Genomic DNA, 115,343 nt, shown 5'->3' on the forward strand with positions numbered 1-115,343 from the left:
GCTTCTTACCCTTTAACAGATCCAGCAGCAATACCTTCAACAATACGATTACTCAAGATTAAGAAAGCAATCAATATTGGGATGATACTAATCATTAACGTTGCACCAATCGCACCCCAGTCTGTCAAGTATTGACCGATGAAGTTTTGGATACCAACTGTCAATGTTTTAAACTTATCAGAACTAATGAACGTGTTAACAAAAATAAATTCGTTCCAGTTGTAAATCATATTAATAATAGCGGTGGTTGCTAGAACTGGTGTTGTCATCGGTAACGTAATCTGGAAAAAGATACGGTGAATCGAACAACCGTCCACTACCGCTGCTTCTTCAATTTCACGTGGTAATGTGTAATAGAAGCCTAGTAAAATCATAATTGTTAACGGTAAGTTAAATGCCGTATAAGATAAAATAATCGATAACGGGTGATCAATTAAGTTCAAATCTAAGAAAAAGGCGAACAACGGTATAATCGCTGAATGGATCGGAACCATTAACCCTACCATAAAGAGACCTAGTACCAGCTTGTTCAATTTCCAATTCATTCTTGTGATCGCAAAGGTTACAAAGCTTGCTAATAAAATAGTTAGTAGGACTGATACAACTGTAATCCATACACTGTTAAAGAAGTATAAATTGATATTACCGTCTGTCCACACTCTGACATAGTTTTCCCACTTAGGCTCCTGTGGTAAGGCGAACGGTGACATGCCAAATACTTCTGCATTACTTTTCAATGAAAACTGAAATAACCAAACGAGTGGATATATTTGAAAAACAGCGACAATAGCTAAACCGACATAAAGTACGGCCATACCAACTTTGGTTAGTATATTAGTTTTGCCTGCTGTGTTTTGAGTCTGAGCCATCTCTGTTCCTTCCCTCCGTTAATATTGAATTTCATCTTCAGATGCTGTTAATTTACGTGTTATCCATGTAACTATAAGCGTGATTAATAGTAGGAAAAAGGCAATAGCACTACCATAACCAAAATCGAAAGTATCAAACGCTTTTTTGTACATATAAGATGCGATAACTTCACTGGCACCGTTTGGACCTCCGCCAGTCATTACATAAATAAGGTCAAAGTATTTCAATGAGCCAACAATTGCTAGTACAACCGTAACTTTAATGACACCTGAAATAAGTGGCACCTTAATTTTATAAGCAATTTGGATAGGATTAGCCCCATCAATTTTAGCTGCCTCCACTAAGGATTCCGGGATTCCTTTCAAAGCAGCATAGTAAATAATGATATAAAAACCTGCATACTGCCAAAGTATCGCTACAAAAATTGCATACAAAACTAAATTGGTGTCTGCTAGCCATGCAGGTGGATTTTCAACCCCCACCAACGTTAAAAAGCTGTTTAGCATCCCATTATTCGGGTCATAAATCTTCACCCATAGTTGCGCAATCGCAACGGAAGATAAAAGCATGGGAATTAAATAAATTTTTCTTAACAAATCAGACCCTTTAATTTTCCCTGCTAATATTAATGAAATAGCTAAATATGGCACTAAACTTAATGTTGAGAAAAAAGCTAATAAAAATGAGTGTTTAGCACTTTGCCAAAATTGTCCATCTTGAATTAATTGCGTGTAATTCTCCAAACCGACAAATGTCATTGCACCGATACCATCCCAGTCCATCAATCCATAATAACCGGTTATCAGAATCGGACCATAAATTAATGCAACGATCAATATGAACGCTGGCAATACATATAAAGCAATGACTGCTTTGTTGGACATCACTTTGTTCATGGTTATTGCTCCTTTATGTCTAAGATAAAAACATGAAATCAATCCATGTATTCTTCTCGCTATTAGTTCGTATTTTTGAAAGTTAGAAAAAGGACATATTTCAACTTTAAATATGCCCTTTTTTCGTTTTGTTGTTTATTCTTCAGCGGCTAACGCGTCTTCTTGCTGTTTTGCAAATTCTTCTGGTGTGATTGCTTTACCGAATAGCGCCTGAATACTGTCTAAGTGTACATCAGCTACACCAGCACTCATTTGAACATCTGCATATAATGTTAAGTTTGACGCTTCATTTAAGTCATTTAGGATATCAATATACATTTGTGGTAAATCTAAACCTTCTGTATCTACTACTGTTGCCGGAATAACACCAGCGTCAGTAACTGAGCGTTCTCCCCATTTCTCTACAAAGAACGTCACAAATTCTTTTGCTTCTTCTTTAACATCTGAGTTCTCTGCTACAAATAAACCAACACCAGGACCACCTACATAGCTGTTAATATCTCCTTCTCCACCTTCAACAGTAGGGAATTTTGTATATTCAACAGAATCTCTAAATTCTTGTGGGTTGTCTTCGTTAGTTGTCCATTCTGGCAGATCCCATGTAGCCATTAAATACATTGCTGCTTGTTCGTTAATGAAGTAACCTTTCGCTTCATCATTACCTAAGCCATTAAAGCCATTGATAAATGCTCCCATATCAACAAGCTCTTGAATTTCCTCCGCAGCTTTAATTAGAGCCGGATCTTCAAAACTTCCTGTTCTGTTAATGGCATTGTTTAATACTTCTGGCCCACCAATACGGTCTGCTAAATACATGTACCACATAGAACCTGTCCAGCGGTCTTTGTTACCTAATGCAACTGGTGTTACACCATTATCAGCTAATGTTTGGATCACTTCTTTTAATTCTTCAAATGTTTCCGGTACTTCTACACCGTTTTCATCAAAGATTCTTTTGTTATAGTAGAGTGGTGTAATGTTTAACTCTAAAGGTAAACCATATGTTACATCGTCAATTGCATACGCTTCTGCTGTACCAGCAACAAATTTATCTTTAAGTGGTCCTTCTAAAATATCGTCAAGCGGCGCAAACATATTACCGCTTACATATGGATCCAAGAACCCTGCTGCCCATGTCATACCTACGTCAGGTAACTCATTAGAAGTAGATAATACTTTTAATTTTTCCTTATATTGTTCGTTACCTAGAATCTCAACATCTACTGTAACGTCTGGATGATCTGATTCGAATTCGTCGATAATACTATTAACAATTTCATGGTGTTGTTTTGAACTTCCTTCAGGCCATAAGTGCATAAACTCAATCGTCTTAGCTGAATCGCTTTCATTTTCACCCGAAGATGCATTCTCTTCAGATTCTTCTTCATTTCCACCGCATGCTGCAAGCGCAAACATTAAAACTAAAGCAAAAGAAAATAATACTTTATGCCACGCATTTTTCATTTGTGAAACCCCCTATATATAATTTTTAGTACAGTTATAGTGTAGCACCGTAGGGCTTCGTCCGTAAGGTAACAGTGATTAGGTAAAATACCACTTATTTTAGGAATCGTTTTCATTTTGCTTTCTGAATGTATTCGGCGTCATGTTCTCAAATTGCTTAAATAACTTGATAAAATACTTTGATGTTTGGTAACCACTCTTCTCAGCTATTTCTGTTATCGTCAAATCTGTCGAGAGTAGCAGTTTTTTAGCCTCCTGCATTCGTTTCCTCGTAACATATTCACTAAATGTCACCTGCAATTCTTCCTTGAATAAAGCACTCAGATAGCTTGCATTTAAATGGACTTGTTTTGCTACTTCTTTCAGTGTCAATTCCTCGTCATAATGCTGATCAATGTAATCCATTGCTTCTTTCACGGCCCGATTATACTTACTTAACTGTTGCATCTCTAATAATTTATCATCGACTATTTTGTTGAACATACCTGTTTTTTCTCTTTGTTTTTCGATTTCAATTGCTTTTTCGATTGCTTCCATTAGTTTTTCTTTAGCAATTGGCTTAAGCAAATAATTCACAACACCTAACTCCAGTGCTTCATGTGCATATTCAAATTCCGAATAAGCAGAAATAACAATGACGACAGGATCTTTTGCTTTTTCCTTCAGCTTTTTTAATAATTCTAATCCCGAAACTTCAGGCATCCTAATATCAGTAATGAGAACGTGAACCTTTTCATGATCAATCCGTTCTATCGCTTCTTCTGCATTTGCCGCCGTGATCACTTCATATTGTTGAGACCCTCTTTCAATTGTTTTTTTGATCCCTTGGCGACTCCTCGGTTCGTCATCAACAACAAGAATCACCTTGTTTTCCATATTAATAACCTCCCTATACTGGAATTTCAAAGCTTACCATCGTTCCTTTACCTTCTTCACTTAGAATGATAATATCCCGACTCTCACCGGCTTCATAAAACATACGCAAGCGCTGCTGTACATTTTGCAGTGCCATACTTTGTTGTTTTTGTTGTCTAATGCCGCCATCCATTTGTTTCTTTACTTGCGCTATTTTTTCTTTACTCATACCTGGTCCATTATCACTTACGGCAATTCGGATTCGTTGTTTATCTGGTACTTTTTCTATACGGACAGTAATTTGACTTTTCCCCACTACGTTTCCAGCACCATGTAATATTGCATTTTCAACTAATGGCTGTATCATTAACTTCGGAATTTTGACATCTAACCAATTAAAATCTACATCTTTTCCCCAGTTCAATCGTTCGCCAAATCGCATACGCATAATCTTCATATAACGTTCAATATGATCCAATTCTTCTTTAACCGTTACCCATTCATCCTCGTTTTCCTTCGTAATCGTATAGCGGAATAACTCTGACATCGCGAGTACAACATTCGCCAGCTCCTCTTCTTCCTTTTCATCCAACGACCAATACAATGCATCCAATGTATTAAACAGAAAGTGTGGATGAATTTGGGCTTGTAATGCTTTTAATTCGGTTCTGTTTTTAATGATTTCCTTTTCATACACCATTTGAACTAAATAGTTAGTTTCCTCTGCCAGCTGGTTATATGTTTGATTTAACTCATTAATTTCATTGGTAGAGTTTATCACAGGGTTTTGAGCTAATACTCCCTCACCTGCTTGTCTCATTGTCTTTGTCAGCCTTGTAATCGGTCGGGTAATAAAAGTTGATAAAAAGAATGAGAAAATGAAGAAAATTAATAACCCAATGAATCCAGCTATCAGAATTCCTGCTTGTACCGTGGAAATCCCTGCCGTCAATTGATTAACAGGTGTCAATATATGCATCGTCCATCCTGTTACATCTGATGTATCCTTCACTAACATATATTCTTGATCATCAATTATGATCGTTTCGTCTTCTGTCTCCATAATTTCATCTAAAGCGGTTCCATCATAATTCGTCACAATAGGACTATTTTGGTTATCAACTAAAATCGAATAGTCATTTGATCCACCTTCTTGCTGATTAGCATTTAGTTGAAAATAATTTCGGTTCACTCTTGCTATGATATAGCCACCATTGTCAAAATCGTCATCCATTAAATTAATTTTTCTACCTACTAAGAAATAATTATAATCTAATGGATCTTCCCCCATCCATATTAATTTGCCACCCGCTTCATTGGCCCGAATAATCCCTTGAGGATCAATACGGTCTAGTAATAAAGTTGAATCAATCGGGATAATACGTTGAAAATCGTTATTATATATTTCAATCGAGTAAATACCATCTGCGTTTGCTTGAATTAAATTGATTGTACTCATTAAAGATTGCCTGTCATTAAAAGAAGTGATATCGCCTTCAGACTCCTGTAATAAAATTCCCTGCAGCTCTTCATTGGTTAACACCTGTTTGGTTACCATATTTAATTGTTCAAACAATGAGTCATATCTACCAGATGATTCCATGGCTGTTTGTCTTATTTGCTCTTCTGCATTACTTTGCAATAAACCTTCCACTAATACATACGTAATCGTACTTACGATAAATAGCACAATAAACATCACAACCAAATAAACTACCAATAACTGATTGCGCAGCGTATTCCACTTCTTCAAATAACTCCACATACTACCCACTCCATCAAAAAATCACTAGGCTTTGTTTAATCATTATACTATGAAACGGTACTCAGGGACAGGATAAATGTCCTATTTTCTATAATATTTATGTTGTATATATTTGTCATTCTGCAAATATAAAAGCACTTCGTTAATCATACCATTAACGAAGTGCTTTTATAACTTCTAAGCCAATTTCTTGTAGACTATCTATATTCTGATCTGATGAGTTACTATCGGTAATTATCCGCTCTACCTTTGTTAAAGGAGAAACGTGTGCAAACGCCTGAAAATGAAATTTATGATGATCAGCCAAAATATATGTAGTGTCTGCTATTTCAATCATCTTTTGCTTGACTCGCGCTTGTTGTTCATTTGATTCGCTAATTCCTCTTTCGAAGTGAATTCCTTTACAGGATAAAAATGCTTTATTAACATGATATAAATCAAGTGAACGTTCTGCTAAAGGGCCAACATACGAAAGGGACCTGGCAAGCAACGTGCCTCCAGTTGAAATTACCGTAACCTTACTTTTTTTACTTAATTCCAACACAACATTAACAGAATTAGTTAGAACAGTAACCGGTATATTTGGTAAGTTTTTCGCAACATACCAAGCTGTCGTACTTGCATCAAGTAGGATTTTATCGGTTTCAACAATATGTTTTACCGCTTCCTGAGCAATTTCTTTTTTCTCTTCTACGTACATTACTTCTCGTTCTTGAAAAGGTATTTCCGGTCCATCCTGAGAAGCTGCTATGCTGACTGCTCCTCCGTGACTCCGGGCTAATTTCTTTTCTTTTTCTAATTTTTCTAAGTCTCGACGAATCGTTTCATCTGTCACGGAAAAAAGATTGGCGAGTTCAGAAACTCTAATACTTTTCTTCTGATTGACGACTTCTACGATTCGCTGATGTCTTTCTGCAACTAACATCTAATTCTCCTACCTTCTCGTTCTTCAAACATGTCTATTATTGACTATAGGGAAATTTTGCTTGAAATTCAACTGATTAGTCAAGGTGGAAGACTTCTTGATCAATTAAATACATTTTGGGATCCCCTTTTTCATCCATTGCCAATATATCACTCATAAATGCTTGCCATTTCCGATTGGCTGGGTTGGTTTCCAACTCTTTCATTGCACGGTGGTAATCATCCACTTCCATGTAAGCATACAGCTTCGTACCGTCCATAAATATACTATAATTGCTAATGCCTACTTCTTTCAATGCTTCCAATAATTCTGGGTGTACAGCTTGATGTCTTTTCTTATATTCCTCTTGTGAACCTTCCTTACACTCCATTATAAACATATAACGTGCCATTCATATCCTCCTTTTTGTAACCGTATTCAATTATTGTTTTCTTTTACTTGTGTTTGTTTACCATTCTATCACAGAACAAAACAAATACAAACAAAAAATAAGGAATATCTAGTCTTATGCAGCATTTATTGAGCGGACATTTAGTGCGCTATTTGAATGAAAATCATCTGTTTTTCTATGTTAGCGGACATTGAATCCCTTATTTGGTTCATTTCGACCCCCATTAGCACTATTTTCGATGGATAGCGGAATGGATGTCCGCGACCACCCTAAAAATGGCATTTTTGTCCCAAATAGCGGAACAAATGTCCGCACTCAGCCAGATTTACTCGGAAGCAGACATTTTTGCGATGAAAAACACAAGCTGACTATAGCTTGTGTTGGAAGTAGTCTTTTAAAAAGTGATAGACACCTTCTTTATCGTTTGTAAACTCTGTGGTTTCCTTTACTAACGATTTAATTTGATCAGTCGCATTGAACATGGCCACCGGATAACCTACATATTTCATCATTGGGATATCGTTATTACTATCTCCGATAGCCATGGCATCTCCTGGACTGAGTTGGTAATGTTTCAACAACGCTTCAATTCCGGTTGCTTTGTTTACCCCTTCTACCATCACTTCTACGTTATGCCGGGAAGAGGATGAAGTGGTAAAATTCGTTTCACTTTTCATCTTCTTCAGCTCTTTAATCCATGCTTTCATTTTTTCATGGTCTTTCGTAAAGCAGTACATCTTTGCATACTTCTGTTCTGGTAAATGGTCATGCCAACGAATATCCTGCTCGATTGCGGCTTCTCTTTCCAGCCATTCATTGATTCCTACTTCATCAGGCTTGTCTCCGCTGATCATGAACTCCATATATCCTTGATCCGCTTTTAAGGAAAGCCGCTCCCCGTCATTGGGATGTACCTCATAATAAATACGGTTAGTTCTTGCAGATTCTATAACTTTATCCACAAGTTCTATGGATAAGCTATGTTCTAACAGTTTTTCTCCATCAACATATGTAATCATACCATTTGCTGTAACAAAGCCGTCCAATTCTAAGTCAGATGGTGCAGAGTCAAACACTTCATTATAAGAACGACCTGTCACGATAAACACTCGTATTCCTGTTTTTCTTATCTTTTGAATAATGTCGAGTGTGTTTTCCGTTAATTGATTGTAGTTATTCAGCAATGTGCCATCCATATCTAAACAAATTGCTTTTGGTGAAAATGTCATGTTACGTCCCCCTTTAAACTAGCCGATAACTAGTATAGCACATGAGAAATAAGCTCACCATCGACTAATACTGATGAATGAGCTTAGAGTCACTAATCTATTTTTGTTTCTAAAGGAAGAAGATTGGCCTCGATTTCGTTTCGCTTATCTTCCAGAAATAGTGGCAAGGCAATGCTTTCCCCTAGGTGTTCAACTTTTTCATCTGTATCAAATCCTGGCCCATCTGTTGCCAATTCAATCAGTATACCATTAGGTTCACGAAAATATAACGATTGAAAATAATAGCGATCGACAAGCCCTGAGTTGGGCAATCGTTCCTTAGTAATTCTGTTATGCCATTTTTCAAGTTCTTGATAATCGGCTACACGAAATGCGACATGATGTACACTGCCCCTTCCAGGACGCTCCTTTTGTAATTCCGGACGAACTTCGATATGCACTTCTGCACCTGTACCACCTTCGCCTGTTTCAAATACTTGGATTTCTGCCTGTCCTTCAGGGTTAGGGTAAGCTCCAGTATGACGAAATCCGAGCACCTCTGTTAAAATTCTTTTCGTTGGTGCTAAATCTGGGACAGTAAATCGAACAGGTCCCAATCCCGTAATACCATACTCCTTTGGTACTGAACTTTTATCCCATACCTTACCTGCTGCTACCCCTTTGTTATTTTCGTCAGATACGAGAACTAGACGCTGTCCTTCATGGTCTTGAAAAGGTAATATTTTACGCCCGAATTTTTCTCCTATTCCGTCGTGGACAATATCATATTCGTCCAAGCGCTCTTCCCAATAATGTAACGCCTTATCACTAGCAACCCGTAATGAAGTATAAGATATACTATTATTACCTGGATACGTATGACCCGCATTCGTTATTTCAAAAAAGGTTAAATCTGTTCCAGGTCGTCCGATTTCATCTGCGTAAAATAAATGATACATACTTGGATCATCCTGATTTACTGTTTTTTTAACTAAGCGCATTCCTAAAATATTTGTATAAAAATGATAATTGTTTTTAGCACTAGCTGTAATAGCTGACACATGGTGGATTCCTTTGAGTTCCATAAGATGCCTCCTTCATTATTGTTAGAATCATTATAAACCTTTTACTATCTCGATTTCAAAGTAATGACATCTTGACAATTAGCCTTTTTTTGCTACAATCTTGGTAATTACATAAGTGTTATCACTACTAGGGGTGCTTGTTTTGTACAAGCTGAGAAAAAAGCATTTACAGCTTTTTAACTCTAAGAACCTGATCTGGTTTATACCAGCGTAGGGAAGTAGCTAAACTATTTGCATGGTATAGCCAGGTTCTGATTAGGAATCTGGTTTTTTTACTTAGTGATGCACTTTCTATTTTTATAGGAGGGTTTGCATGAATCGTACGTTATTATTAACCACTATGGCTGTTTTTATTGCGATCGGTACATTAGGTTCCCAATTTTTATGGTTCCCAACCGGAATTGCCAAAGCATATCCTGTGCAACATGCCGTTAATGTGATGGCAGCTGTAACTCTTGGTCCTGTTCCAGCTGTTATCATAGCTTTTACTATCGGACTTTTGCGAAATTTATTAGGAATAGGAACATTGCTTGCATTTCCAGGTGGTATGATTGGAGCATTATTTGCTGGTTATTTATTTCGATGGACGAGAAAAAAAGTCATGGCAGGATTAGGAGAAATAATCGGCACTGGTGTGATAGGTGCTTTATTATCTGTTCCATTTGCCAAAATATTGATGGGAAGTTCAGTTGGCGCTCTAGCATTTTTACCAGGATTCCTTGTTAGTAGCGTAACAGGAGCTATTATCGGCCTCTTGATTTTATCCAAAGTAAAACATACTACTTTGATGCACCAACCTGCTTCGAGTAAGTAAAAGTGAAAATGTTTAACTGGACTTTTTTAAGATCTGTTGCTTATCCGTTAAAAAAAGACAGCGACCACTTCCAAAATGGTCGCTGTCTTTAATCATTTGCAAAAAAGGCTTCTGCTTTTTCTAAATATAATTCTTGATCTGGAGTAAGATCATACTCCTCTTCAATTGCATCTACTGGGCATACTGCTTTACACGCTCCACAATCGATACAAATATCTGGATCTATATAAAATTGATCTGGTCCTTCAACAATACAGTCTACCGGACACACTGTTGTACATTCGCCAGATTTTTCTGTTTCACATGGTTCTGTTATTACAAATGCCATCTTGCATCCTCCTAGATGTTTATCAATCTGTTATTTACGATACATCATGTCCGACTAAAATTGCAAGTGTCCGATAAGAAAAAGCGCAAAGCGTCCGCTTAAAGCAAGAGCAAATCTAACAATTAGAATAAGAGTTTTTTGCGTAAGAAGTTAGCATGTGATAGTCCTCTACCTCTTATAAAGAGATAGTTCTTTTTATTATGCAGCTGTTTATTGCGAAATGGGACTTGTTTATTGCGAAACGCTGCTTCTTTATAATCAAAAAACGTTGATCAACCATTGCATTAAAAAAAATAGAAGAGCAATTTTTCTCGTCCCCATTAAACAAGAACCCGCTTCACTTAGAAACGGGTTCTCATTTTAAAAATTATCGTTTATTAAATTCGTCTGGATCTGGACCGACACGCTCATCTTTATTCATATCTTGAATTAATTTCATTTCCTCTTCTGTTAATTCAAAATCAAATACATCTGCATTATCTTGAATACGATGTTGTTTTACTGATTTTGGAATAGTCACAACATCTTGTTGTAGATCCCAACGCAAAATAACTTGAGCTGTTGATTTACCATGACGTTTTGCAATATCTGTTAATGTTGGATCATCTAATATTTTCCCTTGTTTCAGTGGAGACCACGCTTCAAGCTGAATATTATGTTGTTTACAGAATTCATGTAAACTACGTTGTTGTAAATGTGGATGATATTCAACTTGGTTTACCATTGGTGCTACTTGTGCTTCACTCATCAAATCTTCTAAATGGTGCTCCTTAAAGTTACTTACACCGATCGCTCGGATTTTTCCATCATTATATAATTTCTCCATCGCCTTCCAGGACTCTTTATATTTATTTAATTCTGGAACTGGCCAATGAATTAAATATAAATCTAAATATTCAAGACCCAGTTTATTTAAGCTTGTTTCGAAAGCTTGAAGAGTTTCTTCGTAGCCTTGATCTCCATTCCAAAGCTTAGAAGTAATAAATAATTCTTCACGAGGAATACCAGAATCTTTGATTGCTTTTCCTACACCTTCTTCATTACCATAAACGGCTGCTGTATCAATACTTTTATAGCCGTGTTCAAGTGCCCACTTAACAGAATTATAAACTTCTTCTCCTTCTTCCACTAAGAAAACACCTAGACCAAACCATGGCATCTTTACACCATTATGTAGTGTAGTAGTTGCTTGCAAACTATTTACCATCTCAAATTCCTCCTTTGTTCATTGTCTATACTATCTTGCCACAATCTACAAAAAATGAAAAATATTGTGCTCATAAGAAGAACAGGGTGAATTTCTCTCGTTCACCCTGTCCCTTTGTCCCAAATTTGATGGACTTTATAATGGCGATATTTCTGTTTAGGGATATTTTCGATAAAATGAGTGGGCTTGCCGATTGTAAATAAAGCTAGTTGGTGCATCGCTCGCGTACATGCTGTATAAAATAAGTTTCGTTCTAATTCATCATTAAAATTGTTATTAGATGCATCGGCAATGATAACCGCATCGAATTCAATTCCTTTAGCCAAGTAGGCAGGAATGACGACAATACCTTTTTCAAAAATATGTGCTTCCTGTGTCATTAAATGAATGTCGATACGATTTTTTAATCGCTCATATATGTCCACACATTCTTGCATCGTTTTTCCGATTAATGCAATGGTTTCATGGCCTTCTTGTTCATATTCATTTATTTGATCGAGCACTTTTTCAATTAAAACATCACGTTGCTCCAATTCCATCACAACCGGAGTCTCTCCATCACGTTCAAACGGTTCAATTAGATCACCATTTGGCATAAATGATTTAGTGAATTCAACAATCGGTGCTGTCGAACGATAGCTTCTCGTCAATACGATTCTTTCATGTTTTTCCTGCCATTTCTCGGATAATAAAGTCTCTTCTCTTAATGCATGTGCATAAATCGCTTGATTTATATCACCTAACAAAGTCATGCGACTAACCGGGAACATCTTCTTCATCAATGCAAACTGAAACGGTGTATAGTCCTGAGCTTCATCGATAAACAAGTGTTGAATCGCACGCTGTGCATCAAACCCTAACAAGCTTTTTTCAAAATAAATATAAGCAGGTGCATCTTCCCATGTTAAATATCTGTGCTTTAAATAGTCTTCCGTAATTCTACATATTTCCTGCCATTGATTTGGCAGTGTAACTTCTGTATCTGCAATTCGCCCTTTGCTCGTAAACAATTGACGAAACGATTTAAGCGGATCAACAAATGCAAGTTGCTTTACTTTTTTTCGTAGTGGACGTAATCGCCAAGCAACTACTCGTTTGCGTAACATTTCCTCTTCACGGTCATAATCATCAAATGTATCTTCTGAAAATCGATTTTCTTCTTGTAATGTTTGATGAACATCGACATAATCAGCCTTTTCCAATAGTTCACTTTCCTCTAATACCCAATCTTTCTCTCGTTCAATCTTCTCCAGTTTTTTTAATTGGTACAAAATCCAATTGGCTACTTTTTCTAAACGGTCTGGTATTGCTAAAGAACTTTCTGTTTGATAAAAGTATTTTTCAACCATTTGTTTTGGAATAACGATTTGCCCTCTAAATGTAATATTGCGAAAAACAAGTCCTTGATTAGACAATCGGTCTAAAAAGCGATCAATTAACTCTTTATAATCTAGGCTTGCTTTGTAATGCATAGCTTCAACTCTTGCCTCGTAATTTTCTGCTCTTTTTTGTAGATAATACTCCATTTGTTCGAAGGGCGTTTCCAATTGAAAGCTATCATCTAATTGACGGTGTAAATATTGATAGAAAGTCATCTGTTGCATATTATCTTCACCAAGCTCCGGCAGAACGGTTGCTACATAACTGTTGAATAATGGATTTGGTGAAAATAGCACAATTTGTTCCGACGTTAATGTTTCGCGATAACGATATAATAAATAGGCTACACGCTGTAATGCTGCTGACGTTTTACCACTACCCGCAACACCTTGCACAATTAGCACTCTTGCTTTTTCATTCCGGATAATTTGGTTCTGTTCTTTTTGAATGGTTGAGACAATACTTTTCATTTTCGTGCTTGCCTGATTTCCTAGTACAGATTGCAATAAATGATCACCTATTGTCAGCCCCGTGTCGAACATTCCCTGTAGTTCGCCATTACGAATCATATATTGTCGTTTTAACGTTATTTCCCCGGAAATATTTCCTTGAACGGTGTCATAACTTGCCGGACCTGGTGGATAATCATAGTACATGCTCGAAATAGGTGCTCTCCAGTCATATACTAGAAAATTCTCTTCCGCTTCATCCATCACTGAAGCCAAACCTATATAAATGGACTGTTCGTCGGTTTGCCCATCTTCTTGAAAATCAATCCGTCCAAAATAAGGTTTATCCTTTAATCGGTGCAGGATATCTAAACGTTCACTTACCTGTCCATGGCTTCTTTCACGTTCCGACAGAAATTCAGCTTGCTGCTTAATACTCGCTTCTGTTTCAATTTTATCGTCCATTTCTTCTATATTAACTGTTACGTCTTCCCAAAAATCACGTCTGATATCAATGACATCTTCTTTTAAACCTTTCACTCTCGATTGTAAGGTTGTGATTTTCTTATCAATTTCTTCCACTACATCTGTTACTCTTTGCTTTTCCTGTTGCCATTCTTGACCTTCTCGCTCGTCTGCTGCCACTGATTCCACCTCCGTGACGTTGATTTTGTCATCTTTTTTATCGCGTCCCGTAAGACACCTTACTTCATCCTTTAATGGACACTAACACCCTAAGAAGTTTCGCTGTCCATCAGTGGATAAAAAAGTCTCACTATATTATATTCCAACTAAACTTGTATCAATCATAAACAGTTTGTGTTGTGACTAGATTAGCATAAAAACCTTTTTCTTTCATTAATGTTGAATGGGTACCTTTTTCAATTATTTTTCCTTCCTTTAGAACAAGTATCATATCAGCCTTCTCGATTGTATTCAAGCGATGTGCAATCACAAAACTAGTTTTCCCTTCCATTAAGGTTTCTAATGCATCTGTTATTTTTAATTCGGTTATCGTATCAATACTACTTGTCGCCTCATCTAATATTAAAATCGACGGGTTAGCCAATATTGCTCTTGCTATTACAATTAGTTGCCGTTGACCCTGGCTTATTCCTTGTCCATTGCCTTCAAGCACCGTATCATATTGGTTTGGCAGTTGTTCAATAAAAGTATGAGCATTTGCCATTTTTGCAGCGTCTACCACTTCCTGATCCGTAGCATTTAACTTTCCGTACCTAATATTTTCTCTAACCGTCGTATCAAATAAATAAGAATCCTGTAATACCATACCTAATTGACTTCGAATACTTTTATTGGTTAGATTTTTCATTGAATAGCCATCTAATAAAATATCTCCCGCTTGTTCTTCAAAAAATCTGGCCAACAAGGAAATGATCGTTGTTTTTCCCGCTCCTGTGGGGCCAACTAATGCTACCGTTTGACCTGGCTGTACATGAAAGGAAATATTGTGCAGGACATGTTCGTCTGTATGATAAGAAAATGAAACATTCCGAAAGACCACATCTCCTTTTACCTTGTCAATATCTTGCTTTTGTTGGTTTGTTTCTTCCTGCTTCTGATCCATTACTTCAAATGCTCGCTCGGCACCTGCAACAGCAGACAGAATCGTATTAAATTGATTGGCTAAATCATTCAATGGACGAGTAAATTGGCGTGCATATGTCGTAAATGTTACGATAACCCCAATTGTAATAGCAGTTGCATTGGTAGCAAGAACTATCCACCCACCAACACCGACGATAATGGCAAAACCAAAGTTATTTAAGCCATTCATTAACTTCGGAATGAAACCAGAATAGACTTGCGCCCAATACCCTACTTTTCTTAATTGTTCATTATGTTTTCGATACTGCTCAATTACACGGTGCTCTTGGTGAAATAGTTTTACCATCGAATGACCTGAAAAGGTTTCTTCTAAAAAACCAGTCATTTCACCAAGTTCGCGCTGTTGTTCCTTAAAATAATAACCCGTTCTATTCGTAATCCATTTCATCCCAAGATACATCAATGGAACGATCGTTACGGTCATCAATGTCAGTAAGGGACTAAGTAAAAGCATTACAATTAATGTACCAACAAGTGTTAATAGGCTTGTTGTCACTTGGATAACAGCTGTATTTAGTGTTCTACTAACATTTTCAATATCATTTGTCAGCCGACTCATCAAATCCCCACTTTGGGACTCTTGAAATTGCATGATTGGCAAACGTAGTACATGCTCAAAAAGATCTTTGCGCATTGCAAAAACGGTATTTTGTGAAATATCAATCATCCAATAATTTTGTAATGCCAACGCTACAGATTGCAAAACAAATATTAGTGCTAGCAGAATAAGTAGCATTTCAAATGACAGAACGAATGCTGCACCTGTCATTACATCTACTGCCACTCCAATCAAATATGGACCGAGCAAGGACAATACAGCGCCTAAAAACACCATAACCAAAACAAGCCAGAACAGCAGCTTATCCACTTTCATATAGTTCCAAATTCTTGACAAAGTAGCACGAAAGTTTTTTACTTTTGTTTTTTTTCCTACCATTGGGTGATGCCTTGAGGAAGGCTGAACTTCTATCTTTTTGTTAGCCATCCAATGTCACCCCTTCCCTTCGCTGCGTATGCCACATAGTTTGATACAAAGTATTCGTTTGTAGTAATTGCTGATGTGTATCTAGTCCGGCAATACTACCTTTTTCTAACAAAATAATCTGATCAGCATCTTTGACAGAGCTGATTTTTTGCGAAACAATAAACGTAGTACATCGTCTCTTTCTAATCGCCTCTAAAACACGTGATTCTGTTGTGGCATCTAGTGCACTTGTACTATCATCAAGCAACAATACACGTGGGGTATCTGCTAGTGCCCTGGCAATCGATAACCGTTGTTTTTGACCTCCTGACAGATTTACACCTCGTTGGCCAATCAGTGTCTGATAAGTATCTGGCAAAGTCATAATAAAGTCATGAAGTTGGGCTTCTTTCGCTACTTTTTCCGCTTGTTCTTGCGTGAGGTGTTCATTTCCCCATGTGATATTATCGAGAATCGTCCCTGAAAATAGAAACCCTTCCTGAGGGACCAATGTTATATCGTATCTTACTTGATTTCCCAATTGTTCGATCGGTTGACCATCCAGATAAATGGTCCCTGCTGAAGGGTGATAAAGATATGGAATCAGATGTAATAATGTTGTCTTTCCTGATCCAGTTTCACCTAAAACACCTATCTTCTCTCCTTGCTTAACATGAAAATGAAGATTCCGTAGTATTTCCTGACTTGTATTGGGATAGGTAAAGGAAACATGATCAAAGCTAATTTCCCCTTTAATCCGAGCTCTTTCTCGTTGTTCGATAACCTCATCATCTGCAGACTGTTCAAGAATATCATCAATGCGCTTTGCAGAAGCTCGTCCTCTTGACAGGTTCATAAGTAAAAAAGAGAACACACCAAAGGAAGCCAGCATTCTTGTTGCATAGTTAATTACCCCTACTACTTCACCAGCTCTAGCAGACCCGGTTTCAAGTTGTATGAAACCAAACCATAACAAGCCGATCATTGCGATATTCATAATGAGCATGACAATCGGCATGACAACTTCCATTACCCATAATGCTTGTCTATTTTTATCCTTCAGACTTTTATTCACTTTTGAGAATCGATTATTTTCAAAAGTCAAACGGTGAAAAGCTTTCACTAGTTTGATTGCCAACAAGTTTTCGCGGATTACATTATTAATTTGATCAATTCGTTCCTGAACATGTCGAAACAACCGCATTCCTTTTATCATCAACCAAAACATAACTACAAATAAGACCGGAATTGTAGCTAGTAAAATCAAAGCTAAAGGGATGTTTAGTGTAAAGGACATCACAATTCCAAAGATGATAAACAAAGGCGCACGCAACATAATCCGCATAAAGGCGAATAATAAATTTTGGACTTGTATCACGTCATTCGTCATTCTTGTCAATAAAGTTGATGTGGCGAATTGCTGTATCTTCATTGCAGAAAACATTTGGATCCTACGAAACATATCATTCCGCATATCATGTCCTACACCTTGACTCACTTCTGCCGCAAAGAAAGAGCTTGTAATACCGGCTACAAATGCTAATAAGGTCATTGCCAATAGAATAGCTCCATAAAAATAGATAATCGACATATCTTCAGCGACAATGCCTTCGTCAATTATTTTTGCCATAATGATCGGCTGCACAAGTTCTACGATTAACTCTACTACCATCAGCAAAAGTGCTAGAATCATTGCTTTTCTATATGTATCTGCATATTTGAAAATAATTTTCATCGTTTTCCTCCATTATCTCTCTATTTTTATATTATAACGGAGATAAAGCGCTTCCTCCATTGATTCTAATAAAGAAAGTGTAAATTTTGTAAATCTATCGATAAAATTGTTATATTTCGGTAAATCATATAGATTTTTAACAGCTTTCGATAGATAATGACATTGCAAGAAGTACTATGGAATACAAAGATACTGTCAGTTTTTTTACCACTATAATAGATTTTATTGGTTAATCCATAGACAATATTCTTGTAAAACTAAAATTTCTAAGGGGGAATTAGAGATGAAAAAATGGCTTTTATTGTTAATTGCATTGTTAACAATGTTTGTCATCTCTGCTTGTGGGTCTAGTGATGATACAAATGGAAGCAGCGATGAAGACAGCGAGAACACAGAAGTGAATTCAAACGAGGATACAGAAGAAACGGAAGGAAATGAAGCAGAAGCTAGTGAAGAAGGAGACACTCCAGATCAACTTGTTATGGGGTTTGTTCCATCACAAGATTCTGACACTATTGCAGATACCGTTGCACCTTTAGCGGACAGGCTGTCTGAAGAATTAGGCATTCCTGTAGAAGGAAAAGTTATGACAAACTACACAGCATTAGTAGAAGCAATGGGGACAAATGAAGTTCAAATCGGATTCATTCCTGCTTTTGCATATGTATTAGCGAATGAAAAACATGGTGTGGAAGTCCTCTTAAAATCTGAACGTTATGGTAGCGGAACATATGTAGCACAATATCTTGTCAGCGCTGACTCTGATTATGAAGAATTAGCTGATTTAGAAGGTGCCGTTTGGGCTTATGGTGACCCAACATCTACGAGTGGATACTTATTCCCAGCAGCACAAATTATGGATGAGTTTGGTGTAGATGATCCACAAACAGAATTTTTCTCTGAAGCATATCAAACTGGTGGACACGACAACTCAGCGATTGAAGTTTACCAAGGAAATGCAGATGTAGCAACAACATTCGATGATGTTCGTACCAATTTAGAAGAAGAATATCCGGATATCATGGAAAAAACAAGAGTACTTGGATACACAGACGAAATTCCTAACGATACTATTTCTGTAACGAAAGAATTAAGTGATGAGCTTGTACAAACGATTAAAGATTCTTTTCTTTCATTTAACGAAGATGAGGATATGATTCAAATTATGAATGAAGTGTACAGCTGGGATGCAATCATTGAAGCTGAAGACAGCGAATATGACGTTGTCCGCAGTACTTACGAGAAATTCGGTGACGATATTAGCTTAGATGAATAAGACAAGTTGAACAGGAGAGAGCTTGCTCTCTCCTGTTTCGATATGAAGGAAAGGGGCTAGACCATGATTGAGTTTAATGATGTCTCACTTGTCTATCCAAATGGGACAGAAGGATTAAAAAATATAAATGTAAAAATCAATGAAGGAGAATTTGTTGTTATTGTCGGTCTTTCCGGTGCAGGTAAATCTACTTTTATCCGTAGTATTAACCGACTTGTAACACCTACTAGTGGTTCTTTAATAGTAGATGATGAGGATATATTAAAAGCAAAAGGCAAAGGTTTACGAAAACTCCGTACTAAAATCGGGATGATTTTCCAAAGCTATAACCTTGTTAAGCGGTCGACCGTGATCAAAAATGTTATTTCAGGTCGCTTAGGTTATACAGGTACTTTTAAAAGTATCATGAATCTTTTTTCTAAAGAAGATAAATTATTAGCTTATGAAAATTTGAAACGTGTCAATATAGAAGAAAAATTATATAACCGTGCTGATGAATTAAGTGGCGGGCAGCAACAACGTGTTAGTATCGCTCGTGTACTGACACAACAACCGAAGTTAATTTTAGCAGATGAACCGGTAGCAAGCCTTGATCCACCTACTTCTCATCAGGTCATGAAATATTTAAAACAGATTAATCGTGAAGATAAAATCACTACGATTGTAAATCTTCACTTTATTGATATGGCAATGGAATATGCCGACCGAATTATTGGTATGCGCGCTGGTGAGGTGGTTTTTGATGGACCGGCAAGTGAAGTAACGGAACAAACATTTGAAGAAATCTATGGTCGTTCGATTCGAGATGAAGACCGTCGAGGAGGGGTGGAGGATGAGTAAAGAATCTTCCTTCGTTCCAAAAGGATTATATCCTTTTAAAACCAAGTTGATCATCACGATCTCTTTAATTGTAGTCCTCGGCTTTTACTTACTCAGCTCGATCAAAACGGAATCATTTATTGTCCACTTTTTTGTAAAGATACCGAATGTTTTCGGATTAATTGGGGATTTCTTTCCTCCTGATTGGGGTTATGTCAATCAAGTTTGGCCGAAACTGTTTGAAACGATACATATCGCTATTATTGCAACTACTGTTGCAGTGATTATCAGTATACCTTTCTCATTATTAACTGCTAATAATGTGACAACCAATTCCTGGATCTATCAAGGGATGCGCATGATCTTAAATATCATCCGTACTATTCCAGATATTATTTTAGCAGTTGTGTTTGTCGGATTGTTTGGTATCGGTGCTTTTTCTGGGATTATTGCCTTAATTATTTTCGCTGTCGGGATTCTAGTAAAACTGATGAGTGAAGTCATTGAAACAATTGATATGAACCCAACTGAGGCAATTCGGGCATCGGGTGGGAATGGGTTACAGACGATTAGTTTTGCGATTGTGCCACAAGTACTGCCGCAATTTATTTCATTCAGTCTATATGTTTTTGAAATTAACATCCGTGCCTCACTCGTATTAGGATTGGTTGGTGCCGGTGGTATCGGGCAATTGTTAAACACACAGATCAACTTCATGAACTACCCGGCTGTTAGCACCATTATTATTATTGTATTTGCCGTTGTAGTTGTGATTGATATTATTAGTGGTAAGTTAAGGGAGGGACTCGTATAATGGCAGAACAATTGACCCTTCCAGAAAAACCAAAAAGTAAGCTTACATTAGTTAAACGAATTTTCATTTTTATCATCATTGCTCTGATTTATATTTGGACATTTACAAGTATTGAAATACGGTGGGATAATATATTCAGTGAACGAACATTGGCTAATTTCGATCGGATTATACCGAAATTCTTCCAGCCAGCAGTTGAAGAAACTGGAAGTATAATGGAGAAGATGTTCGAGACACTGTTTATCGCCTATACCGGGTCTTTAGCAGCAGCCATCATTGCCATACCACTTGCGTTTTTATGTGCGTCGAATATGGTGCGCAACAAATTTCTGAATAATATCGGCATGTGGATTTTAGGTGGTGTTCGTGCCTTTCCTGAAATTGTGCTTGCGATTATTTTTGTGGCAGCTGTTGGACCGAATCCTTTTGCAGGCGTATTGGCGATTGCGATTGGCTCAACCGGTATGCTAGGAAAGTTATATTCCGAAGTTATTGAATCGATTGATATGCATGTTATTGAAGCTTTGGAAGCCAGTGGTGCAAATAAATTTCAAATTTTATTTTACGGGATCTTCCCACAAGTATTACCTGAATTTATGTCTTACGCGATCTATCGATTCGAAATCGACGTTCGTGCTTCATCCGTCTTAGGGATTGTAGGCGCGGGTGGTATTGGTACATTGATTACCTTTGCCTATATGAATCGAAATTGGGAAGAAGTAGGGATGATTCTGTTAGTAATTATTATTACGGTTACCATTATTGATCAAATATCAGGATTTATTCGTAAGCGATTGGTTTAGAGTTTATAACTTTGGTTTTATTAGAGTGAGCTCAGTGGGCTCACTCTTTTTGAATTTATCAGCCAATCCAACTGCCTACTTTTTCTTTCCATACGAACGAAACCGCCATCGTAAAAAACAATGACGGTTTCGTTTTATTGATCTTCACTAATTTTAATTGAATAAGCCTCTGATCGAGTCGAGAAGGTTTTGGAAGAAGTCCTTGACTGATTGCCAAAATCCTTCCGTGTCGCCTCCAGTAACTTCATCTAATTTACCTTTCAAATCACCAACAATTGATTCCAGTTGGTCGGTAACTTTTCCAAAATCGATATTCAAGTCACGCATTCTCTCAAAAAGATTGGTTAACATCTCTCTGTCTTCAGGACTCAATTCAATGTTTAATTGATCCAGTTGCTCACTGACAATACGTTCGACATCTTCTTTTGTTGCTGGGTTTTTTTCCGAGATTTCTCGTTTTATTTCACTTAAAAGCTCACTTACTTTTTCTTTATCAATGCCTGCATCTTCTGCTAAATCTGTCGCAACATCTAATTCTTCATTTGCTACTTCCATTCGGTCTTGGTCTAGTGATTCACCATCGACATTAAAAGCCTTATAGATACCAGTTAAAGCTGAATGTCCTGATACCTTCAGTGGTGACGCTACTTCAATCACTGCATTTTCCACGCCCGCTGTTAATAAGGCGTTAGCGTACATTTCATTCGTTACTTCTGTAATGTTTTCCGGATTGACAACATTAACAACTACTCCACCATCATCTTTTCGAGTAATTTTGGCAGAGGAGTACATATTAGAGCCTGGATCTCCTCCGATATAGTTGACAAGATCCTCAGCCGTAACAGTATATTCATCTACTTGATCAGGATTAGTTGCATTCAATAAATTTCTTACTGTATCTTTCTGTGAGTCTGAGAGAGCTTCACCAAGCACTAATTTTGGTTTACCATATTTTTCATCAATAACATTATCATCGCCATCACTTGCTAAAGCAAAAGGCGCGATAGCTAGTCCAATGAAGGTCACTACAATAAGCATCCATGTTATTCTTTTCATAGATTAACTCCTTTTCGCCAAAGTACTTACTCTTATATTATGATAGATTTTTATAATTATGGGAAGAAATTTATATCTTTTTCTATACTTTTTCCTAAAACGAAAGCGATTAAACCTATAAAGTGTGTTTTCCCTCTGTAGGGGTTAGCTAAACAATTTCTTTGATAGTGGGGATTACAAAAGATTTAGCAACGTGTAAAAGAATAACTGAGCAAAAACCACTCGGAAAAGTGAATCTTTAGGTCAAACAATTTCCATAGGAGTTGAAGTGGTGGCCTACTCGACAACATATGTGAGACCTAGTAGCTTGGGTTATTATTCAGTGTCGCTTATCACCAATTCACAATACTTTGGTATCAAGGTTTCTTCCATGAAAATTAAAAACTCCCAGCCTAATAGGAGGACTGGAAGTTTCTTTTACTTATTTTTTTGCAATAACATCCATTTCGACGCCCACACCTTTAGGTAACTTACTAACCTCTACAGTAGCTCTTGCGGGATATGGTTCCTCTAAAAATTTCGCATACGCTTCATTTATAGTAGCGAAATCATCCATGTTCGTAATATAAATCGTAAACTTTACAACATTGGCAAACGTTAAACCTGCTTCTGTTAAAATTGCTGCTAAATTTTTCATTACTTGATTGGTCTGAGCGGCAATATCCCCCTCTACTACTTCCATTGTTTCCGGATTAAGCGGGATTTGTCCTGAAACGAAGACTAAGTCTCCCGCATCAATCGCTTGTGAATAAGGACCAATTGCTTGTGGTGCTTTATTTGTATGTACTGCTTTAACCATTTTTACTACTTCCTTTCCATACTTGTATTTACAGAAAATTTTAACATATAATTAATTTTTAGTAGAATATTTATAACACAATATTTTTAGGAAGGATGATGATAATGGAAAAGACGTTTTCTTTAAAAACGAGTCACCATGATCAAGTGATTGATATTACATCAGAGGTTGCCCAATACCTTCATGAGCAAAATGTTTCAGATGGTATTGTAATTGTTTCATCATTGCACACAACAGCAGGAATTACCGTAAATGAAAATGCTGATCCAGACGTAAAAACGGACTTTTTGCGTAGGTTACGTGAAGTTTATCCATGGGAGCACCCGGAGGATTTACATATGGAGGGAAATACCGCTGCACATTTAAAGGTGAGCACTGTTGGTCATAATCAAACAATGGTTGTTTCCAATGGACGGCTTGTCTTAGGAACATGGCAAGGAATTTATTTCTGTGAATTCGATGGACCGCGTCATCGGAAATTCCACGTCAAAGTGATGGAAGGATAAAGGGAAACTCCCTTAGGTTTGTTACCCCGCTACGTTGTTCGAAAAATGAGAATTTGCAAGCAACAAATTGTTTACATAACCTGCTATTCTCGGTGGAATCCTAAGGGAAAGGGAGGGTTTTAAAATGTCGTTAAACATGACTGAAAATGAGATCTCATTGGCAATTATTCAAGCAGTAAAAGATGGAAAGAAAGCAGTATTCCAAGAATTGATCGATGAACTACAGCCATACGATATGGCACGACAATATCACAACCTTCCGGTAAAACATCGAAATAAGTTTCTTCTCTATTTGTCGATAGAACAATTAACAGATCTTTTACAGGAGCTGGATAAAGAAGAGCAGTTAGAAGTTATTTATAAATTAGGGATCGAAAAATCCTCCAAAGTATTAGACCTGATGCAAAATGATGACTTAGCCTCTCTTCTTACCGATTTAGAACCGGAAAAAATTGAAGAATTGTTATCGGAAATGCAAGAGGAAGAATCAAAAATAGTCCAAGGTCTGATGAATTATCCGCTTGAAACAGCTGGTAGACTCATGAACAACCGCTATGTGTGGATTCCGCAGCATTACACCATTCGTGAGGCTGTTGATAAATTAAAACACTTTGCAGAGTTAGCTGAATATTTGAACTATCTCTACGTCATTGATGAAGATAAAAAGCTAGTCGGTGTCGTATCGTATAAAGACCTACTTTTAGCTGATTTACAAGATAAAATAAAAGAAGTCATGTATCGCAGAGTGGTAAAGGCGGATGTACATACAGATCAGGAAGAGGTTGCCAAACTGATTAGCCGTTATGATTTCGTATCCTTGCCTATTGTTGAACGTGATAATACTTTAGTTGGTGTGGTTACTGTTGATGACGTCATCGATGTTGTTATGCAGGAAGCGAATGAAGATATTGAAAAATTATCAGCTTCCGGTAAAGCGATCAGTTTCAACACAAAACCTTTTGTTGCAGCTTATAAAAGGCTTCCTTGGTTAATCTTATTACTATTTATTGGACTTATATCAGGCAGTATTATTAGTAGTTTTGAAGAAACATTAGAGTCAGTTGTCGCCTTAGCATTTTTTATGCCGCTCATTGCCGGCATGACGGGAAATACCGGGACACAATCATTAGCAGTGGTTGTTCGTGGATTAGTATCGGAAGACTTGACTTTCAAACAAGTACTGAAGTTGATTCTCCGTGAATTATGGGTTGGCATTATTATCGGCGTGACATGTGGTCTTATGATTGCGGTGATTGCTTATTTATGGAGAGGGAATATGACGCTAGGATTAGTCGTAGGCAGCTCCTTATTGATTACCTTAATTATTGGGACGTTGGCTGGTACGATCATTCCATTAATTTTATATAAATTGAAGGTAGACCCTGCAGTCGCCTCTGGTCCGCTCATTACAACCATTAACGATATTTTTTCCTTATTGATTTACTTCGGCATTGCCACGGCATTTATTACAAGACTAATGTGATGTGCAGAGCTGTGATGGGATGCTCGTTGATCCTGCTGTCTAATAAGACATATTTAATCATAAGAAAAACTTAGTGCGCCCGAATAGAAATGTAGCGAGCTGAATTTTACGGGAAAAACTGCAAAATAAAATTGTAAGGTTTCCTTGTAAAGTTAGATTAACAAGGAAACCTTACAATGAAAATGAACAGTTTTCCCCGTAAACATATAATTACCGGGAAATCCATCGAATAGAATGAGCGGTTTTCCACGTAAGATGTTAGTCTATGATAGCCCCGCTAGTTAACGCTCCATTTTAAAAGTCAAAGTATTCTTTTGCGTTGTAATAGGAAATGTTTTGTACAATCTCCGCTAGTGTTTCTTCATCATTTGGATATTCACCATTTTCTACCCACTCGCCGACCAGGTTACACATAATACGGCGGAAGTATTCATGACGTGTGTAGGATAAAAAGCTACGTGAATCCGTAAGCATACCAATAAAGCGACTAAACACACCAATATCAGCGAGTGTCTCCATTTGATTGATCATGCCTAGCTTCGTATCATTAAACCACCAAGCTGTACCGAATTGCATTTTTCCTGGTATGCCTCCACCTTGGAAGCTACCAATAATCGTGGCAATCGTTACATTGTCTCTTGGATTTAATGAATACAAAATCGTTTTCGGTAAAGCATCTGCTTTATCTAATGAATCCAGTAATTTTACCAATGGTTGTGCTACTAAACTATCATTCATCGAGTCAAATCCAGTATCTGGACCAAGCTCATTAAACATGCGAGCGTTATTGTTGCGGTGAGCGTTAATATGATATTGCATTGCCCAGCCTTTTCCATGATATGCTTTCCCTAAAAAGGTAAGTGTAAATGACTTATATTTTTTCTCTTCTTCTAAAGATACTTTCTCTCCTTTTAATGCTTTAGCAAAAATAGCACTAACTTCCTCTTCTGATGCTTCCTCGTACATCATTTCGTCTAATGCATGATCAGAAACTCTACCACCGATTTCATGGAAGAAGTCAACCCGTTTTTGTAGCGCTTGCAAGAAAGCATCATAAGATTCAATTGCAACACCTGAAACATCCGCTAGTTTTTCTACCCAGCTTGTAAAACCGTCGCGGTTAATCTCCAACCCTTTATCTGGACGGTAGCTTGGCAATACTTTTACATTAAAATCAGAATCCGCTTTGATTTTTTCATGATATTCTAAAGTGTCTGTTGGATCATCTGTTGTGCAAATAACTTCTACTCCAGATTTCACGATGAAGTCTCGAACATTCCATTCTCCGCTGTTTAAAAGCTTATTAACCTTTTCCCAAATAGCAGGTGCTGTATTTTCATTGAGTGTTTCTTCAACTCCGAAATAGCGTTTTAATTCTAAATGTGTCCAATGATAAAGTGGATTTCCGATCAGCTGAGGTACTGTTTTTGCCCATGCTAAGAACTTATCGTAATCACTTGCATCGCCTGTCACATATTTTTCTTCTATACCGTTTGCTCTCATTGCCCGCCATTTATAATGATCTCCGTATAACCATACTTTAGTAATGTTTTCAAATTGCGTATTCTCATAAATTTCTTGTGGGCTTAAATGACAGTGGTAATCGATAATAGGTAAATCTTTCGCATACTTGTGATACAATGTTTCAGCAGTCTTATTCGTCAATACAAAATTATCATCCATAAAGGACTTCATTATATCCCCACTTTCCTAAAATTTTCAGTTGCTATTATCATATTATCATAGCTTCAGAGTTTTCAGATATTATAAACCTAGTAAATCCAAGTGTCGTCCGATATGTTTTACTAATGCTTGTCGATACGCGTCTTCATTCTTCATTAGTGTTTCGAAGAATTCTGCTCTAAACAAATCATCACCAGCGTCATCTTTAGCAGTCAAAAGAATTCCATATGTAACATGGAATAATTGACGGGACGCATCATGATCCATATATGTTGGTAGATTCGCATCTTCTGTTTCATTTAATGGTGCTACACTTTCTAAGTCTGGTGTAACGTGATAATACTTCAATGTCTCTTCAAAATGCTCTTCCGCATAGACATGCATTCGACGATAAAGGTCTGGGTTTACCTGTGCAATGACGCGGACTGCTTCTAGCCAGTTCGTACCTGCTGTTTTAATATGCAGTAATCCTTCGGTATACTTTCCGATAATCGGAAATACACTGAATTTATCACTACCAGAGTGGATACTTAGCTTGTAACCAAAGTGCTTAGCGATTTCCGCATGTTCCTGCAATTCTTTCTCAAATTGAGTAAGGTCACCAATGTAATCAATTCCTTTTTGGAACTCACCACAGAATCTTGGAGCTAAACTTTGAACTGTAACACCTCTTCTGCGGAGTTCTTCTGCTACGAAAAAGTGAGCTTCCGGAGCCGTAACGGTTTCTGTTTCATCAATGGAGATTTCAAAATCGATCGCTTTCTTAGCTTTGGAAATATACTCGTTATACACATGCTCCATAAAATCAATCGCTTCACCATAAACAAGTACATTCTTATGAAGACTTGCTTCATCAAATGATATATCCAACCCTTGTACGGTAAATGTTTTGTTTAGATAATGGCTGTTAAAGTATTCTTTACGATCTACAGGTAAATCAGCATATTCTTTATTAATATCACCTTCTACCATACCTTCGACATCATTGCGAATCTGTTCGGAACAGTCCAATGTAATAAAAGAGAAACCTAAATCTAACGCATACTCAATATCCTTTTCTAATTTAATATGATCGGCATCCGCACCATACCCATCTTTATAGCCTTCTTGGAAAACAGCAAAAGTTGCCGCATCTAAAATATCTGTCATGGTTCGGTTTAGTAGGGTTAATTCACGAACACTTTGCTGCGCGAGAATTGGCTTTACTTTTCTCCCTTTGACTGTTTCAATATGTCCAGGTGAAGCTATACCTAAACGATCACCAAGTCCCATTGTCGCAATTTCTGTACCAAAAGCTTGTGGTTTCGTATAGTCGAAGAATTGATTCAATACTTTACTGTTGGCGTGTGTTAAGGAACACACTTTTCCGTTCGCTACTACGTCCCCTTGTAAAGCATCATATAAAGGACCTTCCCCTGCTGCTACCAAGTATTTCGTTGTATCCGACTTTACCATTACAACAGAAGTATTTTCTTTCTTTTCAAGTGACTGGTCATAAACTTGTATTGCTTCCGATGACTTCGGTAATTCCCCCGCCTGCAATGCTTCCACTACTGATTGAAATTGTTCCATTATCTCCACTCCTTTTTTGTTAACGGTTCCATTGTTTTAATAAAAATTAATAACAACGTTGTTATTTTTATGATATACTATTTAAAAATAGAACACAACTATAATTAATAAATTTTTCAGAAAGTTAAAGGTGATTATGATGAATGTGACCATTAAAGATATTGCAAAAGAAGCGAATGTTAGCTATTCCACAGTATCCAAAGCATTAAATAACAGCCCGCTTGTGAAAGAAGTGACGAAACAAAAAATACTGCGTGTCGCAAAAGAAATGGGCTATGAACCAAATTTAGCCGCCAAACAATTAGTCCGAAAAAAGACCGAAGTGGTCGGTTTAATTTGGCCTACCATTGAAAGAATTGTACTCGCAACATTAGTAACCAATATTAGTAAAGCATTTGAATCCACCCGCTATTCGATGATTTTATCTGTCGACTCCACGGATACAGCGATGGAAACCTTTAAAAAATTCCAAGTGGATGGCATGATTGTTTTCGCCGAATCAGAGCAGATGATTCCTGAGGAAAATATTCCGCTTGTTGCCTATGGTGTATCAGGAAAACGTGAGGTAACGTATCCAATCATTGATGCCAATCATGAACAGGCGATGGAAAAAGCAGTACAATATTTATATGATTTAGGACACCGAAATATAGCTTATGTCGGGTTAATGAATACAGATGATGCCTTACAAAATGAGAAAGTGGATGGATATCAAAAAGCCATGAAAAAAATAGGGCTTACGGAGCAAAGTATTGCAACAAATGGATTAGATTGGTTTGACGGTTACCTAGCAGTAGATGATGTATTACAATTAGAAAAGCGACCAACAGCTATCATCGGTAGCAGCTATGATATTAGTGGTGGTATATTACGGTCCTTACAAGAAAAAGGGGTAGGTGTACCAGAGGACATCTCTTTAATCAGCTATGATAATATTCCGCAAATGGAAACAACAGAAATTCCGATGACATGTATCGGGGTACCAGTTGATGAGCTTGCCGAGGAAATTGTCCAGGCAGTTATTCAACGGATTGAGTCAGAAGAACAACCTGTTGTAAGGAAGTTAAATCCATCCCTAACAGAACGGCAAAGTACTGGACCAGTACTGGAAGGTTGACTTCTAGTTTTTTAAAAAAGGGCTAGGACAAAACTAAATAGAATAAAGGAGAATCCGAACAATTTAAAATAACGGAGGTTAAATACGCAGACTCCTGCAGGAAAAGCACAAGCTGAAGATCCACTGTGTGAAGTGGTTTTCTTCACACAGTTAGCTGAAGCGCCCGCGAAAGCGAAGTATTTTGACGGAGCGTTAAGTCAGCTCATGTTTAAATGTTCAGCTTTTTCCTATCTCATTACTCTTTTGTCCCGGGCCTCAATGGCTTGGATAATCACTTATTCCAAATCAAATGCACCTGAACAAATAAAATGCATTCGTTTCTCAAGATGGTGTTTCAGCGGGATTAGGGCTTCGTTATTGATTAATTCTACTTCATCTTGATAATATACAAACGTCTTACCAATCAATCTATCCAACACTCGAATGGAACGTTGCTGCATACCTTCCTCGAAAAAAGTTTCAATTTTATATCGTTCTTTCTTTTTTGTCATTATCATTATTGCCTCTCCTTACACCTATAATAAAAGAATCATTCACTTATAATCTTTGATTTTTCCATACACTAAGTGGGGGTCTTATGGAAATTGATTACCATGTTGACCAAACAGAAAAACTTATTTTGATAATAATGCTGGCACTGTCAAAAACTCATAGTGGTCGATTTGCATCGATTCTTGTGGAAACTGTTTTACCAGAAGATCCACTCTTTCAAGCGGTTTTTGCTTGGAAAAGTTAGCTGAAAAACCCCACGGAAAGGGAAGCGGGCAGCCGGAGCGATGCTTTCCGTCTACATATCATTTCAAAATGACCACCTATGATACAAAAACACTATTATGCCGCGTATTATATGCTTTCCTATATAAATTACAAAAAACCAGTGGAATTCATCCCCACTGGTTCTGCAAGATTAATCGTCATATTCTACTTTCATGATCTCTCCATTACTTGCATCTATCTCTAATTCTAATTCGCCTTTATCTGTTCTCATTTCAAGTTCATACATATATCGGCCATCATCTTCATCTAATTCAAACTCTTGAATGGTTCCTTCGTATTTTTCTTTTGCAATCGAGCGCGCTTCATCTGCTGAAATCGTAACTTCTGATGAGAGTTTGTCGTCTTCATCGACTGAAATATATACTATTTCTCCTGACCGTGCATTAATTTTTAAGTCCACTTCCCCTTTATCAGTCCATATTTCCATTTCATAATAATAACTTCCATCGTCTTCATCAAGCTCCGCTTCTACAACTGTGCCAGAGTATTTTTCCGTAGCGATTGTTTTTGCTTCTTCCATTGAAATGAAAGAATTTTCTTGTTTTTCGGCATCATGTTTACTATCTGTCCGGTTATCAGAAAGTGATACCGTTGTAACTTCTTGATCCTTATCATTTTTTCGTTCTGACTCTTCCAAACTAATGATATCACCAGTTTCAGCATCTATTTTCAATTCATATTCACGATCTGTTTCCTCTAATTCCACTTCGTAAATCTTCTCATTATCATCCAATTCAAACTCTACAATTTCTCCTGAGAACTTAGCAGCGACTTTTTCCTTTGCCTCTTCTTTTGAAAGTTCAGCACTAGCTGAAGTTGGTGAGAACTGTAACGCTGCTAGCACCACTCCAGTTGTAATCAATCCAGATACAATAATAAAAAAAGTTTTGTTTTTCATTTTTTATTCCTCCTTGTTGTTGTTACTTCTATCATAGCCAAGGAAGATGAGGATACCCTGAGAGAAAAATGAGAAAACAGTGAGAAAAAGTTAGCTGCATTTTCACAATACTAAAAACCCGCTTCGAACCTTTCCGAAGCGGGCTGATTTATATAATATCGTTACACTTTTATAGTAAGATCTGCTAAACGGTGTGCAGATGCTTTTACTTCTTCTATTCCTTTAGCAATGATTTCGTCTCTTTTATCTGGCATCGCGTTATGTCCTTCGATAATTACTTCATCGATTATTTCCATACCGAATATTCCTCCGAATACATTGCGCATATAGTTCACAGCCATTTCCATAGGAGCCGCCTCAGGTGTGGAGTAAACTCCTCCACGAGCGTTTAGGAAAATAGCCTTTTTGTCTGTCATTAAGGGAATTAAGTTACCTTCAGCACCATATTTAAATGAGAACCCTGCAGCATATACATAATCAATAAATGTTTGTAATTTTGCTGGAATAGTCAAATTCCATAGTGGAAAAGTGAATACTACTACATCTGCAGCAGAAAAAGCATCCATTGCTTTTTGCTTTGCAGCTAACAGTCGTGATTCCACATCTGTTAATTCCTCATCATTTTCTACTTTACCGAATGCATTGAACAGGTCCTGTCCAAAGAACGGTGTATCTTCTTCGTACACATCATAGGTAGTTATATTTAATTCTTTACCTTCCAATTCAGCCATAAAAGCTTCATACATTTTACTGGAAATTGCTTCTGTTGAAGGACGATTATTTGCTTTTACTACTAATACATTCATGTTATAACGCTCCTTTGTTGCTATTTTCATAGGTTGATATGCTCATTTGTGAGCATATTAATGTTGTCCTCACACTTACGCTAATTATACTCGATAATAGGTATAATCGATAGTACGCACTTTAAAGTGCCATAGTATCAAAAAGGATACTATGGCAACTTGCATTTAGTTTAATAGTTTCCAAACCGATTGATATACATTTTTAAGTGGTATGTTATGCAGCTCCGCGATCTTTTTACAATCCTCATATTCAGGAGAAGCTTTGACAACTTTACCTTCCTGTAATCCTTCTTTTATCGTTACAGGTCCCCACTCTGTTTCGATTGTCCTTATGCTCCGTTCCATCCGATAAACGGTCAACGGATAATAGCGAAATCCTAAGGTGGTCGTTTCAGACAAAAGGATATCCTTCATAGCTGATAGCAAAGCTTCACTGCATAAAAGTTGTAATTGAACGGCTGGACGATTCTTTTTCATATAAATCGGTGTGTAATACACATCGTTTGCCCCTGCATCGAACAACTTGTCCATCACATAGCCAAGCCATTCACCCGGCGTATCATCCAAATTCACTTCTATCTTCATCATATTTTGATCCGTATGTTCGTAATCTGGCGGGTGTTTGCTCATTACCTTCACCTCAGAATTTTTCTTTTACAGGAACCACTACAATAAAAAAGGTTATTGTAGTTTACTGTTTTTAGCTGAAGCCTAGATATCCCTTTGAGACCGGACATTTGTTCCGCTAATGATGACCAAAAGCGGCAAATTTAGGTCACTTAGGACATCTATTCCGTTATTCATCACAAAAAGTACTATTTTTTACCGAAAGTAAGCGAATAAAGGATTCAATGTCCGCTATCTGCGAAAAATCGGTATATTTCCTTTAAATAGCGCACTAGATGTCCACTAAGAAAATGTAATCGCCATATCCTAACCATCTATGTTGAAGAACGTCATTTAAAAAATGAGACTGATCATCGTCTCGCTTTATACTTCTGGTAAAATTCGTTTTAAGAATTGCTTTGTTCTTGGTTCTTGCGGTTGCTCCAGTATGTCTTTAGGATTACCTTGTTCCACAATATAGCCACCGTCCATAAAAATGACATGGTCGGACACATGCTTAGCGAATGAGACCTCATGGGTTACGACGACCATTGTCCAGCCTTCATTTGCTAAATCTTTAATAACCCCCAGCACTTCGCCAATCAACTCCGGATCTAGGGCAGATGTTGGTTCATCAAACAACATTAATTCCGGCTCGATCGCAAGGGCACGTGCAATACCAACACGCTGTTGTTGACCACCTGATAGCTGATGTGGATATAAATCTATCTTATCTTCTAATCCTACTTTTGATAGTAATTGTTTTGCATGGCTAATTGCCGATTGCTTATCTTTTTTCTGTACAATAACTGGACCTTCAATTACATTTTCCAATGCAGTTTTATGTGGGAATAGATTATAGGATTGAAATACCATTCCTGATTTCCTTCTTAATTGAAGCATCTCTTTCTTGCTTAGCTTCTGGTTAAAATCTAATGTAAAGCCGTCGTGAAATTGATAGTAGCCTTGATTAGGGATTTCCAGTCCATTTAAGCACCGCAATAATGTCGTCTTACCGGAACCTGATGGCCCCATAATCGTCACGACTTTACCTTTTCCTACATCTAAGTCAATATCTTTTAGAACGGCTAATTCACCAAAGCTTTTTTGAAGTCCTTGAATTGATAAAAGCATGTTATCCCCCCTCTACTTCGCTATATAACGTTCCAGCCTACGCTCAATGATTTCTTGAACAATCGATAATAAAAAGCAAATAATCCAATATAAGACCGCAGCTTCTGTATATAAAAGCAGAAAATCAAACGTATTTGCTGCAATTTCTTGTGCTTTTCGAAATAATTCCGTTACTAAAATCAATGAGGCTAGTGATGTATCCTTGACTAAACTAATAAACGTGTTTGATAGAGGTGGAATGGAAACCCTTGTTGCTTGCGGCAAGATAATTCGACGCAAAGTGGTCCCATATGTCATACCAACTGTATAGCCAGCTTCCCATTGTCCTTTTGGAATCGAAGAAATCGACGCACGAATCACTTCTGATGCATATGCCCCGACGTTTAATGAGAAAGCTATGACTGCACTTGGTAATGGGTCAATTGTTAATCCAATCGATGGTAACCCGTAAAACACGATAAATAATTGTACTAATAATGGTGTACCTCTAATGGCTGATACATAAAATACAGCAGGTGCTCGTACAATGGCAACTGAAGACAAGCGCATAACGGCTGTAAGTAGAGCAATCATGATACCAATCAAAAAAGAAACAAGTGCAAGGGGAATCGTATATTTGATTGCCCCTTCCACCATTGGCCAAAGTGCTCGCACAATTAAATCCCAATTACCTGAACCATTTGTAATAGTAAACAGCAGGTTACTGACTAGAAACATCTTCACCAAACCATTCTTCGGAAATTTCCGCTAATGTACCGTCTTCTTTCATTTCTGCTAAAGCTTCGTTAAATGCTTCTACTAGCTCTTCATTTCCTTTGCGGAATGCAAATGCAGTCTTGGAAACATTATCTTCTTCTGCTGCAATTTTGACTGATTCGTCTCCCGTTTGATTGATATATTCCAATACTGCTAGCCTGTCATTCACTGTTAAGTCGACACGTCCCAATTTAATATTTTCAATCGCTTGAGCCAGTCCTTCAACCCCAATAACTTCTGCTCCATTTTCTTCGGCAATATCATTAAAGTTACTTGTTAAAGATTGTGCAGATTGTTTACCTTCAATATCTTCAAATGAGGTAACTTCTTCATTATCTGCAGGGACTACTACTACTGCACCTGTATAAGTATATGGTTCTGAGAAGTCATATTTCTCTAAACGCTCTTCATTAATCCCCACCTGATTAGCAATCACGTCGAATCGTCCTGCATTTAAACCAGCAAACATGGAATCCCATTGTGTTTCATTAAATTCTACTTCTAAATCTAAACGAGAAGCCACTTCACGCATTACTTCCACATCGTAACCTGTTAAATTATCTTCTTCATCATGGAAAGTAAATGGTGCATATGTTCCTTCCGTACCAACTGTAATCACACCATCTTCTTGAATTTGTTCATATAAATTCGTGTCTGTATCTTCCTGAGTCTCTTCATTCGTCGTTTCTTGCTCATCGCCTGTATTTGATTCTTCTTGATCAGCAGTTCCACATGCTGCTAGAACAGCAAGCAAGCCAATGATCAGAGTAAAAAGTTGTATTTTTTTCATGTTGATAACCCCCAGTAATGTTGTCGGTTTTAAACTTTCTTTGCTGATTATACATGACGCCTTATTTAAAGTAAAACAAAAGAGAAGAGACGAATCAATATATTAGTCTCTTCTCTTTCCTATTAAATATGCTTAGACTTGCTGATATTTTGGCTGTAGATACTGAGTTATCATCCAACACTAGAACTAGCGAGAATTTCTTAAACACCGTTTTTACATTATAATACTTATTCCAATCAACACTGTCACTGTTGTTGGCTTATCTTGCTAACCAGCCGCCGTCTACTGCTAAGATGTGACCGTTCATGTAGTCTGATGCTTTGCTTGCTAGATATACTATTGTTCCCATCAAATCACTCGGATCTGCCCAATAACCAGACGGAATTCTCGATAAGATTTCTGCGTTACGCTTTTCATCGGAACGGATTGGCGCAGTATTCTTCGTTGCAAAATACCCTGGTGCTATGGCATTTACTTGTACCCCATGTTCTGCTAACTCATTCGCAAAAGATTTGGTTAACCCAGCCACAGCATGCTTACTAGCGGTATATGGCGGAATATATTTACCACCTTGGAAGGAAAGCATGGATGCAATATTAATAATCTTTCCAGATCCTTTGTCGACCATCACTTTTGCTGCGGCCTGACTTAAGAAGTAAACAGCATCAAGATTTAATGCGATAACGTCATCCCAATCCTGATCTTTAAATTCAAGAAGTGGATTCCGACGAATGGTACCAGCATTATTGACGAGTATATCCACTGTACCGAAAACATCAACACAAGCTGGAACAACCTTTTGTAATTGTCCACGGTCCGAAAGATCAGCTTGGAAGAATTCAGCATTTCCTTCCATATTATTCAGAAATCCTTTTGTTTCATCCCAATTGGTACCATGTGTTACGACAAATACATCGGCACCAGCCTTAGCCAACGCAACGGTATATGCCTGGCCAAGACCAGTGTTTCCTCCGGTAATAAGCGCCGTTTTTCCTTTCAATGAAAAATAATCTAGTGAAAAATCTTGTAAACCTTCACCCATGACGCTTCCTCCTAGCGTAATTGATCCATGCTGATATGATCCATATCACTATACGTAATGTTCTCGCCGCACATCCCCCAAATAAAAGTATAGTTACTTGTAGCCGTTCCAGAGTGAATCGACCAACTTGGAGAAATCACAGCTTGTTCATTCTTCAATACTAAATGTCTTGTTTCACTTGGCTCACCCATAAAATGAAAGACACGAGTATCTTCTTCCATATCAAAATACAGATACACTTCACTACGGCGGTCATGAGTATGTGCTGGCATTGTATTCCATACGCTACCAGGTTGCAACATGGTTAATCCCATTTGTAGCTGGCAGCTTTCACATACATTAGGATGAATATATTGATGGATTTTTCTTTCATTTAAAGTCTCTAATTGGCCAAGTTCCAATGGATTAATGTCTTTCATATCAATTTTTACTGTTGGATAAGTATTGTGAGCAGGTGATGATAACGTATAAAATTTAGCTGGGTTGGCTGGATCATTGGAACCGAACGATACTTCCTTCGTACCCCGGCTTACATACAATCCATCATGGCGCTTCATGTCATAACGTTCACCGTCTAATACGACATAGCCGTCATTACCGATATTGATTATGCCTAGTTCACGACGTTCTAGGAAAAAGCTAACACCTAATTGCTTATCAAGTTTAATCATTAACTCCTCAGATGCAGGTGTTACACCACCAAAGATCATTCGCTCCACATGTGTATAGGTTAAGTGAACTTTTCCTGGTTCGAATAATTTCTCTACTAGAAACCTTTCACGTAACTCGTCGGTATTGTATCTTCTAATTTCATCCGGGTGATTGGCATAACGTACTTCCATTTGGATTCCCCCTCATAATGTTATCAGCTGATTTCTTTATTCACACATTTACTAAGTAAGTTCCAATTACTCAGCAGATAGACTAAAATCTGATTTCACATAGGAAGCTAAAGGATGATTCAAAGTGATTAATGCTTTCACAAATAAAAGGCAATGCTGATGGGCACCTCTTTCATGCAAATGAGTATCATCTTTAAGACCATCAGGATAAGTCGAATATTCTCCAGGTTCTAGTCTCATAAACCATTTTTTTGTTTGTTCTTTTCCCAGTTCTTGCAACGCTTCTCTAGTCAGAGAGAGCATATCGACACAGACAACAGCTTCTTTTTCTGCCAGTTCTCTTACAGCTTGCGGATAATCACCATGCGTTTCTTTCAATCCACCATAATCATCAAAATGCCTACGAGCTATCGATGTTAAAAGAATTGGGGTAACACCGAAAGCTTGTGAACGCTGAATAAAAAATCGCAAATTATCCTGATAACTTGTAAAAGGTTTCGTTGCCCGTTCTTCATCAGGTTTTTGATCATTATGACCGAACTGAATAAGAACATAATCTCCCGCTTGAAATTCCTTTTCGATCGTATCCCATCGCCCCTCTGATATAAATGATTTGGTGCTACGACCCGATGCCGCATGATTACGAACAACGAGGTCTTTAGAGAAATATTGATCGAGAATTTGTCCCCAACCCATTTGTGGATATCTAGACTCATCAAAAGTAGCCATTGTAGAGTCTCCCGCTAAAAATAAATGTGTTGGCATTAACTTTCCTCTTCTCCTATTTTAAGTTGCATATTACTCACTCCTCTAACCCATGATATTCAAACCAATCAAAATCTACATAATTATCGGTTCGCTTTCCATTTCCGGAGCAATACATACCAATATAGGCACCGACAAACCCATCAGCAACGTCCGTACTTAAAATTCTGCCATCCACATTTTTAGCTAAAATTCGCCAATCAAACGGCTTGGTTGTATAGAAGAATGAATAGTCTTGACCATATGCTTCTACTTTTAAATACATCGTATGCTTATCAACCTGTTCCTTTGCAATGACTTTATCTTGACCAGCTTCTCTTCTTACTAAGCGTACAAAGGTTTGACTTCCTTCTAACAATACTTCTACACGGAATTGATAATTATGATTTTGTAACAGAACTATCCCTGCCGTTTCATGTTCCGTTTTCGCTTCAAACTCCATAACTGTCTGAGCGAAGAAGTTAATGTGCTGCTGTCTTCTACCGACAAATGCAGGGTTTTCTTCTTCCATGATTGTTTCCGGTTTTGCCTTGATCCGTAAGTAGCCAGGACGTTCGCTTAAAGACCAGAAATCCCCCCGTGGTGTCCGGATAAAATTCCATCTATCATCTAATTGCTCAGATTCAAACGAATCGGCATGTGGCAGTGCAGGCCATTTATGCTCTGGCAAATTTGGAAATTCCATTTCTGGTTCGATGATGCCTTTTCCAGGATTAACAATCGGCCAGCCATCTTCCCATATAAATGGCACAAGGAATGTTTCACGACCAAGGTTACGGTAATAGCCGCCATATGGACGTGAAGCCAGTGCAACCATCCACCATTCACCATTTTGTGTTTCTACGATATCAGCATGGCCAACGTTTACGATCGGGTGGTCGTTACCTAAATGGCGATGGGTTAGGATCGGATTAGTTTCCGTCATTTCGTATGGACCTGTTACTTCTTTACTTCTAGCAATCGTAACGGCATGAGTATGGCCTGTTCCACCTTCTGCTATGATTAAGTAATACCAGCCATCGATTTTATACAAATGTGGAGCTTCTTGTGCATGGGCATTCTTTAACGCACCATCCCATAAGCTGTACTTCGGACCAACTAATTGTTTCTTCTCTAAATCTAATTCTTGTAGCCAAATTTCATTATGCTTTTTATACTGTTGACCTGACGGCGGCTTCCGATTTCCTGTGTAATAGACTTTGCCATCATCATCAAATAATAAGGATGGATCAATTCCTGGTGCATCTTCTAACCAATTGGGATCAGACCATGGTCCTCTTGGATCTGTAGCGGTTACATAAAAATTACGCCTTGCCCCAGTCTTACTTACCACAAAGGTTGTAATCATATAAAAGACTCCATCATGATAACGAATGGTTGGTGCATAAATACCTCTTGAATTGGGTGTTTGATCTAGGTTAAGTTGTTCCGGTCGATCGAGTACATGACCGATTTGCTTCCAATTGACAAGGTCTTTACTATGAAAAATCGGAACACCGGGAAAATATTCAAAACTTGAAGTGACAAGGTAATAATCGTCCCCTACCCGACAGACAGAAGGGTCCGGATAAAACCCTGGAATAATTGGATTTTTAAATGTTTTCACTATTTTTCACCTGCTTTTTGTAGATTACTTTCATTTCCAACAATGTGCAGTTCTTCTGTATCTTTATATACAAGAACCGCTTCATGGTCACTTTGGTTTGTGGAGGTTAATTCCTCAATCTTAATCCGCTTCGCATTATATAATTGAAGTGCTGGTCCTTTTCGCGCCTTCACTTCTACATGGTGGAAACGCAGATCCTCGACATACTTTGTATAAATACCTTCACCAGCCATTTCAATCACCTCACGGACCATATCAGGCTCACCACCTGGAACAGCTTCGTCCTGAGTCATCTCTAATGTGACATGTTCTAAGCTTACTTTTCTAACAGGCATTTCTGGTAATCCGTAGATAAATCCTGCTGCGGCACGACAGTTTTTTGCTGTAATATGACTGATGTTAATCTGTTCTACTATAGGTGTTTTTTCTGTCACAGCTACCGGTGCAGCATCAAGTAACTCTGGGTTGCTTTTACTTACACCATGACGATAAAACGAATTGATTGCTACTGGGCAAAGGACGTTATCCATCATAATGTTTTGCACCAAAATATTGCGGATATAACTTCCTCGCTCGCGGTTCGTTTTAATCCTGATCCCACGATCGGTACCATCAAATATACAATTAGAAACAGTAATATTTTCAATTCCACCAGAATTTTCACTACCAAATACAACACCACCGTGTCCATGATGCATCGTACAGTTAGCTACTGTCACATTTTTAGTAGGCACACCATAATTTCGACCATCTTGATTAATCCCTGACTTTAAAACGACACAGTCATCGCCGACATCAAAATGACAATCTGTTATTCTGACGTTCTGACAGGAGTCAATATCCAAACCATCACCATTCGGTGTATCAGACGGATTGTGGAATGTCACATTTTGAATCGAAACATTATGACAAAATACCAAGTGTGTATTCCAGAATGGCGAGTTCTTCACAGTAACTCCCGAAATGGTGATATGCTCCGCTTCAAAAAATTGAATAAGTGGTGGTCGTAAAAATTGAGAGGACCACTCTACTAAATTAGTATCAGCTGGTTCAGTAAACTCTTTATTTGCTTCGGCAATTTCTGCTGTTCGAGGAGATTGATATGGTTCTCCGTTTCTCAGTTGCTTATTTACCTGCCACCATGCACTACCATTTCCATCGATTATTCCGTCACCTTTAATGGCTACATTTGTTACATTGGAAGCAAAAATTAGTGGCATAAAGCCCTGACATACATAGCCGGACCAACGGGTTTTCACGACTGGATAACGTTCAAAATCATCGGTGAAACTTAGAACTGTACCAGCATCAAGGTACAATGTCATGTTACTTTTTAATGCAATTGGACCTGTATGATATGTTCCTGATGGAAGATATACAGTACCACCACCAGCGTTTTCACAATCATCAATGGCTTGTTGAATTGCTCTCGAACTATCGGTATCTTCTTGTACTTGATAATCTTTGACATTGAATAAACTCATTGTCTCACACCTCTAATCTAGTAAATCTTCTCTTAACGGAGTAAATACATCTAATAGTTTACTTTTCGTTAATGCTTTAACCCCATGTACTGCATCGGAAGGTATTCTTAACGACTCCCCTTGTTCCACGATGACTTCTTTTCCATCGACATGAAAAGCTAGTTTACCTGCTAAACAATACGTTAATTGTTCATGTGGATGACTATGTGCTGAACCTTCTGCTCCCTCCTCAAATGACACTTCCATCATCATTAACTGATCACCTGGTTCATGTATTTTTCTTGTTACTCCTGGCTCTGCTTGCTCCCACTTGTTAACAGCCATCATGACTCCTCCTTTAATTTGGTTATGATTGGTAAAATAAACTGAATTGCCATTGCTAACATAATGACATAGGCGACCGTGTTCGTATCAATTTCATTAGAAAATAGCATAAACACCACAATTCCCAGTCCTCTACCAATATTAATAATGGTTTCTCTCAAAACTACTGATTCTACACGGAACTCTGATCCTAATGGAATCCTATCAATCCATTGAAAATAATAGGCGGCATAAGCATTCGCTTGTAGCGGTTTAAACATATTTTGCGTTACCATAAACAAGATGACACTCCACATCGCAATTTCCCATGTTAAAAAGGAGCCAGATACAAAGAAGCCAATAGCAGCTACCCATAGGTATTTTTTCGTTTGTTCAATATTGGCGAATCGGGAAATGACATAACTTGCTAGTATCGATACAGCGAGAAAACCTGCATTTAAATATCCGACAACACTTTCATCTTCAAAAATGCTATAGATTAAAATCGGCGGGATATACATCAAAATCCCCTGTGGAAAACCAATAATAAACCATCCTGCTAAGGCATTTCGGAATGCTTTTCTCCGCTCCATAATCTGACCTAAATATTTCATATAATAATTGCGATGACGAATGGATTCTTTCTTGATTCGAAAACTACCAACTGTCGCAGCTAAAAACATTAAGAAAGCGATCGAAAATACAATTAGATATCCCGACAACCCTGTAAATGAGCCAATGATAAAACCTGCTAAAGCTGGTGCTATAAGGTTAGCAGACCCCATCACGATCTGATTCCAACCTAAATAGCGATGTCGGTTTTGATCTGATGATACTTCATGGACTATGGTAAAATAAGCTACCCAATAAAGTCCCTGTGCTATTCCACGCAAAAGCGCAAATAAATAAAAGTAATGAACAATCTCTTCTTGCACGATAACAATGAGTAAATAAAAAATAGCAGTCATCAATATCCCGTAACGATATATTGTTGTTCTGCCTTTTTTCTTTGATATTTTTCCAATAAAGAAGGTTGTTGCCGCTTGTGATAGAATAGCAACTAAATTATACAGACCATTTACCCACAGACTGTTGGTCAGCCTCCATAAATATAAGTTCACAAAGATAATCGATAGTGATCCACCAAATTGAAAGATCGCATGATTAATTAAAATATTGATAGCATGTGATGATAAACGCTTTTCTTTGTTAAGTTTCATCGATCGAATCAAGCTTTACACTTCTTTCTGTTTGCATATTTTGCCTTCTGCCTCACCTTCCCAGAAATTAGTTGGAATAGGTTTCGGTTTTATTTGCCAAAGATGGTGTAGCTGTTTTCGAATAAGTGTTGCTTGTGTCGTTGCATTCATATCGCCTTCTTTTAATCCAAGTCCTAGTTCCACTGCAGCAGGCATATTCGGATAATATTCTCCTTGCTTAACCTGAGCAACATTTGGTGCCTTCGGTGAAGTAGTTAATTCTCGTGAAAAGGCACCGTCTTCTTGTTTTAATCTCTTCATATTGTTAATGGTTATTTCTGATATTTCTCTCAGTTCTGTCTCCAAAAAATTCGGCTCGATATAACTTAACAGGTCAATCGGGTTGCGGATATAGCACATATCTACCGCTTCTTCTGTTCTTAAGCATTTTAAGATAGTCTGGTAAATACGGTCTTGATTCGGCATCGATATTTGATATCTCCGGTAAAAGGTATGTAATTTAAACGTACCTGATATTTGAACATATAAAGATCCCTCGCCCCATAAACCTGTGTTCGGATCTTGTTTTTCTGCTAGATACTTAGTGAAAGCATCAACATATTTCCGTTGTGTTACTTCATCCATTTGTGCAAAATATACAGTCGAAGAAACAAGCAAGTCACAGCCCCTCCAGCTATTACGTAAGTCAATGCTGTCCCATTTTTCCCGGTAGGAAGATAGGGATTTGGTGTAATCAGGAGCCACCTGATTTTCTACAGGCAACGGATATAACGGTGATGCTCCCAATCGCTTAAGACTATTCCATGAATAATAGAGAGCTCTGTGCACCATCACTTCATCTTTTTTCATATTGCGATCATGATCATAAAAATATCCTGAGGCAGGATCCTGCCTCATTTGAAAAAAAGCAATCATTTTTTCTTTCATCGTTTGCGGCATATCGTCTAAGAGCTGATGTCTGCGTAAAATATTGATTGCTTGGGAAGTAGACTCGATGTCCGGTGTAAACCGATCATCGAGTACAGAGCTTCTTGCATAATAAAATCCGCCTGTAAGTGGATCAAATTGTTCTAGTAACCAGGAGAATACGCCATCAAATAAATCATCCAGCCTATTGCTTTCTGTCTCACGCCAATTCTTCATGAAAACTACTCCTCTTAAATAGAATTACCCCTTTACAGAACCTAACAGCGCACCCTTAGCAAAATACTTCTGTAAGAATGGGTATACTAATAGAACTGGTACCGTTGCAACGACGATCGTTGCCATTTTCACCGTTACTTCTGGCGGTGGGACATCTGTGTATGCTTCGGCATCATAGTTCATACCACTAGCTAATACTACAATTTGTCTTAGTAGTACTTGTACCGGCCATTTATCTGCATCTGCTAGATATAGAATTGCATGCATATAAGTATTCCAGTATGTTACCGCATAGAATAGGGAAATTGTCGCAATTGCTGGTAATGAAATCGGGATGACGATACGAAACAGAATACTAAAATCATTGGCGCCGTCAATTTTGGCCGATTCTTCTAGACCTTGCGGTAAGTTTAGGAAGAAGCTACGTAAAATGATCATGTTAAAAGCATTAATCGTTACCGGAACAATAAGTGCCCATAAAGAATCTAATAAACCAGTTTGTTGAACAACTAAGAATGTCGGGATCATCCCACCATTGAACAAAAGGGTAAATACGATTAAGAAGTTAATTACCCGACGTCCAACAAGATCTCTCCGTGACAGACCGTATGCTGTTAAAGTGGAGAAGAACATACTCCACAAAGTTCCTCCTACCGTTACAATGACAGATACTCCTAAAGCTCTGAAAATGGTATCGGTGGAGAAAATATATTTATACGCTTGCAATGAAAACTCAGTTGGAAAAAGTAAAAATTTCGTTCTTGCAACTTCCGCACTTGTGGCAAAGGAACTACCGACCACGTGAATAAATGGAAGTACGGTAATTATTGCCAAAAGTGCTAATAAGAAATAATTAAAGAAATCAAAGACCCTGCTGCCTGCAGAAATTCGTTGCTGTGCCATTTTTTTCACCTCACCTATTGTTGTCTGTCTTAATAAATACCTTCTTCATTGAATCTTTTCGCTAACCAGTTAGCAAAGACAACCATCACAAGCCCGACCGCCCCTTTAAAGAAACCGACTGCGGTACTGTAACTAAATTGTCCTTGTTGCAGACCGGCAACATATACATACGTATCGAAAATTTCAGCTACATTACGGTTTGATGAGTTCAGTAATAGATAAACATGTTCAAAACCTAACTCTAAAACATCCCCGATTTTCAAAATTAACAGGACAATAATTACATTACGGATAGCCGGCAACGTGATATGCCACATTTGACGGAAACGGTTGGCACCATCCATTCTGGCAGCCTCATATAATTGCGGATCTACTGCTGTGATCGCTGCTAGGAAAATAATTGTTCCCCAGCCAGCTTCCCTCCAGATTACTTGTAAAATATACATCGGACGGAACCAGTCCTCATTTAGAAGAAAATTAACCTTTTGAAAACCTAACGTTTCTAAGATAGCGTTTACAATACCACCATCTAAAGTTAACATTACATAACTAATCGATACGATAACTACCCATGACATAAAGTGTGGGATATAGATGAGCGTTTGAACGCCTCGTTTAAAGAAGCTGTGTCTTACTTCATTCAGCATAAGCGAAATAATAATCGGAATCGGAAAATAAATAAATATTTGTAATCCAAATAAAACAAGCGTATTCTTAAAAATCATCCAGAACTCAGAACTCGCAAATAATCGATTGAAGTGTTCGAGTCCAACCCATTCACTGCCAAAAATACCCAGATATGGTTTGTACTCTTGGAAGGAAATAATTAATCCATACATCGGTAAATATTTATAAATAAGGAAGTAAATTAAACCTGGCAGAATCATCAAATAGATCATCTTATTCCGTTTGACTCTTCGCCATGTTTCGGAACGTTTCATTTTTTTAACTTGTTTCGCTTCTTCTTTTGCAGTTAGTGTCGTCGTTTCCATAAGCAGAATCCTTTCTTTTAAAATTCGATTATGAATAATTGTCTTTAACAAAAGACTACGTTATTGGTTATATAACGTAAATAATCATTATCTTACGAGTTACTATCTATCATGGTGAACAGATCTTTTCCCATATATATGTTTCACATAAGCAACTAACATAACATAATGATCATCTCCTATTCCTATAACCTGATAGATATAGTTAGGCTCTTAAAAGCTTCACTTTAAGAGCCCCTAAACTCGCGATTACTCAGATGCGTTAAATTCTTCGATAATCGCCTCTCCACCTTGTGATTTCCAATCTTCTATTGCAGCAGCAAATCCTCCTTCATCAATTTGGCCAATAATATAATTATAGGTTGCGTCAGTAATAATTTCTTGAAGTCTAGCACCATCATCAACAAATGTCTCTGAATATAGTGGCACCGTAGGGTCTTCAATTAAATATTCCTCATTCTCTTTTGTTAATTCTTCTGCCTTTTCTTTGGCGTCATAGTCAAATTTAGATTCAAAACGACCATTTGTTTCTGGCTCGCCTATCCCGATAGACATATATGGTTTCACTTCTCGATCTGTTAATGCTTTGTCATCAGACGGTAATGCCCGACCATCTTCTACTTCATAATGTTCTCCTTCAATACCCCAATACGATAGATTTGCTATTTCAGGTGTCATCATTTGATCAAAGAAGTCTAAAATATTCAATAAATCTTCTTCTGTCTCAACAGCGCTTTTCGGGAACATTACTAAACTTCCATAACCAGGAATCGACCAAACTCCAAATTCCCCATCAGGTCCTTCGATTTTGTTTCGTACATCAAACTCCACATCTGGATTAATTGCTACTGCATCATTGTTAATACTAACTACATCGCCCATGGAGCCGACATACATACCAGCTGTACCATTTTTAAAGAACTCTTGCTGGTCTGTTTTACTTGTTACCGGAAAATCCTGATTAATATAACCGTTGTCATACATTTCCTTAAAGAAGTCCATGGTTTGTTTATATTGATCAAACATAAACTCTGGCTGCAGTTGGCCATTTTTTTCTCCCCAGTTATTTGGCGTACCAAACCAGGAAGAAACTGTTTTAAAGGCACCATAAATCAAATCACTACGGTCTGTTAAACCAAAAGTATCGTCTTCTCCATTTCCATCTGGATCATCTTCTGTAAACGCTCTTGCCATCTCCATAAATTCATCCGTTGTAGTAGGTGCTTCTAACCCGAGCTTATCTGCCCAATCCTTGCGATAAATCAAACCTTGACTTGATAAAGGGCGACCTTGGTATAACGTATACAGTTTTCCATTTATCCGCGTATTATCTAAGACAGTGTCCTTTAATTTCGACAAGTTCTCAAATTCATCTAAATACTGTCCAACTTCCCAGAACTGTTCATCTTCAATTGCATCACGAAATTGAATAAATGATGATTGATTTTTTAAGAAAACTGCTTCTGGTAATGAGTTGGTAGCAAATGCAGTATTTAACCGATCTTCATAGTTACTATCTGGTACCCATTGGATCTCAAAATCTTTACCTGTTTCTTCTTTTAACTTTTCTAATATTTTGTCATTAGGTACTTCCGGTGTATGCAAATTAGCCATAATGGTAAATGAATCATCATCCCCTGAGCCACCAGTCCCTTCACTCGATTCACTATTACTGCTACAACCAACAAAAATTAACAGTGATAAAAGTAAGATTGTAATTAGCTTCCTTTTTTTCCAATTAAGCAAGTAAACCACCCTTTACTATTGTTATACAACAATACCTCGATAAGTAACCTAGTACTTATCTTTCTCTATCTGGTCAAGCACTGTTGCCTAAAAAAATCTTACTGCAATGATTCTATAACGTAAATAATCATTATCTTACGAGTTACTTTTTTACATTGATAGAAAGGGTTTCTTATTATACTTGCTTAGTGGAAGCAACTAACATAACATAATGATCATCTCTGGTTTTATAACCTTCAAATACAGGTTAGGCACTTAAAATATCAATTTTAAGTGCCCATTTATTATGATCATTCAGATGCGTTAAATTCTTCGATAATCTTTTCTCCACCTTCTGATTTCCATCTTTCTACCGCATCATCAAATCCTGCCTCATCAATTTGACCAATAATATAGTTATATGTTGCATCTGTGATAATTTCTTGAAGTCTTGCACCATCATTTACATATGTTTCTGAATAAAGTGGTACAGTAGGATTTTCAATTAAATAGTTCTCATTGTCTTTAAATAATTCTTCTGACTTAGCTTTTACTTCATAATCAAAGTAACCTTCATAACGACCGTTTGTTTCAGGTTCACCAATTTCTATAGCTTGATATGGTTTTACTTCTCGATCAAATAATGCTTGATCATCAGTTGGCAATGCTTTATCTTCCATTACCTCATAATGCTCTCCTTCAATTCCCCAGTATGCATAGTTTATTACTTCCGGTGTCATCATTTGGTCAAAGAATCCTAAAATTTTTAGTAGATCTTCTTCTGTTTCTACAGAACTTTTCGGGAACATCACTAAACTACCATAACCAGGGATTGCCCATACACCAAATTCGCCATCTGGACCTGCAATATGATTGTGCACATCAAATTCAACATCTGGATTAATTGCTACTGCATCATTATGAAGACTACCAACATCTCCCATAGAACCTACATACATACCTGCAGTACCATTCTTAAAGAATTCTTGTTGATCTGGTTTACTAGTTACAGGAAAGTCTTGATTAATGTATCCGTTTTCATGCATTTCCTTAAAAAAATCCATCGTTTGTTTATATTCATCAAACATAAACTCAGGTAATAGCTGACCATCTTGTTCACCCCATTCATTCGGAGTTCCGAACCAGGAAGATACTGTTTTGAATGCGCCATAAACTAAGTCACTACGGTCTGTAACACCAAATGTATCATCTTCACCATTGCCATCTGGATCATCTTCAGTAAAGGCTCTAGCCATTTCCATAAATTCATCTGTTGTAGTCGGCGCTTCTAACCCAAGATTATCTGCCCAATCTTTACGATATATCAAACCTTGCCTTGAAAGTGGACGACCTTGATACAATGTGTATAAATTCCCATTAACTCTCGTATTATCAAGAACATTATCCTTTAACTTAGATAAATTCTCAAATTGATCTAAATATTGCCCTAATTCCCAAAACTGTTCATCTTCCATCGCATCACGGAATTGGATAAATGTTGTTTGATTTTTAAGGAATACTGCCTCTGGTAAAGAATTAGTTGCAAATGCTGTGTTCAAGCGATCTTCATAGTTATTGTCAGGTACCCATTGAATTTCAATGTCTGTATTGGTCGCTTCTTCAATTTTTTCTAATACTTTTTCATTAGGTACTTCTGGTGTGTGTAAGTTTGCCATCATCGTGAAGGCATACGGTTCATCTGAATCTGACCCTTCTTCTTCATTTGTTTCTTCAGAAGAGTCATCATCGCCACCGCTATTGTCCCCATCTTCTGTTGTGCTATCACTACTACATGCTGCTAACATAACAAATAATAGTAATAACATGATGCCCATAAGTTTTTTCCAATTACTCAAATTAACCACCCTCCAAAATCTAATTTTTGTACAGCAATGTTTGCCGTGTACAATCTAATAGTAAGAAACAAATAAGCATTTGTATATAATCACTTCTTCACAGCTATTGAAAACGCTTACTACAAAAAGAAAAATATAGCGCCTTTCTTTTGAAAATGATCATTTTTTCGTGCTTGGAAAAATAATATTAAAAAATGATTATTTTACTCATTGTATCTCATTAAAGTCCTTTATGGACGTGGGTTTATGCCTCCTTACAAGATGATTATAAGTTGAAAGCGCTTCACGATACCTATTTACGGCACATCAATTACAAGGTATTCTATATATAGTACTATTTAATTTACAGATTAGGTGGGTTTTTATGATGGAACTTTCAGGAATATGGGCTGGATTTTACCGGATAAGTGTATGGGTTACCCGATTTGCATGGTTGAATATGCTATGGATTGCCTTTACTTTATTAGGTTTAATTTTCTTCGGGATCATGCCAGCAACAATCGCGATGTTTGCCGTCGTTCGAAAATGGGTTTTAAAAGAATATGATGTCCCTGTTTTTGAAACCTTCTTCAAACAATATAAATCTAATTTCCTTCGTGCTAACCTATTCGGCTTAGTCATTTACATTATCGGTTATTTTTTATCTGTCTTTTTAAAGTACACAGGACTAATGAATCATTCGAGTTTATACCCAGTATTGCTCGGAATTTTTGTTATAGCAGCGTTCCTTTACGTGATGCTAGTATTGTATATTGCACCAGTTTATGTTCACTATCAGCTTCGTTTTTGGCAATATATTCGTTACGCAGTATCGATTGGTGCTGTGAACTTGCACTACTCTATATGTGCTTTAACAGTATTAGCCGGGATATATTTTGCATCTTTGAAATTGCCTGGTATTACACTTTTTTTTAGTTTTAGTGTTAGCGCTTACGTAGCGATGTTTATTATTCACATCGGTTTTAGTCAATTGCTAAAAAAACAACAAGAACAACTGGAACAAACACCTATATCCACTTCCTAGCGCTATACATTTGTTTAAAATATATCGATTAAGGAAGTATGTCTATGAAAAAATTATCTACTCAACACTATTTTAAACTAATCGCATTTTTAGTTATTTTAAGCACCGTACCTGTTATTATTACTGGTGGATTATCTTATTGGCAATCGTCTAATGCTATTGTGGATTATTCTAATGATGAAAAAAAGCAAAACATTTATCAGATACAAACAAACGTAGAACAAGTATTAAGGTACATTGATCTATCTACAACTTATTTTGTACGCTCAGCACAAACGCAGGAATTTTTAAAAGAAGATATGAATGGGAGATCCTTTAACGATTTTCATAAATTAAGAAAAGATTTAAACCATTTACAAACCATTGAGACTGGTATTGAAGATGTGATATTAGTAAGTTTAGATAAAAGATGGCTAATTAATAACGATGGTTTAGTACACCTTGATAATCATGCTTATGAACAAATAAACACTAATTATTTAAGGATACCTGAGAAATCTGTTTGGCTGATGGAAGAAGCAAGCCAGATAAATTTACCGAATGCGACGAAAAAGAGCTGTTCTCATTATATTAATTTAGTGAAGAAATTGCCGCTCTTATCGTCTCAACCGGACGGTCTTATATCTGTTATCGTTCCTACTTGTGAATTAACTGAAATCATGGCACAAAGTAATGATAGTGAGTCATTTATTATTTTAGATGAGAATAATCAAACAATTGCCCACAGTAATACGGAATACACAGGTGAAGATGGGTATATTCCCAATAATTTATTTGAGAGGATTGACCGGAATGAATTAGAGGGTCAATTCGAGTATCAAATTAATAATACGGATTTCAAAGTCTCCTATCAAACTTCAGAATATAATGACTGGACTTATCTTTCATTAGTAAAATTAAGTGACTTGCATATGAAATCAAGCTCTATCGGTTGGTTAACCGTCTTAATTGTTTCGATATTATTAATTCTTTCATTATGTATTGCTTTTATTGGTAGCAAGATTTTATATAAACCTGTCAAAAAGTTAAAAAGTGTGATAGCTTCTTCGGATGACGGTAAGTCCGTAGCGGAAAAAGCAACAAATGAATTCGATTTAATCGAGACACATATCGAAAAATTATTAAATCAAAATCATCTGTTGGAAAAACGGGTTCAAAGCCAAGTTACACAGTTAAAACAGCTTTTCATGATTCGATTATTACAGGGGAAAGTTACAACTAGCGAACTACCACTAAAAGTGAAGTCGTTCAATTATAATCAGGATTGGACCGGATTAACGGTTTTTTCATTAAAATTAGATGAAATAGACCAAGAGAAATTTAATAAAAATGATCAAGACCTGATTCTTTTTGCAATCAACAATTTAATTGAGGATCTTATTCCAAGCGAAGAGCGATTTACTCCGGTGGTGATTAATGATGCCCAATCCACTTTAGTTATTACGAAGTGCAATAATCAATCAGATTATACACATATCATAAACCAGAAGGTAAAACTAATTCAAACCAAAGTGATGGAGTTATTTCACTTATCAGTCAGTATCGGTATCAGTAACCGTTACTACGAATTAGAAGATTCTAATATAGCTTTTAAAGAAAGTAAGGAAGCACTAAAATATCGTCTAAAAATGGGTGAGTCTTCGATCATTTTTTACGAAAACTTGAATAGACGCTACTCTAGTGTTGCTCCTTACCCGACAGCAATTAAAAATAAAATTTTTGATGCGATTAAATTAAGTGATAAAGAACAAGCGTTATCTGAGCTCTCAAAGTTTTTTGATTATTTGGATAGAAACGATATTCATCATCAACAGCTAGAAATTATCTTATCTAGGTTCTTATATGAATTATATGAATTAAAAGAATTACTGGGGGCAAATGTAGAAGATTTTCAATCAACGGATATGATTACCTATTATCAATACTTGAACTCGATTGAAGCGATCCATGATTGGCTTAGCCAGCAAATTATCATTCCATTAATCGATAGTATCGATGCCAAAGACGATTCAAAGAATAAGAAAATCTCTGATAAAATGATTCGGATTATTCATGAGGATTATGATAAAGACATTTCACTCGATGTGATCGCTGCCGAGTTACACTATAACCCGAATTATTTAAGCAGTATTTTTCAAAAGGAAACGGGATACTCTTTTAGTGAATATTTACTTCGTTACCGTCTCAACAAAGCAAAAGAATGGCTCACGACAACTAATATGTCTGTAAAGGAGATTGCTGAAAAGCTGCAATATAACAATTCTCAAAACTTTATTCGGTCATTTAGAAAAATGGAAGAAATCACCCCAGGTAAATACCGGGCACAATATAAAAGTAAAGAAGCATGAGAGACTGTCCTATAAGTTATAACAAAGAACTTATGGGACAGTCTTTTTTCTATAACATTATTCACAGAGGCTACCACTCTCTACAGTTTTGCAGGAATTAGACGACTGAGTCACTGTTCACTTTCACCGATGATTACTCTTAACACATTTGGATGATTTTCAAATGTTTTCGTACCAGCACCATAGCCAATTGTATCTACTGTGATGTTTGGCATCACCGAGAACTCCGTAGCTAATGTCTTGATGATGGCTGCACCTGTAGGGGTTGTTAATTCTCCCTTTACAGCGCTTTCTTTTAGTGGAACACCCTTTAATACTTCCAACGTCGCTGGGGCAGGTACCGGATAAACTCCATGATCAATATGGATGTGACCAGATCCAACCGGAACTGGAGAAGATATAATTTGATCAACCTCTAATTTGTCTATTAATATGGCAGTACCAACAATATCAATAATTGAATCTATTGCACCAACTTCATGAAAATGGACATCCTCCAGATTCAATCCATGTATTTTTGCTTCCGCTTCACCTATTACACGGAACATTTCTAAAGACATTTTTTTGATTGATGCGTTTAGTTCACTATTCCCAATAAGATCAACGATATCTTTATAGTCTCGATGATGATGAGAATGACCGTGATGATGACTATGTTCATGATGATAGTGGTGATGATGCTCCTCTTGATAAATTACATCAAACTTATTACTATGTATTCCGTTCTTCACGGTTTTACTAAGCTGTAATTGATACTCTCTTTCTAAATGTAAAGCTTTAAGCTGTTTCTCCAACCACTCTAAAGATATACCTGTATCCAATAATGAGGCGATGGTCATATCCCCACTTATCCCGGAAAAACAATCAAAATACAATGTCTTTGTCATTCTTTTTCTCCTCCATTTTTTGTCTTCTTATTTGCATTTTATCCTACGTATATTAATTAACACAACACATAATCATTTATTATGAAAAACTGAGCAAAACTCGCTCAGTCCTTATGACTAAAATGCTAAAGTTTTACCATTTCTCTAGCATCCATTTTGAAATATTTGAACAGCCTTACCACCACTTCGGCTGTCCACTTCCACTCCTACGGGATGATTTTCGACTAAAATCCACTTTGGTAAGTGCTCTTTGCTTACCAAAGTTAGCTTAGGCGAAAATCCCGTGGAAAGGGAAGTGGACAGCCGCAGCGATGGTTTCCTGTACAAGCTATTTCAAAATGGCTACTCTGCTTACAAATGCGTCGATACCGCGGATTATATACTTTCTTTACTTACAAGAAAAAAGCCGATAAGGTTAACCTTACCGACTTTAATAGTTCTATTATTTAATTGTAATACTTAAAACTGATTTCGATGGTAATGTTAGTGTTAATTCACTGCCACTTGTCTGAAAGCCATCAAACGCGACTGGTTTTACATTGTCTGGATTCTCAAACGTATTATGAGCATCCATTTCATTCGCAGTAATGATACGACCTGACACATTGGCAAGATCTTTACCACGTAAATCTACTGCTAAATCTGCAGTTTTCGCTTTATCTAAGTTACATAAAGTAATGGTAACAGAGCCATCTGCCGCTTTAGAAGCAGAAGCAGAAACCTGTGGAATTTCTTTATCCCCGACTTTAATAGAATCACTTTCGATGTTAAGATCTAAACGCTCTGCATCTTGATGTGCTTTATACATTTCAAACACATGATAGGTTGGAGTTAAAATCATTTTTTCCTTATCTGTTAAGATCATTGATTGAATTACGTTGATCGTTTGCGCAATATTTGCCATTTGAACACGATCATTATGTTCATTAAAGATATTAAGTGAAACACCTGCAACTAATGCATCACGGATCGTGTTTTGCTGATATAAGAAACCTGGATTTGTGCCTGGTTCAACATCATACCAAGCACCCCACTCATCAAAAATGATCGCAATACGTTTTTCAGGATCGTATTTATCCATAATGGTACTATGCTTTTCTATAAGCTCTTCCGTATATACTGTTTTTTGCATCGTAATATCCCAGACATCCTCGGAAAATCCAGTTGCTGGTCCTTTGTTCCAGAAACCACCTGGGTGTACGTAATAGTGAAGACTTAAGCCGTCCATAAATGGAGCAGCTTCACGCATCAACACTTCTGTCCAATTATAATCATCTACATTGGCACCACCAGCGATACGGAAGATTTTATTATCTCCGTAATCCCTTACATATGTCTGGAACCGTCGGTATAAATCAGCATAATATTGTGGACGCATGTTACCGCCACAACCCCAGTTTTCATTACCTACCCCAAAGTATTTTAACTTCCAGGGCTCTTCTTTGCCATTTTCTTTACGCCAGTTAGCCATTGGGGACTCACCGTTGAATGTCATATATTCTACCCATTCTGACATCTCTTGAACAGTACCACTTCCGACATTTCCATTAATATATGGTTCTGTGTCGAGCATATCACATAGCATATAAAATTCATGAGTACCGAAATGGTTATTTTCGATTACACCACCCCAGTGTGTATTAACCATACGCTTCCGATTTTCTCTCGGGCCAATACCATCTTTCCAATGGTATTCATCAGCGAAACAACCACCTGGCCAACGAAGTACTGGAATATTTAGATTACGCAATGCTTCGACAACATCATTGCGAATCCCATTTGTGTTTGGAATATCAGAATCTTCACCAACCCAGAAACCTTCATAAATACATCGACCTAAATGTTCTGCAAAATGTCCATAAATATTTTTGTTAATTGTCCCTTTTCCGACATCAGCGTTGACAATTACTTTTTTCGTCATACTTATCACCTCATTATAAATTTAATCGTGTTTCTTTATGACGATGCTACTCGTCCGTGAAATCCCCCACTTCAAGGTTCAAGTCAATCATTAATCCACATAGGAAAGCTCTGTTAAGCTTTCTTTTGTAGACGAATCATGTTCCATGAGAATTTAGGGAAAACAGATGTCAGTTTTCCATCATCCACGTAAGACTCTCCATTCGCATGTGGTTTAACATTCTCTTGACCAGCAAGGTTTACTGCTTTCGCATCTTCATTTTCAAGTACTACATGTTCTACTACATCAAAACCTTCAAATGAACGGACATCGATATCCACTTCTAATGGTTTTTCTAAGTGACGATTTGTAGCAAATACAACTAACTCTTCTTTTTCCTCATTGTATACAACAGATGAATCGAGGTAAGGAACATCAGTAAAGTCTTTACTATCATATTTAGGTGAACTTACTACTGGATTAAGCGCTACACCACGTCCATATACTGAAGTATAGTAATACGGATAGAAAATCGTCTGTTTCCATGCAGCCCCACCATTTTCTGTCATGATTGGTGCTATAACGTTTACAAGTTGAGCCATACAAGCAATTTTCACACGGTCAGAATGACGGAGCATTGTATTTAGCATACTGCCAACTAATAAAGCATCTTCGAACGTATACACATCTTCTAGTTGAGGCGGTGCTACTGTCCATGGCTCGATTTCTTTATCCTGCTCATTGGAGTGGAACCAAACATTCCATTCGTCAAAGCTTAAGTACATTTTCTTTTTGCTACGTTTTTTCGCTTTAATATAATCACATGTAGCGATTACAGTTTGAATAAAGTCTTCCATATCCATCGATTTCGCTAAATAGTTAGCCGTATCACCACTACGATTACCATAGTATTGGTGTAATGAAATATAATCAGCTACTTCATAGGTATGCTCAAGTGTTTCTGCTTCCCAGTTAGGGAATGTCGGCATATTAGAATTAGAGCTTCCACAACTTACTAATTCAATTTCCGGGTCTACTAGTCTCATAGCTTTAGCTGTTTCGGAAGCTAAACGACCATATTCGTAGGCTGTTTTTTGACCAACCTGCCAAGGCCCGTCCATTTCATTCCCAAGACACCATGTTTTAATATTGTGAGGGTTTTCATAACCGTGAGATTTACGCAAATCACTCCAGTATGTTCCACCAGGGTGATTACAATACTCTAATAGATTTCGGGCAGCATCGATTCCTCGTGTACCTAAATTAATTGCCATCATTACATCTGTATTAGCTGCTTTTGCCCAATCCACAAACTCGTTCGTACCAACCTGATTTGTTTCTGTCACTCTCCATGCCAGCTCCAGACGTTTTGGGCGGTCTTCTTTTGGACCAACTCCATCTTCCCAGTTGTAGGCAGATACCATATTTCCCCCTGGGTATCTAACAATGGGTACTTGTAATTCCTTAACTAAATCCATAACATCTTGACGGAAACCATTTTCGTCTGCTGTTGGATGTTCAGGTTCATAGATTCCACCATATACAGCTCTTCCTAGGTGCTCGATGAATGATCCATAGACTCTAGGGTCAATCTCAGAGATTTGAAACTCTTTGTCTATAACCATTTTTGCTTTTACTGTTTCATTAACCATCTCTTTCATCCTTTCTTATACAATTTCTATATTCTCTTTAATTAATACGCTTACACAAAATATTGCACGCACATAATTTAGAATCCTCACCAAACATGTACGTACATTTAGATTATGGTATATTTAATAGTTTGTCAAGTTAAGAACAAGCAGAATGAATCAATATTTTTAATGAGAAAATCTAAGCTATCACATCAAGGTAATATCTTCTATTCAACTGACTGAGACACTTTCTAGTTCTTCTTAAGCGATCGATAATTGATTTGTAAACGCTGATGGATAATTTGTGAAAAGTAAAATTCTTTGTTGTCTACAGCCATTTTGGTTTTTACTGTTCTTGTAGCATCTCTTTCATCTACTTATGTATTATGAGTCATGTTTAAATAAGTACGATTTAATTTAACAGTTAAAATCTTTGTAGTAACTAATATATTCTCTTTAATTACTTATTGCTTCTTCGACTTTGGGATTAGAAAGTCTAATAGCTTTATTTTTTGCCACATAAATTATAAAGGCAATCATATATACTAAAAATCCGAGTATATCCATGGATAAAAGCTGTATAACAGTCCAAATTCCAACCCATATCATCACTTTCTTTTGAATCTCGTTATCTCTTAACTTTACAGCAACAAAAAAACTTATTAAGGCACCTATTAATGTAAACAAACCAAAGATAAAAATAATGCTAGAAATATTATTAACCATCTGTGAACCGGCTATCATCGTTTCCATATCAGCGTTTTTTAATTGTTGTTCACCTTGACGATTAAACCAGGAATTATAGCTAAAAATGGTTAACAATGCTGTAATTAGATTCCAAACAGCACCTGTTATTAACAACTTTCTTTCTAATCCTCTTTTCATTTTCTCGCCTCATTTCTATCTTGGTTTTTGTTCACCCTTTGATACCGGAATTTAAGTTAATTGCTGAAACAAAATATTTCTGCGCAAAGAAAAATAATAACAAGGTTGGTATGATCGCCAAGATGGCCGACCCCATTAATTGCCCAATCATACGATAGTTACCATATACATCCTGTAATAACAATAAACCAGCTGTAACCGGCATCTTATTAACATCTGTATATACGATTACAGGCCACAAAAAATCGTTCCATGAACCAGTGAAAGAAAACAAACCACAAACAATTAACACTGGTCGAATTAATGGTAAGATAATTCTGGAAAAGATTTTAAAATCACTGGCTCCATCCACTCTGGCTGATTCATCCAATTCCATTGGAATCCCTTTCATAAATTGTCTGACTAGAAAGATATTCCCCATACCTGCTAGTCCAGGGACAATCATTGCCCAAGGAGTATTTACCCATCCTAGTATATCAATAATTTTATACGAAGGGATTAAATTTACAACATTAGGAAAGAAAGAAATTCCTAACAATGTGAAAAATAACAAATCTCTTCCCTTAAATTTCATACGAGAATAACCGTATCCTGTAATGGAAATAACAACAACCACAAGCAGCGTATGCATCGTCGCAATAAATATAGAATTCCAAAGCCATTGCATAATTGGAGCTGTGGATGTATTTTCTAATATATTTACATAATTCTCAACAATCCAGTTTACAGGTAATAATCTAAACCCTTCATTAACCACTTCTGTCTGTGACCTAAAAGAAGTTACAATACCAAATAATACAGGTATTGCCCAAATAGCACTGACAATGATTAAAAAAAGGTACGCTAAATATTTCGAAACTTTTATCTTCTCAAACATATTATCACCCCTACCCTTTATATTCCATTAATCCTTTATTATGTCGTTGCATTTTTATTCATGATGTAATATTGAATAGCTGAAATAACCAGTAGTACCAGCCCTAGCATTACCGCCATTGCAGAAGCAACACCTGCAATTGATTCACCATGACTAAATGCTAAATCACGGATATACATCATTAACACTGTAGTGCTTTGACGCGGTCCGCCATCTGTCATCATTAATGGTTGGGCAAAGACATTGAAAGCGCCGGCAGTAGTCATGACCATTGTGTAAATTAGTGGAAATTTAATGGATGGTAACGTAACATTCCAAAACTTACGGATTGGCCCCGCACCATCAATTTCAGCCGATTCATATAGATCCTTAGAGACTCCGTTAATACCAGCTCGATAAATAATCATATTTCCACCAATACCAGCCCAAACAGTAATAATAATGATTGTTATCCAAGCATATGGTTGAGTTGCCGTCCATACTTGCTCCGAACCAAACATATTGTTAACTACACCTAGTTGCTTATTAAAGATTAATGACCATATTAAGGCTGCTGCTGAAATAGAAACTAATCCCGGAATATAAATCAATGTTTGGAATAGACTTGTAAATTTCACTTCCTTATGTTCTAAAGCTACAGCAATCATTAAAGGTATAACAATCATTAATGGAACACTTAATCCAACAAAAATCAAGGTGTTCTTCATCCCGTTAAAAAATTGACTGTAAAAAGTAGAATCACTGTTCGCTAATATTGTTTTATAATTATCCAGTCCTACCCATTCAGGACTGCCAATCAAATTCCAATTCGTAAATGAAGCATACATACCATAGATGGAAGGTATTAAAATAAATACGATAAACAAGATAATGTGTGGCCCAACAAAGAACAGCGGAGCAAATTTACCATGTTCTTTCAATCATATGACCTCCTTTGTTAAAAGTAATGTGTCAAAAAGCTGACACATTACTTATTTAGATTATTCTTCAGATAATTCTTCTTCTAGTTCATCTTCGTCTAAGAGTTCTGTATTCTCCATATCCAACGAACCTTCAGCTACTTTGTCTTCTACAAATTTTTGCATTTCTTCTAACCCTGTATTAATATCTATTTCACCATGTACAAGGTCTGCTACATAGTTGTCCATAGCTTCTTGTACATATGGGTAGTGCTCGTAGGTATAAATATAAAGGGAATCCTCTTGTTCCTGAGTTGAAGTAAAGAATGATTGCATGTAATTTTCATATTCAGGACTTTCAATTACATCTTGACTCGCTACAATCTGTCCCGCTTCTGCCCATTCAATTGAATTTTGACGGACAAACTCTAAAAAGTCTGCAATTCCCTGCTCTTTCTCTTCTGATCTCTCTTCATTACTTAACATGGCAAACAAGTGAGCTGAAGATCGATTATGGAAAGTATCCGGTTCAAAAGCATATATATTTGTTACACCAAAGTTGAGATCTTCTACTTGTGCATGCCCTGTTGAGCTCCAAGTACCGTCAGTGGAGAATAAGACATTTCCTGATTGGAACATTAAATACCCATCTTCCCCGTATGGTGTCATTAATCCTGCATCACTTAGCTCTTTCACCGCTTCTATAGATTCCCGCATTGCATCCGTATTAACTGCTGGCTCACCGTTTTCTTGAATGTCTCCACCTAAATTTTGTATTTGAGCTAATAAAACCCAGCTTAATAGTGCATCATTTAATACATAGTCACCTTCCTCTAATTGACCTTGTAAGGAAAGCATTTCGTCAAATGTTACTACGTTGTCGTCAAGCCAATGTTCCACATCATACTTTTCTAATAAGTCTTGATTATAATACATTGCACTACCGTGAATATCTAAAGGGATAGTATACTGTGTACCGTCCACTTCTCCAGCAGACCAAGCTTCTTCAATATAATTATCTGCGTTCAATTCTGGTTGCGCTTCCATTATTTTTGTCACAGGCTCTAACAAATCTTGTTTCACAAAGCTCGGTACACGATCCGCATGTATAATAGATAAATCCGGAATACCATTTCCTGAGTTCAATACAGTATACATCTTCGTGTACATATCTGATGTGATAATGTGTTTCACTTCTATTTCAGGTTCTGTTGCATTATAATCTTCAACAAGTTGGTCCATATATGCACCATCATCCCCTGTTAATGGTGTCCAAAATTGAATAGTATTTTCATCATTTCCTCCACACGCCGCTAAGAATACCGCCACTAAAGTTAACATCACCATTAATACTTTCTTCACATTTACCCCTCCATTTATTGAATGATTAACAAAAACATTCATCACTTAACCCGCATAATCAAGCGCTTACATTATTCGCCTCCTTTTCAATATTCAAAAAAAAACACCAGTTAAAATCGCTCATACCAACAGTTTTATTGCCGTATACGCGAACATATTTGGCACTTTTAAATAATTGTACGTATGAGATAACTTGACTTCAGTATATCCGATGCCTATTGTTTTTTCAATACTTTTTTATTAATGTAATTAAATATTTTTTGGTGTTATTCAACATAATTGTTAAATAAAATGAATAAAATAGATACTTGTGACAAGGTAAAAAATTTATTTAGCATACACAGTTTATACCGGAGAACAGATGATATGAAAAGGATAGGATTTTAAATCGGTGTTCATCACTGAACATGGCTAACCTTAGGGACACTCCTTGAAAGCGAAGTAATTAGTCAGAGCATTGCAAATACATCAAACATTTCAAAATAACTACTTCGCTTAACGCAGTCATTGCACTGAATTTATGCTATTTAACTTATAAGAAAAGCGCAGAGCGCCCACTTAAAAACGTAGCGGCTGGAGCTAATCAACTGAGATGAAGGAATCACTGAGAAAAGCGAACCGATGATGACTTTTCGTAGGGGGATTCGTGAAGGCGCCTAGTTTTTAGGCGCTCGAAGCTAGACATCTGCGCAATTTTTATACTTTCCTTACATATAAAAAAGGCAATAACCAGTACAGGTTCATTGCCTTTTGCTCCTTGATAACTTCTATTTATTTTATTTTTTTCGCTATTGAAACGATACCTTCCTTGTTTTTCCCCATGAAAACAATCGTTTCATTCCAATTTTCCCAATCCCAAGCTTTCATTACCAGACCATTAACGACTTCATCTTTAAGTTGTACAGTATAATTATCTTCACTTAAAGAAATCCAATGTGTCCTTGTTAATAAGAAAAGAGATGCATGATCTTGACCATCATTATAAGGATCGACAGTCATCCATTCCCATTCTCCCTCAAGGTCTACTACATCAGGTTGATCAGATTCTTCACCTGCAAACCTTTCCGGAGAGACAAGTGGCCAACCATCATTCGTCCAACCAATTTTTCTAATGTGTAAATAATGCCAACGTTTATCTTTGGGTGCACGAATATGGTGGCAAATATAATGTTGACCTTCGTCTGTTAACACCGAATTATGTCCTGGAGCAACCCAACCATCATCCCCAAGAAATTGGTATCCTCCTATAACCTTCATCCCTATCTCATACTGCGGAGATTCAAGATCCGTCATCTTATTCCCCATAAAATCATAGTAAGGACCTTCTATTGATTTCGAACGGGCGACACGAATATTGTAATTAGAAAACAAAGAATCATAAGATACAAATAAATAATAATATCGAAACACAGGGTGATATAAAATATAGGGGCCTTCTAGAGCCCTATCGACACTTTCATTACGCTGGGCAATTAATCTACCTCGACCAGAGTGTTTTAGCTTACCAGTTTTAGGATTGATTTCTGCAACATATAATCCTCCAAAGAAAGAACCATAAACCATCCATGGTGTACCGTCCTCATCAAATGTAATATTAGGATCAATCGCATTAGGACCGTCTGTACCCTGTTCTGATTTATATACTTCTCCTAGATCTTGGTAAGGACCCTCGATATCCTTACTTGTTGCAACGCCGATAAAAGATTGCGTCTTGCCAAACTGACTTGCAGCATAATACATAAAATATGTATTGTCATATTTGACAACTTCTGGCGCCCATAAACCTTTAGCGCCTGTCCATTGTTTAGCTTCTTCCGGTACCCCTTCTGAGAAAGCCCTGCCGACCCATTGCCAATTAATTAAGTCTTTCGATTTCCGTATTTGAATGCCAGCTTTAAATTCACCACCAAATTGAGCATCTGTTGAAAAAACATAGTACCAATCACCCACTCTAATAATGGCAGGGTCATGAACATTATTAGTCGTCCATTTTGATTCATCATTAAGAACTGATTCATTGTATAAGGAATCTTTTGGTATATTAGTGGCGTTAATCATGCTAACACTCCTATCTATCAACATATTGATTGTACATTAGTGCAAACGTTTATCTCCGTAATTAAGACGTTATCTTTGGATTTGTAGTAGACTGCCTTACAACCAACTCAGGCTGATATAGTTTGGATAACGGATCAAAGGTTTGATTCACTTCATTCCCCTTAATCATTTGGATAATAGCTTTTGCAGCATCTAGACCTAATTGATTTTTGGGATGCTTAACAGACGTCAGTTTAACCTCTGAAATTTCAACTAGCAAAGAATCATCGAATCCAATCAAGGATAACTGTTCAGGAATTTTAATACCCGCTTGTCTTACTTCATCCATTAATTGCAGTACTAATTGGTCATTGTAACAGACAATTGCCGTTGGTTTTTCTTCTTTTAACTTAAACAATCGTTGTAATTCCTTTTTCGGTTTTGTCAATTGGTCTTCTGAGTTATACGTCACAATATTTCTAGTGTCCAAAGGAATATTTAATTCTCTATGGGCCTTAATGAAACCTTTTAATCGTTTTTGACCTTGCGCATCATCAGTCTTGTACATACAGGCTATCTTTTGATGACCTAAATCCATTAAATGTCGAGCTTGTAAATAGCCACCTATTACATCATCCACCATAAAGTAAACTGGTTCCAACTCTTCATAAATGGCGTTAATCATTACATATGGAATGTTAGCTCTTTCCAAATTCAAATAATACTTTAGATTAGGAGTTGCTGAAGCACTATGTGTAGGCTCAATAATTACTCCATCATAATTACCTGTTAACAATTTACTTAAGATCTTTTGTTCTTGTTCATACTTATTGTTTGTATTAAAAATACTAACGTGATACCCTTGTTCACTCAAATAGGCTTCAGCTCCGCGAATAATCGAAGGAAAGATATAATCAGAAATATATGTAGTTACAATCGCAATATTTTTATTTGGTAGTATAGTTGAAGAACTTTTTTCTCTCTGCGAACGATCAGCACAGAAAGTACCTGCTCCTTGCTCACGATATAACCATCCGTCATTCACCAATTCCCCTATCGCCACTCTGACTGTGTGTCTACTAACATCGAACTGTCGCATAAGTTCACTTTCAGAACTAATTTTCTCATGTGGCTGAATTAACCCTTCCAGAATCTTTGATTTTATCAATTGTTTAATCTTTTTATATTTAGCCTCCATATTTTCGGATCCCCCTAATCTTCAGTACACAAACAACTACTTACTTCTCCCAACAATGAAAGTTTGTGGATGATAGCACCATATAAAAACTTCTTTTATCACAGAAACCAATTATTCTTGTTTAGCAAACGGTTACACTTTAATTTTTAACATATGCACACACGCACCAACTTCTTAAAATGCGTGTATACATTCGGTAATAATCCAGTATAACAAAGTCATTTACTTTTTTGTAAGTGGCTTGGTTGAGTTACGGATAATCAGCTCAGGATCAAAACGGATTAGATCGTTTTCCATGTTTTGTTGTTTCTTGGAACTTTTATTTCGCTTCACCATGTCTAGAATAACTTTTGCTGCTAATTCACCCATTTCACTTTTTGGATGGCTTACAGTAGTTAATTTCACTTCCGTTATTTCAGCCATAAATGAATCATCAAATCCTACAATCGAAATATCTTCTGGTACTTTTAATTGTGATTCTCTTAAGACATCCAATAAATTAATAGCCAACTCATCGTTATAACATACAATTGCTGTTGGACGTTTTTCTTCTGGTTCACTTAATATCTGTTTTAACGCCTCAACTGGTTTGGATGACTTTTCCTCGGTATTATAAGTTACAATATTGTGAGGAAATATTTCGATATGATGTTTACGATGTGCTTTTAAATACCCTTTCATTCGTTTCGTTCCTTGGATATCATCATTCTTAAAAAAGCCAACAATATTCTGGTGACCAAGTTCAATTAAGTGCTCTGTCTGCATAAACCCACCCTTTTCATCATCCACTACAATATGAAAAGGCTCTAATTCGTCATAGTATGCATTGATCATTAAATAAGGAATATTTTCTCTTTCAAGATTTAAGTAATAATTAATATTAGGATTGCTTATCGCACTTCTGGTTGGTTCAATAATAACACCATCGAAATGTTGCATGAGAATTTTTTCCAAAAACTTTCGTTCATTATCATGATCATTATTTGTACTAAACAGACTTACTTGATAGCCATGTTTACTTAAATATGATTCAGCTCCCCTTATAATTGAAGGAAAAATATAATCGGATAAATACGTTGTGATCAGTGCAATATTTTTCTGATCAACTATCGATTGTGAATTATTCTTTGAACGATCAGCACAAAAAGTACCCGCACCCTGTTCACGGTACAGCCACCCTTGGTTAACGAGATCACCAATTGCTAATCGTACTGTATGTCTGCTTACACCAAATTCCTTCATTAGTTCACTTTCGGAACTGATTTTCTGATGTGGTTGATATGTACTATCTAATATTCGGGACTTAATTGCTTCTTTTACAATACTGTATTTTGTCTGCATTCCTCGCACCTCATTTTTATCCTTATCTACTATAAGGATAAAGGTTTAACTAACACTGTCAAGTTCTTTTGGAATAAGAGCATGATCATCAGCTCGATCAAATAGACCTATATTCCCATAAAAAGCAAATAGGCAGGCAGTTGATACAAACTGCGAAGTTGTAAAAATTCCATTTAGCGGATTTTTTTCCATTCTTTCCATAATGAGTGCTGGGATACCGCTCCGGCAGAATACTCCGCTTTCCGTGGGCTCGGCTTCAGCTAACTTTGCAAAGAAAACCACTTTGCAAAGTGGATCTTCAGCTCTCGCTGTCCCACAGGAGTCTCCATATTCTGCCTGCGCTAATTTTACTTTTCTGATTCTTGTATAAATAGAACACTTGGGTTGGTATTCTTAGGATTTCCTGTCACTTTATTCAGAACACGATTCTAAGCTGCGGAAAAATGCGACACTCCTGGGGGAACAGCGCGAGCCGAAGATCCAATTGGTGAAGTGGGTTTCTTCACCAATTTAGCTGAGGCCGTGCCCCCGGAAAGGGAGTATTTTTCCGCAGCGACGATCATGCACTCATCAAAATTCAGTGTAGCAAAGAGCAAATCCATGTCTAAGTTACTTCGCAGTTTATGTAAACTGTGGTAATACAAAAACTAAAAGTATACACGCGTTTCACTTAAAACGGTGGAAACGCGTGTATATTTTCAAGCTATCTCATATGATCTTAGCGATAAACTGCTTCATTCCATTTTAGTTCATTACGGAATTGACGCAGTTTCGTATCTTTATCAATGACTACACATTCGATTTTTGCCATGTTAGCAAAATCGTATAATTGTTCAGTTGTCACATCAAACGAGAATACGGTATGGTGTGCTCCACCTGCGTAAATCCACGCTTCCGTTGCCTCACTTAGTGATGGTTCAGGCTTCCACAACACTTTCGCAACAGGTAAGTTTGGTGTTTCAATCTCAGGTTGTTCTGCTTTCACTTCATTAATTACTAGACGGTAACGACCTCCCATTTCAATAAGAGATGCGTTAACAGCATCGCCACCACGTCCATCAAATACAAGACGGGCTGGATCTTCTTTACCACCTATACCTAATGGATTAACAACGATTTTAGGTTTTGTTGCAGATACAGTTGGGCAGATTTCCAACATATGAGAACCTAAAATCATCTCATTACCTGGTTCAAGATGATACGTATAATCCTCCATGAATGATGTACCTTCATTACCAGCAATAATCTTCATGAAACGAAGTAAAGCTGCTGTTCTCCAGTCACCTTCCCCAGCAAAGCCGTAACCTTCTGCCATTAGACGTTGTGCTGCAAGACCAGGTAATTGTTTCATACCATGTAAGTCTTCAAAGTTTGTTGTGAATGCTGTGTAATTCCCTTTTTTCAAGAAAGATTTTAATCCTAACTCAATTTTTCCTTGGTATAAAATAGAGTCACGAATTGGACCTGGTTCACTTGCTTCTGCAGGTAATTCATAAAGCTCTTCGTATTCTTTGTATAATGCATTTAGTTCTTCATCTGTTACTTGATCCATTTCTTCAACTAGGTCACCAATACCATAGTAGTCAACGGTCCAGCCAAATTTGATTTGAGCTTCGATTTTATCCCCGTCTGTTACAGCAACATTACGCATATTGTCACCAAAGCGAGCAACACGTATATTGCTTCCATCAGCAACTGCAACAGCTGTCTTCATCCAATCTGAAACTTTTGTTGTCACTTCTTTGCTTTGCCAATGACCTACTACTACTTTTCGAGAAACATCCATTCGAGTACCAATAAAACCATATTCTCTGTCACCATGTGCTGCTTGGTTTAAGTTCATGAAATCCATATCAATGCTTTCCCACGGAATATCGCGATTAAACTGTGTATGCAAGTGTAATAATGGTTTTTGCAATGCTTTCAAACCTGAGATCCACATTTTTGCTGGAGAGAATGTGTGCATCCAAGTGATCACACCTGCACAATTTTCATCTGCATTTGCTTTCTGCATTAAGCTGTGAATATCTGGTGCTGTTGTAAGTACCTCTTTAAATTCTACTTCAAAAGGTAAGTTACCTTCTTTATTTAATCCAGCTACTACCTCTTTTGAATTATTTGCTACTTCTTGCAGTGTTTCTTCCCCATATAAATGTTGACTACCTGTTACAAACCAAAATGTATAAGGACGTACTTCTAACATGATATTTCCTCCTCTATTATGTTCATTAATCATTGTTTATCTTGAATAGTTTACTTTTTATCCTGACCATAGTACGCATTGGCACCATGTTTTCTTAAATAATGTTTATCTAACAAAAATTGGTCCATATCTTGTGCATGCGGATTAATTTGATACGTATGCAATGCCATCTTGGCAACTTCTTCTAACACTACCGCATTATGCAGTGCCTCATGCGGGTCTTTTCCCCAATTAAATGGTGCATGACTGTGTACTAACACACTTGGGATTTGTAACGGGTCGATGTCCTTGAATGTTTCCACAATCACATTACCTGTTTCCCATTCATAGTCACCCGTTACTTCTTCTTTCGTCATACGACGTGTACACGGAATAGTGCCATAAAAGTAATCTGCTTGCGTTGTACCAAGCGCCGGGATACCTTTACCTGCCTGAGCCCAACTTGTCGCCCATGGTGAATGTGTATGCACAACACCACCTATTCCCGGGAATTTTTGATACAACAAGCGATGTGTTGGCGTATCTGAAGATGGCTTCAAGTCACCTTCGACAATATTCCCCTCTAAATCTAATACAACTAAATCATCAGCCTTTAGTTCTTCATATGGTACACCACTAGGCTTAATCACCATCAAACCAGATTCTTTGTCGTATCCGCTTACATTCCCCCAAGTAAATGTTACTAAACCATACTTGGGTAGATCCAGGTTTGCTTCCAATACTTGCTGTTTTAATTCTTCAAGCATGCTTACATCCACCCTTTTCTCAATATTCTTTCCTTGTACGTATGTGTAAAAGTAATTAATTCTATCATAATACAATTCGTACGTACATTCAATATAAAACTTTTAATTTTATCTATTTTTAATACAAAGTATTTACTTTTCCATTTCAAAGATTATTACCAATTAACTATATCACTTGGGTTATACAAAGTTGCCTGATTTCTTACACCCAAATAAAAGACACCAGGATCGTCATTTTTCCTGATGTCATGTATAAATTATATATTCACCTGACTCATTGAATGATTCCATTAATGCAACTTGTTTTTTACATCGTATTACAGTATTTATATTTCTTTAGGTATCAATCAAAAACTTAACGTCCTGATGCTGATACACTAGCTCAAAATCCTGATTTTCCAACAACTGATGGTATAAATCCTCTGGTGAGAACCATAAATGATCATTTTCAAAAGTATAATCTGCTCCAAAATGATAACAAATCCATACTAATTTCGAACAATAGATTTTTTCCCATGGCTCATCTAATTCCTGAGAAAGGTCGAAGGAAAAGGTAGGCTTGTGAATACCTTTTTCCACATTACTTTTGTATTCCTGGTAATAATCTATTGCATATCGTGCTGCCTTTTCCCCTAATTCAGTTTTTACCGGGCGAAATTGAGCGTGTACTGGATGCTTATCTAGAAACTGCTGGATTGATTTACGTACAATCGCAGGCTCCAAGCCCGGTGATTCAATTAATTCATTTTCATTAATGGCAAGTGCGGAATGCCCCATGTATCCAGTTAATTCTGATTTTACATTATCACTGGCCACTAAAATGTCGCCAGCTTGATAGTTACGCTCTCTCGTTGCATAATAAGTTTTTAATGGATATTGTTCTTTTGCTAATTTATTATCAAACAAGTACTCTATCGTTATTATTGTATTGGGCTTCCGTTCACGTAATTGAATCAATACACCGTCATCATCAAGTCCGCTAGCCAGCAATATATCATTTTCATACACCCTAAACCGGACACTTTCTAAACGTGGTTTCACGTACAATAAACCATTACGAATCCACACATCAAAAAACCCCATTACAAACCACCTCACCATAGGATATGACAAAACCAGGTCAAGGGCACAATAGTAAGCGCCCATTTTTATTAGGAAGTGCTACAACTCAGGAGACCTTTCTATCAACTTTTGGGATTTACTATCAACTAGCACAAAATAAAAAAGCACTCCTACCGCTCTCCACGATAAGAATGCTTTGATCAATTAAAATACAATTGTTTTATTTCCATACACGATAATACGATCTTCGAGGTGCCATTTAATTGCTCTTGCTAGCACACTCCGCTCTACAGATTGACCAATTTTTTTCATGGCTTCGACATTGTCGCGATGATCAACTCGACTGATGTCCTGCTCGATAATCGGCCCTTCATCGAGATCGTTGGTAACGTAATGGGAGGTAGCACCGATCAATTTTACGCCACGGTGGTAAGCACGTTCATATGGCTTCGCACCAATAAATGCTGGTAAAAAGGAATGGTGAATATTGATAATTTTATTTTTGAATGTCTCCACAAAATGAGGTGTCAAAATTTGCATATAGCGCGCTAACACAATTACATCTATTTCATATTCTTGTAGTAATTGAATTTGCTTTTCCTCTACCTGTTTACGGATATCCTTATTGGCTGGGATATAATAATAGGGAATACCGAGCCGTTCGACAAACTCACGTGATGTTTCATGATTACTGATCACAAGGCTAATATCTGCCATTAAGTCTCCGCTTTGCCACTCCCAAAGCAACTCTAACAAGCAATGAGGCTCCTTGGAAACAAAGATTGCCATCTTCTTTATTTGATCGACATATTTAAATGTTGCTTCCATATTAAATGCTTCTTTAACTCGTTGAAAATCCGCCTCTAATTTTTCAGCTTGAGCTTTTAAATCATCCATTTCAAATTCAATTCGAATAAAGAACTCACCACCATGTGGGTCAGTAGAGTATTGATTGGATTCAATAATATTAGCGTTATGCTCATATAAAAACTGAGACACGGCTGCCACAATACCAGGTTGATCGGCACAGTTTATTAATAAACGCGCTCTGTTTTTATTTGTTTTCTTAAATGCTTCTATCTTTTCATCTATATAACTTTTCATCTTGATCCCTCTTTACTATAATCGTTCTTTACTACTTTACCACGTTACAGATGATGGTCAAGAGTCTTATGAAAATAATTTATCCATAATGGCTATAAACTTTTCTACTTCTTCTTGTTTTGCCGTTAAAGGTGGCAGTAAACGAACGATTTGTGGCCCTGCAACTAAAATTAATAATTGATGTTCCTCTCTTGCTTTGTTGACATAGTCAATTGCATTACCTTCGACTTCAAGACCAATTAACAAGCCTTTACCTCTAACCGACTTTACTTCCTTCTTATCTTCTACTAATTGTTGCAATCCATTCCATAAATCGTTCGCTATTTGATTAGCATGCGCTAATATATCTGTTTGGGTAAGGTGGTTAATGGTTGCCAGCCCTGCTGTTGTTACGATTGGATTCCCCCCAAATGTACTTCCGTGTGTACCTGGAGAAAATACTTTTGCGACATGTTCTTTAGCGATGATAGCACCAATTGGAAAACCCGACCCCAGACCTTTTGCCACACTGATTACATCTGGCTCAATACCGTAATGCTGATAGGCAAAAAGTTTACCTGTCCGGCCCATACCTGTCTGAATTTCATCAATCATCAATAAAATATGATGTTCTTTACAGATTGCAGATAGTTTGCTTAACCATGCAGGATCAGCTGGGATGACCCCTCCTTCACCTTGAACGAGTTCTAATAATACCGCAGCTGGTTTCTGTTTTGCTAGCTCATCAAGTAAACGATCGTCATTAAAAGGTAAATACGCAAAACCGGGTGTTAAAGGGGTAAATCCGTCTTGGATTTTCTTTTGCCCTGTTGCCGATAATGTAGCCATTGTCCGGCCATGAAACGAATTGTTAAAAGTGATGATGAGTGGATTATCCTGTTTTAGTACATCATGCCCGTATTTTTTGGCAATTTTGATTGCTGCTTCATTCGCTTCAGCACCACTATTACAGAAAAATACTTGATCACCACAACTATTTTCCGTTAAGGCCTGTGCTAGTTTTTCCTGAGAAGGTATATGATAAAGATTGGAACAATGCCATAGCTTCGACAGTTGTTCCTTTACAGCACGCTCCACCATATCTGGCACATGTCCTAAGTTACACGTTGCAATACCAGAAGAAAAATCTAAATATTTTGTTCCTTGATCATCCCATACGTAACTTCCTTTCCCTTCAACCAAAGTAATCGGAAAACGTCCGTATGTAGACATAACAGGACTTACAGTTTGTTTATACATGCGGCACCTCCTGTTCTAAAGCAATTCTCGTTCCAACTTGTTTCCCTTGCATAAACTCTTCCAAACCATGGTCTGCTGTACCATCCACAATTGATACTTCCCGTACATTTTTACGCAAAGCAGATAATGCAGATTTTACTTTAGGAATCATTCCACCGAAAATTACTTCTTGTTGGATCAATTCATCGATTTTCGTTTCATTTAACTGATGGAATACTTGCTTCTCCCCATTTACTTCATGATAAATCCCGGGAATATCACTAATAAAACATAACTTTGCTTCTAATGCTTGCGCAACTGCTGATGCCGCCATATCAGCATTTATATTATAGCGTTGTCCTGTTCTATCCTTACCAATTGGTGAAACTACTGGGATGAGACCTTGCTCGACAAAACTTTGTACTAAATTTGTATTAACTTGTATCACTTCTCCTACATAACCAAGCGTGGTATCATCCTTCACCGGCTTTGCTTCTAATAAGTTTCCATCAATTCCACTTACACCAATGGCCTTACCTTGCGCTTCTGCAATTTTACGGACAATGGCTTTATTCATAGAACCACTAAGGGCCATTTCGACGACATCTAATACTTCATTTGTGGTTACACGCAATCCGTTAATAAACGTAGTCTTCACACCTGTTTGCTCTAACAATTGCGAAATTAACGGTCCACCACCATGAACAATAATTGGCTGCCATTCTCCTTTTTGTTGAATCGTCACAATATCTTGATAAAAAGAAGGAGGCAGCTGTTCAAATACACTACCACCACATTTAATCACAACATAACTCACATTCGTTCCTCCTTACGTTCGATAAGAAGCGTTTATTCTGACATATTCATAGGAGAGGTCACAACCCCATGCGGTTGCCTTTCCGTTTGCATCACCCAATTTGGCAAGTATGGTTATTTCATCTTCTAATAAGTATTCTTTGGCTGCATCTTCATCAAATGGATGTGGTACTCCATTTTCGACTACTAAAATATTACCTAAATAAATGCTAACTTTATCAGGATCTAAAGATTCGCCACTATAGCCAATCGCCGTAATAATACGTCCCCAATTCGCATCAGCACCATGAATAGCTGTTTTTACTAGGTTAGAAGAGATAATTGATTTAGCAATGGCTGTTGCCGATTCATCCGTAAACGCACCTTCCACTTGTACTTCTACTAATCTGGTAGCACCTTCTCCATCACGAGCAATTTCTTTTGCTAAGTATTCACAAACAAATTGTAAAGCGTCATAAAACTTTTGCCACTCTCTATGTTCTGGTGTTAATGCTTGATTTTCTGCTTTTCCATTTGCTAAAACTAAAACCATATCATTCGTACTAGTATCTCCGTCAACCGTAATCATATTGAACGACCGGTTCGTAATCGACTTTAATACATCAGATAAATACGAAGAAGAAATATTGGCATCTGTTGTAACAAAACCAAGCATTGTTGCCATATTCGGATGAATCATGCCAGAACCTTTGGCAGCTCCGCCGATCGTAACGATTTGACCATCTATTTCTAATTCGATTGCAATTCCTTTTTCTTTTGTATCTGTTGTTAAAATAGCTGATTCAAATTTGCTAGCACCTATATGTTTATAGTCAGGTATTTGACTAATGCCTTTTTGCAGTTTATCCATTGGTAATAACTCACCAATAAGCCCTGTTGATGCTACAGCCGCTAAATGTTCTTCCACTCCCATAGTTTCAGCGAATAATTTGCGCATATCATAAGCATCTTGTAGCCCTTGTTCACCTGTACAAGCATTGGCAATGGCTGAATTGACAATAATTGCTTGTAACTGCTGTTCCTTCTCGATACTTTCTTGTGTTACTTTAAGTGGAGCCGCCTGAAAGACATTCGTCGTATATACTCCTGCTGCTTGTGCTGGCACTTCTGAATACACCCAGCCTAAATCCATTTTCTTTTTACGTAGTCCACAATGTAAACCGCCTGCTTGAAACCCCTTTGCAGAGGCAATATTTCCATCTTTCATTAATTTGAATTGTTCTAGCTGAACTTCCATGTCTGTTTTTCACTCCTTAAGGATAAATAGGTAGTTGGTCCAAGCCTGTTGCCTCTTCCCATCCGTACATAATATTCATATTTTGAACTGCTTGACCAGATGCTCCTTTAACTAAATTGTCAATGACAGAAACAATAATAAGCTTTCCTGTCCTTTCATCTGCATACAATCCGATATCACAATAGTTACTGCCATAGACCTCTTTCGTTGAAGGAAATACCCCTTCTTTACGTACACGAATGAAAGGATGGTCTTGATAGTAAGTTTGATAGGTGTCAACCAGTTGTTTCGTAGAATAGTTGTCTTTCATATCCACATAAATCGTGCTCATGATTCCCCTTGTCATCGGCACAATATGCGGGGTGAAAATGACTTGCATATCTTCATTTGCTCGTTCTGATAGCATCTGTTCGATTTCCGGAATATGTTTATGCACCCCAATTTTATATGCTTTAAAGTTTTCGTTCATTTCTGAAAAATGAACATTCAATGATAAACTTCGTCCAGCTCCAGATACTCCTGTTTTCGCATCAATAATGATCGATGAGCGATCAACCAACTCTTTTTCGATTGCTGGTATTAACCCTAAAGTCGTCGCTGTTGGATAACAGCCGGGATTTGCGAGAATGCTAGCTTGCTTGATAGCTTCTTTATTTACCTCTGGCAAGCCGTAAACAGCTTTTTCGATATATTCCTGCGATGCGATTTCCTCTCCGTAATACGTCTGGTATTGCTTCCCATCTCGCAAACGGAAATCCCCTGACAAATCAATACAACGCACTCCTTTATCGACTAATGCGGGAATAACGTTTTTGCTAACATTAGACGGTGTTGCAAAAAAGACGAGTTCTACCTCTTGCGCTAATGCATCTATATTTAGGTCTGCCATTTTGATATCGATAATATCAACAACATGCGGATATACTTCTGCTAATTCCGTTCCACTATTTGAATGTGAGATAACTTTTTTCACTTGAACATATGGATGGTTATGCAAAAATCGTAATAACTCAATCGCACCATAACCCGTTCCACCTATAATTGCTACATCCACCATATTCCCCCCTAAATTCCGTGTATGATTAGTTTATAATTATACTTCATTTTGTATTTTCATGCAATAATGTTTATAAAAAAATTCAGAAAGTTATTTCTTTTTTCCAAAATTTCATATAGTTCATCATGCATCAGTAGTTTTTTCCCCTACTTACAGTTCACGCAGTAATCATTATATAGATTGCTTCCATCCTTTGACAATGCGAAGATACTAATATTCATTCAGTTGTATAAATATCCAAAAGTATAAGAACAATGACAAAAGATAGACACTTCTTATGATAATAAGTACTTTAAGGTTATGACTTTTATGACTTAATATCTGTAAAGTGATGACTCAAGTTACCTTCTCAATAATCTAAATTTCCGTTATTATGAAGGTACTAAATATGTAATGAAAAAGGTGAGTAAACACGTTATGACTAATCAAAAACAACGTTTCGACCCAGAATGGTTAAGATTACTATATTTAGCAAAACAATTAGGTATGAGCAAAGAAGACGTGAGACACTTTTTCCGTGATCTACCGGAAGTAGCACATACGAAATCGTTATAAGCTTTTTAACAGCAAAATAGCTTCTGGTCGACCGGATACTCCTAATTTTCGATAAACTTTACTAACATAGTTTTTTACTGTACCTATGGATAGATACATAGAATCAGCAATTTCCTGGTTTGAATATCCGTTTAGTAATCTTTTCAAGATATTGGTTTCTGTGTCGGTTAAGCGAACATTCCGCTCCTTCAATGCATCCAGAACAGTCTCAAAAGATGATCTGGAGTCGTTCTCCCCACTCGTTTCTAATTGTTTCATTAACAGTGGTTGAATGGATTCGGGGATTAATATTTGACCTTTTAAAGATTGGTAGATCGCATCAACTAACTGATGAACATCAGTATCTTTTAGCAGGTATCCACTAGCACCATTTTTTAACGCTTTTAATATATAATCATTTTGCGAAAACGTTGTCAGCATAATTATTTTTATATCGGGATATTTCTCTTTTAATATCTTAGCAGCTCTAATCCCACCTATACCTGGCATACGTATATCCATCAATATAACATCCGGTTTACTTTCTATTGTTTTGTTGATCACATCCTCACCCGAATTAGCTGTCGCAATGACTTCTAAGTCCGATTGCTGATTTAACATTACAGCAAGACCTTCGCATATAATTTTTTGATCATCCGCTATGATAATTTTTACCTTACTCATCGTTTTCACCCTACACTTCGAATTTTATGAACGTTTTTATCTTTCGGTAATTCTATCAAAATATCTATTCCACCCAGTCGTGTGTTGTTAGATTGAAAAATTATCTTTCCACCTATCTCTTCTACCCTTTCTTTCATGGCAATGAGGCCAAAGCCTAATTCCTGCTCTATATTTTTGGAGCCTCTACCATTATCGCTTAAAGAAAATTGTAAGGTATCATCCACTACCGATAATCGGAATGAAAAAAGGCTTGCTTTACCGTGTCGCAAACCATTTGTTAATCCTTCTTGCAATGCTCGATATATAACGATTTCCTGACGGGGACTCAGCCAACCCTCTGCCACATTCATTTCTACATGGATATCAACATCTGTTTGCTGTTTCATTTCCTCTAATAAAGCTTCCACTGCATTTTGGAAATCTATAAAAAAATGGTTGCCCTGCAATTCTCGAACCGATTTACGAACTTCATGCAGTCCACTCTCTAGATTTTGGTATACCTGTTTAAGTAATTGTTGGGCTTCATTTGGATCTTGGGGAATCAATGTTTTCACTGCATTTAATCCGATTAGTGAAGTGAAAAAAGAGTGACCAATCGAATCATGCATTTCGCGAGCAAAACGTTTACGTTCTTGCATAATGATATTTTCTTCTAGTTTTAAAGACGCTGTTTTCATTTTGTCATATGCTTTTTCAAGTTGCCTTTTTTGATACATTGATATTTTGACAAGATAACTAAAAACAAACACTACTAAAAACTCTGTAATTCTTGGGATGATGAAAGACATGGTGGAAAGAGGAGGAAAACCAAATGCAATCCATTTACCAGCAACAAAAAACAGGTAAGCAGCAACCGCAAATGGAATACTGTAATTTAGTGTATGATGATATACCATTTCACCAATTAATATAAGCAAAAATACTTGCGAAATAAAGGATTGATCTAAACTAATAATCATACTAAGTAATACCAATTGGCCTACAAGAAAAAACAAGCCTTTGCGATTATCTAAGTTCAGCTTAAAAATAAAATCTCTGAAATATTGCAGCAAAATATAAATCGTGATACATAGATATAATTCCGGTAACCTTGATTGCTCGTCAAGAGAAAATAAAGGAGCCATTATCAGCAATGTAATAAGGATAGCCCGTGGCATTTTTTTGTCAATAAAGTTATCCATCATGATACCCTCTTCTCCTGCTAAATAGTCTTATAAACATGACAATTGATTTAGTTTTATTTTACCAAAGTAAAAGGGAATAACAAGTTTTCAATCACAAAATCTACAACTGTCCTCTATATGGGAAGTAAATTATAGTTTGAAAAGGAACAAAGGTTACTGTCAAAGAAGGATCAAGTTCTTGTTTAATTTTATCGGTTAATATTTTCCCTAATTGATTGTGTTGATGTGCTAAGTGCCTTTTCGATTTTATCAGCTGCCCTGTCTCCCAGTCGTACCATTTCTCTATATCCAATACCCAAACAATCAGTTCCTTCTTAAGGCTGTCAGATAGAGGTAAAGATTCAATATCTAAATTATAGCCACATTGGTAACACCAAATCGGATCAGCCCCAAAATCGGCCTCTATTTTTAGATGTAAAAGTTCTTTGCATTGACATAACATCAAGCAACACTCCTTCATTAACATGGTCATTTCGCTGATTTTATACTTTCCTTATAAACAAAAAAGATAGGAGATGGCGATCCCCTACCTTCCTATCTCTTATTTAAGATTATCTACTGCCGCTCTTTCAATTGCAAGTCCATTCTTATAACGTTCCATAAACTGTTCATAACCTTTTACATCATTAGCATTTGGTGACACAGTCTTCACGTCTTGACCAGCGAATACTTTTTCATTTAAATAAGCTTCCAAGGTTTCGTTCTTTTCTTTATTCAACATATAAGAACCGAGTAATGCGATGCCCCATGCTCCACCTTCTCCTGCTGTTTCCATAACAGAAACAGGAACATTAAAAGCAGCTGCTAACATGCTTTGCGCCACGCCTTCGGTCTTGAAAATTCCACCATGCCCTAAAACTTCATCTAGCTTTACACCTTCTTCTTTGGTTAGAATGTCCATTCCAATTTTCATTGCGCCAAATGATGTATATAAATGCGTACGCATGAAATTAGCAAGGTTGAAATTACTTTCAGAAGTACGAGTAAACAACGGACGCCCTTCTTCAAAATGGGTCATATGTTCACCAGAAAGATAGCCGTAAGATAATAACCCTCCTCCGTCAGCATCTCCTTCTAGCGCCTTTGTAAATAGGGTTTCAAACAACTTATTTTTATCCACTTCGAAACCTATAGCTTGGGTAAATTCTCCAAATAAACCAATCCATGCATTTAAGTCAGATGTACAATTATTAGAGTGTGCCATTGCTACGAGGTCACCTGAAGGTGTTGTCACTAGATCAATCTCCGGGTGTACCTGCGATAAATCCTTCTCCAATACCACCATTGCAAATGCAGAAGTACCGGCAGAAACGTTACCCGTACGCTGTGCCACACTGTTTGTTGCAACCATGCCAGTCCCCGCATCACCTTCTGGCGGGCAAAGTGGAATACCTGCCTCCAATTCGCCGCTAACATCTAATAATTTCGCACCCTCTTCTGTAAGCGTTCCTGCGTTTTCACCAGCTACTAAAACCTCAGGTAAAATGTCTTCCAGCTTCCATGAGAGATTTTGTGGGGCAATCAATTGATTGAACTGATCAACCATGTTTTGATTATAGCTTTTGGTTTCAAGGTCGATCGGAAAGACACCAGATGCTTCCCCAACACCAAGCACTTTCTTCCCTGTTAGCTTCCAATGAACATAGCCGGCCAATGTTGTTTGAAAGTGGATATCCTGAATATGATCTTCCTGATTTAAAATAGCTTGATATAAATGGGCAATACTCCATCTTTGTGGAATATTATAATTAAACTGTTTGGTCAGTTCTGTTGCAGCCTGTTCTGTAATATTGTTTCGCCATGTACGGAAAGGAACAAGTAGCTGCTCCTCTTTATCGAAAACCATGTAGCCATGCATCATTGCACTAAAGCCAATAGCACCTACTTTTTTGAGCGTAATGCCGTACTGCCTTTTCACGTCAGCCGCCATCTTCTGATAACTGTCTTGGAGCCCTTCCCATACTTCATCAATACTATAAGTCCAAATATTGTCTATATAACTGTTTTCCCAATCATGACTACCAGATGCAATTACTTCATTATCTTCACCGACTAGAACTGCTTTAATCCGGGTTGAACCAAGTTCAATACCAAGTATTGTTTTACCATTTTGTATTGCATTATTCACATCATTCATATCATTTTCCTCCAATATTTTAAAAATTATCTATGTAGATTTTGATATTAGCGCTTTCATTGGAATTCGTATTAGGATGAAGACCTTCCTTCCTATCCTTTATCTAAAAACGACTTCAACTTATCTGTACAAATAATTAATGTTATTAATCTCTTTATTCATCATACCATCTAGCCTACGTAATCGTCAATTTAAATTTGTCCGTACGTGTATAGTCGTTAAAATCAGATATAGCTGACTGACGTACTGAAAAATTGTCCGCAGCATGTTGAACTGTGGACAATTTTTCAGTATTACTTCTTGATTACTCTGTTCTCTAACGTACCAATTTGGTCAATTTCCAGCGTAACAACATCCCCTGATTGAAGCAGTTTGGGCGGATTCATCGCAAACCCTACTCCATCTGGTGTTCCTGTTAAAATGATATCGCCCGGATCTAATGTTATTAAATTGGAAATAAAACTAATTAAATATGGGATATCAAAAATTAAATGTTCTGTATTAGAAGATTGCCGTAATTCACCATTAACATAGGATTTGATTGCTAAATGACTAGGGTCGTTTAATTCGGAAGTTGTTACCAGCCAAGGTCCTACTGGTGTAGTATGATCTAATGATTTTCCTTGCAACCATTGTGGTGTACGCTTCTGCAAATCACGTGCCGAAATATCGTTCCCAATTGTATACCCTGCTACGTAATTTAACGCTTCTTCCTTTGCTACTTTTGATGCTTTTTCACCAATAATAACGGCAAGTTCCACTTCATAATCTAGTTTATCTGTAGCTTCTGATTTATGTATCTTATCTTCAGGACCAATTAAAGCGTTGTTAAATTTAGAGAATAAAACTGGATACTCTGGCAATTCACCGCCCATTTCTTTTACATGATCTCTATAATTTGTTCCGATGCAAATAATTTTTGACGGGTTAGGGTTTGGTGTATGCAGGACAACTTCATCGCGTTCAAAAACATGTGTTGTAGAATAGTGCTTTATTTGTTCCAAAAGATTCTCAGCATGTTTAATATGTAGATTTGCCTGTTGATAAAATGCATTTGGATCTGCTGGGATAATACTATCTGCCAAAATTTTATGTTGGTCGATTAGCTCTTGTTGTGCAGCATGTAAATCAATAACCTTATTATCTTTGACTACGCCAATTCGGCTTTGTGCATAAGGATGTTTTAACTGATAATGAACAAGTTTCATACTGTACCCCTCCTCTAGTTTAAGGTCATTTTATCATATAATAAGCGTTGTTTGCTCACAAGGAGGCAAAAGCCTCTTCGACCGCATAGAAAATGCTTGAGTAAAGACTGCGCTTAGGGGTTTTTCCATGGCCAACCTTTTCTTTTCCTATCGTAACGACTCGATTGCACTAAAACAAAAACCCGTTTCATCAATTAACGAAACGGGTTCATGCTTATTAAAGTTATGGTTATAACACTTTACTCAAGAATGCTTTTGTTCGTTCATGTTGTGGATTGTCAAATAGTTGTTTTGGTTCGTTTTCTTCTACCACATAACCCTCATCCATGAAAATAACACGGTCGCCAACTTCTTTAGCAAAGCCCATTTCATGGGTAACAACGACCATCGTCATTCCTTCTTCAGCAAGTTGCTTCATAACGCCTAGCACTTCTCCAACCATTTCTGGGTCTAATGCTGAAGTAGGCTCATCAAATAACATCACTTTCGGCTCCATACCTAAAGCTCTTGCAATTGCAACACGTTGTTTCTGACCACCTGAAAGTGATTCTGGATATACATTCGCTTTATCTAAGAGGCCGACTTTTTGAAGTAAATCTTTTGCTTTTTTTTCTGCATCTTGTTTACTCCATTTTTTTACTGTGACGATTGGCAAGGTGATGTTTTCCAAAACGCTTTTATGTGGAAAAAGGTTGAACTGTTGAAATACCATTCCAACCTCTGCTCTTAGTTTATTGATGTCTACTTTTTTATCTGTTAATTCCTCACCATCAATCGTTACTGTTCCATCAGTTACCGATTCTATTAAGTTAAGACAGCGTAGAAATGTTGACTTACCTGAACCAGAAGGCCCAATTACAACAACAACTTCCTTTTGCTTGATATCTACATTAATATCCTTCAGCACTTCTAAGTCGCCAAAGGATTTTTTTAAGTGCCTGACAGAGATCATTTTACATCCAACCTTCTTTCTAGATAATTTAATAAGTATGTTAGGCTAAGTGTTAACACTAAGTAGATTAACGCAACCATTAAGTACGGTTCCCATACTCTTAAATATTGTCCAGATGCTGCTCTTCCCCAATATAATATATCTTGTGCTGCGATCATTGCACCTAGTGATGAATCTTTTAATAAAACGATAAATTCATTCCCTAATGGTGGAATGGAACGTTTAAATGCTTGTGGTAGAAGAACATGACGCATCACTTGGAACTTATTCATACCTAAAGAATGTGCCGCTTCTGCCTGTCCTTTGTCAATTGACTGTAATCCTGCACGGAATATCTCTGCTACATATGCGGAAGAATTTAGTGATAATGTCACCATGACGGAGATGACAGGGGTTGTAGACCCTAGTATTGCTGGTAAAACAGCATAATGAAATAAAAATAATTGCACAAGAAGAGGGGTCCCTCTTAAAAAGTTAATATACCAAACAAATGGCAATCGAACGATCAGAATCGGTGACATTTTCCCTAATGCAATAAAAAAACCGAGTATACAACCCATTAAAACACCGACTACTGACATAAGGATGGTTAAGCCCATACCTTCCATAAAAAATGGGAAGTACTCGACAATAATATCAAACCTAAAGTCCATGTTGTTTGCTCCTTTCTCTCTTATTACTTTGCTTTTTGTTTCCCTTTTTTATTCCTAGTAAAACAGATTCGCTCTTCTTCCCTTACACAAAGGAAAAGCGTAACGGGGTCGCTACGCTTTTTGATTAGTGAATTATTGGGTTAGCGCTTCTGTGTTTGGTTCTACTCCAAACCATTCCTCATAGATTTCTGCATATGTCCCATTATCGATTACAGTTTGAAGAGCTTCATTCACATCTTCCTGAATTTCGCTTCCTTTCGGGAACATGATACCGTAAAATTCTGATTCAAACGTATCAGGATCTGTGATCATTTCAACGTTTGCATCTGGATTATTCGCAACATATTCATCCGCTACTACATTGTCTGTAACAACTGCATCCACATCACCTGATTGCAGGGACATTAATGCTAATGTATTGGAATCATATTTTGAAATATTTTCGTGATTTTTTCCTAAAATCTTTTCAACGGCTTCTGCACCAGTTGTCCCTGATTGGACACCCACTTTTAATTCTTTAATATCTTCCCCACTTGTAATACCTTCTCCTTCACGGAATACTACCTTATGTGTAGATTCAAAATAAGGTGAGGAGAAATCATATGTTTGTTCACGCTCTTCATTTACTGTGATTCCCGCAATAGCAAGGTCAGCGTCACCTTCTTCAACAGAAAGTAACATGGCATCCCAGCCTACGTTCTCTAATTCATAGTCATAGCCTGCTTCTTCCATAACGGCAGCTAGTAAATCTATATCAAATCCAACTACTTCCCCTTTATCTAAATAAGAAAAAGGCATAAATCCGGCCTCTGTTACAATTGACAAGGTTTGTTTATCATCCGAACCATTCGTTCCTTCTGTTTGATCTGAATTGTCATCTGTACCACATGCTACAAGAATTGCTAACAATAAAACAGCGAATCCTTTGGTCATCCATTTATTCATAAATATTCACTCCGTTTTTTATTTATACATTTTATAACGATTATCATATAGTATTCAGGTGGTAAATTCAATACTTTTGTCAGAAATTCTAATGTTGTAATAATTCTGAATATTGTAATAATTTAAATGTTACATTCCTATTATTTTTAACTAATTAAGAAATATTAGGTTTTTTATAAAGCGTATTTTAGTACCAAATTAGTGCTTATGAGGAGGCATTTTGGTACTAAAACCTGTTTTAAGTACCATTTTAACTTTATGCGTGTAATTTTTGGTACTTAAATTCAAGCTTAGAAAGCAAATATTGCTAAATGTGGCGTGATTAGCCCAATTCCCCATTATAAACAATGAAAAAACACGAACTTTTAAGTCCGTGTTTTTTCCAAATCAAATACTATTTTTTAATAAATAGCTGCGTCCAATAGTTCCCATCTGTAGCATATCCCACTCCGATATGGGTGACTTCTGGGTCCAACAAATTTTTGCGATGCCCTTCACTATCGAGCCAGGCTTGTACGACCTCTTCTGCTGATTGTTGGCCTGCCGCAATATTCTCGGAAGCCTTGGTATAATCAACGCCAAATTCCTGCAACATATCAAAAGGAGAACCATACTGTGGAGAGGTATGAGAAAAATAATCTCTTTCTGCCATATCTTCTGATTTGGTCTGTGCTACATTTGCCAATTCATGATCAAATTTTAAGGAATCAGCACCATTTTCATTACGTGCTTGATTGGTTAGCTCGACCACTTTTTGTATGACACCATCTAAAGACTCTCTGTCAAAAGACTCCGGCTCTTCATTTTGATCTATATAGTCATCATCTTGCTGTTCCGTTTGTTGGTTTTGCTCCGTTGTTTGCTGTTTTTCTTGTGTTGTTTGCCTTTGTTTACTATCTGCGCCATAATTACGATCTTCCTGACGGTACCACTCATTTGGATTAGCATTTTCGAAAATATTTTGTTCTCTTCCCGGGTTAACCGGTATTTCTCCTTGATTTCCACCGTCATTTTGACCACCAAAACCTACATTCTCTGGTTGAATATTTTGATCTTCCGGTTCTAAGGAAGACTCGTTACAGCCAACCATGAGAATAATCATTAAAAACATGAATACATAAACTATATGTTTGTACATAGATATCACCTCAAGGAATTTTTTTGCCCTGTAGGTTTACTATGTACGAAACAAATTTATTTATTCATCCCATTCATCGAGATTAACGAGCCTTTTTTCACGAGCCGATTTTCGTGCTGCCAATGCGACTTTAAAGGAATGCCAACCATCCTCATAATTGGACAATATTTTTGAACGATCACCAGTTTTTACAGCATGGAGAAAGGCTTCATTTTCTCGTTTATAAGGATTTTGTCTTGCGATATACTTCTCTAGCTTTTCAGGCATTTTACTTTCTATATGACCCATTTGCCACTCGATAATCCCTTGGTCTGTATAAGCTGTAATGCCAACATCACCTGTCCCTCCGGGTAAAACAGATGTATTTGCTATTTGCACTAATAAACCATTTTCTAATGTTAATGTAAATAACCCGACATCTGCTACGGTTACAGACGAATCTTGTTTTGCTGTGACTGCATTAGTTTCTTGGGCATAAACAGACTTCACTTCACCAAATAAGAAGCGAATTAAATCAACGATATGTGTCGTCTGTTCATTAAATTGTCCACCTGATTGTTCTTGGTTTTTCCACCAGTAAGCTCCAGGCATAGAGCCCATCCATTTTCCCAATATTGTACCAACATCCGCTTCTTCTAGCATTTTTTGAAATCTCATTACCGTATCCGCGTAACGAAAATGGTAACCGACCGCTGTAAGATGATTATTTTCGATCACTTTTCGCCTTACTTGACGTACTTTATCTAAATCGACTCCTAATGGCTTTTCTACTAAAAAAGGGATCTTGTGTTCAATTAGCATTTCCTCATAATTTTCGTGCGCCATCGGAGGGACACAAATATACACTGCATCTAATTGTTCATGAGCAATCATCGTTTCCAAATCCTGATAACCTGTTGTTTGATAATACCTCTCAGCAAATTCCTCTGCCTTTTCCTGGGTGGATCCTACAAATCCTACGACTTTCACATTTTCGATTTCCTGTAAAATCTCGACATGATGCCTTGTAAATCCTCCTGTACCGATAAAGCCAACTCGAATCATTGACATTCACTCCCTTTCTTGAATTAAGCGATTACATTTTATACGCAACCTCCACAATGGAGGAGCGTTAGGAAAAGATACGTTTTTCACGCCACTTTCCAAAACGATAATATAAAAAGGCAATGACACTACTTAACATAAAGCTTACACCAATTCCATAAGCAATGCCATCTTCTCCTATAATTTCAGAGAAAAGATAAGCTAATGGATATCGAAGTGCCCAGAAGGAAAGTAGATTCAAAATTAAAACCTGATACATCGCCCCAGAAGCCCTGACAATCCCGTTCAAGACAAAATTAATACCTAAAAATGGATAAAAGAAAGCAATAATCATTAAGTATTTAGCACCAAACTGAACAGCTGCTTGTTCCTGAATAAATAAGCTAATACCAAATTCGGCAAATAATACTATGATACCGGCAAACAGAAACATAATCACGGTATTATAGACAACACCATACGTTGCGATTTGTTTGACACGCCCCCATTTGCCAACACCAATATTCTGACCAGCCATACTATTGACAGTAGCACCAAGCGCATGTGCCGGTAATAAAAACAGACTATCTAAACGTTGTGCTGCACTATAACCAGCAACAGCTGCTTCTCCGTGCGATGTAACAACACTCATAATAGCTGCAGCACCAGCAGAAATAACCGCCATTTGTAAACCAGACGGAATTCCGAGATTAAGAATCAACTTTACTTCTGACCATAATGGTAATGTCGGCCATTTCAACGGTATAATTTTCTTTTTGATTACAAAAATAACACCATAAATAAAGGAGAAACCTTGTGATAAAATCGTCGCTACTGCCGCGCCCTGCACACCTAGATCAAGTACTGAGATAAACAGGGGATCAAGTACGATATTTAACAGAACGGCGATCGCAACAAATAGGAGTGGTGTTTTACTATCCCCTACAGCACGTAAAGCAGTACTAATGAAGTTATAACCTACTAAAAAAAGAATCCCAATCGCATTAATGCGCAAGTAAGTCATTGCTTCGGCCATCATTGTTTCTGGTGTTCCTAGTAATAGTAATATTGGCCGCGCAAATAGAAAGCCCAATATTCCCATCACAATTGCTAAAGCTGACAATGTCACAACGAAAGCATTGACATATGTCTGAACTCCTTCTTCATTTCCCTTTCCTTTTTGTTGGGAAAGCACAGTTAACGTCGTATTATTAATTCCGATAATAAAGGATAGTACTGTAAAAATTACAGTACCTGATATATTGACAGCACCTAACGCATTGGCTCCAATCAGATTCCCTACCCACAAGCTGTCAATAAATTGATAAGATACTTGCAAGAGTTGGGCCAACATAATTGGAGAAGAGAAATAAAATAAGTCAATCCATATATTTCCATTGGTAAAATCACGGTGTCTACTCAAGAAACATCCTCCTACATTCTTAAACAAACTAAGCTTAGCATATGATATTTATAATCTTGATTGGGGCATTGTCACACCGTCCCAAATCCGATTACTTGGTGCCTCTCTTTGCTTCACATCAGGTTCTTCTAATAATAAATAAAAATTTTTGGTAGGCAAATTTCCTAATTGATGTTTAGTAATAAGCCGATCCAAATAAAAACGCATGTTTTCTAGTTTTTTGGATTGATTATTTCCTGATTCGGAAAACTCGTATAAGACACTTGCTACGGGAACTCTTTTAATACGGTGCTTTTCCGCTACCCGCAGAAAGAAATCCCAATCCCAGTAATTACGTACACTTTCATCAAAAACACCAATCTCATCATGTATCGATTTGCGATAAACACTGCCGGATGGTACATAAGTGGAAAACTTTCTCATGGCATCAACATCAAAATGATAAGCAAATAAATGATGATTAATGGGCGTTCTTTTCTCATTGGTTTCCTGATAATTAACAATCTCTACATCTGAATAAACGAGATCAGCGTCTCCCATTTGCTCGATCATTGTTTCTAAATGTGTTGGTAACGGCAAATCATCATCATCCATTAACATAATTAGCTCGCCTGTTGCCTTCTCTATTCCTTTATTTCTTGCATACACGTGATAACGGTTTTCAGGTAAATCGATGACAGTTATATCTAATTCAGTATATAATCCCGCCACATCGTTGACCTTTTCTCCAGCATCATTAATAATAATCACTTCAAAGTCTTGATATGTTTGCTCGACAAGTGCTGCTAATAACTCTGCTAGTGCTACTCTGCGATTAAAAGTTGTAATGATAATTGACACATATGGTTTAGGCATTTGTAAACTCCTCAATAAAATTGATTAAAAGTATGTAAACTTTGTTGACATTAGCCATGACAAAGTTAAAATTATGGCATATAGTAAAGGCATATCCTACTATTCCTTCTACTATTTACTCAATTATATATCAATTTATTATCCTAGCGAAATCATTCATCTTATCTTATATATTTCAAACTTTTTACAATTCACACAAAATGACATGAACTTTTTCTGTATAACATATAACAAAAAGGGCAATACTTTTCTTAAAACGCAAGACTTCGTGACATAAATAAAATAGGAGGCTAGTCAAATGGCTTTTTTACGGGAAGCAGTTGAAAAACAAAAAGTGTACTTGATTCAACAGTTGATGGCCAATGGAATTGTGGATAAGAATGACCAAGAGCTCTATAACAAACCTATTAGTGAAATTGTCAATGATTACGAGAAATTCTGCCTGGAATTTGAGAGACAAAACTCCATAAAGTTCACTCGGTATAATCCCGATAGAAAAGAAGAGAAGCCCGATTTTCACTAAGCTTCTCTTCTTTTTATATTTTCCAACCGTAAAAAAAGGGAGGCTCCTGTATTATACGTAAGTAGTTCTCTTTCGGTGGAGAAACAACTAAAAAGCTAACTAAACAGCATAACAAATCTCATAGTGATTTGGTATGCTGTTTTTTGTTGATATAATAACGTTTTCTGACAAATAGCACCACTTTTAGTATTGTAATTAACACACAACACTAACAGATGTTAGTAGAGTGCTAATTGCTATGTTACTTATATAGGTAAATGTAATTACAATTGTAACTTATCTTAGGATAAATCTGATTATATGTTATAGTACAAGTATAAGATATTGTGAATGTTAACATTGAATCACTATATATTGGGAGTGGTCATCTTGAAAACGGAAAAAAGTTTAAGAATTTGCGAAAAAGGACATAGGTATTACAAAAGTAGTGATTGCCAAAGTTGCCCTACTTGCGATCAAGAGAATAAACCTGAAAGCGGCTTTCTATCGAAACTAAGTTCACCTGCTAGAAATGCCTTAGTTCACGAGGGGATTGATACTTTGCAAAATCTCTCAGAGTACACCGAAAAAGAAATTCTAAAAATTCATGGTATTGGACCAGCTTCCCTACCCATTATGAGAGCTTCATTAGAAAAAGAAGGTTTATCGTTTAAAAAATAATAGTGTATTCTCCTTTAAAGTATTGTTAAACAAGACAATTTAAAAGAAAAAAGCTTGGATATCCAAGCTTTTTTGCGTGTTAAAATAGTTGTTAAACATACTACGAAACCGTATGCTATTTGTTATGTGATTTGATGTTTTCTCCACGGTAAGTGAACTACTAAATATTATTCGCCCGCCCTTATTTCTTTATCGTTCTTTTTGGATACCAAATCGTGCGTTAATTTCACCACGTAATAGTTGTTTGCGCATTCTCTTTTCTTTCTTCTTCTCTTCTCGAATCATGTCTTGTCTAATTTCGTATGTTTGAACGCCCTCTTCTCGCTTGTTCGCAATATCAATTAATAATTCCACATCAGCAAAAGAGTATTTACGGTTTCCTTTTGGAGAACGTTCAGGAAATACTAGTTTTCTTTCTTCATAATAACGAATTTGCCGTTCTGATAATCCAGTTAGTTCACTTACGACACCAATAGTTATAACTTTCCGTTCTTTATAGGAAGGACTTTCCGCCATGCAATACACCACCTAATTACGTATACCGTTATAAGCTAACCTTAATAAAAGTATACTATGATAACCACTTGCTGCACAAAGTTTTGTAAGATAATCTGACAGTAAATTATCTGACAATTGCTACTACTAGCGTCGTAATGATATTTTCGTTAGTATATAAGTGATAAGGAGGCTGAACACAATGGAAATGTCCATTACAAAACCAGCAGCAAAATGGTTTATCAAAGAATTAGATTTAGAAGAAGGAGATGCTATCCGTTTCTTGGCGAGGTATGGCGGTTTCGGTGGTGTACATAAAGGGTTTTCTTTGGCACTGGAAAAAGCCGTACCAAACAACCCTGAAGCAGAAGTGACGGAAGAGGGTATTCGTTTTTTTGTCGAAGAATCCGACATCTGGTACTTCGATAATAAGAACTTCCATATCAAATACTCCAGAAAATACGACGAAATTGAATATGTCATCGAGTAAAGTACATTCCCAGATAAAAAACCGAGTGCTCGTTCTTCATGGCACTCGGTTTTCCTGCTATTTCAACGTAATTTTTGCTTTTGCTTTATGATTAGAGAAATCTAATTGATAGCCTGGTTCACAGAAGTAAGGAAAACCGTCTTTTGTCCAGAACAGACGTTGAATACGCGCATGTCGGTTATGGTCATATAAAGGATTCTCTGTATTAAACCCTTTATATGGGCGAGCATGGTAAATGAGTAACTCAAAGCCATCTTCATCAACGCTAAAACTATTATGTCCTGGCCCATATTCACTCGTGTTATCACTGGAAACCAACACTGGTTCTTTTTCTTTTGTCCAAGCTTTTGGATCTAATAAATCACTATTTATATCAGCATGTAATAATCCCATCGCATAATTTTCATCTGTTGCGCTCGCTGAGAAAGCGATGAAAATTTTCTCATCATTTTTTATCATCGCAGGACCCTCGTTTACATCAAATCCAATGACTTCCCAATCATATTCTGGAGTCGATAAGAGAACCTGTTTCTTAATTGTCCAAGGATTCTCCATTTCTGCAATATAAAGGTTTGCGATCGTATCATTATCTACCTTCTGTGACCACACGAGATAACGTTTACCTTGATGCTCAAAAGTTGTTGCATCTAGTGAAAAACTTTGAAACTCCGTATTGATTTGACCTTTCTCTCTCCATTCGCCCTCTAATGGGTTGTCTGCATCACATTCTAAGACATACGGACGAATTGCCCAAACATCATCTTTGTCACCAGCTGCAACATGAACATACCACTTTCCATCAATGAAATGAATCTCTGGTGCCCAAATATGTTCAGACATGATTCCTGCTTCATGCTTCCACCAAATCACTTTTTCTTCTGCTTGTGGTAGTTCATCAATTGTTTTAGCTCTTCTTAAGACAACACGGTCATATAATGGGTATGATCCCGTAAAATAATAGTACCCATCGGTATGCTTATATAAATATGGATCAGCTCTCTGTTCAATAAAAGGCTTAGGATAATCTTTATGTTCTACTTCACCCTCTACCTCAATTGTTCCTTTATCTAAAAGTTCATTTTTATCAACAGAATCCCAATTCACATTGAACTCTGCCGTAATATTATCATCTAAATCTACAAGTACTCGTTCAGGTAATCGAATGTCTTCACCTCTGGAAACATCGATTTCCACATCATGTATACGCTTAATATCCATTTATGACATCCTTTCCATTCTCATTAACTACTATTATAAACGAGTCAACTTGTACTTACAACTATTTAGTTTATGTTATAAGAATAAAACTTATACTAAAAAACAAAAACCAACAGTATATTGCACTGTTGGTTTTTATATTTTACTATTTTGTTTAATAAATCGATCCATTCTTTTCATGGCTTCATCTAATTGTTTAATGGATGTTGCATAGGAACAACGAATATACCCTTCTCCACTTTCACCGAAAACATGCCCCGGTACAACGGCTACTCTTTCTTCTTCTAATAATTTTTGGGCAAATTCCTCTGAGCTATAGCCAGTTTCTTTGATCGAAGGGAATACATAAAAAGCACCACCCGGCAAATGACAGGATAAGCCCATCTCATTCAATGCCTTCACAACAAAATTCCGCCGTTGTCGATAGCTTGTTTTCATTTCCCTGACACTTTCATTTCCATGGCGTAACGCTTCTAATGCACCATGTTGCGCCATAGTTGGTGCACACATCATCGTGTATTGATGAATTTTTGTCATAGCTTGCATGATAGCTACAGGTCCTGCAGCATAACCAAGTCGCCAGCCTGTCATAGCAAAAGATTTCGAGAAGCCAGAAATTAAAATGGTACGTTCCCTCATGCCATCAACAGATGCGATACTAGTTGCTGCCTCATCATAAGCCAGTTCTGCGTAAATTTCATCAGACAGCACAATTAAATCATGCTTTCGTATAACTTGTGCTATGCCATACAATTCTTCCTTACTTAATACCGCTCCAGTCGGATTATTTGGGCTACACAGAACAATTGCTTTTGTACGTGGAGTTATCGCTGCTTCGATTTGCTCTGGTGTCACTTTAAACTCATTATCCGCTGTAGCACTTACGGATACCGGCACACCACCTGCCAACGAAATAGCAGGACTATAGGAAACAAAGCAAGGCTCCACAACAATTACTTCATCGCCAGCATCTACAATCGCTCGCAGTGCTAAATCAATTGCTTGACTTGCACCTACCGTTACTAAGAGTTGATCTTCAGGATTATAAGAAATAGAAAATGTATCTTGCAAATATTTACTAATCTCTTCCCTTAATTCGAATAAACCTGCGTTAGCTGTATATGCAGTATATCCTTGTTCCAAGGAATGATAACTCGCTTCGATGACATTCCAAGGAGTAACAAAATCTGGCTCACCTACCCCTAGTGAGATAACATTCTCCATTTGAGAAGCAAGATCAAAAAACTTCCGAATTCCCGACGGCTGCAGCTCTTTCACGTGGTTTGCTAAATATGATTTACTCATGGTGTCACCATGATTCGTTTGTCATCATCGTCACCTTCATCAAAAATAATACCATCATGCTTATATTTCTTCAGGATGAAATGGGTCGTAGTGGACAGTACAGTATCCAAGGTAGACAACTTATCCGAAACAAAACGACTCACTTCCATCATAGTTTTTCCTTCGACAGAAACACTTAAATCGTAAGAACCCGACATTAAATAGACAGCTTTAACTTCTGGGAACCGATAGATTCTGGAAGCGATTTTATCAAAGCCAACGCCCCTTACTGGCGTTACCTTTACATCTATTAACGCCGCCACTCCTTCATACTCATAAACAGTAGACCAATCTACAAGTGTAGAATAACCAAGAATGGCGTGTTCTTTTTCTAATTTTTTTATCATTTCTTCCACTTCAACAGGGGCTACATCTAACATTTTACTAATGGTATCATTATCCATTCGACCGTTTTTTTCTAATAATTTCAATAATTCAATCTCTTTTTGTTCCAATCCATTCACCTTCTTTAGATGTTGTGTATACACTATTTACAACTTGTTAATTATTCTTACTAATATTCAATCATACTACAATTAATCCCAAATATAAAGTGCGATTATTCCCCGCGTAGCTTCTTCAACTTAGGGGGAGTGCATCGACAATTAGCACCTCGATAAACAATAGAAAAACTTCGAATCCGAGGAAGGAAGGTTTCAAAGTGGTGAGCTATCAGGAACTGATAACACAAATCGGGATGGACTATACTCATCCTGGAGGAAAAACGGCAACGGATAAGTGGTTAAAGCAAATACCGAAAAATTTGAAGAACGTATTAGAAATTGGCTGCGGAACAGGAGAGACTCTTAGGCAATTGCGCAATCAGACTGCTGCATTTTTATATGGTATCGACAGCTCTGCAAATATGGTTACAAAGGCAAAAAACAAAACGAGTCATCTTCATCACATTGAGATTATGCAACAAAATATAGAAGATCTTTCGTTCACACATCATTTCTTTGACCTAATTATTTCTGAATCTGTGTTAGCTTTTACTCCTATCCATTACAGCCTGCCGAAACTTACGAATCTACTTAAGCCAAATGGGCAAATCGTACTCCTAGAAATGGCAACACCCAGCCTCTTAACCCATTCAGATGAAGAAATTATTAAAACATTTTATCAGTTGCCGCAATTATTATCCAAAGAAGATTGGTTAAAGCAATTATTAGACTATGGGTATGAAACGGTCTATCTAGAGAAAATCGAGAAAGAACCCAAAACACCCAGCACTCTTCCTCAACATCTATCAATGGAAATGTTACAAACATTAAATGAACATTATCAATTAAATACCTTATATGCTAATGATCTTCATACTTACTTATTTATAGCTAAAAAGCGAGGAAAGAACGATGACCATACATGCAACTGATAAGTGGATTAAGAAATTTACGGATGAAAAAATTGGAAAAAACCGAAAAGAACAGTATTTACTACATCAATCCATTATTTGCGAACCACTAAGTCATTGTTTTGAAGATATCCAACCAGAGTTTATCCAAGAACACTTATTACGCCATGGGCTTTTTTCACCAAATTTAAATCAAGAAGACTCGGAGCAATGGATGGAACAAAATTATTTATCTAAGGTAAACAAGATCTACCAAAAATGCAAAAAGGCATGGAATGGACCTGAACCTGCTATATTTGTCTTTCCCTCTAACGAAGAAATTAGAGAACTGAAAGAATGGTATAACGCTAATACAGGCTTAAGTTACCCTGACAAACTGTTCTTATTCTTACAAAGGAAAGCCGAAAATCGAGAAATAATTGCTTTGTTCCTTCATGAATACAGTCATATTTGCAGACTAAATCATTTTCCGAAGAAAGAAATGGAATATACACTGTTGGACGCAATTATACTAGAAGGCATTGCTGAATGGATTGTGCGAAAAAAGGTTGGAAGCACGTACGGAAACAAAAGAATAGAAATGATATCCGACGAATTGTTAGCAGATTTATGGCTAACATGGATTGCCTCCCAGCAGCAGATGACTAGAGATCACCCTAAGCACGACATGATTATGTATGGATTTAACGGTGTCCCTAAAAATGTCGGCTATATTATCGGTTACAACATCATTCAACGTTATATGACTAAACAACCTTGCTCGATCACCACCTTATTACAGACCACCAATCAGCAAATTTTGGCAACCATTGATACATTACCTAAGAAATAAATAGTGCAACTGCCGATGAACAGGTGACCACAATCTTATCTCTTTCTTGCATAGTCTACTAGTAGTTATCCAATGAACTGCTTGGATATGGAGGAAGGAGGGTTTTGATGTCACATTATGATTTTTGTCGACAAAACGTAGGTCGCCCTGTAAAAATTGTAACACACGACGGGATAGTCCACAGAGGGATCATTAGAAGGGTTAACCCCTCAAAAGTATTTATAGATCCATTTGATGCACGACGAGGAGCTGGTGGCTACGGCTATGGCTTCTTTGGATACGGAAGAGGTCTAGGGATTGGCATTGCGCTCGGCGCAATCGCAACAATAGCATTTCTACCATTTTTCTTTTGGTAATTATTACTCCATTACAGTAATTGCTTAACCAAAGAACTACACAACCAAAATATCTGATCAGGTCTATTTATTTACTCCTCTCCCACCATATAAGAAATCTAAGGCAATCACTTAACATGATAGCCTTAGATTTCTATACTCCGTCACCTAATTAATGATTTCTTCTAGCAAAGTCTACAAAGCGAAATTTATCTGGTCGGTGCCTTGATTCCGTATACTGAAACAGACTGGCATCATCTAAATAAACATAGTTCTTGATTACCACGATATTATGGAATCCTTCCAAATCTAATAAATCCCGATCTTCTTTTGTTGGCACCTCCACGACAATTTCTTTCTTAGCAAAACTGATCACTAAACCTAATTGATCCTCTAGGTAGGCATATATCGATTCCTTTGCAATTTCTTCTGACATGTAAGGAACATACTTATCCATCAGATAATCTTTATCCAGGATGATACGCTGTCCAGAGAATTCTCGGGAACGAATCACTTCCCACACCTGATTCTTCCCCCTCAGCTTTAATTGCTCTTTAAGATATCGATCAGGTTTGATAAGCTGACAATCGTGAACCGTAGTTACTGGTCTTTCTCCCATTTTATCGGCTAACTCTTTAAAGCTAACAAGCCCTGAAACAGGGAAATCAAATTTACTACGATCAATGACCATCGAACCTTTTCCCCTGATTTTCTGTATATAGCCATTTTGAGCTAACAGGTTCAATGCCTTTCTAATCGTTTCTCTCGATGTTTCGTATTGATCTGTCAGTTCGTTCTCTGAAGGTAAGAATTGGTTGGCCTTAAACTTCCCTTGTTCAATTTGCTGTACCATTTCCTGATAGATCACTAAATATTTATTACGCATTTCATTATCCCCATCTATTACTTAATATAGAAAACGAATGATTCATAAGGACGCAACGTAACGTTCTCCAATTGAGTTGGTGGCTGCTGATAATTAGAAAGAATAGCCTCTCCTCTTTCAAATTGCTCTATCACTTCTCTAGGTAAGTCTAACGTTACTTCCTTAGCATAAAAATTGTTTACTACTAACATGCTTTCTTGATCATTTTCTCTTAAATAAGCAAAAATGGCAAGATCATCTGGTAAAATTAGTCGATAGCTTCCATCCGTTATGACCTGATATTCTTTTCTCATTTGAATTAATCGTTGATAATGATAAAAAATTGATTCTTTATCCGCAATAGCTTGTTCAGCATTAATAGTTGTAACATTATTTGCCAGATCTATCCATGGTTCTACTTCTGAAAACCCTGCATTCTCTGTGGCATTCCATTGTACCGGCGTCCGAGAATTATCACGTGATTTTTCTTTTAAAATTGCCATAATCTCTTCTTCCGGTATACCTTCTTCTTTTTTGATATTATAGATATTAATGGACTCTACATCACGGTATTGATCAATGCTTTCAAAGTCTGGATTTGTCATACCAAACTCTTCCCCTTGATAAATATATGGAGTCCCTTGCATCAAATGTATGGTTGTTGCTAACATTTTTGCTGATTCATTGTGATAGTGTTTATCATCCCCAAACCGCGACACTATCCTTGGCTGGTCATGATTACACCAGAACAATGCATTCCAACCTCCACCTTGCTGCATTCCTATTTGCCATTTGGATAGGATCTGTTTTAACTCTAGGAAATCAAACGGCGCTTTAGTCCATTTCTCTCCATTGGGGTAATCGACTTTTAAATGGTGAAAATTAAAAGTCATATCTAACTCTTCACTTTTGGGATTAGAATATTGAATACAATCATCCATCGTTGTTGATGACATTTCACCAACGGTCATCGTTTCACGGTTCTTAAATACTTGTTGATTCATTTCATGTAAAAACTCATGCACTCTCGGCCCATCCGTATAAAACTTTCTTCCGTCTCCTGGTGGTACACTGCCATCATCATCAGGGAAGCGTTGATCTTTGGATATAAGGTTGATAACATCTAAGCGGAATCCGTCCACTCCCTTATCAAGCCAAAAATTCATCATTTGATAAACATCGTCCCGTACTGCTTCATTTTCCCAGTTTAAGTCTGCTTGCGTAACGTCAAATAAATGTAAATAATATTCACTAGTGTTTTCGTCATATTGCCATGCAGAACCGCCAAACTTGGATTGCCAATTGGTTGGTGGGTTACCGGCTTCTCCTTCTTTCCAAATGTAATAATCTCGATACTGATTATCCTTTGATCGACTCGCTTCTTTGAACCATTGGTGTTCCGTTGATGTATGGTTTACGACAATATCCATAATAATTTTGATATCACGATGATGTGCTTCATCTAATAATTCTTCAAAGTCCTCCATTGTGCCATATTCAGGGTGAATGGAATAGTAGTCAGATATGTCGTATCCATTATCCTTTTGTGGTGATGCATAAATAGGTGTAAGCCAAATTACATCGATGCCTAACTTTTTCAAGTAATCTAATTTTTCAATAATACCCGGAATATCTCCAACACCGTTCCCTGTAGTATCATTGAAGCTTTTCGGATATATCTGATAGACAACAGATTTTTGCCACCATTTCTCGTCCATACATTTACCCTCCTGTTGATCTGTGATGAAATTTTTATTGTATCTGCTCTTGATTCCGATTAAGAATACAGATCGCGATCAATCCTGATACGAAGTAGATACAAACTGCGAAGCTTCTTAGTTACAAAGTTAACAGGGCTTCTCTTCCGAGGATATCCTTTGCTGTTCCGGGGATATATCCTTCTCTTCCGGGGATATCCTTTGCTGTTCCGGGGATATATCCTTCTCTTCCGAGGATATCCTTTGCTGTTCCGGGGATATATCCTTCTCTTCCGGGGATATCCTTTGCTGTTCCGGGGATATAGTCGTTTATCCTTGGAAGAGAAGCTCTTTTCCTTGGAAGAGAAAGCTTTTTCCCCGGAAGAGGAGCCTTTTTTCCTCGGAAGAGATCGGCGCTTCCAAGGATATCTACGTTACTTCGCAGTTTATGTTTTATTATGATCTTGTTTTTCCTAGGCGATCGTATGCGTCTTTACCCATTTTTGTTCTTGCCAGAATAACGGTTAGGATAAATGGAACAACAATCGCTATCAGCATGGCTACGGTAAACATGAGCATGTGTGGCACTTGAATCGATAAAATTCCAGGTATACCACCTACACCGATGGAATTCGCCATAACACCAGACCCAACTGATACTACTGCTGCAAGCGCTGAACCCGTCATACCTGCAATAAATGGGAAGAGGTAACGTAAGTTAATACCAAATAACGCTGGTTCGGTGACACCTAAATAACAGGAGATTGCCGCAGGAACAGATACTTGTTGTTCCTTCTTATCTTTACGGTTCAAGTAGATCATGGCAACAACCGCTGAACCTTGTGCTATATTTGATAATGCAATCATTGGCCAAAGGTTCGTTCCATCAAATTCACTCATCAACTGTAAATCAATCGCATTCGTCATATGATGTAAACCTGTTATTACTAATGGTGCATACGCAAAACCAAATACGGCAGCAAACAACCAGCCAAATGCTGAAGTTAAACCGTTATACACAATATTGGAGATCCATGAACCAATTTCCCAGCCAATTGGTCCTAATACAACATGAGCTACTAGAACAGCCGGAATTAATGCAAAGAATGGTACAAAAATCATTGAAACTACTTGCGGAATTACTTTACGCAACCAAATTTCTAAATACGCTAATACGAAGCCAGCAAAAATCGCCGGAATAACTTGTGCTTGATAACCAATCATATCAATCTGTGCAAAACCGAAGTCCCATACCGGAATCTCTTCGGCGCCAGCGACTCCATAAGCATTTAACAGCTGCGGAGAAACTAGCGTAATACCTAAAACAATACCTAGTACTTGGGTTGTACCCATTTTTCTTGAAATAGACCAAGTAATGGCGACCGGTAAGAAGTGGAATATCGCTTCCCCAATCAACCATAAGAAGTCATATAAACCAGTCCAAAACTGAGAAGATTCTGCCAACGTCTGTGTACCGTTGTTAACCATTTCAATATCCCCAATAACATTACGAAAACCTAAAATAAGACCACCAACAACTAATGCAGGGATAATAGGTGTAAAGATATCAGCTAAATGCGCTACTAAACGTTGGATAATATTCATATTTTGCTTGGCTGCTTCTTTGGCATCTTCTTTGGAAGTATCTCCTACTCCCGCTATTTTGGTAAACTCATTATAAAAAGAAGCCACTTCATTTCCAACAATAACTTGAAATTGACCTGCCTGTGTAAAAGTTCCTTTGACGATATCAATATCTTCTATTGCATCCACATCTGCTTTGCTTGGATCATTTAGAACGAAACGCATTCTCGTCGCACAATGAGTAACAACAGAGATATTCTCACTACCACCGATTTTATCCAACAATTCTTTTGCAGGATCTGTAAACTTGCTCACTATTCTTCCTCCTCGATGAAAAGTTATTCTTGTATATACAAGTGATTACGTTTTCATGATAGCTTGTATATACAAGAATGTCAACGAAAATATTTGTTACATATAAAATAGAAAGAGAGACTAACTATATCGAGTCAATAGTTAGTCTCTTTGCTTATCTTATCCTTCAAATGTGTTTTTATCCACATGCCCATCATTTTCCATAATTATTTTTAATGCTTCGGGGTAATCATCTTCTGACACTTCACATTCAACCGTATGTTCTCTAGGAGCATCATCACCAACTTCGTCTCTCACTATGAATCCAGGAACAATACCACCACCTGAACCCATACCTGTAGAATAATTACCTGAGAATGTTATCGGAGCTAGTAATATAGTTTGATCTTGATCTTGTAATTGGTCAACTATAATATCATTCGTTTTCAACTTATTGAGCTCTGCTCGTACGGTTTCCGCATCATCTTCCGTCTTAAAAAACGCTTGAATCGTTTTATACATGATCATCATCCTTTCGTTATTAATATTTTGTTGTTCTTAATGTTCCCGTTTTCATCAATATTAAACTTCTGTAAATTTTGACCAGTATTTATATGTCTTTCTTTGTAGAATCTAGTAAAATAAAGTGAGACCTCCATCAGCGGACTAAAACCCCACTGATGGTTAGTCATCAGCATATTAGTGTCCGTTACAAAGGAAAAGGATGGGTGAGGTTATGAAAAAGTTTACAAAGCAAGAGAATAGTTGGATGTTTTACGATTGGGGAAGCTCCGTATTTTCCGTTATCATTACCACGGCTATTTTTCCTATTTATTACAAAGCACAAGCAACCGATGCAGGTATTTCTGGAGCAGATTCTACTGCATATCTAGGTTACACTATTTCTGTGTTTACATTTATTTTGGCTATGCTTGGACCAATTCTAGGAACAATAGCGGATTACAAAGGATTGAAAAAAAAATTCTTTGTAAGCTTTATGGGGCTGGGTATTTTTTCGACCTTCGCACTTATTTTCGTACCAGAAGGCCAATGGTTACTTCTACTGATTGTCTTTACTTTAGCATCACTGGGCTCTACTGGAGCTAATGTGTTTTATGACGGTTTCCTTGTGGATGTCACCGATGATAACCGCATGAATCAAGTATCTGCCCGCGGCTTTGGACTTGGTTATATTGGTAGTGCTATTCCTTTTGTCATCAGTATTGCCATTATACTATTAGCTCAACAGGGTATACTACCTATTAGTAGCACTACCGCCAGTAAAATAGCGTTTCTCATCACTTGTATATGGTGGGCAATTTTTGCTATTCCTTTGATTAGAAATGTGAAACAGATACATTTCGTAGAGCGTGATTCTCAACCAATTCGCCAAAGCTTTAAAAGATTAATTCAAACAGTCAAACATGTAAAGGAATATAAATACTTAACCATTTTTTTAATTGCTTATTTTTTCTACATCGACGGAGTAGGCACGATTATTTCCATGTCTACAGCCTATGGAACAGATGTCGGTCTTAGCTCAACTGTACTACTAGTAGTTTTATTTGTCACACAAGTAGTCGCCGCTCCTTTTTCTATTATATATGGTAAATTAGCAAATCGATTCTCAGCCAAATCGATGTTAAATGTTGGTATTGTTGTTTATATTATTGTTTGTATTTATGGTTATTTTCTAGAAACTGCAATTGACTTCTGGATTCTTGCCATGCTTGTCGCTTCTTCACAAGGGGGAATTCAGGCATTAAGTCGTTCCTACTTCGCTAAACTGATTCCTAAAAATAATGCCAATGAATTCTTTGGATTCTATAATATTTTTGGTAAGTTTGCTTCGATTACCGGTCCACTACTTTTAGGTTTCACTGCACAAATTACTGGTCGTTCGAACGCAGGTATTTTGAGTCTTATCGTTTTATTTGTTATCGGTATGATCATTCTTTATTTTGTTCCCTCCGACAAAAAATTAATGACACCAACACAACCTATCTCAAAATGATATCAATTGTATCTCACCTGAGCATTGTTTAGCCCAAATTGATATAATACACTCTTAATTAACGAGTTATTTTCAAAATAATTAGACAAAATAAAACAGATAGAACAAAATTGGTGTCACGCTTATGCTTACTATATAAAGTAAGACTTCCATCAGTGGCTTTCCACTGATGGGCAGCGAAACTTATCAGGGTGCTACCGTCCGTGTGACCCCTACGACCGATATCTAGCTATAGGGGGCTTGCGAACGAATGGCATCTTGATAAAAATAAAAAAGTAAGGAGAGAACAAATAAGATATGACAAATGCAAACCAAGTCGCTCAACATTACGTGGATGACGTGTTCGAAACGGTCAAAAAACGTAACCCGAACGAAAATGAATTCCATCAAGCAGTAAAGGAAATATTTGATTCCTTAGTTCCGGTATTCGAAAAACAACCTGTATATATGGAGCACAATATTCTGGAAAGAATCGTTGAACCTGAAAGAATTATATCTTTCCGTGTACCATGGGTTGATGATGAAGGGAAAGTACAAGTTAACCGCGGTTTTCGTGTGCAATTTAATAGTGCCATCGGTCCATACAAAGGCGGCCTTCGTTTCCACCCATCTGTAAACGCTAGTATTATTAAGTTTTTAGGGTTTGAACAGATTTTTAAAAACTCTTTAACCGGACAACCTATCGGTGGTGGTAAAGGTGGATCTGATTTCGATCCGAAAGGTAAATCCGATGGCGAAATTATGCGATTCTGTCAAAGCTTTATGAGTGAACTTTCTAAACATATCGGTCCAGATGTTGATGTTCCTGCTGGGGATATCGGTGTAGGTGCACGTGAAGTTGGTTACTTATTCGGTCAATATAAAAAAATGCGTGGCGGCTATGAAGCTGGGGTACTAACTGGTAAAGGCCTTAATTTCGGCGGAAGCCTAGCACGTACAGAAGCGACCGGTTATGGAACAGTTTACTTCGTACAAGAAATGTTAAAAGACAAAGGCGACAGCTTCGAAGGTAAAACAGTCGTTGTTTCTGGTTCCGGTAATGTTTCTACATATGCTATTGAAAAAGCAACTGAACTTGGTGCTAAGGTAGTTGCATGTAGTGATTCCAGTGGTTATATATATGACAAAAATGGTATTAATTTGGCAACAGTAAAACGACTAAAAGAAGTAGAAAGAAAGCGTATTAAAGAATATGTCAACGAGCACCCTGAAGCAGAGTATACTGCTGGCTTTGAAGGCATTTGGAACATCCCTTGTGACATCGCTCTTCCATGTGCAACACAAAACGAATTAAATGAAGAAGCTGCGAAAACACTTCTAGCTAACGGTGTAAAAGCTGTTGGTGAAGGTGCGAACATGCCTTCAACATTAAAAGCAATCGATGTATTCTTAGAGAATAATGTACTATTCGGCCCTGCAAAAGCTGCAAACGCTGGTGGAGTTGCCGTATCTGCATTAGAAATGGCACAAAATAGTGCACGTCTTTCCTGGAAATTTGAAGAAGTCGATGAAAAACTGCAGGAAATCATGGCTAACATTTATAAAAACAGTATAGAAGCTGCAGAAGAATATGGTCAGCCTGGTAACCTTGTTGTTGGGGCCAATATTGCCGGTTTCATTAAAGTTGCTGATGCAATGGTCGCGCAAGGTGTTATCTAAATCATTCTAATTAGGAATATAATAACTGATTTGAAGTATACACTTGTCCAAACGGAACAAGTGTATATTTTTTAAGTAACCGGGAAAGCCCACCCGGTCCTGTCCAAAGTAGTTATTTTGACATGAATAATAGGCGTAACAACCGCTGCGGCTTGCCTACTTCACTTTCCATGGAGTTTTCCCTTCAGCTAACTTTTTCGAACAGTCATTGTGCTGATTTTATACTTTATTTACTGATTTCAAAAAACGTTCCCTCAATCTCGATATTCCTTCAATCGTATATTCACTTCACACTTCGAATAATAGTATAATAATAATGTGTCACTAATGAAAGAACAGAGAGAGGTAGTAAAATGAGCATAGAGAAAAAGCCTAGCAAATGGGTGAAACATCTATTATTATCAGCTATTCGACTCCATTTACATAGAATTACTACGTTCCACGTTACACAGAACGATACAAAAGATCTAAAGCCTCCATATTTAATTGTCAGCAATCATGTGAACAATTGGGATCCATTATATATTAACCTATTTGTCGATGAACCTATCGCTTTTGTCGCTGGCGAACCATTATTCCGCAATCCTTTACTGAAAAAAATATTAAATTATACTGGTGCAATTCCCAAAACAAAATTCAAAAATGATACGAGCACTATACGCAATGTTTTAAAAGCTAAGCAACACAACCGCGTCATCGGCTTGTTTCCTGAAGGAGGTCGCAACTGGGATGGTGTAACAGAGCCAATCATTTATTCCACTGCAAAATTAGTAAAGCTACTGAAAATCCCTGTTGTATCCGTACAAATAAAAGGCGGTTATTTAACGCACCCAAGATGGGGTGATGGTGACAGAAAAGGCATCATTGAACTCACTTTCAACAAAATCTGGGACGGCGAAGATATAGCAGACTTAACTGTCTCCACTATCCATGATCAGCTAACCAAGTCGTTACATCACGATGAAATGAACTGGCAAAAGAAAAAAGGCTATAGCTATCACAGCAAACGTATCGCTCATTATTTAGAAAGGTTACTTTTTACTTGTCCGTCATGTCATACAATCGGCAATATGCGTTCTGATCATGACACATTCCAGTGTGATAACTGCAATTACCAAGTTCAATTGACCGAACAAGGATATTTTCATTCTGAGGATGCCCTTTATTTTACTACACCTTTTGAATGGAAAGAGTGGCAACAACAGCACCTTGATCAATTATCTCTGACAACAGATACCCTTTCTGAAATTCAGGAGCAGATCGAATTCTATCAATCTATTGATCAAAAACCTCTCAAAAAAGTAATGAAGGGAACGATTCGATTAGATAACGAGCAAATCCATATTTACTCGGCTGATGGCAGTTCAAAGTCCTTCTCTTTTGAAGATATGGAAGGGATAAACATTCTTTTCCACCATAAACTAGATTTCTTTGTCAATGACACACTTTTCCGAATCACTTTCACCAATCCAAGAGCATCTGCTTATATGTGGATACAATTGATTCAACACTTAAAAGCAAAACTCGCTATAAAGGAGCAATCCTCATGATCGGTACTTGGAATTTTGTAATGGATTTTATTTTTTTATCGGTAATTTTAGCTATAGCCACCGTACTTAAAACGCGAATTCCATATCTCAGCAAGGTGATTATTCCTACTTCTATGATTGCTGGTTTTCTCGGATTACTGCTAGGAACAGAATTTTTAGGAATTATTCCTTTTAATCAAGATATGTTGGGTAACCTAGTCTACCACTTCATGGCGATAGGATTTATTGCGATCTCACTTAAAGAACGGAACATAGCAAACAGCCCTGCCATTATGAATGCTGGTATCTTAATTGTTTCCGGCTATGTGATTCAAGGTATTGTTGGTTTTGGCATCTTTTTATTTTTAGTCCATCTATTTTTCCCGGACTTTTTTCCAGGTATCGGTCTCTTACTGCCCCTTGGCTTTGGACAAGGTCCTGGCCAGGCATATTCAATCGGGACCCAATGGGAAGCATTAGGAGTTACAGGCGGGGGTAATCTCGGACTGACAATAGCCGGGATTGGTTTCATCTGGGCTACTGTAATCGGAATTATCATGATGAATCTATTAGCCAAAAGATTTTCCTTCCAATCTAAGGACATGCCAGTGAAGGAAAATACTAAATTAATAGAGAAAATCGAGCCAGATGAAATTCCATTAGGAGATGCTAGCGATAAACTGACGTTCCAGATCGCTTTAATAGGTACGATTTATTTTATCACGTATCTTACTATTTATGGCCTTAACGACTTACTTCAACCAATTGGCACTTTCGGTGAAACATTAGGGCAGCTCTTGATTGGTTTTCATTTTATTATCGGCAGCTTATATGCCGTACTATTTCGAATGATATTAAATAAACTCAAGGGTAAGGGCATTAAACTTGAACATACACCGAATAATTACTTGTTACAGCGGATCGCTGGATTCTCATTCGATTATATGATCGCAGCTGCTATTACCGCTATTTCGATATATACTTTACAAGATTACTTTGTTCCGGTATTACTAATCACAACCGCTGGCGGTCTGGTGACGATTCTTTTCTTTGTATGGATTATTCCAAAAGTATTTCCAGCTGATGCTTTACCAAACATCTTAGGTTTTTACGGGATGCAGACTGGGACGATTTCAACCGGCATGGCCTTAGTCAAAGCGGTTGACCCGAAATTCCAATCCAATACGACCGATAATCTTGTAATGGGTAGTGGAACAGCACTATTATTTGGATTTCCTTTATTGTTGATCTTAAATATACCGATTGTCGGTTATGTTCAAGATCGACCAATTATGTATCTTTACACAATGATTGCATTAGTATTTTATTTTGCTGTATTATTAGCTGGATTGTTATGGCGTGTAAGAAAAAGCAACTAGACGTGCTAATATGACAAATAAAGTGCTAGTTTCGTTGTTTATGAGGTATAATAGGAGAAGTAAACATATTAGGAGGTAGATTTCCATGTTCAAAAAAATTGCTAGTGATGCATTAGGTTTAAGTGACATAGGAAAGATCATCGCCCCAGAGGACTTTGACAAGACCGAGTCTGATGATTATGTATTACACGAAGAGAACGAGCGGATTCACTTTTTGATCAAGTCAAAGTCAGATGAATACTGTTTCACCAATCGTGCCTTAATTCATCTTGATGGTGAAAAAGCGACTAGTAGTAAGCGCAATATTTTTCGCTATGACTATTATCTTTACCCTATTAAAAATGTTTCCGTTGAAACTGCTGGTACGATCGACTTAGACCTTGAGATCAAATTTTCACTTGGAGGCCAGCCGATTTCTGTTGATATTGACAAAAAAGAAGGCGAAGCGATTGCGGACTTGTATAAATCGTTAGTAACTATTTCACAAATCCAAGAGGAAAATGACAGAATAAAAGAATTTGCCAAAGATAGCTTGCAAACTTCACAGTCCTTGTTTACAGATAATCGATTCCATGATGGCAATGTTTCTAGTGAATTTGAAAAAGCAACTAAATTCGCATTTGATTGGTTTAATTCCACCTATAATGAAAACACAAGAAAAGACTTTGGAGACATATTTGATAAATATATTCAGAATTAGAATAATGACCGCATGCATAAAAATTGATTGAATGCATGCGGTTGATTTACGATGTCCAAGCATTTAATACAGCGGAACAATTAATAGCTTAGTGAGTCACTGTGTTAGGTTTTGTCCGATTATTTTTCGTGATAAAATAAAGAAAACCATAAAACAGAGGATGTGTATGATGACCAAACATAAAATCTATACAATGAGCTTCGCAAGTGTCTATCCCCATTATGTTAAAAAGGCAGAGAAAAAAGGACGAACGAAAACAGAAGTCGATGAAATCATCCGTTGGTTGACAGGATATAGCCAGGAAGAGTTAGAAGAACAACTGGAAAAACAGACAGACTTTGAGACCTTTTTTGCGGAAGCTCCCCAATTGAACCCTTCGCGGGCAATGATCAAAGGTGTGGTTTGCGGTGTCCGGGTAGAAGACATCGAAGAACCAACGATGCAGGAAATTCGCTATTTGGATAAGCTGATCGATGAATTAGCAAAAGGAAAAGCAGTGGAGAAAATTTTGCGAAAATCTTAATGTTAAGTAGATAAGTGATTACTTTGGTAGAAATGATGAAATATCTGTATAGTATGACCACCGAAGGTTTACCGCCTCTGATCATTAGCAAAACTTATCAGGGTGACACAGATAATTTCATTTCAAACAGATTATTCGCTTCTCTTCTCTTGTTCCTTTATAATATTGTAAACGCTTAATAACAGAAGGTTATAGTTCATGCAATATCGTCAGTTAGGAAAAACCGGTCTGAAAGTAAGCGAAATTAGTTTAGGCAGTTGGCTTACATATGGTGGGTATGTCGAGGAAAGGAATGCTGAGGCTTCCATCGATAAAGCCTACGACCTCGGGATTAACTTTTTTGATACAGCCAATGTCTACATGCGTGGGGAAGCAGAGAAAATTGTAGGAAAAGCTTTAAGAAAATATCCACGCAGTTCCTATGTCCTTGCCACAAAAGTATTTGGCAAAATGGGCGATGGCCCCAATGATCAAGGTCTTTCCCGCAAGCATATTATGGAGCAATGTGATGCCAGCTTGCAGCGGTTAGGACTTGATTACGTCGATGTTTATTATTGTCACCGTTATCACGCTGATACACCACTAGAAGAAACGTTACGCGCATTGGATGACCTTGTACGTCAAGGAAAAGTATTATACATCGGTGTCAGTGAATGGACAGCCGAACAAATGACAGAAGCCGTCCACCTTGCTGACAAAAAGTTGTTAGATCGCATTGTTGTCAATCAGCCAAATTACAGTATGCTTCATCGCTATATCGAGAAAGAAGTCATCCCTGTAAGCGATAAGCACGGCATCGGCCAGGTTGTCTTCTCCCCACTTGCCCAAGGTGTATTAACAGGAAAATATAAAAAAGGAGAAGCAATTCCTGAAGATAGTCGCGCCGCTCAAAAAAACTTAGATTTATCTCGTGTATTAACCGAGAAGAATCTAGAACGGGTAGAAGCATTAAAAGCAATTGCAGCGAACGAAAACTTGTCATTAGCACAATTAGCGATTGCCTGGATCCTGCGTCAAGACAACGTATCTAGTGCTCTTATCGGTGCAAGTAAACCGGAACAAATTGAAGAGAACGCCAAAGCTTCTGGTGTTAAACTCTCCCAAGAGACGATTGCTAAGGTCGAGGATATTTTAAATCAGTAAAAGTACCTATACCAAGTAATTCCTAGTTACTTGGTATTATTTTTTACAATTTTTACAATAGATTCATTGACTTTTACATTAATAATGTATACTATGTTATTAAACGGACAATAAATGGAATTCTTATCCAGAGAGGTGGAGGGGCAGGCCCTAAGAAACCTCGGCAACAGGTTAGAAAGATAACACTGTGCCAAATCCTGCGGGACAGCATAAACTGAACCCGAAAGATAAGAAGGAATGATTACACATTGCTTACCTTCTTATCAAACGATAAGAAGGTTTTTTAATGAGGAGGAAGCAACACATGCTGACTTATGAAAATTTTTATGACAGCCCGTTGAACAATGAGACTCCCGACCAACAAGATCCTACCAAAGGAGCTCTAAAGATCCTTGAATGGGCTTATCAAACGTATGGCAATTCTTTAGTCTATGCCTGTAGTTTTGGAGCAGAAAGTATGGTATTAATTGACATGATTGCAACTGTCCAACCAGATGCTAGATTAGTATTTTTAGATACTGGTTTGCATTTCCAAGAAACATATGACCTGATTGAAGAGGTTAAAGAACGTTATCCGTCATTAGATATCGTTATGCAGAAGCCTTCCCTCACTGTTGATGAACAACGAGAACAATATGGATCAGCGTTGTGGAGCAGGAACCCTGATCAATGTTGTTACATTAGAAAAGTTAAACCATTGGAAGACGCACTGAGTGGAGCAACCGCCTGGATTTCAGGATTAAGAAGGTCACAATCTCCAACAAGAGCCAACACCAACTTTATTAACAAGGATGACCGTTTTCAGTCCATTAAAATTTGTCCATTAATTTATTGGTCCTGGGATGATGTGTGGGAATATATTGAGCAACATCAATTACCTTATAACAAGCTGCATGACCAAAATTACCCTAGCATTGGTTGTATACCATGTACCACACAAGTTACAGATGCGGATGATGAACGTTCAGGACGGTGGGCCAACTTCCAAAAAACTGAATGTGGACTACATGCTACACCACAATCAACGAAGTGATTATTTTTTATAGCCAAACTCAAGTAAATCTATCGGATTAATTAAAAGAGGTGAAAATGTTGACATTACAAGTAGTAAACAGTCCGTTTGATGAAAAACAGACGGAAATATTGAATCAAATTTTGCCAACACTGACAGACGCACAAAAAAATTGGCTAGCTGGATATTTGGCCGCTTCTCAGTCTCAATCATCACAAAGTGTTACACCGGTTGAACAACCAGCGCCTACACAGGTTAAAACCCGAACCGTCACCATTTTATACGGATCGGAAACGGGTAACAGTCAAGAACTAGCAGAGCAATTATCCAAACAGCTAAAGGATATGCAAAGAGACGTAACCGTTTCTGCCATGGATGACTTTAAACCAAAGAAACTAAAAGAAGCAGAAGATTTACTCATTATTACGGCAACTCATGGCGAAGGAGATCCACCTGACAACGCGATTCAATTCCATGAATTTTTACACAGCCGGAAAGCTCCTAAACTGGAGAATGTTAATTTCTCCGTTTTGTCTCTTGGTGATGAGTCCTATGAGCATTTCTGTCAGACTGGTAAAGATTTTGATAAACGGCTAGAAGAATTGGGTGCAACTAGAATTCATCCACGTGTTGACTGTGATGTCGATTACGAAGAACTTGCTGACGAGTGGATATCAGAAGTAATCGGCATTCTGAAAAAAGATGCCGGAAACAACGCAGAAACCGTCGACACGCAGCCAACCCCTGCAGAGCAGCCGATTTATTCGAAGAGCAATCCTTATTCTGCTGAAGTATTAGATAACATCGTCCTTAGTGGTAAAGGGTCAAACAAAGAAACAAGACACATTGAAATTTCATTGGAAGGCTCTAACCTCAATTATGAACCGGGAGATTGTTTAGCGATTTATCCAAAGAATGACCCTGCTCTGGTTCAAGCTATTATTGAAGAGCTTAAATGGAACCCAGAACAGACAATTCCCATTAATAAACAAGGGGAAATTCGCTCCGTTCAGGAGGCTCTAACCTCCATTTTTGAGATTACAAGACTTACAAAAGGCTTATTAGAAAAAGCTAGCACTTATTTTCATCATGAAAAACTTCAACAATTAGTAACAGATCCTGAGCAGGTAAAAGCTTATATCGATGGTCGAGATTTATTAGACTTAATTATTGACTATCCACCAAAGCAACTGGATCCAACATCGATTATGCACTTTTTAAGAAAAATACCAGCAAGGCAATACTCAATCGCTAGTAGTTATCAAGCAAACCCTGATGAAGTGCATTTAACTTTGGCAACTGTAAGATATCATACACATGGTCGTGATCGATGTGGCGTATGTACAGGGGAAATCGCTGACAGAATTAAACCAGGTGATCAACTCAATGTCTATGTTCACAAAAACCCAAATTTCAAATTTCCAATGGATGAAAAAACTCCTGTGATTATGATTGGACCAGGTACTGGTGTAGCACCGTTTAGAGGCTACATCGAGGAACGAGAGGAACTTGAACTGAAAGGAAAAACATGGCTTTTCTTTGGTGATCAGCATTTCCGCACAGACTTCTTGTATCAAGTAGATTGGCAAAATTGGTTAAAACAAGGTTACCTAACCAAAATGGATGTAGCCTTCTCAAGAGATAGTGAGCAAAAGGTATATGTACAGCATCGCATGCAAGAAAAAGCAAAAGAATTATTCGAATGGATTGAAACAGGTGCACATCTATATGTGTGTGGGGATGAGAAGCGAATGGCAAAGGATGTACACGAAACCTTAATCTCGATTATTAGCGAGCAAGGAAGCCTTAGCGAAGAAGCTGCAAAAGAGTATATCAATAAATTAAAACAGGAAAAGAGATACCAACGTGATGTGTATTAAGGGGGAACAAAAATGGTAAACGATCCTAATAAACTAGACCCGATGGAAAAGCTAAAAGAAGAAAGCCGTTTTTTAAGAGGAACGATTGTAGAAGGGCTACAAGACCCGATTACCGCTTCGATTTCGGAAGATGATACCAAACTGTTGAAGTTTCATGGAAGCTACCAACAGGATGACCGCGACATTAGAGATGAACGACGAAAACAAAAACTAGAGCCTGCTTATCAATTTATGCTTCGTGTTGCCATTCCGGGTGGTGTCGCAACTCCTAAGCAATGGCTTGCAACAGATGATTTAGCACAAAAATATGGTGATCAAACGATAAAACTGACGACCCGCCAAGCTTTTCAATTACACGGAATATTAAAATGGAACTTAAAAGACACGATTAAAACGATTAATGAAGCATTAATGACAACGATTGCTGCATGTGGAGATGTTAATCGTAACGTTATGTGTAATCCGAACCCTTATCAATCTGAAATCCATCAGGAAATTCAAGATTGGGCACAAAAAATCAGCGATCATCTCTCACCAAAAACTGGTGCTTATCATGAAATATGGTTAGACCAAGAAAAAATTATCGATTCTAAAGAGGAAGAAGAACCGATTTACGGCAAAACCTATTTGCCAAGGAAATTTAAAATCGGTATTGCAGCACCACCTTCTAATGATGTCGATGTATTCTCACAAGATATCGGATTAATTGCCATCATTGAAAATGATCAAGTGCAAGGCTTTAACGTGGTAGTCGGTGGCGGAATGGGATCCACCCATGGTAATACCAATACCTACCCACAACTCGGAAAGATTGCTGGATACTGTGCGAAAGAGGATGTCGTGGATGTTGCGGAGAAAATCGTCACGATTCAACGCGATTACGGTAATCGATCTGATCGTAAAAATGCAAGATTTAAATATACGATTGATCGTTATGGACTTGATTGGTTCAAACAAGAACTTGCTGAACGACTCGGATGGGAATTAGAAGAAGCAAAAGACTACCATTTCGATCATAATGGTGATAGATATGGCTGGATCAAAGGAAGTAACAGATGGCACCTTACCCTTTTTGTTGAGAATGGTAGAGTAAAAGATGCTGATGATTATAAACTGATGACAGCTCTACGAGAAATTGCTCATATTCACACTGGTGATTTCCGCTTAACACCGAACCAGAATCTAGTCATCGCAAATGTTACCGCACCGAAAAAGAAAAAAATCAACGAAATCCTCGATATGTATGGAATCAGAGATGGAAAGCAATATTCCGGCTTGCGTCGCAATTCCATCGCCTGTGTAGCAATGCCTACATGTGGATTAGCAATGGCGGAATCTGAGCGTTACTTACCTTCTCTTATCGACAAAATCGAAGGTCTTTTAGCCGCAGAAGGCTTACAGGATGAAGAAATTGTGATTCGCATGTCAGGGTGTCCAAATGGTTGTTCACGTCCTGCTCTAGCTGAGATCGCCTTTATCGGTAAAGCTCCCGGAAAATACAACCTTTATCTAGGCGGAAGTTTCATTGGCGACCGTTTAAATCAGCTGTACCGTGAAAATATTGATGAAGAAGAAATCCTGGCAACATTGAAAGAAATCTTTCATGACTTTGCGCAAAATCGTACAGATAAAGAACATTTTGGTGACTTTGTTGTCCGTAAAGGCTATGTGGATGAAGTTTATGACGGGCAGAATTTCCACCGTGATATGAAAGGAGTTTTATAATGGTTGCAATTAAAGAACAAACACAAGAAACAATTGAAGCGCATGGAGGCACCTTAATTAACCGTGAAGCAAACGGTGCAGAGCGAGAACAATTATTAAAAGAAGCAGAAGCATTGAAAACAATAACAATCAACGCATGGAGTATTTCAGACTTGGAATTGATAGCGATCGGCGGATTTAGTCCTCTAACCGGTTTCCTCGGTAAAAAAGACTATCTGGAAGTAGTCGAAAATCTACATTTAGCTGATGGTACTGTTTGGAGTATCCCAATCACATTAGCAGTAACTGAAGCGGAAGCGGACAACTTAGACATCGGTGAAAAAATCGCACTTTATGGTGAAGATGGTATTCTATACGGCACCCTGGATCTAGAAGAAAAATACACGTATGACAAAGCAAAAGAAGCACAATCTGTTTATGGCACAACAGAAGATGCCCACCCTGGTGTCAAAAAGCTTTACGAAAAAGGCAATATCTATTTAGCTGGGCCTATTACGTTACTCAATCGTCCAAAACATGATCAGTTTAAAGACTTTTATCTGGATCCTGCTGAAACGAGACAGCTTTTTCAAGATTTAGGCTGGAAAACGGTAGTCGGTTTCCAAACAAGAAATCCTGTCCACCGTGCCCATGAGTATATTCAAAAGAGTGCATTGGAATCTGTTGATGGTCTATTACTGAATCCATTGGTTGGCGAAACAAAATCCGATGATATTCCAGCAGATATTCGCATGGAAAGCTATCAAGTAATCTTGAAGCATTATTATCCGCAAGACCGCACTCGGCTTGTTATTTATCCGGCTGCCATGCGTTATGCAGGACCACGCGAAGCGATATTACATGCTATCGTCCGTAAAAATTATGGTTGTACACATTTCATTGTTGGACGTGATCATGCAGGTGTTGGTGATTATTATGGTACGTATGAAGCACAAGAATTAATTTCACAATATGAAGCTGAGCTTGGTATTCAAATTTTCAAATTCGAGCATGCCTTCTTTTGCAAAAAATGTGAGAATATGGCTACACAGAAAACCTGTCCACATGATAAATCCGAGCATGTTCATTTAAGCGGAACAAAGGTAAGAGAAAAACTTCGCAACGGAGAGTCACTACCACGACAATTCTCAAGACCAGAGGTTGCTGAAGTGTTAATCAAAGGATTGCAAAGGGGTTCAAACGAATGACACAAACGAAAAACATCGTATGGCATGACTCAGTAGTAACGAAGCAGGATCGAAGCAAACAAAACAACCACCAAAGTCCGGTATTATGGTTCACCGGACTTTCGGGGTCAGGTAAATCGACCATTACCGTTGAATTAGAAAAAGCATTGTTTGAAAAAGGAATTCGATCCTATCGCTTAGACGGCGATAATATCCGTCATGGTTTAAATAATAACTTAGGATTTAGCCCGGAGGATCGCAAAGAAAATATTAGACGGATTGGTGAAGTTGCAAAATTATTAAATGATGCTGGTTTAATCACACTTACTGCATTTATTTCGCCATATCGCCAAGATCGTGATAATGTCAGAAAGCTTCTAGCTGACGGAGAATTTATCGAAGTATATGTGAAATGTAGTCTGGAAAAATGTGAGGCACGTGATCCTAAAGGACTTTACCAAAAAGCACGTGCAGGTGAAATTAAAGGGTTTACTGGTATTGATGCACCATATGAAGAACCAGAGCACCCAGAGTTAGTAATCGATACCGAAAATAAACCTGTTGACCAAGCAGTAGCTGAGATCATTGCGTATTTAGAAACAAGGAATTATATTTAAAAGAATGGAGGCCTTCCTCCATTCTTTTAAATCATTACTCCATTGACCGATATACAGGAAAAACTGCTTGAGACCAAGCTTTTTTACTAGTCCATTGCCTCTCATCTTCCCGCCAGAAAGGATCACTTTCTTTCAGTCCTAACGGTAAAAATATAAATGCACACAAATACAAACTTCCAGTCGATATATATCC

General features: G+C 37.3%; 107 protein-coding genes and 2 riboswitches (1 of these 109 only partly in view). Of the genes, 30 read left to right on the forward strand and 77 right to left on the reverse strand.

What is annotated here, in order from left to right; genetic code table 11:
* Positions 1–5: 5 nt before the first annotated feature.
* From GH715_RS00205 to GH715_RS00245, 9 genes are all read right to left on the reverse strand, one after another.
* On the reverse strand, positions 6–815 hold the full coding sequence (locus GH715_RS00205; RefSeq protein ID WP_390308067.1) for a carbohydrate ABC transporter permease: 810 nt from the start codon (positions 813–815) through the stop codon (positions 6–8).
* A gap of 72 nt (positions 816–887) precedes the next feature.
* Entirely contained in the window at positions 888–1,766 is an 879-nt protein-coding gene (locus GH715_RS00210; protein WP_153833838.1) for a carbohydrate ABC transporter permease, read from the reverse strand.
* Between the two features lie 135 nt (positions 1,767–1,901).
* Entirely contained in the window at positions 1,902–3,230 is a 1,329-nt protein-coding gene (locus GH715_RS00215) for an extracellular solute-binding protein (RefSeq protein WP_153833837.1), read from the reverse strand.
* A gap of 99 nt (positions 3,231–3,329) precedes the next feature.
* A complete protein-coding gene (locus GH715_RS00220) occupies positions 3,330–4,106 on the reverse strand; it encodes a response regulator transcription factor (RefSeq protein ID WP_153833836.1) in 777 nt (258 codons plus the stop codon).
* Positions 4,107–4,119: 13 nt separating this feature from the next.
* Positions 4,120–5,850, reverse strand: a complete 1,731-nt coding sequence (locus GH715_RS00225; RefSeq protein WP_153833835.1) for a sensor histidine kinase — start codon at positions 5,848–5,850, stop codon at positions 4,120–4,122.
* 154 nt (positions 5,851–6,004) lie between these two features.
* A complete protein-coding gene (locus GH715_RS00230; RefSeq protein ID WP_153833834.1) occupies positions 6,005–6,775 on the reverse strand; it encodes a DeoR/GlpR family DNA-binding transcription regulator in 771 nt (256 codons plus the stop codon).
* Between the two features lie 76 nt (positions 6,776–6,851).
* Positions 6,852–7,166, reverse strand: a complete 315-nt coding sequence (locus GH715_RS00235; RefSeq protein ID WP_153833833.1) for an L-rhamnose mutarotase — start codon at positions 7,164–7,166, stop codon at positions 6,852–6,854.
* Positions 7,167–7,534: 368 nt separating this feature from the next.
* Entirely contained in the window at positions 7,535–8,395 is an 861-nt protein-coding gene (locus tag GH715_RS00240; protein WP_153833832.1) for a Cof-type HAD-IIB family hydrolase, read from the reverse strand.
* Positions 8,396–8,487: 92 nt separating this feature from the next.
* Entirely contained in the window at positions 8,488–9,459 is a 972-nt protein-coding gene (locus GH715_RS00245; RefSeq protein WP_153833831.1) for a ring-cleaving dioxygenase, read from the reverse strand.
* A 119-nt stretch (positions 9,460–9,578) separates the two neighbouring features.
* Positions 9,579–9,693: riboswitch (TPP riboswitch) on the forward strand.
* Between the two features lie 79 nt (positions 9,694–9,772).
* Between GH715_RS00245 and thiW the strand changes: the two genes are divergently transcribed.
* On the forward strand, positions 9,773–10,273 hold the full coding sequence (gene thiW, locus GH715_RS00250) for an energy coupling factor transporter S component ThiW (RefSeq protein ID WP_153833830.1): 501 nt from the start codon (positions 9,773–9,775) through the stop codon (positions 10,271–10,273).
* 88 nt (positions 10,274–10,361) lie between these two features.
* Here the strand turns inward: thiW and GH715_RS00255 are convergent, their stop codons facing one another.
* The 5 genes from GH715_RS00255 to GH715_RS00275 form a co-directional block, all read right to left on the reverse strand.
* Positions 10,362–10,601 (reverse strand): indolepyruvate ferredoxin oxidoreductase subunit alpha, encoded by a 240-nt coding sequence (locus tag GH715_RS00255; protein WP_153833829.1) that lies wholly within the window; start codon positions 10,599–10,601, stop codon positions 10,362–10,364.
* Positions 10,602–10,968: 367 nt separating this feature from the next.
* Positions 10,969–11,808: an aldo/keto reductase gene (locus GH715_RS00260; protein ID WP_153833828.1), complete on the reverse strand. Its 840-nt coding sequence runs from the start codon at positions 11,806–11,808 to the stop codon at positions 10,969–10,971.
* Between the two features lie 101 nt (positions 11,809–11,909).
* On the reverse strand, positions 11,910–14,282 hold the full coding sequence (gene helD / locus GH715_RS00265; RefSeq protein WP_163578362.1) for an RNA polymerase recycling motor HelD: 2,373 nt from the start codon (positions 14,280–14,282) through the stop codon (positions 11,910–11,912).
* Between the two features lie 157 nt (positions 14,283–14,439).
* Positions 14,440–16,251, reverse strand: coding sequence for an ABC transporter ATP-binding protein (locus tag GH715_RS00270; RefSeq protein ID WP_153833827.1), 1,812 nt, complete (start codon positions 16,249–16,251; stop codon positions 14,440–14,442).
* Entirely contained in the window at positions 16,244–17,965 is a 1,722-nt protein-coding gene (locus GH715_RS00275; protein ID WP_153833826.1) for an ABC transporter ATP-binding protein, read from the reverse strand. Before GH715_RS00275 ends, GH715_RS00270 begins: the two co-directional genes overlap by 8 nt.
* A 283-nt stretch (positions 17,966–18,248) precedes the next feature.
* On the opposite strand from GH715_RS00275, the gene GH715_RS00280 reads away from it, so the two are divergent.
* From GH715_RS00280 to phnE (GH715_RS00295), 4 genes are all read left to right on the forward strand, one after another.
* Entirely contained in the window at positions 18,249–19,241 is a 993-nt protein-coding gene (locus GH715_RS00280) for a phosphate/phosphite/phosphonate ABC transporter substrate-binding protein (protein ID WP_153833825.1), read from the forward strand.
* Positions 19,242–19,304: 63 nt separating this feature from the next.
* On the forward strand, positions 19,305–20,081 hold the full coding sequence (gene phnC / locus GH715_RS00285; RefSeq protein WP_153833824.1) for a phosphonate ABC transporter ATP-binding protein: 777 nt from the start codon (positions 19,305–19,307) through the stop codon (positions 20,079–20,081).
* Complete coding sequence (phnE, locus tag GH715_RS00290; RefSeq protein WP_153833823.1) at positions 20,074–20,874, forward strand: phosphonate ABC transporter, permease protein PhnE; 801 nt, start codon at positions 20,074–20,076, stop codon at positions 20,872–20,874. The genes phnC and phnE (GH715_RS00290) overlap by 8 nt, the downstream gene beginning before the upstream one ends.
* Positions 20,874–21,677: a phosphonate ABC transporter, permease protein PhnE gene (phnE, locus tag GH715_RS00295; protein ID WP_153833822.1), complete on the forward strand. Its 804-nt coding sequence runs from the start codon at positions 20,874–20,876 to the stop codon at positions 21,675–21,677. The genes phnE (GH715_RS00290) and phnE (GH715_RS00295) overlap by 1 nt, the downstream gene beginning before the upstream one ends.
* Before the next feature lie 153 nt (positions 21,678–21,830).
* Here the strand turns inward: phnE (GH715_RS00295) and GH715_RS00300 are convergent, their stop codons facing one another.
* Positions 21,831–22,733, reverse strand: a complete 903-nt coding sequence (locus GH715_RS00300; protein WP_153833821.1) for a DUF1002 domain-containing protein — start codon at positions 22,731–22,733, stop codon at positions 21,831–21,833.
* A gap of 421 nt (positions 22,734–23,154) precedes the next feature.
* A complete protein-coding gene (locus tag GH715_RS00305) occupies positions 23,155–23,532 on the reverse strand; it encodes a RidA family protein (RefSeq protein ID WP_153833820.1) in 378 nt (125 codons plus the stop codon).
* Positions 23,533–23,636: 104 nt separating this feature from the next.
* On the opposite strand from GH715_RS00305, the gene GH715_RS00310 reads away from it, so the two are divergent.
* The gene (locus tag GH715_RS00310; protein ID WP_153833819.1) at positions 23,637–24,038 is read left to right on the forward strand and encodes a secondary thiamine-phosphate synthase enzyme YjbQ; all 402 of its coding nucleotides are present in this window, start codon (positions 23,637–23,639) and stop codon (positions 24,036–24,038) included.
* A 124-nt stretch (positions 24,039–24,162) separates the two neighbouring features.
* Positions 24,163–25,521 carry a magnesium transporter gene (gene mgtE, locus GH715_RS00315; RefSeq protein ID WP_153833818.1) on the forward strand — a complete coding sequence of 453 codons (1,359 nt, stop codon included), beginning with the start codon at positions 24,163–24,165 and terminating at the stop codon, positions 25,519–25,521.
* Between the two features lie 294 nt (positions 25,522–25,815).
* Here mgtE and uxaC read toward each other — a convergent pair whose 3' ends face one another.
* Entirely contained in the window at positions 25,816–27,216 is a 1,401-nt protein-coding gene (gene uxaC, locus GH715_RS00320) for a glucuronate isomerase (protein ID WP_153833817.1), read from the reverse strand.
* 69 nt (positions 27,217–27,285) lie between these two features.
* Positions 27,286–28,776, reverse strand: a complete 1,491-nt coding sequence (locus tag GH715_RS00325; protein ID WP_153833816.1) for a tagaturonate epimerase family protein — start codon at positions 28,774–28,776, stop codon at positions 27,286–27,288.
* A 136-nt stretch (positions 28,777–28,912) separates the two neighbouring features.
* On the opposite strand from GH715_RS00325, the gene GH715_RS00330 reads away from it, so the two are divergent.
* Entirely contained in the window at positions 28,913–29,893 is a 981-nt protein-coding gene (locus GH715_RS00330) for a LacI family DNA-binding transcriptional regulator (RefSeq protein WP_228760222.1), read from the forward strand.
* A 275-nt stretch (positions 29,894–30,168) separates the two neighbouring features.
* Here GH715_RS00330 and GH715_RS00335 read toward each other — a convergent pair whose 3' ends face one another.
* A complete protein-coding gene (locus tag GH715_RS00335; protein ID WP_153833814.1) occupies positions 30,169–30,390 on the reverse strand; it encodes a hypothetical protein in 222 nt (73 codons plus the stop codon).
* 80 nt (positions 30,391–30,470) lie between these two features.
* Between GH715_RS00335 and GH715_RS00340 the strand changes: the two genes are divergently transcribed.
* The gene (locus GH715_RS00340) at positions 30,471–30,629 is read left to right on the forward strand and encodes a hypothetical protein (protein WP_153833813.1); all 159 of its coding nucleotides are present in this window, start codon (positions 30,471–30,473) and stop codon (positions 30,627–30,629) included.
* Between the two features lie 171 nt (positions 30,630–30,800).
* On the opposite strand, the gene GH715_RS00345 is transcribed toward GH715_RS00340, so the two are convergent.
* The 18 genes from GH715_RS00345 to GH715_RS00430 form a co-directional block, all read right to left on the reverse strand.
* Positions 30,801–31,568: a PepSY domain-containing protein gene (locus GH715_RS00345; RefSeq protein ID WP_153833812.1), complete on the reverse strand. Its 768-nt coding sequence runs from the start codon at positions 31,566–31,568 to the stop codon at positions 30,801–30,803.
* Between the two features lie 161 nt (positions 31,569–31,729).
* Positions 31,730–32,374, reverse strand: coding sequence for an FMN-dependent NADH-azoreductase (locus GH715_RS00350; RefSeq protein WP_153833811.1), 645 nt, complete (start codon positions 32,372–32,374; stop codon positions 31,730–31,732).
* Positions 32,375–32,539: 165 nt separating this feature from the next.
* Positions 32,540–33,004, reverse strand: a complete 465-nt coding sequence (gene larC2, locus GH715_RS00355; RefSeq protein ID WP_153833810.1) for a nickel pincer cofactor biosynthesis protein LarC2 — start codon at positions 33,002–33,004, stop codon at positions 32,540–32,542.
* A 360-nt stretch (positions 33,005–33,364) separates the two neighbouring features.
* Entirely contained in the window at positions 33,365–34,114 is a 750-nt protein-coding gene (locus tag GH715_RS00360) for an amino acid ABC transporter ATP-binding protein (RefSeq protein ID WP_153833809.1), read from the reverse strand.
* A 12-nt stretch (positions 34,115–34,126) separates the two neighbouring features.
* A complete protein-coding gene (locus GH715_RS00365) occupies positions 34,127–34,831 on the reverse strand; it encodes an amino acid ABC transporter permease (protein WP_153833888.1) in 705 nt (234 codons plus the stop codon).
* The gene (locus tag GH715_RS00370) at positions 34,815–35,660 is read right to left on the reverse strand and encodes an amino acid ABC transporter substrate-binding protein (RefSeq protein ID WP_153833808.1); all 846 of its coding nucleotides are present in this window, start codon (positions 35,658–35,660) and stop codon (positions 34,815–34,817) included. The genes GH715_RS00365 and GH715_RS00370 overlap by 17 nt, the downstream gene beginning before the upstream one ends.
* Positions 35,661–35,919: 259 nt before the next feature.
* Entirely contained in the window at positions 35,920–36,702 is a 783-nt protein-coding gene (kduD, locus tag GH715_RS00375) for a 2-dehydro-3-deoxy-D-gluconate 5-dehydrogenase KduD (RefSeq protein WP_153833807.1), read from the reverse strand.
* An 11-nt stretch (positions 36,703–36,713) separates the two neighbouring features.
* The gene (gene kduI, locus GH715_RS00380; protein ID WP_153833806.1) at positions 36,714–37,544 is read right to left on the reverse strand and encodes a 5-dehydro-4-deoxy-D-glucuronate isomerase; all 831 of its coding nucleotides are present in this window, start codon (positions 37,542–37,544) and stop codon (positions 36,714–36,716) included.
* A gap of 66 nt (positions 37,545–37,610) precedes the next feature.
* Positions 37,611–38,309 (reverse strand): rhamnogalacturonan acetylesterase, encoded by a 699-nt coding sequence (locus GH715_RS00385; protein ID WP_153833805.1) that lies wholly within the window; start codon positions 38,307–38,309, stop codon positions 37,611–37,613.
* Between the two features lie 37 nt (positions 38,310–38,346).
* Complete coding sequence (locus tag GH715_RS00390) at positions 38,347–39,915, reverse strand: glycoside hydrolase family 43 protein (RefSeq protein ID WP_163578363.1); 1,569 nt, start codon at positions 39,913–39,915, stop codon at positions 38,347–38,349.
* Complete coding sequence (locus tag GH715_RS00395) at positions 39,915–41,399, reverse strand: glycoside hydrolase family 28 protein (protein WP_153833804.1); 1,485 nt, start codon at positions 41,397–41,399, stop codon at positions 39,915–39,917. Before GH715_RS00395 ends, GH715_RS00390 begins: the two co-directional genes overlap by 1 nt.
* Positions 41,400–41,411: 12 nt before the next feature.
* The gene (locus tag GH715_RS00400; protein ID WP_026287252.1) at positions 41,412–41,726 is read right to left on the reverse strand and encodes a cupin domain-containing protein; all 315 of its coding nucleotides are present in this window, start codon (positions 41,724–41,726) and stop codon (positions 41,412–41,414) included.
* Entirely contained in the window at positions 41,723–42,922 is a 1,200-nt protein-coding gene (locus tag GH715_RS00405) for an MFS transporter (protein WP_240469328.1), read from the reverse strand. The genes GH715_RS00400 and GH715_RS00405 overlap by 4 nt, the downstream gene beginning before the upstream one ends.
* A gap of 15 nt (positions 42,923–42,937) precedes the next feature.
* On the reverse strand, positions 42,938–44,065 hold the full coding sequence (locus GH715_RS00410; protein WP_153833802.1) for a hypothetical protein: 1,128 nt from the start codon (positions 44,063–44,065) through the stop codon (positions 42,938–42,940).
* A 24-nt stretch (positions 44,066–44,089) separates the two neighbouring features.
* Complete coding sequence (locus tag GH715_RS00415) at positions 44,090–44,968, reverse strand: carbohydrate ABC transporter permease (RefSeq protein WP_153833801.1); 879 nt, start codon at positions 44,966–44,968, stop codon at positions 44,090–44,092.
* Between the two features lie 29 nt (positions 44,969–44,997).
* Complete coding sequence (locus GH715_RS00420) at positions 44,998–45,960, reverse strand: ABC transporter permease (RefSeq protein WP_153833800.1); 963 nt, start codon at positions 45,958–45,960, stop codon at positions 44,998–45,000.
* A gap of 249 nt (positions 45,961–46,209) precedes the next feature.
* The gene (locus GH715_RS00425; protein WP_153833799.1) at positions 46,210–47,706 is read right to left on the reverse strand and encodes an extracellular solute-binding protein; all 1,497 of its coding nucleotides are present in this window, start codon (positions 47,704–47,706) and stop codon (positions 46,210–46,212) included.
* Positions 47,707–47,996: 290 nt separating this feature from the next.
* Entirely contained in the window at positions 47,997–49,520 is a 1,524-nt protein-coding gene (locus tag GH715_RS00430; protein WP_153833887.1) for an extracellular solute-binding protein, read from the reverse strand.
* Positions 49,521–49,905: 385 nt separating this feature from the next.
* Here GH715_RS00430 and GH715_RS00435 point away from each other — a divergent pair, with 385 nt between their 5' ends.
* Both GH715_RS00435 and GH715_RS00440 read left to right on the forward strand, forming a co-directional pair.
* On the forward strand, positions 49,906–50,565 hold the full coding sequence (locus GH715_RS00435; protein WP_228760221.1) for a YesL family protein: 660 nt from the start codon (positions 49,906–49,908) through the stop codon (positions 50,563–50,565).
* Between the two features lie 44 nt (positions 50,566–50,609).
* Complete coding sequence (locus tag GH715_RS00440) at positions 50,610–52,913, forward strand: AraC family transcriptional regulator (RefSeq protein ID WP_153833798.1); 2,304 nt, start codon at positions 50,610–50,612, stop codon at positions 52,911–52,913.
* A 110-nt stretch (positions 52,914–53,023) separates the two neighbouring features.
* Here the strand turns inward: GH715_RS00440 and larC are convergent, their stop codons facing one another.
* The 19 genes from larC to argC all read right to left on the reverse strand — a co-directional run bounded on the left by larC (position 53,024) and on the right by argC (position 75,376).
* Positions 53,024–53,800, reverse strand: coding sequence for a nickel pincer cofactor biosynthesis protein LarC (larC, locus tag GH715_RS00445; protein ID WP_153833797.1), 777 nt, complete (start codon positions 53,798–53,800; stop codon positions 53,024–53,026).
* Between the two features lie 442 nt (positions 53,801–54,242).
* Entirely contained in the window at positions 54,243–55,721 is a 1,479-nt protein-coding gene (locus GH715_RS00450) for an alpha-N-arabinofuranosidase (RefSeq protein ID WP_153833796.1), read from the reverse strand.
* A 113-nt stretch (positions 55,722–55,834) separates the two neighbouring features.
* A complete protein-coding gene (gene arfA, locus GH715_RS00455) occupies positions 55,835–57,352 on the reverse strand; it encodes an arabinosylfuranosidase ArfA (RefSeq protein ID WP_153833795.1) in 1,518 nt (505 codons plus the stop codon).
* Positions 57,353–57,790: 438 nt separating this feature from the next.
* Complete coding sequence (locus GH715_RS00460; RefSeq protein ID WP_153833794.1) at positions 57,791–58,219, reverse strand: DUF4064 domain-containing protein; 429 nt, start codon at positions 58,217–58,219, stop codon at positions 57,791–57,793.
* 31 nt (positions 58,220–58,250) lie between these two features.
* Positions 58,251–59,096 (reverse strand): carbohydrate ABC transporter permease, encoded by an 846-nt coding sequence (locus GH715_RS00465; protein WP_018931762.1) that lies wholly within the window; start codon positions 59,094–59,096, stop codon positions 58,251–58,253.
* Between the two features lie 38 nt (positions 59,097–59,134).
* On the reverse strand, positions 59,135–60,016 hold the full coding sequence (locus tag GH715_RS00470; protein ID WP_153833793.1) for a carbohydrate ABC transporter permease: 882 nt from the start codon (positions 60,014–60,016) through the stop codon (positions 59,135–59,137).
* A gap of 60 nt (positions 60,017–60,076) precedes the next feature.
* Positions 60,077–61,342, reverse strand: coding sequence for an extracellular solute-binding protein (locus tag GH715_RS00475; RefSeq protein WP_228760229.1), 1,266 nt, complete (start codon positions 61,340–61,342; stop codon positions 60,077–60,079).
* Positions 61,343–62,128: 786 nt separating this feature from the next.
* Complete coding sequence (locus GH715_RS00480; protein WP_153833791.1) at positions 62,129–63,415, reverse strand: arabinan endo-1,5-alpha-L-arabinosidase; 1,287 nt, start codon at positions 63,413–63,415, stop codon at positions 62,129–62,131.
* 61 nt (positions 63,416–63,476) lie between these two features.
* Positions 63,477–64,592 (reverse strand): GntR family transcriptional regulator, encoded by a 1,116-nt coding sequence (locus GH715_RS00485; RefSeq protein WP_153833790.1) that lies wholly within the window; start codon positions 64,590–64,592, stop codon positions 63,477–63,479.
* Positions 64,593–64,814: 222 nt separating this feature from the next.
* Positions 64,815–65,933: a GntR family transcriptional regulator gene (locus tag GH715_RS00490; protein WP_153833789.1), complete on the reverse strand. Its 1,119-nt coding sequence runs from the start codon at positions 65,931–65,933 to the stop codon at positions 64,815–64,817.
* Positions 65,934–65,978: 45 nt separating this feature from the next.
* The gene (locus GH715_RS00495) at positions 65,979–66,134 is read right to left on the reverse strand and encodes a hypothetical protein (protein WP_163578365.1); all 156 of its coding nucleotides are present in this window, start codon (positions 66,132–66,134) and stop codon (positions 65,979–65,981) included.
* 517 nt (positions 66,135–66,651) lie between these two features.
* Positions 66,652–68,136 carry an L-arabinose isomerase gene (araA, locus tag GH715_RS00500; RefSeq protein ID WP_153833788.1) on the reverse strand — a complete coding sequence of 495 codons (1,485 nt, stop codon included), beginning with the start codon at positions 68,134–68,136 and terminating at the stop codon, positions 66,652–66,654.
* A 50-nt stretch (positions 68,137–68,186) separates the two neighbouring features.
* On the reverse strand, positions 68,187–68,882 hold the full coding sequence (gene araD / locus GH715_RS00505; RefSeq protein WP_153833787.1) for an L-ribulose-5-phosphate 4-epimerase: 696 nt from the start codon (positions 68,880–68,882) through the stop codon (positions 68,187–68,189).
* A 336-nt stretch (positions 68,883–69,218) separates the two neighbouring features.
* Positions 69,219–69,965, reverse strand: coding sequence for a C40 family peptidase (locus GH715_RS00510; RefSeq protein ID WP_153833786.1), 747 nt, complete (start codon positions 69,963–69,965; stop codon positions 69,219–69,221).
* Positions 69,966–70,148: 183 nt separating this feature from the next.
* The gene (gene purU / locus GH715_RS00515) at positions 70,149–71,048 is read right to left on the reverse strand and encodes a formyltetrahydrofolate deformylase (protein ID WP_018931771.1); all 900 of its coding nucleotides are present in this window, start codon (positions 71,046–71,048) and stop codon (positions 70,149–70,151) included.
* A 66-nt stretch (positions 71,049–71,114) separates the two neighbouring features.
* Entirely contained in the window at positions 71,115–72,287 is a 1,173-nt protein-coding gene (locus tag GH715_RS00520; RefSeq protein ID WP_153833785.1) for an aspartate aminotransferase family protein, read from the reverse strand.
* Positions 72,280–73,083, reverse strand: a complete 804-nt coding sequence (gene argB / locus GH715_RS00525; RefSeq protein WP_163578366.1) for an acetylglutamate kinase — start codon at positions 73,081–73,083, stop codon at positions 72,280–72,282. The genes GH715_RS00520 and argB overlap by 8 nt, the downstream gene beginning before the upstream one ends.
* A gap of 12 nt (positions 73,084–73,095) precedes the next feature.
* Positions 73,096–74,319, reverse strand: coding sequence for a bifunctional ornithine acetyltransferase/N-acetylglutamate synthase (argJ, locus tag GH715_RS00530; RefSeq protein ID WP_153833784.1), 1,224 nt, complete (start codon positions 74,317–74,319; stop codon positions 73,096–73,098).
* A 16-nt stretch (positions 74,320–74,335) separates the two neighbouring features.
* Complete coding sequence (argC, locus tag GH715_RS00535) at positions 74,336–75,376, reverse strand: N-acetyl-gamma-glutamyl-phosphate reductase (protein WP_153833783.1); 1,041 nt, start codon at positions 75,374–75,376, stop codon at positions 74,336–74,338.
* 417 nt (positions 75,377–75,793) lie between these two features.
* Between argC and sinI the strand changes: the two genes are divergently transcribed.
* Positions 75,794–75,931, forward strand: coding sequence for a DNA-binding anti-repressor SinI (gene sinI / locus GH715_RS00540; RefSeq protein ID WP_018931777.1), 138 nt, complete (start codon positions 75,794–75,796; stop codon positions 75,929–75,931).
* On the opposite strand, the gene GH715_RS00545 is transcribed toward sinI, so the two are convergent.
* From GH715_RS00545 to GH715_RS00600, 12 genes are all read right to left on the reverse strand, one after another.
* Positions 75,926–76,594, reverse strand: coding sequence for a response regulator transcription factor (locus GH715_RS00545; protein WP_153833781.1), 669 nt, complete (start codon positions 76,592–76,594; stop codon positions 75,926–75,928). The two genes, sinI and GH715_RS00545, sit on opposite strands and share 6 nt — an antisense overlap.
* A 5-nt stretch (positions 76,595–76,599) precedes the next feature.
* Entirely contained in the window at positions 76,600–77,775 is a 1,176-nt protein-coding gene (locus GH715_RS00550; protein WP_163578367.1) for a sensor histidine kinase, read from the reverse strand.
* Positions 77,776–77,878: 103 nt separating this feature from the next.
* Positions 77,879–78,220 (reverse strand): hypothetical protein, encoded by a 342-nt coding sequence (locus GH715_RS00555; RefSeq protein ID WP_153833779.1) that lies wholly within the window; start codon positions 78,218–78,220, stop codon positions 77,879–77,881.
* Positions 78,221–78,319: 99 nt separating this feature from the next.
* Complete coding sequence (locus GH715_RS00560; RefSeq protein WP_153833778.1) at positions 78,320–79,915, reverse strand: xylulokinase; 1,596 nt, start codon at positions 79,913–79,915, stop codon at positions 78,320–78,322.
* Between the two features lie 293 nt (positions 79,916–80,208).
* Positions 80,209–81,123 (reverse strand): fumarylacetoacetate hydrolase family protein, encoded by a 915-nt coding sequence (locus GH715_RS00565; protein WP_153833777.1) that lies wholly within the window; start codon positions 81,121–81,123, stop codon positions 80,209–80,211.
* A gap of 229 nt (positions 81,124–81,352) precedes the next feature.
* A complete protein-coding gene (locus GH715_RS00570) occupies positions 81,353–82,075 on the reverse strand; it encodes an amino acid ABC transporter ATP-binding protein (RefSeq protein WP_153833776.1) in 723 nt (240 codons plus the stop codon).
* Positions 82,072–82,728, reverse strand: a complete 657-nt coding sequence (locus GH715_RS00575) for an amino acid ABC transporter permease (RefSeq protein ID WP_153833775.1) — start codon at positions 82,726–82,728, stop codon at positions 82,072–82,074. Before GH715_RS00575 ends, GH715_RS00570 begins: the two co-directional genes overlap by 4 nt.
* A gap of 132 nt (positions 82,729–82,860) precedes the next feature.
* Positions 82,861–83,673 (reverse strand): basic amino acid ABC transporter substrate-binding protein, encoded by an 813-nt coding sequence (locus GH715_RS00580; RefSeq protein ID WP_153833774.1) that lies wholly within the window; start codon positions 83,671–83,673, stop codon positions 82,861–82,863.
* A gap of 394 nt (positions 83,674–84,067) precedes the next feature.
* On the reverse strand, positions 84,068–84,811 hold the full coding sequence (locus GH715_RS00585; RefSeq protein WP_153833773.1) for a CAP domain-containing protein: 744 nt from the start codon (positions 84,809–84,811) through the stop codon (positions 84,068–84,070).
* Between the two features lie 60 nt (positions 84,812–84,871).
* Entirely contained in the window at positions 84,872–85,861 is a 990-nt protein-coding gene (locus tag GH715_RS00590; RefSeq protein ID WP_153833772.1) for a Gfo/Idh/MocA family protein, read from the reverse strand.
* A 61-nt stretch (positions 85,862–85,922) separates the two neighbouring features.
* Positions 85,923–87,257 carry an MATE family efflux transporter gene (locus tag GH715_RS00595; RefSeq protein WP_153833771.1) on the reverse strand — a complete coding sequence of 445 codons (1,335 nt, stop codon included), beginning with the start codon at positions 87,255–87,257 and terminating at the stop codon, positions 85,923–85,925.
* A gap of 48 nt (positions 87,258–87,305) precedes the next feature.
* The gene (locus tag GH715_RS00600) at positions 87,306–88,112 is read right to left on the reverse strand and encodes a glycosyltransferase family 2 protein (RefSeq protein WP_153833770.1); all 807 of its coding nucleotides are present in this window, start codon (positions 88,110–88,112) and stop codon (positions 87,306–87,308) included.
* Between the two features lie 298 nt (positions 88,113–88,410).
* On the opposite strand from GH715_RS00600, the gene fbpA reads away from it, so the two are divergent.
* A complete protein-coding gene (fbpA, locus tag GH715_RS00605; RefSeq protein WP_153833769.1) occupies positions 88,411–88,635 on the forward strand; it encodes a Fur-regulated basic protein FbpA in 225 nt (74 codons plus the stop codon).
* Between the two features lie 369 nt (positions 88,636–89,004).
* Positions 89,005–89,295, forward strand: coding sequence for an RNA polymerase alpha subunit C-terminal domain-containing protein (locus GH715_RS00610; protein WP_153833768.1), 291 nt, complete (start codon positions 89,005–89,007; stop codon positions 89,293–89,295).
* Between the two features lie 189 nt (positions 89,296–89,484).
* Here GH715_RS00610 and GH715_RS00615 read toward each other — a convergent pair whose 3' ends face one another.
* Positions 89,485–89,811, reverse strand: coding sequence for a MerR family transcriptional regulator (locus GH715_RS00615; protein ID WP_153833767.1), 327 nt, complete (start codon positions 89,809–89,811; stop codon positions 89,485–89,487).
* Between the two features lie 181 nt (positions 89,812–89,992).
* Here GH715_RS00615 and GH715_RS00620 point away from each other — a divergent pair, with 181 nt between their 5' ends.
* Positions 89,993–90,280 carry a HesB/YadR/YfhF family protein gene (locus tag GH715_RS00620; RefSeq protein WP_153833766.1) on the forward strand — a complete coding sequence of 96 codons (288 nt, stop codon included), beginning with the start codon at positions 89,993–89,995 and terminating at the stop codon, positions 90,278–90,280.
* Positions 90,281–90,337: 57 nt separating this feature from the next.
* Here GH715_RS00620 and GH715_RS00625 read toward each other — a convergent pair whose 3' ends face one another.
* The 3 genes from GH715_RS00625 to GH715_RS00635 form a co-directional block, all read right to left on the reverse strand.
* Positions 90,338–91,498, reverse strand: a complete 1,161-nt coding sequence (locus GH715_RS00625) for a family 43 glycosylhydrolase (protein ID WP_153833765.1) — start codon at positions 91,496–91,498, stop codon at positions 90,338–90,340.
* A gap of 135 nt (positions 91,499–91,633) precedes the next feature.
* Positions 91,634–92,803 carry an aminotransferase gene (locus GH715_RS00630; protein WP_153833764.1) on the reverse strand — a complete coding sequence of 390 codons (1,170 nt, stop codon included), beginning with the start codon at positions 92,801–92,803 and terminating at the stop codon, positions 91,634–91,636.
* Complete coding sequence (locus GH715_RS00635; RefSeq protein ID WP_018931794.1) at positions 92,800–93,297, reverse strand: Lrp/AsnC family transcriptional regulator; 498 nt, start codon at positions 93,295–93,297, stop codon at positions 92,800–92,802. The genes GH715_RS00630 and GH715_RS00635 overlap by 4 nt, the downstream gene beginning before the upstream one ends.
* Before the next feature lie 206 nt (positions 93,298–93,503).
* Between GH715_RS00635 and GH715_RS00640 the strand changes: the two genes are divergently transcribed.
* The 3 genes from GH715_RS00640 (at position 93,504) to GH715_RS00650 (ending at position 95,384) form a co-directional block, all read left to right on the forward strand.
* Positions 93,504–94,217 (forward strand): class I SAM-dependent methyltransferase, encoded by a 714-nt coding sequence (locus tag GH715_RS00640; protein WP_153833763.1) that lies wholly within the window; start codon positions 93,504–93,506, stop codon positions 94,215–94,217.
* Positions 94,198–95,028, forward strand: coding sequence for a DUF2268 domain-containing putative Zn-dependent protease (locus tag GH715_RS00645; RefSeq protein ID WP_153833762.1), 831 nt, complete (start codon positions 94,198–94,200; stop codon positions 95,026–95,028). Before GH715_RS00640 ends, GH715_RS00645 begins: the two co-directional genes overlap by 20 nt.
* Before the next feature lie 107 nt (positions 95,029–95,135).
* Positions 95,136–95,384 carry a hypothetical protein gene (locus GH715_RS00650; protein ID WP_153833761.1) on the forward strand — a complete coding sequence of 83 codons (249 nt, stop codon included), beginning with the start codon at positions 95,136–95,138 and terminating at the stop codon, positions 95,382–95,384.
* Between the two features lie 151 nt (positions 95,385–95,535).
* On the opposite strand, the gene treR is transcribed toward GH715_RS00650, so the two are convergent.
* From treR to GH715_RS00670, 4 genes are all read right to left on the reverse strand, one after another.
* Complete coding sequence (gene treR, locus GH715_RS00655) at positions 95,536–96,249, reverse strand: trehalose operon repressor (RefSeq protein WP_153833760.1); 714 nt, start codon at positions 96,247–96,249, stop codon at positions 95,536–95,538.
* Positions 96,250–96,266: 17 nt separating this feature from the next.
* The gene (gene treC, locus GH715_RS00660; RefSeq protein ID WP_153833759.1) at positions 96,267–97,946 is read right to left on the reverse strand and encodes an alpha,alpha-phosphotrehalase; all 1,680 of its coding nucleotides are present in this window, start codon (positions 97,944–97,946) and stop codon (positions 96,267–96,269) included.
* A 435-nt stretch (positions 97,947–98,381) separates the two neighbouring features.
* Positions 98,382–99,824, reverse strand: a complete 1,443-nt coding sequence (gene treP / locus GH715_RS00665) for a PTS system trehalose-specific EIIBC component (RefSeq protein ID WP_163578368.1) — start codon at positions 99,822–99,824, stop codon at positions 98,382–98,384.
* A gap of 159 nt (positions 99,825–99,983) precedes the next feature.
* Positions 99,984–100,325, reverse strand: a complete 342-nt coding sequence (locus GH715_RS00670) for a hypothetical protein (protein WP_018931801.1) — start codon at positions 100,323–100,325, stop codon at positions 99,984–99,986.
* Positions 100,326–100,539: 214 nt separating this feature from the next.
* Between GH715_RS00670 and GH715_RS00675 the strand changes: the two genes are divergently transcribed.
* From GH715_RS00675 to cysC, 12 genes are all read left to right on the forward strand, one after another.
* The gene (locus tag GH715_RS00675) at positions 100,540–101,817 is read left to right on the forward strand and encodes an MFS transporter (protein WP_153833757.1); all 1,278 of its coding nucleotides are present in this window, start codon (positions 100,540–100,542) and stop codon (positions 101,815–101,817) included.
* Positions 101,818–102,114: 297 nt separating this feature from the next.
* The gene (gene gdhA, locus GH715_RS00680; protein WP_153833756.1) at positions 102,115–103,476 is read left to right on the forward strand and encodes an NADP-specific glutamate dehydrogenase; all 1,362 of its coding nucleotides are present in this window, start codon (positions 102,115–102,117) and stop codon (positions 103,474–103,476) included.
* Between the two features lie 353 nt (positions 103,477–103,829).
* Positions 103,830–105,026, forward strand: a complete 1,197-nt coding sequence (locus tag GH715_RS00685; RefSeq protein WP_153833755.1) for a lysophospholipid acyltransferase family protein — start codon at positions 103,830–103,832, stop codon at positions 105,024–105,026.
* On the forward strand, positions 105,023–106,384 hold the full coding sequence (locus GH715_RS00690) for a sodium/glutamate symporter family protein (RefSeq protein ID WP_153833754.1): 1,362 nt from the start codon (positions 105,023–105,025) through the stop codon (positions 106,382–106,384). Before GH715_RS00685 ends, GH715_RS00690 begins: the two co-directional genes overlap by 4 nt.
* 85 nt (positions 106,385–106,469) lie before the next feature.
* On the forward strand, positions 106,470–107,084 hold the full coding sequence (locus GH715_RS00695; RefSeq protein WP_153833753.1) for a PH domain-containing protein: 615 nt from the start codon (positions 106,470–106,472) through the stop codon (positions 107,082–107,084).
* Positions 107,085–107,253: 169 nt separating this feature from the next.
* Positions 107,254–107,607, forward strand: coding sequence for a DUF2200 domain-containing protein (locus tag GH715_RS00700; protein ID WP_153833752.1), 354 nt, complete (start codon positions 107,254–107,256; stop codon positions 107,605–107,607).
* A gap of 198 nt (positions 107,608–107,805) precedes the next feature.
* Complete coding sequence (locus GH715_RS00705; protein ID WP_153833751.1) at positions 107,806–108,750, forward strand: aldo/keto reductase family protein; 945 nt, start codon at positions 107,806–107,808, stop codon at positions 108,748–108,750.
* Positions 108,751–108,870: 120 nt separating this feature from the next.
* Positions 108,871–108,984: riboswitch (SAM riboswitch) on the forward strand.
* A gap of 70 nt (positions 108,985–109,054) precedes the next feature.
* Complete coding sequence (locus tag GH715_RS00710) at positions 109,055–109,783, forward strand: phosphoadenylyl-sulfate reductase (RefSeq protein ID WP_153833750.1); 729 nt, start codon at positions 109,055–109,057, stop codon at positions 109,781–109,783.
* Positions 109,784–109,842: 59 nt separating this feature from the next.
* On the forward strand, positions 109,843–111,642 hold the full coding sequence (locus GH715_RS00715) for an assimilatory sulfite reductase (NADPH) flavoprotein subunit (protein WP_153833749.1): 1,800 nt from the start codon (positions 109,843–109,845) through the stop codon (positions 111,640–111,642).
* A 12-nt stretch (positions 111,643–111,654) separates the two neighbouring features.
* Positions 111,655–113,367 carry an assimilatory sulfite reductase (NADPH) hemoprotein subunit gene (gene cysI / locus GH715_RS00720; RefSeq protein ID WP_153833748.1) on the forward strand — a complete coding sequence of 571 codons (1,713 nt, stop codon included), beginning with the start codon at positions 111,655–111,657 and terminating at the stop codon, positions 113,365–113,367.
* A complete protein-coding gene (gene sat / locus GH715_RS00725; RefSeq protein ID WP_153833747.1) occupies positions 113,367–114,554 on the forward strand; it encodes a sulfate adenylyltransferase in 1,188 nt (395 codons plus the stop codon). The genes cysI and sat overlap by 1 nt, the downstream gene beginning before the upstream one ends.
* Positions 114,551–115,150 (forward strand): adenylyl-sulfate kinase, encoded by a 600-nt coding sequence (gene cysC, locus GH715_RS00730; protein WP_153833746.1) that lies wholly within the window; start codon positions 114,551–114,553, stop codon positions 115,148–115,150. Before sat ends, cysC begins: the two co-directional genes overlap by 4 nt.
* Positions 115,151–115,184: 34 nt before the next feature.
* Here the strand turns inward: cysC and GH715_RS00735 are convergent, their stop codons facing one another.
* On the reverse strand, positions 115,185–115,343 hold the final stretch of the coding sequence (locus GH715_RS00735) for a DUF2264 domain-containing protein (protein WP_153833745.1). It continues 984 nt past the right edge of the window; only the last 159 of its 1,143 coding nucleotides appear in the window; the start codon falls outside the window, past its right edge — the gene reads right to left on this strand; its stop codon occupies positions 115,185–115,187.

Origin of the sequence: Gracilibacillus thailandensis, assembly GCF_010994055.1 — a bacterium.
Taxonomy (GTDB): domain Bacteria; phylum Bacillota; class Bacilli; order Bacillales; family Amphibacillaceae; genus Gracilibacillus; species Gracilibacillus lacisalsi.

What these genes read in the sequence shown, in the direction of transcription:
- GH715_RS00215 (WP_153833837.1), bottom strand. Translation starts at nt 3,230, where the DNA reads ATGAAAAATGCGTGGCATAAAGTATTATTTTCTTTTGCTTTAGTTTTA.
- kduI (WP_153833806.1), bottom strand. Translation starts at nt 37,544, where the DNA reads ATGGAAGTACGTTATGCCAATCACCCGGATGAAATTAGAAGATACAAT.
- sat (WP_153833747.1), top strand. Translation starts at nt 113,367, where the DNA reads ATGGTTGCAATTAAAGAACAAACACAAGAAACAATTGAAGCGCATGGA.
- phnE (WP_153833823.1), top strand. Translation starts at nt 20,074, where the DNA reads ATGAGTAAAGAATCTTCCTTCGTTCCAAAAGGATTATATCCTTTTAAA.
- GH715_RS00630 (WP_153833764.1), bottom strand. Translation starts at nt 92,803, where the DNA reads ATGAGTAAATCATATTTAGCAAACCACGTGAAAGAGCTGCAGCCGTCG.
- GH715_RS00450 (WP_153833796.1), bottom strand. Translation starts at nt 55,721, where the DNA reads ATGACGAAAAAAGTAATTGTCAACGCTGATGTCGGAAAAGGGACAATT.
- GH715_RS00615 (WP_153833767.1), bottom strand. Translation starts at nt 89,811, where the DNA reads ATGGCGGAAAGTCCTTCCTATAAAGAACGGAAAGTTATAACTATTGGT.
- GH715_RS00245 (WP_153833831.1), bottom strand. Translation starts at nt 9,459, where the DNA reads ATGGAACTCAAAGGAATCCACCATGTGTCAGCTATTACAGCTAGTGCT.
- GH715_RS00645 (WP_153833762.1), top strand. Translation starts at nt 94,198, where the DNA reads ATGACCATACATGCAACTGATAAGTGGATTAAGAAATTTACGGATGAA.
- gdhA (WP_153833756.1), top strand. Translation starts at nt 102,115, where the DNA reads ATGACAAATGCAAACCAAGTCGCTCAACATTACGTGGATGACGTGTTC.
- GH715_RS00565 (WP_153833777.1), bottom strand. Translation starts at nt 81,123, where the DNA reads ATGAAACTTGTTCATTATCAGTTAAAACATCCTTATGCACAAAGCCGA.
- GH715_RS00260 (WP_153833828.1), bottom strand. Translation starts at nt 11,808, where the DNA reads ATGGTAAATAGTTTGCAAGCAACTACTACACTACATAATGGTGTAAAG.
- GH715_RS00560 (WP_153833778.1), bottom strand. Translation starts at nt 79,915, where the DNA reads ATGAATGATGTGAATAATGCAATACAAAATGGTAAAACAATACTTGGT.
- GH715_RS00300 (WP_153833821.1), bottom strand. Translation starts at nt 22,733, where the DNA reads ATGAAAAGAATAACATGGATGCTTATTGTAGTGACCTTCATTGGACTA.
- GH715_RS00550 (WP_163578367.1), bottom strand. Translation starts at nt 77,775, where the DNA reads ATGGATAACTTTATTGACAAAAAAATGCCACGGGCTATCCTTATTACA.
- GH715_RS00240 (WP_153833832.1), bottom strand. Translation starts at nt 8,395, where the DNA reads ATGACATTTTCACCAAAAGCAATTTGTTTAGATATGGATGGCACATTG.
- thiW (WP_153833830.1), top strand. Translation starts at nt 9,773, where the DNA reads ATGAATCGTACGTTATTATTAACCACTATGGCTGTTTTTATTGCGATC.
- GH715_RS00410 (WP_153833802.1), bottom strand. Translation starts at nt 44,065, where the DNA reads ATGAAGAATTGGCGTGAGACAGAAAGCAATAGGCTGGATGATTTATTT.
- GH715_RS00620 (WP_153833766.1), top strand. Translation starts at nt 89,993, where the DNA reads ATGGAAATGTCCATTACAAAACCAGCAGCAAAATGGTTTATCAAAGAA.
- GH715_RS00345 (WP_153833812.1), bottom strand. Translation starts at nt 31,568, where the DNA reads ATGAAAAACAAAACTTTTTTTATTATTGTATCTGGATTGATTACAACT.
- GH715_RS00570 (WP_153833776.1), bottom strand. Translation starts at nt 82,075, where the DNA reads ATGATCTCTGTCAGGCACTTAAAAAAATCCTTTGGCGACTTAGAAGTG.
- fbpA (WP_153833769.1), top strand. Translation starts at nt 88,411, where the DNA reads ATGGCTTTTTTACGGGAAGCAGTTGAAAAACAAAAAGTGTACTTGATT.
- phnE (WP_153833822.1), top strand. Translation starts at nt 20,874, where the DNA reads ATGGCAGAACAATTGACCCTTCCAGAAAAACCAAAAAGTAAGCTTACA.
- araD (WP_153833787.1), bottom strand. Translation starts at nt 68,882, where the DNA reads ATGCTTGAAGAATTAAAACAGCAAGTATTGGAAGCAAACCTGGATCTA.
- GH715_RS00395 (WP_153833804.1), bottom strand. Translation starts at nt 41,399, where the DNA reads ATGAGTTTATTCAATGTCAAAGATTATCAAGTACAAGAAGATACCGAT.
- mgtE (WP_153833818.1), top strand. Translation starts at nt 24,163, where the DNA reads ATGTCGTTAAACATGACTGAAAATGAGATCTCATTGGCAATTATTCAA.
- GH715_RS00430 (WP_153833887.1), bottom strand. Translation starts at nt 49,520, where the DNA reads ATGGGCATCATGTTATTACTATTATTTGTTATGTTAGCAGCATGTAGT.
- larC (WP_153833797.1), bottom strand. Translation starts at nt 53,800, where the DNA reads ATGACAAAGACATTGTATTTTGATTGTTTTTCCGGGATAAGTGGGGAT.
- GH715_RS00420 (WP_153833800.1), bottom strand. Translation starts at nt 45,960, where the DNA reads ATGGAAACGACGACACTAACTGCAAAAGAAGAAGCGAAACAAGTTAAA.
- GH715_RS00510 (WP_153833786.1), bottom strand. Translation starts at nt 69,965, where the DNA reads ATGGGGTTTTTTGATGTGTGGATTCGTAATGGTTTATTGTACGTGAAA.
- GH715_RS00415 (WP_153833801.1), bottom strand. Translation starts at nt 44,968, where the DNA reads ATGGCACAGCAACGAATTTCTGCAGGCAGCAGGGTCTTTGATTTCTTT.
- treR (WP_153833760.1), bottom strand. Translation starts at nt 96,249, where the DNA reads ATGCGTAATAAATATTTAGTGATCTATCAGGAAATGGTACAGCAAATT.
- GH715_RS00520 (WP_153833785.1), bottom strand. Translation starts at nt 72,287, where the DNA reads ATGTATAAACAAACTGTAAGTCCTGTTATGTCTACATACGGACGTTTT.
- GH715_RS00275 (WP_153833826.1), bottom strand. Translation starts at nt 17,965, where the DNA reads ATGAAAATTATTTTCAAATATGCAGATACATATAGAAAAGCAATGATT.
- purU (WP_018931771.1), bottom strand. Translation starts at nt 71,048, where the DNA reads ATGAAAAGTTATATAGATGAAAAGATAGAAGCATTTAAGAAAACAAAT.
- treC (WP_153833759.1), bottom strand. Translation starts at nt 97,946, where the DNA reads ATGGACGAGAAATGGTGGCAAAAATCTGTTGTCTATCAGATATATCCG.
- GH715_RS00575 (WP_153833775.1), bottom strand. Translation starts at nt 82,728, where the DNA reads ATGGACTTTAGGTTTGATATTATTGTCGAGTACTTCCCATTTTTTATG.
- GH715_RS00440 (WP_153833798.1), top strand. Translation starts at nt 50,610, where the DNA reads ATGAAAAAATTATCTACTCAACACTATTTTAAACTAATCGCATTTTTA.
- larC2 (WP_153833810.1), bottom strand. Translation starts at nt 33,004, where the DNA reads ATGAGCAAACACCCGCCAGATTACGAACATACGGATCAAAATATGATG.
- GH715_RS00335 (WP_153833814.1), bottom strand. Translation starts at nt 30,390, where the DNA reads ATGATAATGACAAAAAAGAAAGAACGATATAAAATTGAAACTTTTTTC.
- GH715_RS00350 (WP_153833811.1), bottom strand. Translation starts at nt 32,374, where the DNA reads ATGAATGTATTAGTAGTAAAAGCAAATAATCGTCCTTCAACAGAAGCA.
- GH715_RS00690 (WP_153833754.1), top strand. Translation starts at nt 105,023, where the DNA reads ATGATCGGTACTTGGAATTTTGTAATGGATTTTATTTTTTTATCGGTA.
- GH715_RS00365 (WP_153833888.1), bottom strand. Translation starts at nt 34,831, where the DNA reads ATGTTTCTAGTCAGTAACCTGCTGTTTACTATTACAAATGGTTCAGGT.
- GH715_RS00255 (WP_153833829.1), bottom strand. Translation starts at nt 10,601, where the DNA reads ATGGCATTTGTAATAACAGAACCATGTGAAACAGAAAAATCTGGCGAA.
- GH715_RS00465 (WP_018931762.1), bottom strand. Translation starts at nt 59,096, where the DNA reads ATGTTTGAGAAGATAAAAGTTTCGAAATATTTAGCGTACCTTTTTTTA.
- GH715_RS00585 (WP_153833773.1), bottom strand. Translation starts at nt 84,811, where the DNA reads ATGTACAAACATATAGTTTATGTATTCATGTTTTTAATGATTATTCTC.
- GH715_RS00340 (WP_153833813.1), top strand. Translation starts at nt 30,471, where the DNA reads ATGGAAATTGATTACCATGTTGACCAAACAGAAAAACTTATTTTGATA.
- GH715_RS00695 (WP_153833753.1), top strand. Translation starts at nt 106,470, where the DNA reads ATGTTCAAAAAAATTGCTAGTGATGCATTAGGTTTAAGTGACATAGGA.
- GH715_RS00220 (WP_153833836.1), bottom strand. Translation starts at nt 4,106, where the DNA reads ATGGAAAACAAGGTGATTCTTGTTGTTGATGACGAACCGAGGAGTCGC.
- GH715_RS00310 (WP_153833819.1), top strand. Translation starts at nt 23,637, where the DNA reads ATGGAAAAGACGTTTTCTTTAAAAACGAGTCACCATGATCAAGTGATT.
- GH715_RS00330 (WP_228760222.1), top strand. Translation starts at nt 28,913, where the DNA reads ATGATGAATGTGACCATTAAAGATATTGCAAAAGAAGCGAATGTTAGC.
- GH715_RS00225 (WP_153833835.1), bottom strand. Translation starts at nt 5,850, where the DNA reads ATGTGGAGTTATTTGAAGAAGTGGAATACGCTGCGCAATCAGTTATTG.
- GH715_RS00435 (WP_228760221.1), top strand. Translation starts at nt 49,906, where the DNA reads ATGATGGAACTTTCAGGAATATGGGCTGGATTTTACCGGATAAGTGTA.
- GH715_RS00495 (WP_163578365.1), bottom strand. Translation starts at nt 66,134, where the DNA reads ATGGAAAGAATGGAAAAAAATCCGCTAAATGGAATTTTTACAACTTCG.
- GH715_RS00210 (WP_153833838.1), bottom strand. Translation starts at nt 1,766, where the DNA reads ATGAACAAAGTGATGTCCAACAAAGCAGTCATTGCTTTATATGTATTG.
- sinI (WP_018931777.1), top strand. Translation starts at nt 75,794, where the DNA reads ATGACTAATCAAAAACAACGTTTCGACCCAGAATGGTTAAGATTACTA.
- GH715_RS00475 (WP_228760229.1), bottom strand. Translation starts at nt 61,342, where the DNA reads ATGGTGATGTTAACTTTAGTGGCGGTATTCTTAGCGGCGTGTGGAGGA.
- GH715_RS00305 (WP_153833820.1), bottom strand. Translation starts at nt 23,532, where the DNA reads ATGGTTAAAGCAGTACATACAAATAAAGCACCACAAGCAATTGGTCCT.
- argC (WP_153833783.1), bottom strand. Translation starts at nt 75,376, where the DNA reads ATGGTGGATGTAGCAATTATAGGTGGAACGGGTTATGGTGCGATTGAG.
- GH715_RS00555 (WP_153833779.1), bottom strand. Translation starts at nt 78,220, where the DNA reads ATGTTATGTCAATGCAAAGAACTTTTACATCTAAAAATAGAGGCCGAT.
- GH715_RS00405 (WP_240469328.1), bottom strand. Translation starts at nt 42,922, where the DNA reads ATGAAACTTAACAAAGAAAAGCGTTTATCATCACATGCTATCAATATT.
- GH715_RS00280 (WP_153833825.1), top strand. Translation starts at nt 18,249, where the DNA reads ATGAAAAAATGGCTTTTATTGTTAATTGCATTGTTAACAATGTTTGTC.
- GH715_RS00490 (WP_153833789.1), bottom strand. Translation starts at nt 65,933, where the DNA reads ATGCAGACAAAATACAGTATTGTAAAAGAAGCAATTAAGTCCCGAATA.
- phnC (WP_153833824.1), top strand. Translation starts at nt 19,305, where the DNA reads ATGATTGAGTTTAATGATGTCTCACTTGTCTATCCAAATGGGACAGAA.
- GH715_RS00205 (WP_390308067.1), bottom strand. Translation starts at nt 815, where the DNA reads ATGGCCGTACTTTATGTCGGTTTAGCTATTGTCGCTGTTTTTCAAATA.
- GH715_RS00230 (WP_153833834.1), bottom strand. Translation starts at nt 6,775, where the DNA reads ATGTTAGTTGCAGAAAGACATCAGCGAATCGTAGAAGTCGTCAATCAG.
- GH715_RS00480 (WP_153833791.1), bottom strand. Translation starts at nt 63,415, where the DNA reads ATGATTAACGCCACTAATATACCAAAAGATTCCTTATACAATGAATCA.
- GH715_RS00370 (WP_153833808.1), bottom strand. Translation starts at nt 35,660, where the DNA reads ATGAAAAAAATACAACTTTTTACTCTGATCATTGGCTTGCTTGCTGTT.
- GH715_RS00460 (WP_153833794.1), bottom strand. Translation starts at nt 58,219, where the DNA reads ATGAAAAGAGGATTAGAAAGAAAGTTGTTAATAACAGGTGCTGTTTGG.
- GH715_RS00600 (WP_153833770.1), bottom strand. Translation starts at nt 88,112, where the DNA reads ATGCCTAAACCATATGTGTCAATTATCATTACAACTTTTAATCGCAGA.
- kduD (WP_153833807.1), bottom strand. Translation starts at nt 36,702, where the DNA reads ATGGGTGAAGGTTTACAAGATTTTTCACTAGATTATTTTTCATTGAAA.
- argJ (WP_153833784.1), bottom strand. Translation starts at nt 74,319, where the DNA reads ATGGAAGTTCAGCTAGAACAATTCAAATTAATGAAAGATGGAAATATT.
- GH715_RS00270 (WP_153833827.1), bottom strand. Translation starts at nt 16,251, where the DNA reads ATGGCTAACAAAAAGATAGAAGTTCAGCCTTCCTCAAGGCATCACCCA.
- GH715_RS00545 (WP_153833781.1), bottom strand. Translation starts at nt 76,594, where the DNA reads ATGAGTAAGGTAAAAATTATCATAGCGGATGATCAAAAAATTATATGC.
- GH715_RS00700 (WP_153833752.1), top strand. Translation starts at nt 107,254, where the DNA reads ATGACCAAACATAAAATCTATACAATGAGCTTCGCAAGTGTCTATCCC.
- GH715_RS00650 (WP_153833761.1), top strand. Translation starts at nt 95,136, where the DNA reads ATGTCACATTATGATTTTTGTCGACAAAACGTAGGTCGCCCTGTAAAA.
- GH715_RS00625 (WP_153833765.1), bottom strand. Translation starts at nt 91,498, where the DNA reads ATGGATATTAAGCGTATACATGATGTGGAAATCGATGTTTCCAGAGGT.
- cysI (WP_153833748.1), top strand. Translation starts at nt 111,655, where the DNA reads ATGGTAAACGATCCTAATAAACTAGACCCGATGGAAAAGCTAAAAGAA.
- GH715_RS00235 (WP_153833833.1), bottom strand. Translation starts at nt 7,166, where the DNA reads ATGGCACGTTATATGTTTATAATGGAGTGTAAGGAAGGTTCACAAGAG.
- GH715_RS00325 (WP_153833816.1), bottom strand. Translation starts at nt 28,776, where the DNA reads ATGGAACAATTTCAATCAGTAGTGGAAGCATTGCAGGCGGGGGAATTA.
- GH715_RS00580 (WP_153833774.1), bottom strand. Translation starts at nt 83,673, where the DNA reads ATGAATAAATGGATGACCAAAGGATTCGCTGTTTTATTGTTAGCAATT.
- GH715_RS00675 (WP_153833757.1), top strand. Translation starts at nt 100,540, where the DNA reads ATGAAAAAGTTTACAAAGCAAGAGAATAGTTGGATGTTTTACGATTGG.
- GH715_RS00360 (WP_153833809.1), bottom strand. Translation starts at nt 34,114, where the DNA reads ATGCTTTTATCAATTCAAGGACTTCAAAAAAGCTTTGGTGAATTAGCC.
- GH715_RS00590 (WP_153833772.1), bottom strand. Translation starts at nt 85,861, where the DNA reads ATGTCAATGATTCGAGTTGGCTTTATCGGTACAGGAGGATTTACAAGG.
- GH715_RS00385 (WP_153833805.1), bottom strand. Translation starts at nt 38,309, where the DNA reads ATGCCAACACATTTATTTTTAGCGGGAGACTCTACAATGGCTACTTTT.
- GH715_RS00670 (WP_018931801.1), bottom strand. Translation starts at nt 100,325, where the DNA reads ATGTATAAAACGATTCAAGCGTTTTTTAAGACGGAAGATGATGCGGAA.
- uxaC (WP_153833817.1), bottom strand. Translation starts at nt 27,216, where the DNA reads ATGAAGTCCTTTATGGATGATAATTTTGTATTGACGAATAAGACTGCT.
- araA (WP_153833788.1), bottom strand. Translation starts at nt 68,136, where the DNA reads ATGTTAGAAGTACGTCCTTATACATTTTGGTTTGTAACAGGTAGTCAA.
- GH715_RS00705 (WP_153833751.1), top strand. Translation starts at nt 107,806, where the DNA reads ATGCAATATCGTCAGTTAGGAAAAACCGGTCTGAAAGTAAGCGAAATT.
- arfA (WP_153833795.1), bottom strand. Translation starts at nt 57,352, where the DNA reads ATGGTTAATGAAACAGTAAAAGCAAAAATGGTTATAGACAAAGAGTTT.
- GH715_RS00400 (WP_026287252.1), bottom strand. Translation starts at nt 41,726, where the DNA reads ATGATGGCTGTTAACAAGTGGGAGCAAGCAGAGCCAGGAGTAACAAGA.
- GH715_RS00710 (WP_153833750.1), top strand. Translation starts at nt 109,055, where the DNA reads ATGCTGACTTATGAAAATTTTTATGACAGCCCGTTGAACAATGAGACT.
- GH715_RS00485 (WP_153833790.1), bottom strand. Translation starts at nt 64,592, where the DNA reads ATGGAGGCTAAATATAAAAAGATTAAACAATTGATAAAATCAAAGATT.
- cysC (WP_153833746.1), top strand. Translation starts at nt 114,551, where the DNA reads ATGACACAAACGAAAAACATCGTATGGCATGACTCAGTAGTAACGAAG.
- GH715_RS00685 (WP_153833755.1), top strand. Translation starts at nt 103,830, where the DNA reads ATGAGCATAGAGAAAAAGCCTAGCAAATGGGTGAAACATCTATTATTA.